The sequence below is a fragment of the Derxia gummosa DSM 723 genome (assembly GCF_000482785.1).
In the GTDB taxonomy this organism is placed as follows: Bacteria; Pseudomonadota; Gammaproteobacteria; order Burkholderiales; family Burkholderiaceae_E; genus Derxia; species Derxia gummosa.
This window is the reverse complement of the sequence record NZ_AXWS01000007.1, coordinates 964628-1078101: the sequence shown is the minus strand read 5'-3', so window position 1 is coordinate 1078101 and position 113474 is coordinate 964628. Positions and strand designations below refer to the sequence as shown.

At 70.4% G+C, this 113474-nt stretch carries 96 protein-coding genes and 1 riboswitch (2 of these 97 running past the window's edge); of the genes, 46 read left to right on the top strand and 50 right to left on the bottom strand.

The window, feature by feature from the left end; genetic code table 11:
* The 3 genes from H566_RS0105850 to H566_RS0105840 form a co-directional block, all read left to right on the top strand.
* Positions 1–1256 carry the 3' portion of a lipopolysaccharide biosynthesis protein gene (locus H566_RS0105850; protein WP_028310709.1) on the top strand. The gene continues 22 nt to the left of window position 1, outside the view, so only the last 1256 of its 1278 coding nucleotides appear in the window; the start codon falls outside the window, past its left edge; its stop codon occupies positions 1254–1256.
* 149 nt (positions 1257–1405) lie between these two features.
* Positions 1406–2743 (top strand): UDP-glucose dehydrogenase family protein, encoded by a 1338-nt coding sequence (locus tag H566_RS0105845; protein ID WP_028310708.1) that lies wholly within the window; start codon positions 1406–1408, stop codon positions 2741–2743.
* 182 nt (positions 2744–2925) lie between these two features.
* The gene (locus H566_RS0105840) at positions 2926–4437 is read left to right on the top strand and encodes a cellulase family glycosylhydrolase (RefSeq protein ID WP_169732490.1); all 1512 of its coding nucleotides are present in this window, start codon (positions 2926–2928) and stop codon (positions 4435–4437) included.
* A gap of 123 nt (positions 4438–4560) precedes the next feature.
* Here the strand turns inward: H566_RS0105840 and H566_RS23200 are convergent, their stop codons facing one another.
* On the bottom strand, positions 4561–7584 hold the full coding sequence (locus tag H566_RS23200; protein ID WP_156924294.1) for a cellulase family glycosylhydrolase: 3024 nt from the start codon (positions 7582–7584) through the stop codon (positions 4561–4563).
* Between the two features lie 146 nt (positions 7585–7730).
* Positions 7731–7818, bottom strand: a riboswitch (cyclic di-GMP riboswitch).
* 824 nt (positions 7819–8642) lie between these two features.
* Here H566_RS23200 and epsF (H566_RS23195) point away from each other — a divergent pair.
* A complete protein-coding gene (epsF, locus tag H566_RS23195; protein WP_169732489.1) occupies positions 8643–10058 on the top strand; it encodes a chain length determinant protein EpsF in 1416 nt (471 codons plus the stop codon).
* Between the two features lie 24 nt (positions 10059–10082).
* Complete coding sequence (locus tag H566_RS0105825) at positions 10083–11054, top strand: polysaccharide biosynthesis tyrosine autokinase (protein WP_211238035.1); 972 nt, start codon at positions 10083–10085, stop codon at positions 11052–11054.
* Between the two features lie 21 nt (positions 11055–11075).
* Here the strand turns inward: H566_RS0105825 and H566_RS0105820 are convergent, their stop codons facing one another.
* Positions 11076–12002, bottom strand: coding sequence for an ATP-grasp fold amidoligase family protein (locus H566_RS0105820; RefSeq protein WP_028310705.1), 927 nt, complete (start codon positions 12000–12002; stop codon positions 11076–11078).
* 328 nt (positions 12003–12330) lie between these two features.
* Between H566_RS0105820 and H566_RS0105815 the strand changes: the two genes are divergently transcribed.
* Complete coding sequence (locus tag H566_RS0105815) at positions 12331–13548, top strand: glycosyltransferase family 4 protein (RefSeq protein ID WP_028310704.1); 1218 nt, start codon at positions 12331–12333, stop codon at positions 13546–13548.
* Positions 13549–13601: 53 nt separating this feature from the next.
* Here the strand turns inward: H566_RS0105815 and H566_RS29375 are convergent, their stop codons facing one another.
* The 3 genes from H566_RS29375 to H566_RS0105800 are packed head-to-tail and all read right to left on the bottom strand — an operon-like array spanning position 13602 to position 17603.
* Complete coding sequence (locus H566_RS29375; protein WP_028310703.1) at positions 13602–14666, bottom strand: acyltransferase family protein; 1065 nt, start codon at positions 14664–14666, stop codon at positions 13602–13604.
* A complete protein-coding gene (locus H566_RS29370; RefSeq protein WP_028310702.1) occupies positions 14663–16177 on the bottom strand; it encodes a hypothetical protein in 1515 nt (504 codons plus the stop codon). The genes H566_RS29375 and H566_RS29370 overlap by 4 nt, the downstream gene beginning before the upstream one ends.
* Before the next feature lie 19 nt (positions 16178–16196).
* The gene (locus H566_RS0105800; RefSeq protein ID WP_028310701.1) at positions 16197–17603 is read right to left on the bottom strand and encodes an oligosaccharide flippase family protein; all 1407 of its coding nucleotides are present in this window, start codon (positions 17601–17603) and stop codon (positions 16197–16199) included.
* Positions 17604–17913: 310 nt separating this feature from the next.
* On the opposite strand from H566_RS0105800, the gene H566_RS23190 reads away from it, so the two are divergent.
* Positions 17914–19038, top strand: coding sequence for a glycosyltransferase family 4 protein (locus H566_RS23190; protein ID WP_034410547.1), 1125 nt, complete (start codon positions 17914–17916; stop codon positions 19036–19038).
* A gap of 107 nt (positions 19039–19145) precedes the next feature.
* Positions 19146–20282, top strand: coding sequence for a glycosyltransferase (locus tag H566_RS23185; protein WP_051378108.1), 1137 nt, complete (start codon positions 19146–19148; stop codon positions 20280–20282).
* Between the two features lie 124 nt (positions 20283–20406).
* On the opposite strand, the gene H566_RS0105785 is transcribed toward H566_RS23185, so the two are convergent.
* The 6 genes from H566_RS0105785 to gatC form a co-directional block, all read right to left on the bottom strand.
* Positions 20407–21303, bottom strand: a complete 897-nt coding sequence (locus tag H566_RS0105785) for a polysaccharide biosynthesis tyrosine autokinase (protein ID WP_028310700.1) — start codon at positions 21301–21303, stop codon at positions 20407–20409.
* 5 nt (positions 21304–21308) lie between these two features.
* Positions 21309–22742, bottom strand: coding sequence for a chain length determinant protein EpsF (epsF, locus tag H566_RS23180; protein ID WP_051378107.1), 1434 nt, complete (start codon positions 22740–22742; stop codon positions 21309–21311).
* A gap of 36 nt (positions 22743–22778) precedes the next feature.
* On the bottom strand, positions 22779–23807 hold the full coding sequence (locus H566_RS0105775; RefSeq protein ID WP_028310699.1) for an EpsD family peptidyl-prolyl cis-trans isomerase: 1029 nt from the start codon (positions 23805–23807) through the stop codon (positions 22779–22781).
* A 543-nt stretch (positions 23808–24350) separates the two neighbouring features.
* A complete protein-coding gene (gene gatB / locus H566_RS0105770) occupies positions 24351–25841 on the bottom strand; it encodes an Asp-tRNA(Asn)/Glu-tRNA(Gln) amidotransferase subunit GatB (RefSeq protein ID WP_028310698.1) in 1491 nt (496 codons plus the stop codon).
* Between the two features lie 15 nt (positions 25842–25856).
* Positions 25857–27317 carry an Asp-tRNA(Asn)/Glu-tRNA(Gln) amidotransferase subunit GatA gene (gene gatA / locus H566_RS0105765; protein WP_028310697.1) on the bottom strand — a complete coding sequence of 487 codons (1461 nt, stop codon included), beginning with the start codon at positions 27315–27317 and terminating at the stop codon, positions 25857–25859.
* An 8-nt stretch (positions 27318–27325) separates the two neighbouring features.
* A complete protein-coding gene (gene gatC / locus H566_RS0105760; protein WP_028310696.1) occupies positions 27326–27613 on the bottom strand; it encodes an Asp-tRNA(Asn)/Glu-tRNA(Gln) amidotransferase subunit GatC in 288 nt (95 codons plus the stop codon).
* 390 nt (positions 27614–28003) lie between these two features.
* On the opposite strand from gatC, the gene H566_RS0105755 reads away from it, so the two are divergent.
* The 5 genes from H566_RS0105755 to rodA are packed head-to-tail and all read left to right on the top strand — an operon-like array spanning position 28004 to position 34142.
* Positions 28004–29047 carry a rod shape-determining protein gene (locus H566_RS0105755; RefSeq protein WP_028310695.1) on the top strand — a complete coding sequence of 348 codons (1044 nt, stop codon included), beginning with the start codon at positions 28004–28006 and terminating at the stop codon, positions 29045–29047.
* 36 nt (positions 29048–29083) lie between these two features.
* On the top strand, positions 29084–30175 hold the full coding sequence (gene mreC, locus H566_RS0105750) for a rod shape-determining protein MreC (protein WP_028310694.1): 1092 nt from the start codon (positions 29084–29086) through the stop codon (positions 30173–30175).
* A complete protein-coding gene (gene mreD / locus H566_RS0105745) occupies positions 30172–30702 on the top strand; it encodes a rod shape-determining protein MreD (protein WP_051378105.1) in 531 nt (176 codons plus the stop codon). Before mreC ends, mreD begins: the two co-directional genes overlap by 4 nt.
* A gap of 45 nt (positions 30703–30747) precedes the next feature.
* Entirely contained in the window at positions 30748–33039 is a 2292-nt protein-coding gene (gene mrdA, locus H566_RS23175; RefSeq protein ID WP_051378103.1) for a penicillin-binding protein 2, read from the top strand.
* Positions 33036–34142 carry a rod shape-determining protein RodA gene (gene rodA, locus H566_RS0105735; RefSeq protein WP_028310692.1) on the top strand — a complete coding sequence of 369 codons (1107 nt, stop codon included), beginning with the start codon at positions 33036–33038 and terminating at the stop codon, positions 34140–34142. Before mrdA ends, rodA begins: the two co-directional genes overlap by 4 nt.
* 7 nt (positions 34143–34149) lie before the next feature.
* On the opposite strand, the gene H566_RS23170 is transcribed toward rodA, so the two are convergent.
* Positions 34150–34824 (bottom strand): DUF4124 domain-containing protein, encoded by a 675-nt coding sequence (locus tag H566_RS23170; protein WP_051378101.1) that lies wholly within the window; start codon positions 34822–34824, stop codon positions 34150–34152.
* On the bottom strand, positions 34824–35498 hold the full coding sequence (gene pyrE / locus H566_RS0105725) for an orotate phosphoribosyltransferase (RefSeq protein ID WP_028310691.1): 675 nt from the start codon (positions 35496–35498) through the stop codon (positions 34824–34826). The genes H566_RS23170 and pyrE overlap by 1 nt, the downstream gene beginning before the upstream one ends.
* 225 nt (positions 35499–35723) lie before the next feature.
* Between pyrE and H566_RS0105720 the strand changes: the two genes are divergently transcribed.
* The 6 genes from H566_RS0105720 (at position 35724) to H566_RS0105695 (ending at position 40929) form a co-directional block, all read left to right on the top strand.
* Complete coding sequence (locus H566_RS0105720; RefSeq protein ID WP_034410544.1) at positions 35724–36545, top strand: exodeoxyribonuclease III; 822 nt, start codon at positions 35724–35726, stop codon at positions 36543–36545.
* Entirely contained in the window at positions 36542–37807 is a 1266-nt protein-coding gene (locus tag H566_RS0105715) for an AmpG family muropeptide MFS transporter (RefSeq protein ID WP_028310689.1), read from the top strand. Before H566_RS0105720 ends, H566_RS0105715 begins: the two co-directional genes overlap by 4 nt.
* 91 nt (positions 37808–37898) lie before the next feature.
* Positions 37899–38786: a ferritin family protein gene (locus H566_RS0105710; RefSeq protein ID WP_028310688.1), complete on the top strand. Its 888-nt coding sequence runs from the start codon at positions 37899–37901 to the stop codon at positions 38784–38786.
* Positions 38787–39117: 331 nt separating this feature from the next.
* A complete protein-coding gene (locus H566_RS0105705) occupies positions 39118–39336 on the top strand; it encodes a hypothetical protein (RefSeq protein WP_156924293.1) in 219 nt (72 codons plus the stop codon).
* Between the two features lie 28 nt (positions 39337–39364).
* Positions 39365–39853, top strand: a complete 489-nt coding sequence (locus tag H566_RS0105700; protein WP_028310686.1) for an adenylyltransferase/cytidyltransferase family protein — start codon at positions 39365–39367, stop codon at positions 39851–39853.
* Positions 39850–40929, top strand: coding sequence for an asparaginase (locus H566_RS0105695; RefSeq protein ID WP_028310685.1), 1080 nt, complete (start codon positions 39850–39852; stop codon positions 40927–40929). Before H566_RS0105700 ends, H566_RS0105695 begins: the two co-directional genes overlap by 4 nt.
* Before the next feature lie 163 nt (positions 40930–41092).
* Here H566_RS0105695 and H566_RS0105690 read toward each other — a convergent pair whose 3' ends face one another.
* Positions 41093–41938, bottom strand: a complete 846-nt coding sequence (locus tag H566_RS0105690) for an undecaprenyl-diphosphate phosphatase (protein WP_028310684.1) — start codon at positions 41936–41938, stop codon at positions 41093–41095.
* 272 nt (positions 41939–42210) lie between these two features.
* Here H566_RS0105690 and H566_RS0105685 point away from each other — a divergent pair, with 272 nt between their 5' ends.
* Entirely contained in the window at positions 42211–42510 is a 300-nt protein-coding gene (locus H566_RS0105685; RefSeq protein ID WP_245591291.1) for a plasmid stabilization protein, read from the top strand.
* Between the two features lie 89 nt (positions 42511–42599).
* Here the strand turns inward: H566_RS0105685 and H566_RS23165 are convergent, their stop codons facing one another.
* Positions 42600–43997 (bottom strand): AI-2E family transporter, encoded by a 1398-nt coding sequence (locus H566_RS23165; RefSeq protein ID WP_084544788.1) that lies wholly within the window; start codon positions 43995–43997, stop codon positions 42600–42602.
* Between the two features lie 219 nt (positions 43998–44216).
* Complete coding sequence (rsmI, locus tag H566_RS0105675) at positions 44217–45122, bottom strand: 16S rRNA (cytidine(1402)-2'-O)-methyltransferase (RefSeq protein WP_028310682.1); 906 nt, start codon at positions 45120–45122, stop codon at positions 44217–44219.
* Positions 45123–45369: 247 nt separating this feature from the next.
* Between rsmI and H566_RS0105670 the strand changes: the two genes are divergently transcribed.
* The 5 genes from H566_RS0105670 (at position 45370) to H566_RS0105650 (ending at position 49406) form a co-directional block, all read left to right on the top strand.
* Positions 45370–46482: a penicillin-binding protein activator gene (locus tag H566_RS0105670; RefSeq protein WP_169732488.1), complete on the top strand. Its 1113-nt coding sequence runs from the start codon at positions 45370–45372 to the stop codon at positions 46480–46482.
* On the top strand, positions 46479–47069 hold the full coding sequence (locus tag H566_RS0105665; RefSeq protein WP_342668662.1) for a YraN family protein: 591 nt from the start codon (positions 46479–46481) through the stop codon (positions 47067–47069). Before H566_RS0105670 ends, H566_RS0105665 begins: the two co-directional genes overlap by 4 nt.
* A gap of 206 nt (positions 47070–47275) precedes the next feature.
* Positions 47276–47863: a phosphoheptose isomerase gene (locus H566_RS0105660; protein WP_028310679.1), complete on the top strand. Its 588-nt coding sequence runs from the start codon at positions 47276–47278 to the stop codon at positions 47861–47863.
* Positions 47864–47865: 2 nt separating this feature from the next.
* Positions 47866–48537 carry a BON domain-containing protein gene (locus tag H566_RS0105655; RefSeq protein WP_028310678.1) on the top strand — a complete coding sequence of 224 codons (672 nt, stop codon included), beginning with the start codon at positions 47866–47868 and terminating at the stop codon, positions 48535–48537.
* A 65-nt stretch (positions 48538–48602) separates the two neighbouring features.
* Entirely contained in the window at positions 48603–49406 is an 804-nt protein-coding gene (locus H566_RS0105650; protein WP_028310677.1) for a hypothetical protein, read from the top strand.
* Positions 49407–49473: 67 nt separating this feature from the next.
* On the opposite strand, the gene H566_RS28050 is transcribed toward H566_RS0105650, so the two are convergent.
* Entirely contained in the window at positions 49474–51210 is a 1737-nt protein-coding gene (locus H566_RS28050; protein WP_034410540.1) for a cryptochrome/photolyase family protein, read from the bottom strand.
* Between the two features lie 104 nt (positions 51211–51314).
* On the opposite strand from H566_RS28050, the gene H566_RS0105640 reads away from it, so the two are divergent.
* From H566_RS0105640 to H566_RS23155, 4 genes are all read left to right on the top strand, one after another.
* Positions 51315–51911 carry a YqgE/AlgH family protein gene (locus H566_RS0105640; protein ID WP_028310676.1) on the top strand — a complete coding sequence of 199 codons (597 nt, stop codon included), beginning with the start codon at positions 51315–51317 and terminating at the stop codon, positions 51909–51911.
* Entirely contained in the window at positions 51904–52404 is a 501-nt protein-coding gene (ruvX, locus tag H566_RS0105635) for a Holliday junction resolvase RuvX (RefSeq protein ID WP_028310675.1), read from the top strand. The genes H566_RS0105640 and ruvX overlap by 8 nt, the downstream gene beginning before the upstream one ends.
* Entirely contained in the window at positions 52401–52973 is a 573-nt protein-coding gene (gene pyrR / locus H566_RS0105630; protein ID WP_028310674.1) for a bifunctional pyr operon transcriptional regulator/uracil phosphoribosyltransferase PyrR, read from the top strand. Before ruvX ends, pyrR begins: the two co-directional genes overlap by 4 nt.
* A 144-nt stretch (positions 52974–53117) precedes the next feature.
* Positions 53118–54065 carry an aspartate carbamoyltransferase catalytic subunit gene (locus H566_RS23155; protein WP_051378098.1) on the top strand — a complete coding sequence of 316 codons (948 nt, stop codon included), beginning with the start codon at positions 53118–53120 and terminating at the stop codon, positions 54063–54065.
* 75 nt (positions 54066–54140) lie between these two features.
* On the opposite strand, the gene H566_RS0105620 is transcribed toward H566_RS23155, so the two are convergent.
* Positions 54141–55187, bottom strand: coding sequence for an acyltransferase family protein (locus tag H566_RS0105620; protein WP_084544787.1), 1047 nt, complete (start codon positions 55185–55187; stop codon positions 54141–54143).
* 295 nt (positions 55188–55482) lie between these two features.
* On the opposite strand from H566_RS0105620, the gene H566_RS0105615 reads away from it, so the two are divergent.
* From H566_RS0105615 to H566_RS0105605, 3 genes are all read left to right on the top strand, one after another.
* Complete coding sequence (locus H566_RS0105615) at positions 55483–56790, top strand: dihydroorotase (RefSeq protein ID WP_028310672.1); 1308 nt, start codon at positions 55483–55485, stop codon at positions 56788–56790.
* Entirely contained in the window at positions 56787–57707 is a 921-nt protein-coding gene (locus tag H566_RS23150; RefSeq protein WP_051378096.1) for a lysophospholipid acyltransferase family protein, read from the top strand. The genes H566_RS0105615 and H566_RS23150 overlap by 4 nt, the downstream gene beginning before the upstream one ends.
* A 192-nt stretch (positions 57708–57899) precedes the next feature.
* Complete coding sequence (locus H566_RS0105605; RefSeq protein WP_034410537.1) at positions 57900–59039, top strand: polyamine ABC transporter substrate-binding protein; 1140 nt, start codon at positions 57900–57902, stop codon at positions 59037–59039.
* Between the two features lie 858 nt (positions 59040–59897).
* Here H566_RS0105605 and galE read toward each other — a convergent pair.
* From galE to rfbB, 13 genes are all read right to left on the bottom strand, one after another.
* Positions 59898–60920, bottom strand: coding sequence for a UDP-glucose 4-epimerase GalE (gene galE, locus H566_RS0105600; RefSeq protein ID WP_028310670.1), 1023 nt, complete (start codon positions 60918–60920; stop codon positions 59898–59900).
* Between the two features lie 18 nt (positions 60921–60938).
* A complete protein-coding gene (locus H566_RS0105595) occupies positions 60939–61784 on the bottom strand; it encodes a symmetrical bis(5'-nucleosyl)-tetraphosphatase (RefSeq protein WP_028310669.1) in 846 nt (281 codons plus the stop codon).
* Positions 61781–62875: a glycosyltransferase family 4 protein gene (locus tag H566_RS0105590; RefSeq protein ID WP_028310668.1), complete on the bottom strand. Its 1095-nt coding sequence runs from the start codon at positions 62873–62875 to the stop codon at positions 61781–61783. Before H566_RS0105590 ends, H566_RS0105595 begins: the two co-directional genes overlap by 4 nt.
* 9 nt (positions 62876–62884) lie before the next feature.
* Positions 62885–63631: a glycosyltransferase gene (locus H566_RS28045; RefSeq protein WP_028310667.1), complete on the bottom strand. Its 747-nt coding sequence runs from the start codon at positions 63629–63631 to the stop codon at positions 62885–62887.
* A gap of 316 nt (positions 63632–63947) precedes the next feature.
* Complete coding sequence (rfaE1, locus tag H566_RS23145) at positions 63948–64886, bottom strand: D-glycero-beta-D-manno-heptose-7-phosphate kinase (RefSeq protein WP_051378092.1); 939 nt, start codon at positions 64884–64886, stop codon at positions 63948–63950.
* Positions 64883–65920: a glycosyltransferase family 9 protein gene (locus tag H566_RS0105575; protein WP_028310666.1), complete on the bottom strand. Its 1038-nt coding sequence runs from the start codon at positions 65918–65920 to the stop codon at positions 64883–64885. The genes rfaE1 and H566_RS0105575 overlap by 4 nt, the downstream gene beginning before the upstream one ends.
* Positions 65917–69162 (bottom strand): glycosyltransferase, encoded by a 3246-nt coding sequence (locus tag H566_RS0105570; RefSeq protein ID WP_084544785.1) that lies wholly within the window; start codon positions 69160–69162, stop codon positions 65917–65919. Before H566_RS0105570 ends, H566_RS0105575 begins: the two co-directional genes overlap by 4 nt.
* Positions 69159–70550: an ABC transporter ATP-binding protein gene (locus H566_RS23140; protein ID WP_034410534.1), complete on the bottom strand. Its 1392-nt coding sequence runs from the start codon at positions 70548–70550 to the stop codon at positions 69159–69161. Before H566_RS23140 ends, H566_RS0105570 begins: the two co-directional genes overlap by 4 nt.
* The gene (locus H566_RS0105560) at positions 70540–71364 is read right to left on the bottom strand and encodes an ABC transporter permease (RefSeq protein ID WP_051378091.1); all 825 of its coding nucleotides are present in this window, start codon (positions 71362–71364) and stop codon (positions 70540–70542) included. The genes H566_RS23140 and H566_RS0105560 overlap by 11 nt, the downstream gene beginning before the upstream one ends.
* Positions 71365–71437: 73 nt before the next feature.
* Positions 71438–72343, bottom strand: a complete 906-nt coding sequence (gene rfbD, locus H566_RS0105555) for a dTDP-4-dehydrorhamnose reductase (protein ID WP_034410532.1) — start codon at positions 72341–72343, stop codon at positions 71438–71440.
* Positions 72340–72885, bottom strand: coding sequence for a dTDP-4-dehydrorhamnose 3,5-epimerase (gene rfbC / locus H566_RS0105550; RefSeq protein ID WP_028310662.1), 546 nt, complete (start codon positions 72883–72885; stop codon positions 72340–72342). The genes rfbD and rfbC overlap by 4 nt, the downstream gene beginning before the upstream one ends.
* A complete protein-coding gene (gene rfbA / locus H566_RS0105545) occupies positions 72882–73781 on the bottom strand; it encodes a glucose-1-phosphate thymidylyltransferase RfbA (protein WP_034410530.1) in 900 nt (299 codons plus the stop codon). The genes rfbC and rfbA overlap by 4 nt, the downstream gene beginning before the upstream one ends.
* Positions 73778–74839, bottom strand: coding sequence for a dTDP-glucose 4,6-dehydratase (gene rfbB / locus H566_RS0105540; RefSeq protein WP_028310660.1), 1062 nt, complete (start codon positions 74837–74839; stop codon positions 73778–73780). The genes rfbA and rfbB overlap by 4 nt, the downstream gene beginning before the upstream one ends.
* Before the next feature lie 163 nt (positions 74840–75002).
* On the opposite strand from rfbB, the gene H566_RS0105535 reads away from it, so the two are divergent.
* A complete protein-coding gene (locus H566_RS0105535; RefSeq protein ID WP_028310659.1) occupies positions 75003–76397 on the top strand; it encodes a phosphomannomutase/phosphoglucomutase in 1395 nt (464 codons plus the stop codon).
* A 209-nt stretch (positions 76398–76606) separates the two neighbouring features.
* On the opposite strand, the gene galU is transcribed toward H566_RS0105535, so the two are convergent.
* Positions 76607–77464, bottom strand: coding sequence for a UTP--glucose-1-phosphate uridylyltransferase GalU (gene galU / locus H566_RS0105530; protein ID WP_028310658.1), 858 nt, complete (start codon positions 77462–77464; stop codon positions 76607–76609).
* A gap of 366 nt (positions 77465–77830) precedes the next feature.
* Between galU and waaC the strand changes: the two genes are divergently transcribed.
* A complete protein-coding gene (gene waaC / locus H566_RS0105525; protein WP_034410527.1) occupies positions 77831–78799 on the top strand; it encodes a lipopolysaccharide heptosyltransferase I in 969 nt (322 codons plus the stop codon).
* Positions 78796–80319: a 3-deoxy-D-manno-octulosonic acid transferase gene (locus tag H566_RS0105520; RefSeq protein ID WP_245591289.1), complete on the top strand. Its 1524-nt coding sequence runs from the start codon at positions 78796–78798 to the stop codon at positions 80317–80319. The genes waaC and H566_RS0105520 overlap by 4 nt, the downstream gene beginning before the upstream one ends.
* A 15-nt stretch (positions 80320–80334) precedes the next feature.
* Here H566_RS0105520 and H566_RS0105515 read toward each other — a convergent pair whose 3' ends face one another.
* The 3 genes from H566_RS0105515 to H566_RS0105505 all read right to left on the bottom strand — a co-directional run bounded on the left by H566_RS0105515 (position 80335) and on the right by H566_RS0105505 (position 82866).
* Positions 80335–81702, bottom strand: coding sequence for a TolC family outer membrane protein (locus H566_RS0105515; RefSeq protein ID WP_245591288.1), 1368 nt, complete (start codon positions 81700–81702; stop codon positions 80335–80337).
* 138 nt (positions 81703–81840) lie between these two features.
* On the bottom strand, positions 81841–82155 hold the full coding sequence (locus H566_RS0105510) for a rhodanese-like domain-containing protein (protein ID WP_425387924.1): 315 nt from the start codon (positions 82153–82155) through the stop codon (positions 81841–81843).
* A gap of 30 nt (positions 82156–82185) precedes the next feature.
* A complete protein-coding gene (locus H566_RS0105505) occupies positions 82186–82866 on the bottom strand; it encodes a protein-L-isoaspartate O-methyltransferase family protein (RefSeq protein ID WP_034410525.1) in 681 nt (226 codons plus the stop codon).
* Between the two features lie 531 nt (positions 82867–83397).
* On the opposite strand from H566_RS0105505, the gene thiC reads away from it, so the two are divergent.
* From thiC to H566_RS0105490, 3 genes are all read left to right on the top strand, one after another.
* Positions 83398–85314 (top strand): phosphomethylpyrimidine synthase ThiC, encoded by a 1917-nt coding sequence (gene thiC, locus H566_RS0105500; RefSeq protein ID WP_028310652.1) that lies wholly within the window; start codon positions 83398–83400, stop codon positions 85312–85314.
* Between the two features lie 271 nt (positions 85315–85585).
* Positions 85586–86746, top strand: coding sequence for a PAS domain-containing sensor histidine kinase (locus H566_RS23135; protein ID WP_051378089.1), 1161 nt, complete (start codon positions 85586–85588; stop codon positions 86744–86746).
* Between the two features lie 130 nt (positions 86747–86876).
* Complete coding sequence (locus tag H566_RS0105490; protein ID WP_028310651.1) at positions 86877–87884, top strand: GGDEF domain-containing protein; 1008 nt, start codon at positions 86877–86879, stop codon at positions 87882–87884.
* A 126-nt stretch (positions 87885–88010) separates the two neighbouring features.
* On the opposite strand, the gene H566_RS23130 is transcribed toward H566_RS0105490, so the two are convergent.
* On the bottom strand, positions 88011–88931 hold the full coding sequence (locus H566_RS23130; protein ID WP_034410523.1) for a LysR substrate-binding domain-containing protein: 921 nt from the start codon (positions 88929–88931) through the stop codon (positions 88011–88013).
* A gap of 307 nt (positions 88932–89238) precedes the next feature.
* Between H566_RS23130 and H566_RS28815 the strand changes: the two genes are divergently transcribed.
* Complete coding sequence (locus tag H566_RS28815; RefSeq protein ID WP_028310650.1) at positions 89239–89625, top strand: DUF2917 domain-containing protein; 387 nt, start codon at positions 89239–89241, stop codon at positions 89623–89625.
* 189 nt (positions 89626–89814) lie between these two features.
* Positions 89815–90396, top strand: coding sequence for a peroxiredoxin family protein (locus tag H566_RS0105475; RefSeq protein ID WP_034410521.1), 582 nt, complete (start codon positions 89815–89817; stop codon positions 90394–90396).
* A 7-nt stretch (positions 90397–90403) separates the two neighbouring features.
* Here H566_RS0105475 and H566_RS23125 read toward each other — a convergent pair whose 3' ends face one another.
* The 9 genes from H566_RS23125 to H566_RS0105430 all read right to left on the bottom strand — a co-directional run bounded on the left by H566_RS23125 (position 90404) and on the right by H566_RS0105430 (position 98320).
* The gene (locus tag H566_RS23125) at positions 90404–90958 is read right to left on the bottom strand and encodes a TlpA disulfide reductase family protein (RefSeq protein WP_028310648.1); all 555 of its coding nucleotides are present in this window, start codon (positions 90956–90958) and stop codon (positions 90404–90406) included.
* Positions 90959–91154: 196 nt separating this feature from the next.
* Positions 91155–92195 carry a lipoyl synthase gene (lipA, locus tag H566_RS0105465; RefSeq protein WP_028310647.1) on the bottom strand — a complete coding sequence of 347 codons (1041 nt, stop codon included), beginning with the start codon at positions 92193–92195 and terminating at the stop codon, positions 91155–91157.
* A 196-nt stretch (positions 92196–92391) separates the two neighbouring features.
* The gene (locus H566_RS0105460) at positions 92392–92802 is read right to left on the bottom strand and encodes a hypothetical protein (RefSeq protein WP_028310646.1); all 411 of its coding nucleotides are present in this window, start codon (positions 92800–92802) and stop codon (positions 92392–92394) included.
* 203 nt (positions 92803–93005) lie between these two features.
* Positions 93006–93731, bottom strand: coding sequence for a lipoyl(octanoyl) transferase LipB (lipB, locus tag H566_RS23120; RefSeq protein WP_425387923.1), 726 nt, complete (start codon positions 93729–93731; stop codon positions 93006–93008).
* A 5-nt stretch (positions 93732–93736) separates the two neighbouring features.
* A complete protein-coding gene (locus tag H566_RS0105450) occupies positions 93737–94012 on the bottom strand; it encodes a YbeD family protein (protein ID WP_028310645.1) in 276 nt (91 codons plus the stop codon).
* Between the two features lie 14 nt (positions 94013–94026).
* A complete protein-coding gene (locus tag H566_RS0105445) occupies positions 94027–95259 on the bottom strand; it encodes a D-alanyl-D-alanine carboxypeptidase family protein (RefSeq protein ID WP_028310644.1) in 1233 nt (410 codons plus the stop codon).
* Between the two features lie 184 nt (positions 95260–95443).
* A complete protein-coding gene (locus H566_RS23115; protein WP_051378087.1) occupies positions 95444–96112 on the bottom strand; it encodes an alpha/beta hydrolase in 669 nt (222 codons plus the stop codon).
* Positions 96113–96115: 3 nt separating this feature from the next.
* On the bottom strand, positions 96116–96424 hold the full coding sequence (locus H566_RS0105435) for a (2Fe-2S) ferredoxin domain-containing protein (RefSeq protein ID WP_028310643.1): 309 nt from the start codon (positions 96422–96424) through the stop codon (positions 96116–96118).
* A gap of 768 nt (positions 96425–97192) precedes the next feature.
* Positions 97193–98320, bottom strand: a complete 1128-nt coding sequence (locus H566_RS0105430; protein ID WP_084544779.1) for a VanZ family protein — start codon at positions 98318–98320, stop codon at positions 97193–97195.
* 54 nt (positions 98321–98374) lie between these two features.
* Between H566_RS0105430 and H566_RS23110 the strand changes: the two genes are divergently transcribed.
* From H566_RS23110 to H566_RS27245, 3 genes are read left to right on the top strand one after another with little or no spacing between them, the layout of a single operon-like run.
* The gene (locus tag H566_RS23110; protein WP_051378085.1) at positions 98375–99196 is read left to right on the top strand and encodes a biotin--[acetyl-CoA-carboxylase] ligase; all 822 of its coding nucleotides are present in this window, start codon (positions 98375–98377) and stop codon (positions 99194–99196) included.
* Entirely contained in the window at positions 99193–100011 is an 819-nt protein-coding gene (locus tag H566_RS0105420) for a type III pantothenate kinase (protein WP_034410519.1), read from the top strand. The genes H566_RS23110 and H566_RS0105420 overlap by 4 nt, the downstream gene beginning before the upstream one ends.
* Positions 100008–101024: a hypothetical protein gene (locus tag H566_RS27245; RefSeq protein WP_028310640.1), complete on the top strand. Its 1017-nt coding sequence runs from the start codon at positions 100008–100010 to the stop codon at positions 101022–101024. Before H566_RS0105420 ends, H566_RS27245 begins: the two co-directional genes overlap by 4 nt.
* Before the next feature lie 87 nt (positions 101025–101111).
* Here H566_RS27245 and H566_RS30330 read toward each other — a convergent pair whose 3' ends face one another.
* Positions 101112–102416: a septal ring lytic transglycosylase RlpA family protein gene (locus H566_RS30330; protein ID WP_051378083.1), complete on the bottom strand. Its 1305-nt coding sequence runs from the start codon at positions 102414–102416 to the stop codon at positions 101112–101114.
* 56 nt (positions 102417–102472) lie between these two features.
* Complete coding sequence (gene ilvA / locus H566_RS0105405; protein ID WP_028310639.1) at positions 102473–103993, bottom strand: threonine ammonia-lyase, biosynthetic; 1521 nt, start codon at positions 103991–103993, stop codon at positions 102473–102475.
* Between the two features lie 203 nt (positions 103994–104196).
* On the opposite strand from ilvA, the gene H566_RS0105400 reads away from it, so the two are divergent.
* Positions 104197–104691 carry a YqaA family protein gene (locus H566_RS0105400; RefSeq protein ID WP_051378080.1) on the top strand — a complete coding sequence of 165 codons (495 nt, stop codon included), beginning with the start codon at positions 104197–104199 and terminating at the stop codon, positions 104689–104691.
* Between the two features lie 140 nt (positions 104692–104831).
* On the opposite strand, the gene H566_RS0105395 is transcribed toward H566_RS0105400, so the two are convergent.
* Both H566_RS0105395 and H566_RS0105390 read right to left on the bottom strand, forming a co-directional pair.
* Positions 104832–106652 carry a cation:proton antiporter domain-containing protein gene (locus tag H566_RS0105395; RefSeq protein ID WP_028310637.1) on the bottom strand — a complete coding sequence of 607 codons (1821 nt, stop codon included), beginning with the start codon at positions 106650–106652 and terminating at the stop codon, positions 104832–104834.
* 253 nt (positions 106653–106905) lie between these two features.
* The gene (locus H566_RS0105390; protein WP_028310636.1) at positions 106906–107205 is read right to left on the bottom strand and encodes a hypothetical protein; all 300 of its coding nucleotides are present in this window, start codon (positions 107203–107205) and stop codon (positions 106906–106908) included.
* Between the two features lie 128 nt (positions 107206–107333).
* Here H566_RS0105390 and H566_RS23095 point away from each other — a divergent pair, with 128 nt between their 5' ends.
* Entirely contained in the window at positions 107334–108353 is a 1020-nt protein-coding gene (locus H566_RS23095; protein WP_084544778.1) for a LysR family transcriptional regulator, read from the top strand.
* A gap of 344 nt (positions 108354–108697) precedes the next feature.
* On the opposite strand, the gene H566_RS0105380 is transcribed toward H566_RS23095, so the two are convergent.
* Positions 108698–110254, bottom strand: coding sequence for a malonate--CoA ligase (locus tag H566_RS0105380; RefSeq protein WP_028310635.1), 1557 nt, complete (start codon positions 110252–110254; stop codon positions 108698–108700).
* Positions 110255–110471: 217 nt separating this feature from the next.
* Between H566_RS0105380 and H566_RS0105375 the strand changes: the two genes are divergently transcribed.
* A protein-coding gene (locus H566_RS0105375) for a DUF3683 domain-containing protein (RefSeq protein ID WP_028310634.1) crosses the window boundary here: on the top strand, positions 110472–113474 show its 5' portion. 1026 nt of this gene lie beyond the right edge of the window; 3003 of the gene's 4029 nt are visible here — the first part of the coding sequence; the start codon lies at positions 110472–110474; the stop codon falls past the right edge of the window.

Genomic DNA, 113474 nt, shown 5'->3' with positions numbered 1-113474 from the left:
CCGCGCGTCCGTCGCTCTGGCGCGAGCTGGAACGGCGCTTCCGCGTCGCCACCTTCATCACCACGATGGTGCCGACGATGGGCGCGCTCGCGCTCCAGTTCGTCACCTTCGCGATCACGGCGCGTGGCCTCGGCATCGAGCAGTTCGGCCGCTACACGGCGGTGCTGGCGATCGTCGGCATCGCGGTCGAGCTGGTGGGGCTCGGCGGCGGCGACCTCGTGGTGCGGGCGGTGTCGCGTGACCGGACAGCCTTCGGACGCTACTTCGCGAAGATGCTCTTCCTCATCGCGGTGACATTGCCGCTCGTGATCGGCGGCGGCGTGCTGCTCGCGCTCGGGCCGATGCAGCTCGACATGGCGCCGCTCAGCCTCGCGTTGGCGCTGTTCGCCGAGGTGCTGGTCGCGCGCATCTCGGCCTCGCTCGAACTCGTCATGGTGGCCCACGGCGACACGGCGCGCGCCGGCTGGCTGCGCGTGTCGGTGGTGGTGGTGCGGCTGGCGCTTGCCTTCGGCTTCTTCGCGCTGGCCGATCTGCACGACCTCGACGAATGGATCCTGGCCGTGCTCGCGCAAGCGCTTGCAGTGTCGGCCATCTGCATCGCCGTGGGCGTGCGCTGCTATGGCGCGCCGCGCTGGGAAAGGCTCGGCGACGAGGCCGGTTCGGGCGCCGCCTTCTGCCTGAACCAGACCGCGCGCGCCTCGCAGGGGAACATGGACCGCGTGGTGCTCTCGCGCTTCGCCGACGAGGCGGCACTCGGCGCCTACGGCGCGGCATCGCGCATCTTGCAGCTCGGGCTGTTTCCGATCCAGGTCGTTACACGAATTCTTTACCCGAAGTTTTTTCAGAAGGGCGCGGACGGTATCGGCGCTAGCCTGAAGTTCGCGCTGAAGACCGCGCCGGCGCTGGCGCTGGTGGGTGCGCTGTCGGGCGCCGGTGTCGCGCTGGCCGCGATGCTCGCGCCGGTGGTGCTCGGCAAGGTCTTTGCAGGTGCGACGGACACGGCGGGAAGGCTCGCGATCGCGATGCCCTTCATCGCCTTGCAGTACCCGGCGGCGGACGCGCTGACCGGCGCGGGCATGCAGAGCCTGCGCGCGGTCATCTACGGCGTGTCGGCGGTCGGCTTCGGTTTCCTGATGGTCTTCGGCGCCCGTCTCGGCGGCGTCGAGGGCCTGATCTGGGCCTTCATCGGGGGCCATGCCACCGTGGCGCTCGCACTGTGGCTGACGGCCTTCGTGCAATGGCGCAGGGGCCGCTGAACCAGATACAGAGCGGTACTGGCCGAGCGAACGGCCGGTGACCGGAGGAGACAGTTCGCATCACCGGCGCCCCACGCAGGGTGCCGGGACCCAGTTTCGATGCCCACTCGCGTGGTGCTCACGTTTTCTTGGCTTATGGAGAGCTTCCAATGAAAGTCACGGTGATTGGCACGGGCTACGTCGGCCTGGTGACCGGCGCATGTCTTGCCGAAATGGGCAACCACGTCCTTTGCCTGGACGTCGACCAGCGCAAGATCGACATCCTCAACTCGGGCGGCATCCCGATCCACGAGCCGGGGCTTCAGGAGGTGGTGCGCCGCAACGCCGCCGCCGGCCGCCTCGAGTTCACGACCGACATCGCGCATTCGGTCGCCCACGGCACGCTGCAATTCATCGCCGTCGGCACGCCGCCCGATGAAGACGGCTCGGCCGACCTGCAATACGTGCTCGCCGCCGCGCGCAACATCGGCCGCCTGATGACCGACTACAAGGTCGTCATTGACAAGAGCACGGTGCCCGTCGGCACGGCCGACAAGGTCAAGGCCGCGATCGCCGAGGAACTCGCCGCGCGCGGTGTCGATCTCGAATACTCGGTCGCGTCCAACCCCGAGTTCCTCAAGGAAGGCGCGGCGGTCAACGACTTCATGCGCCCGGACCGCGTCGTCGTCGGCGTCGAAGATGAACGCGCGGTGCTCCTTCTGAAGGCGCTCTACCAGCCCTTCACGCGCAACCGCGAGCGTCTGCTGGTCATGGACGTGCGCAGCGCCGAATTCACCAAGTACGCCGCCAACGCGATGCTCGCCACCCGCATCTCGTTCATGAACGAACTGTCGCGTCTGGCCGAGCGCCTCGGCGCGGACATCGAGCTGGTGCGCGTGGGCATCGGCTCCGATCCGCGCATCGGCACGAGCTTCCTGTACGCCGGCGCCGGCTACGGCGGTTCCTGCTTCCCGAAGGACGTTAAGGCGCTGGTGCGCACCTCGGCCGAAACGGGTCTGCCCGCCGTGCTGCTCAACGCGGTCGAGCAGGTGAACGACGAGCAGAAGCTCGTGCTGGTCGACAAGCTGGTCAAGCGCTACGGCGAGAACCTGAACGGCAAGACCTTCGCGCTGTGGGGCCTGGCCTTCAAGCCGAACACCGACGACATGCGCGAAGCCCCGAGCCGCGTGCTGATCGCCGAGCTGCTCAAGCGCGGCGCGTCGGTCAAGGCCTACGACCCGGTCGCGACGGAAGAAGCCAAGCGCGTGCTGGTCGATGCCGAGGGCAACACGCTCGCCGGCCTGAGCTTCGTCGAGGCGGCCAATGACGCGCTCGAAGGCGCGAACGGCCTCGTGATCGTGACCGAGTGGAAGGAATTCCGCTCCCCCGACTTCGACACGCTCGCCGCGACGCTCAAGGACAAGATCGTCTTCGACGGCCGCAACCTGTACGAGCCGGCGCTGGTGCGCGCCTCGGGCCTGGAGTACCACTCGATCGGCCGCCAGTAAGCGGCGCTACCGGCCCGCGCCCGGCGCGGGCCAGGCGCAAGACAAGCGGGACGATCCGCCGCAAGGCCGGTCGTCCCGTTTTTCATTTCGGCGGTAACCGGAACTTGCGGTGCGGCTTTGCGAAGGGAATGCGTGCAAAGAATGGTCCGGCGGCGCACACCGAGCGCCGGCAAGGAATGCCGATGAAGCTCTTCCGTCTTCCCCTTCCGTCCGCCGAGGCACGCCAGGCCTGCGGCATGCCCGGCGGCGCCGTCTGGCACCGGACCGCTTCGCCGCGCATGGTTTCGGGCCGGATTGTCCCGACTCGCCTGCCGTTGGCGCGGCTTGCCGTCCTCGTGCTGTCGCTGCTGCTGGCGGGGCCGGTCGCGGCCTTCCAGTTCGGTGTCGTCGCGCCGCCGCCGGGCGTCGGCAAGGAGGAGGTGTCGGTCGCGCAGATGCGTGATGCCGGCGCCAACACCCTGCGCGCCGGCGTGCCCTGGGGCAATGTCGAGCCGGAGCCGGGCCGCTTCGTGGTGTCGGCCCAGCTCGCGTCGGTCGACAAGCTGGTGGACGCGGCGCGCGCCGCCGGCCTGCGCCCGCTGATCCTGCTCTGCTATGGCAGCCGCTTCGCCACCGCCGACAGCCTGTACGACGGCTCGGAGGAAAGCCGCAAGGCCTTCGCGCGCTACGCCGACTGGGTCGTGCGCCATTTCGGCGACCGCGTCGATCAGTACGAGGTCTGGAACGAATGGAACGCCGGCATGGGCTCGCAGCGCCAGCCGCGTCCGAAGGGCGATCCGGCCGCCTATGTCGAGCTGCTCAAGGTCGCGCATGCGGCGATCAAGGCCGCCAATCCCAAGGCGACGGTCGTCGCCGGTTCGGTCGCGGGCGTCGATCTGCCGTGGGTGGACGGCTTTCTCAAGGCCGGCGGCGCGCAGTACATGGGCGCCTTCTCGGTCCATCCCTACATGCTGTTCTCGCCGCGCCCGACGCCCGAGCGCGCGCTCGAAGTGCTCGACCAGATGCATGAGCGCATCGCCGCCGCCGTGCCCGACCGCGACATTCCGGTGTACGTGACCGAGATCGGCTGGCCCACCAACACGGGCCGCTTCGGCGTGAGCGAGGACGTCGCGGCCGACTATCTCGCGCGCTTCGCGCTGCTGGCGCGCACGCGGCCGTGGATCGGCGGCATCTGGTGGTACAGCCTCGTCGACCTTGGCGACAACGCCGAGGACAAGGAGCATCGCTTCGGACTGCTGCACCGCGACGGCTCGCCCAAGCCAGCGCGCGAGCAGTTCGCAGCGCTGGCCGAGTTCATGAAGCGCGGCCAGGGCTTCCGCGCCGAGACGCTCGCCGATTCGACCTATGCCGTGACCGGCAAGCTCGGCGGCAGCGACTGGCTCATGGCCTGGAAGGACCCCGGCCCCGGGGCACCGAAGGCGGCGGGCAGTGCGGCACCGGCGGCCGATGCCGGCAAGGCGTCGGCCCAGGGCGCGCCGGCCACCTCCTCCGACGCGCCCGGCCGGGCCCGCGCCCAGGCCGCCATGGGCGAGTCCGATGCCCGGCCGACGGGCCAGTCCCGCGCCGCGAAGGCCGCGCCCGCCGCCGATCTCGCGGCGGTGCCGACCCTGCTCGGCGGCGCCGACGACACGCGCCGGCCGCTGGTATGGAAGCGCAGCGGCGATGGCTGGGCGCCGGCTGACCGGCCGCGCTGAGGAAGCCGCATTTCCCGTGCTTCTTCTCGCTTCGGCAATGCCGCCCGGTCGATGCCGTGCGGTGTCGCCGGCGAGGCATCCGCTTCCTGGCCGGGCGGGGCCGGTCAGGCCCCGCCCGGCGGCTTACTTCACCACCCGCACGTACACCGGCCCGTCCACCTCCTGGAAGGTCCAGCTGCGCAGGCTCGTGCCGTTGACCGTCGCCACCGTCGAGCCCAGCGCCGCGCCGTTCATGTCGGTCGCGCTCGCGTTCCAGCCCGAGGGCAGGCTGAAGCTCAGCGGCATGTCGCCGTGGGTGCTCCACACCACGTAGATGTCATCGCTCGTGCCTTGGAGCTTGAGCGCGTGCATGCCGATCGGCACCTCGTCCACGAGGCCGCCGTGCACATGGCCGGCCGCCTTGGCCAGCAGCGTGCGCACCGCCTGCATCGCCGGCTTCTCGCTGCCGTCGGCAAGCAGCAGGCCGTAGTTGTTCTCGGGGTCGCTCAGGTCGGTCGCGTAGTTGAACAGCGAGTAGTGGACGAACAGCGGGATGCCCAGCGTCCATTGCGTGAGCATCTGCCGCACCGAGTACACGGCCTGCCATTGCGCGAAGCCGGTGGTCGGCAGGCGGTCGGTCGAGTAGCCCCATTCGGTGTTCCACATCGGCAGCGTCCGGCCCAGGGTGCGCTGGCTCAGCGTCTCGGCGCGCAACCAGTCCGACACCAGCGTCTCGGGTTCCGAGCCGATCGTGCGATAGCCATGCATCGCCACCGCGCTCGCGCCGTCGGCATCACCGCCAGAGAGCATCTGCACGAGAAAGTCCTTGCCCCACCAGCCGCTGATGCCGCCGGTGGTGACGGGCACGTCGGCATCGACCGCGCGGATCGCCGCCAGCGCGCCGCGCGCCACGCGGTTGAACTCGTCCGCCGTGCCGGCCCAGAACTTGGCGGTGTCGGGTTCGTTCCAGATTTCCCATTGCACCTTGCGGCCGGCATAGCGCGCGGCGGCGGCCCTGGCATAGCGCGCGAAAGCGGCGGCGCCGTCGGCGGTGCGCACGTCGTACAGCGGGTTGCCGTAGCTGAGCGTGAACAGCACCGTCAGGCCGCGCGCCTCGGCGGCGGCCAGGTACTTGTCCATCAGGCTCCAGTCGTACACGCCGGCGGTCTTCTCGATCCAGCTCCAGAACATCGGCGAGCGCAGCGTGGTGAAGCCGGCGGCGGCCGCCTTGTCGAGCCCGGCCAGCGCGGTCGGCAGGACCGACGGGTTCACGGCCAGGCCGGCGTGCCTGCCGAGCGTGTCGTTGGTCACGAGCGGTGGCAGCAGCGCCGAGTCGGCCGAGAGCGTGAAGCCGGTCTTGGCGATCGTGGACAGCCTCAGGTCGTCCACCGCCACCGTGCCGCTCGCGGGCTTGCTGAGCGCGTCACCGACGATGAGCGCGACCGACTTGACCGCGCCGCTGATCTTTCCGCTGTTGGCGCCGCCCCAGTAGAGGCTGGGCGCGCCGGTCAGATCGACCTCGAGCGTGAACCAGCGATCGGGGTCGGCCGCCTCCAGCGGACGCTGCACCTTGTAGTCGAGCATCTGGCCGCTGGTGTCGCCGATGCGCACCGTCAGGCCTACGTCGCCCGCGAGCTTGACGCGTGCGCGCAGCCAGCTCGCGCCCGAGACCGTCTGCGCCAGCGGCAGCGTCGCCACCACGTAGGAACCGCAGGTGCTGCCGACGCAGCTCAGGCTGTAGTTGAAGCCGAGCGCGCGCGTGCCGTCGGCCGGGTTGGTGATCGAGGCCAGGCTGCCGCTGGCCCCCGTGCCCGGGCTCCAGAAGCTCCACGGCGCCACGGTGCTGCGGTCGTTGAAGTTGTCGAGCGAGACCATCGTGCCGCCGTCGAGCGTGACCGAGGTGTCGGGCACGGTCGGCAGCAGCTTCACCTCGTCCACCGACAGCGTGCCGCTCACGGCGGTGCTGCCGGCGCGCTCGGCCATCACCGCCACCGAGGTGATGGCGCCGCTCGGTTTGCCGGTATTGACGCCGCCCCACCAGAGCGCGGGCTTGGCCAGGTCGACGACGGCGCGCCACCACACGGCCGGGTCGTAGCCCGCGTTCGGGCGCACGGTCGTGTACTGGAGGGTCTGGCCGCTCTGGTCGGTCACGCGCACGGTCAGGTTCACTTCCGACTCGGAGCGGGTCTGGAAGGTGAGCGCCGCCGCGCCGCTCACCGCGCGGTAGAGCGGCAGCGTCGCCTGCACGTACTTGCCGCAGGTTCCGCCGGGGCAGGTCAGGTCGTAGTCCAGCCCCAGGCCGCGCCCCGTGCTGCCCGTGGCCGAGGCGACCGCGCCGGCCGCGCCGCTGCCCGGCGTGTAGAAGGTCCAGGGCGCGGCCACGGCGCGGTTCTCGAAATCGTCCACCACGAGGCCGCTGCCGACCGCCACCGGCCCGAGGTTCTCCACCACCGACAGCAGCCTCAGGCTGTCGATCGAGACCGTCCCGCTCGCGGGCCAGCTCGCTGCATTGGCCACCGCCACCACCTGCCTGATGCCGGTCTGGATCACGCCGTTGTTCGCGCCGCCCCACCATTGCGCGGGCTTGGCCAGGTCGATGTCGGTCTGGAACCAGGTGCTCGCGTCATAGCCCTCGGGCGGGCGGGTGACGTTGTAGGCCAGGGTCTGGCCCGAGGCATCGACCACGCGCACCGATAGCTTCGCCGACGCCGGCGAGCGCGACACGAAGCGCAGCGACTTTGCGCCGCTCACGGTGCTGGGGAGGTTGCGCGTCGCCGTCACGTACTGGCCGCAGCCCGTCGCCGTGCTGGCGCAGCTGAAGCTGTAGCCGAGGCCGAGCGCATTCGCGCTGCCATTGCCCGCGACGATGGCGAGCGAGCCTGCCGAGCCGCTCGGTGCCCAGAAGGTCCAGGGGCTGACGCTCGTGCGGTCGTCGAAGTCGTCGATCGTGGCGACCAGATTGGCCTCGACCGCCTGCGGCCGGGCCAGCGCCGCGTTGAGCTGGGTCGCGCCGTCGGCGCCGCCGCCACCGCCGCCACAGGCCGAGAGCGCCGCTGCCATCAGCGCGGCCAGCAGGGAAGTCCGGAACAGCGGCGGGTGCGCGGCGGAAAGGTTGACGGCCGAGATGCTGGGGCGGGCCGGATGCCGGGGTTGGACTGCTGTTGCCATGCTTGCTCCGAGACTGCGAATACGCTGGCTGGGCAGGCAGACGCGCGGAGCAAACGGCGAATGGCGGGAATGGCGAAACGTCGGCCAAATGAATCCCCTGCCAATTGACGCAATTCGGGCGGCAAGGGTCCAGATACGACACGAGATTTGGCGGTTCCGCTGCCATGGGGGTGAATCCCTTTAGGCCGGTGACTTTGCGTCTTTCGCCTTTCGACGAAGTTGCCTTTTCAGTTCTGCGCGCTGCTGTGCTTTCAGGAAAGGGTTGAAAACGCCTCGTTTATAAGGCGGCGCTTTTTCGCTTGAAGCGATGGACTGGCGGGTGAAATCGGCCCAATTCTAATCAGATGTAACCGGCTTGACGCAAGACAAGGTGTGCGTCAGGAAATTGCGTGTCCTACAGGGAAGAGGCGCGAAAAAGCCGCTGCAAATGGCGTGTAGGAAAATAGGAGTCGTAATCGGAATTGCCGGTGATTCCGGATGTAGGACTCGGCATCACATATTCGAATGGCTTTGGGTCCGCGGGCGTGAGGAGCTCTGCTGGCAAATTGCGTGAGAAAAATCACGGAAATTGCCTTGTGGATTCGTCAGTCGGGATGCGGGGCCGCTCGTCGCCGCCGGGATCGGTGGCATTGCGCAAATCCCGATCGGCTGCTGCCGGTCGGCCGCTTTTCCGGGGCAAGCGGTGCGCGGACGTCGTGCATTTGCATCGCGCCCTGGTCGCCGATTCGTCTCGACATGGCCGTCGGTGCAATGTCGGCAATCGCGTGCACCGGGGCGTCGCGGCAAATGATTGATGTCGTCCGGCATTTGGCCGGGCCTTGATTTGCCGTCGTGACGGCGGCAATGCGGGGTGCGGGGGCGAATTGCCAATCCGCTGCCGCAGCGCAGCACCTGTAACAGCAAGTGCCCGCCCGGACCCGCTCCCTAGAATCGTTTGGCAATTCCGACGCGAATGCCGCCGGTGCCCGCCGTTATCCCCGGCATTCGGCGCCATTTGTCCTACACGCCGTGTGCGCAACTCCGCCCTGGCCACGGGAGAAAACAGACCCATGATGTCGATGCAGCAGCTATTCGCGATATTTGCCGCTCGCCGCCACGGCATGGCGGCCGTGCTCGGCACGACGCTCCTGCTGGGCGTGCTGGTGGTCTGGCTCATGCCCGAGCGCTACAAGGCCACGGCCCAGGTGCTCATCGAGCTGAAGTCGCCCAGCGTGGTCAGCAGCAGCGTGGTGGTGGCCAATCAGACCGTGCCGTCCTACATCGCCACGCAGATGGACGTCATCAACAGCACGCGCGTCGCGCTGCGGGTGGTCGACCAGCTCCGGCTGGCCGAACAGCCGGCCTGGAAGGCGCGCTGGCAGGACGAGGCCGACGGACTGGGCGAGCTGCGCAGCTTCATCGCGCACAAGCTCCAGGACGCGGTCGATGCCCGGCCCTCGCGCGACAGCAACGTGGTGTCGATCGTCGCCCGGGCGCACTCGCCCGAGCTGTCGGCGGCGATCGCCAACGGCTTCGCGCGCGCCTATGTCGAAACCAATCTCGACCTGCGCGTCGATCCGGCGCGGCGCTACTCCGACTGGCTGGAGGAGCGCAGCGCCGGCCTGCGCACGCGGCTGGAGGAGGCCCAGGCGCGGCTGTCGGCCTACCAGCGCAAGCACGGCATCGTGAATGCCGACGACCGCATGGACATCGAGAACGCGCGGCTGCAGGAACTCTCGGCCCAGCTCACGGCGGTGCAGGCCCAGCAGGCCGAATCGGCCTCGCGCAACGCCCGGCGCGGCGACGGCGACGCGCTGCCCGAGGCGATCCAGAGCCCGCTGGTGCAGAACCTGCGCCTCGAACTGGCGCGCAAGCAGGGCCTGCTCGACGACCTGCGCGAGAGGTACGGCGCGCGGCATCCCGAGGTGCGCAGCGCCGAGTCCGAAGTGGCCAGCCTGCGCCGTCAGCTCGACGGCGAGGTTCGCCGCGTGGCCTCGGGCCTCGGCTCGTCCGACCAGACCAATGCCCAGCGCGTGGCGGCGGCGCAATCGGCGCTCGATGCGCAGAAGGCCCGCGTGCTCGCGCTCATGGCCAGCCGCGACGAGATGCAGGTGCTGCTGCGCGACGTGCAGGCGGCCCAGCGCGCGCTCGACACCGTGGCCACCGCGCAATCGCAGAGCGAACTCGAAGGCAGCGCCCAGGCCACGAACGTGTCGGTGCTGGCGCCGGCCGAGGTGCCGATCGAACCCTCGGCCCCGCGCCCGGCGCTGTGGCTCGCCATTGCCTTCGCGCTCGGCGTGGCGCTCGCCATCGCGTGGGCGCTGTACCGCGAGTCGCGCCAGCGGCCGGTGCATTCCGTGCGCGACGTGTACGAGCACCTCGGCCTGCCGGTGCTCGGCCAGGTCATGGTCGGGCCGGCGCTGGCCGCGCCGACGCCCACGCGGCCGAGGCTCGGTCGCGGCGCGCGCCGATCGCTGTTCAACACCTCGCCCTGATGGCGGAAAGGGAACGCGATGTCCGTGATCCATCCTGAAGCAGAACTGCGCGGCCTCGGTGCCGCGTCCCGGGGTCCGAGGCTGCGCGGCCTGCGCGCCGGCAAGGACGATGTGCTCGACGTGGGCAGCGGCAATGGCAGCGGCGCGCGCTCGGCCGCGCCGCGCAGCCTCGGCAGCATCCTGGTCGAGTCGGGCGCGATGAGCGCCGCCGATGTCAACCGCGTGCTGGAGGTGCAGCGCGAAAGCGGCATGCGCTTCGGCGAGATCGCGGTCGGCCTGCAACTGCTCACGCACGAGCAGCTCGAAGCCGCGCTGGCCGAGCAATACCGCTATCCCTATCTCACGCCCGGTCATTCGGGCGTGAGTCCGATGGTCGTGATGGCCTGGCAACCCTTCGGCCGTCAGGCCGAGGCACTGCGCGCGCTGCGCACCCAGCTCGCGATGCAATGGCTGCACCGCGACGAGGGCACGCGCAGCCTCGCGGTCACGAGCCTCGACGCTGGCGACGGCCGCAGCTGGATCGCGGCCAATCTCGCGGTGGCCTTCTCCCAGCTCGGCGAACGCACGCTGCTCATCGATGCCGACCTGCGCCGGCCGGTGCAGCACTCGCTGTTCGACGTGGACAGCGGCGTCGGCCTGTCGGGCCTGCTGCTCGGCAAGTCGGGCGCGGGCGCGATCCAGCCGGTGCGCGCGCTGCCCAACCTGTCGCTACTGCCGGCCGGCGCGGTGCCGCCCAATCCCCAGGAGCTGCTCACGAGCCGCGCCTTCGGCCGCCTGCTCGACGAGCTGGCCCTGAGCCATGACGCGATCGTGCTCGACACGCCGCCGGCCGGCGAATTTGCCGACGCCCAGGTGATCGCCAGCTCGACCTCGGCCACGCTGGTCGTCATGCGCCAGCACCGCAGCGAGCTGCGCCGGCTCGAGGAGCTCAAGCAGCAGCTCGAACGCGCGGGCGGGCAGATCGTGGGCGGGGTGCTTGCCGAGGGCATGCGCTAGGCGCGCCGCGAGGCCCGGCCTTCAGCCGCCCGGCCCGGCCAGCCTCACGTGGGCGCCGAGCTGGAGATCGAGCGAGCGCGGCCGGATGCGCTCCCAGCCACCGCCCGGAAAGCAGGTCATCTCACCGAAATACGCCTGCTCGCCGATCAGATAGAGATCGACGCGGATGAAATCGAAGGGCGCGGCGAGTTTCTCGACCATGTCGCAGACGGCGGCGTAATTGGCCGGCCGCGCGATCGGCCCGCCGCCTGGCAGCAGGCCGCGTACGCCGGAAATGGGCGTCAGATCGGGATGGCAGAAACAGCGGCGGTAATCGCCGAAACGATCGACATGCAGCTGCATCATGAAGATGCGTCCGTTGCCGCAGAAGAATTTCCAGTCGGCCGGCGGCTTGCCTTGATCGCAAAGCATTTCTTCGGCGATCAGATAATGCGGGATCTCGGCATAGACCCATTCGCCGGCTTCACGCGCGTAATCGTAGCCGAGCCAGAATTGCGACAGCTTGTGGAGCACCGAGTGATCGTCGCGCTGCTTGTCGACCAGTGCCGTCATGTGGCTGCCGTGGCTGGCCTTGAGCACGAATCGGCGCGGCAATGAATTCCAGACTTCCTTCGTCAATTGATCGCCGCGCCACAATTGGGCCGGTAATTGCAATCCGCTGGCGTGACGCAGTACATGGCCGCGTACCTGCTCGCGGTCCGACACGATGGCGCGCAAAGGCGTGCGGTCGAACAATTTGAGCCAGAAGATCTTTTCGGTCAGCGTGCGCGGATTGCGCAGATCGGGCAGAAAGCCATGCTGGCGCGCGAAGCGCAGCCGCAATTCAAGGCTTTCGGGAAAAGGCGCGAAAAAGCCTTTTTTCAGCAACCGGCCGAGTCGGGCGGCCAGGGCCATTTCCATCGGCAGGCTGTTGGTTTGCAGATTGCCGGTCGGCACTTTGGCCCTCATGGTCGCTGCTGGGTCGGTAGGTGATGCGGCAAGTGACTGATTGGACGCGAAAAAATCCCGTCACGTGATGCTTTGGAAGCGCTTGCATGCTAGATGCTGGCGATCGCCGGCAGGCGGTTGTTACAGCTGCGAGGGATTTCCCGGCGGCTCTTTCAATGACGTGCCTTGACCGAATGAGGAGGCTGGCCGCCGGCGTCGGGGCGCGAATGGCGGGCCGCCTTTCCGGTGGCGCCGAAAATTGCAACTTTCATCGGGCGGCATTCGAGTTCACGACAATTCCCGTATTGCCATCGGACTGCTCGTGCAGGCCGGCTTGCTGGGGGAATGCATGCGAATCTCGATCATCAATTCCTTTTACTTTCCGAAGGAAACCGGCGGCGCGGAAGTCTCGATCCGGCATCTGGCCGAGGGGCTGGTGAAACGCGGCCATGCCGTGCAGGTGGTCTGTCTGGGCCAGGAAGATTCACACGAGATGATTGCCGGGGTCGAATTGCGGCGGCTTGCGGTGTTCAATGGAAAACGGCATCCCGCATTCGGCAGCGAGTCGCTGCTGCCGAAGGCGTTGTGGCATGCGATCGATTCGTCCAATCCGGCGGCGGCGCATCAGGTGGCCGACGCGGTGGCGGCATTCGAGCCGGATGTGGCGAATGTGAACAATCTTTCTGGCTTTTCGGCGGCGGTATTGCCGGCGCTGGCTGCCTTGCGCATTCCGGTGCTCATGACGCTGCGCGACTATTACCTGACCTGCCCGCGCACCACCCGGCAGCGCGGTGACGGCAATACCTGCGAGAAGCAATGCCGCGATTGCGCCGCCTATGCCTGGCCGAGGCGAATCGCGGCGCGTTCGGTTTCGCATGTGGCGGGCGTGAGCCAGTACGTGATCGACGTGCACAGACGCGACGGTTATTTCACGGGCATCGAATCGAGCGTGCTGCCGCCGCCCATTCCCTGGCCCGAGCGGGTCGCGCCGCGCGTCGGCAAGCCGGCCGTCTGCCGTTTCGGCTACCTGGGCCGCGTCGTGCCGGTGAAGGGCGTGGGGCTGCTCATCGACGAGTTCCGGCGCGCGTGCCATGAGCCCGGCGCGCCGCCGATGACGCTGGCCATCGCAGGCGAAGGCTCGGCCGACCATCTGGCCGAACTGCGCGCGCGCGCAGCCGGGCTGCCGGTGGACTTCGTCGGCCGGGTGCGGCCGGAGGACTTCATGCCGGGCGTCGACATCGCGGTCGTGCCCTCGCTCTGGGCCGAGCCGGCCGGCCGCGTGGTGGGCGAGGCCATGTCCTTCGGCGTACCGGTGATCGGCTCGGGGCTGGGCGGCATGGCCGAGGGCATCGAGGCGGGCCGCACCGGCTGGCGCTTCGATGTCGGGACGCCGGGCAGCCTGGCGGCGGCGCTGCTCGCGGCGGCGTGGCTGCCGGATGCCGACTACGCCCGCTTCTCGGCGGCGGCGCGCGCGGCCTCGGCGGGGCGCTCGGGCGAGGCGGTGGTGGCGGCACATCTGGCGATCTTCGAGCGGCTCGCGGCGTCGGCGGCGATGGCGCGGGCCTGAGCCGGTGGCGGGTCCGGGGCCTTGGCGCGCCTGAGCAGGCGGCGGCGGGCGCTTCAGGCGCCGCGCGCCCGGTCGAGCAGGCCGCCGCGCGGCGCCGGGCCGGCCTCGCCGAGCAGCAGGCTCGCGCGCGCCGAGCGCCGCACGACCCAGCGGCCGAACAGCACAGGCAGCAGCAGCCCGGCCGCCGTGCCGAGCACGAGGGCGGCCGCCGCCGCGAGCGGCGCGCCGTCCACGTCGCCGAAGCGGCGCACCACGGCGGCCTGGATGCCGGCGTGGAAGATCAGCACGATCAGCGAATGCTCGCCGAGCGTTGCAAACGCTTGCATGACTCGGGCCGCGCGCGTCATCCAGCTTGCGAGCGCGAGCGTGAGGCCGATGCCCGCGAGCGCGCCGGCCAGCGCAAGCGGGAAGGGCGCGGCGAGGCGGAAGTTGAGATCGGTGCGCGCGCCGAGGCCGAGCGCCAGGCCGAACCAGGGCAGGGCGACGAGCAGTACGAGCCCCGGCGACACGCGGTCGAGCAGCCCGGCGAGCCGGGCGCGCTGGCCCAGCCCGACGAACAGCAGCATGAGCGGCAGCAGGTCGGCGCTCCAGGGCAGGCCGACCGGCTGGCCGGACAGATTCACGAAGGGGGGCGCGCGAAAGCGTCCGCCCGCGAACACGAGCCAGGCCAGCAGCAGCAGCGCCGCGCCCGCGAGCGCCGCCTGTCGGTGCGACAGCGTGTCGAGGCGCAAGCCGCTCGCTGCCAGCAGCGCGAGAAAGAGCGCGGGCAGGAACCACAGCGGATCCCAGGGCAGGGTGTTGCCGGTGGCCCAGACCAGGCCCGCGAGCACATCCACCACCCGCCAGCCGCGCGTCGCCACGTAGAGCGCGCCGGCCGCGAGCGACACCGCCACGAAGGGCAGCAGCAGGCGCGGCGCGGCGCGGCGCAGGAAGTCGGCCGGCGCGGCCGGGCGCAGCACCCAGCCGCTCAGGAAGAAGAACAGCGGCACATGAAAGAGATAGACCGCACGGTAGGCGTCGGGAAACTGCTCTCGGAAGACCGGGTTGTGACCGAGCACGACGAGCGCGATGCCGAGGCCGCGCGCGATGTCGATGCGGGCGTCGCGCGGGCCGCTCATGTCGGCGCTCCGCGCGGGGTGGCGGGTTCGGCCGGCGGCGCCTGCCAGGCGGTGCGGGCCTGTGCCGGGCGGGCGGCGGCCGAGGCCGCGGGAGCGGCCCGGCCGTCGTGCCAGCCCGGTCTGCCGGCGGCCATGCCCGGCCGGGCAGGCGGTCCCGCCGGCACGCCGGCGGCGGACAGGGGCGCCTCGCCCGCCGCCTCGCCCGCGCGCCGTGCCGCGTCGAGTTGCAGACCGGCCGCCGCGCCGGCGCAGATCCACACCAGCGGCAGCGACAGGTCGGGCATGGCCAGGCACCAGCCGAGCGAGAACGCGATCAGCGCGAAGCCGTAGCCCTGGCCCGTCGCCTCGCGCTCGGCCAGTCCGGCGCGGATCGCGCGCCACAGGAACAGCGCGAACAGCGCCAGTCCGGGCAGGCCCATCGTCGCCGCGAGCGTCGCGACGAAGCTCGATCCGCGCGCGCTGCCCACGCCCGCGCCCAGGCCCCAGCTCTGCGCGAAGCTCTCCCAGGCCATGAGGTTCCACGTCGCGCGCACCTGGCCGGATTCGGACGCGCCCTTGTCGAGGATGAGGCTCTGGAACAGCCGGCCGTCGGCGAACACGAAGTCGGCCGCCAGCCCCGCCAGTCCGAGCAGCAGCAGCGCGATGAAGATGCTGCGCTTGCGCTCGGCCGGTGCTTGGCCGATCACGAGCCACGCCGCCGTCAGCCCGGCCACGATCACGTAGCCCGACGACGCGAGCGACAGCAGCAGCACCGCCAGCAGCAGCAGCCCCGCGCGCGCATGACGCGCCGAGAACAGCATCAGCCCGAGGCAGCCCGCGAAGTGGTAGCCGAGCACCGACGGCTCGATGAAGGTGGACGAGATGCGCCGGAAGCCCATCGCCTGCTGCTCGCCGAGCTGGATCACGCCGGTGTTGGAGTTGAAGAACTCGCTTGGCCAGTAGGCGCCCACGAAGGAGCCGCCCCATTGGTAGAGGCCGACGAGCGCGCTCAGCACCGCGCCGCGCACGACCCATTTGCGCAGGCCCGCCTCGTCGGCGCGGCCGCTCGACACGAAACGCGCCACCAGCGCGAACAGCGCGTAGTTCATGACGAGATAGAAGCCCTGGAACAGGTTGGTGCCCTGGGGCATGACCGGTTCCATGCGCAGAAAGCGCTGGGCGCGGCTCGGCAGCACCAGCACTTCGCCGGCGAACAGGCGCGGCAGCAGCACCGCGCCCGCGACGCCCACGGCGGTGAAGGCGATCAGCGCCCAGTGCGCCGGCGTGAGCGGCAGGTCGCGCGCGCGGCCCGCGAGCGGCATGCGCCAGCGCAGGTAGTGCCAGACGCCGATCGGCAGCAGCAGATAGGCCGGCGCCAGCCCCGCGTCGCGCGCCGCGCCGCCGAGCACGAAGGGCGTGGCGCCCTGGAAGAAGGCCGCCAGCGCCACCGCCGCGAGCCAGCCGCGCATGCCGCGCAGCGACATCAGCAGCAGCACGACGAAGGCGGGGAAGAAGGGGGTGAAGCTGATCATCGGCGGCCTCCGCGAAGGGTCAGTGCCGGTCGGCCGGCGCGGGTGTCGGCGGCAGCGCCGGTGGCGCGCCGGGCGTGCGGGCGGCGGCGGGCGCGACCGCGCGCGCGGTCTCGGGCATGGCGTCGGGCATGGCGTCGGGCGTGGCCGGCGCCTCGGCCGGCACGGGCGCCGGCGCGCGCCGCGCGATGCGCAGCGCCGCCACCGCCATCAGCAGGGCGAGCAGCCCCTCGCCGACGAGGCAGGTCCAGGCCGCGCCGACCCAGCCCAGGCGCGGGATCAGCGCGAAGCCGAGCAGCGCATAGGTCAGGCCCACGAGCCCTTGCAGGCGCGAGCGCACCGCCTGATGGCCCGCGCCCGACAGCGCATCGGCAAACACGAACTGCACCGACTGGATCACCGGCAGCAGCGCCAGCGCGCGGCACATCGGCACTGCCGCCGCGAAGCTCGGTCCGAGGAGCTGCGGAATGAAGGGCGCGAGCAGCCAGGTCGCGGCCGAGGCGCAGATCGCATAAGGCACGGTGAAGGCCAGCAGCTGGCGCGTGATGCCGAGCGTCGCCCTCATGCCCTGCTGGCCGACGCGGAAGAAGCGCACCACCGTCACCTGCAGCAGCGAGCGCACCGGCACGAAGGCCATCACGACGATGCGATAGGCGGACGTGTACGCGCCCAGCTCCGCCGACGCCGCGTAGCGCCCGAGCATGACCTTGTCGGTATCGGAATAGGCCGCGCGCGCCAGCGCGCCGGAAGCGAAATGCCAGGCCTCGCGCAGGCTCGCGCCGATCTCGGCGAAGGACACGCGCATGCCGCCCGCGAGCCGGTGCGCGCACCAGTACGAATAGGCCGCGAGCAGCAGGTTGAGCCCCGCGAAGCCCGCCGCCCACAGCACCGGCCCGCCCGCCGGCCACAGCGCCAGCGCCACGATGGCCGCGATGCGCGCCACGCCCGTGAGCACCAGCCGCAGCGTCGCGAAGCCGAATTCCTCGAAGGCCGTGTGCAGGTTGCCGCACACCGTCACGAGCCGCGTGCCGAGCAGTTCGGCCACGCCGAGCAGCGCCGCGAGGCGCCAGTCCACCGCGCCGCCGTACACCACCTCCGACACGGCCACGAGCAGCAGCGTGAGCGTGCTGCCGACGATGAGCGTCATCACCACCGCGTTGCCGAGTTCGAGCGCCGCCACCTCGCGCCGGCGCGCGCAGCGCATCAGCACGAGGTTGCCGAAGCCGAGGTCGGACAGCGGCGCGGCGATCGTGATGAGCGCGTTGATCGCCGCCACGTAGCCGTAGTCGGACGCGCCCAGAAGCCGCGCGAGAAAGAGGAACTGGATCGCCTGGGTGATGACGAGGCCGATGTTGCCGCCCATCACCATCGCCACCTTGGTGGCGCCCGAACGCTTGAGCCCGCCCGACAGGCGCGCGAGGCCCGTCATCGGCGGACCGCCATTGAAGATGCAGACGCGATCCGGCTTATGCGCGGATGGCGGCGGTGCCTGGAGGAAGGATGGGGCATGCGTCGCTCTTGGGGCCATGGCTTGCCGGCAACGTCGTCGTACCGGTCGGGCCTGATTTGTATCCGCCGTCTGAGCGCGGCTTGCGTCGATACAGTGCGAAAAGTCACGCAAAGTGTACGGATGCCGCTTGCGAAACGCGCCGGTTTACAACTCGCAACCGCAGGGGCGAGGGCAGACACCCGAGGCGCGCCACGGCAGCCGGTGAACCCCTTCCTCCAAGGTCGCCGACATGCTCTTCAATGGTCGTTTCCTAACGCGCCCCGCCACGGGCGTCGATCGTTTCGCGCTCGAACTCATGACCGCGTACGCCGGTCCGCCGGCCGCCGGCAGTCCGGGCGCGGCCGCCCCGGCGACGGGGCGCGCCGCGCCCGCCGGTCTTGCGCCGGCCCGCGTCGCGGTGCCGCCGGGCCGGCTGCGCGTGCTGCCGCCGGCGTTGCGCGAGCGCGTGTTCCGCGTCGGTTCGCGCGGCGGGCAATGGTGGGAGCAGACCGCGCTGCGCGAGGCCGCGAGCGACGATGTGCTCGTGAACCTGTGCAATACCGGGCCGCTGTGGCGGCGGCGGCAGCTGGTCGTCATCCATGACGCGGCCACCTTCGCCAACCCGGGCAATTTCAGCCGCGCCTTCCGCACCTGGTACCGCTTCCTGCTCGGCTCGCTGGTGCAGCACAGCGAGGCGATCCTGACCGTCTCGGCCTTCTCGGCCGGCGAGCTGATCCGCTTTCTCGGTCGGCCGGCGCGCGAGATCGAGGTCATCCCCGAAAGCGGCGAGCACATCCTGCGCGAGCCGGCCGATGGCAGCCTCGGCGAGCAGCTCGGCCTGGGCGGCGGGCGGCCCTTCGTGCTCGCGGTGGGCAGCCAGTCGCCCAACAAGAACTTCGGCGCGGTGGCGAAGGCGATGGCGCTGCTCGGCCGCGACGACGTGCCGCTGGTGGCCGTGGGCGGCGCCAACAAGCGCGTGTTCGCGGGCGGCGAGCCGGCCGCCGACGAACGCGGCGTGATCCGCACCGGCTACGTGACCGACGCCCAGCTGCGCTGGTTCTACGAGCAGGCGCTGTGCTTCGTGTTCCCGTCGTTCTACGAGGGCTTCGGCCTGCCGCCGCTGGAGGCGATGTGCTGCGGCTGCCCGGTGATCGTGTCCGACGCCTCGTCGCTGCCCGAGGTCTGCGGCAGCGCCGCGCTGTACTGCGACCCGGCCGATCCGGCCACGCTCGCGGCCCAGCTCGCGCGCCTGCTCGACAGCGCCGCGCTGCGCGCCGAGATGGCCGCCGCCGGTCGCGCCCATGCCTCGCGCTACACCTGGGCCGCGGTCGGCGAGCGGTTTGGCGAGATCGTCGCTCGCCGTTTCCCGATGTAATCGCGGTCAGGTATCGACCATCAACGTGAAGATGATCACGGAATACTGGTTTCCGTTCTCCCGCTCCGCTTGACGCGGGCGCTTCAACTTCACGGGAGGTGGCTTTCATGTGGCCGAAGGTTCTGCACGTTGCCGAGACGATCAAGGGCGGCATCGCGTCCTATCTCGACGAGATCATTCCCTACCAGGCGGCCCAGTTCGGCGCCGGCAATGTCGGGCTGCTGCTGCCGCGCAGCCAGCTCGGCGAGCTGCCGGCGGCGCGCGGCGTGCGCGTCTGGACCTTCGACGATGACTGCGGCCGGCCGCGCCGGGTGCTGCGCATCCGCCGGATGCTGCCGGCGGTCGAGGCGGAGTTCGGGCCGAACGTGGTGCATGCGCACGGCAGCTTCGCCGGCATCGCCACGCGCATCCCCGGGCTCGCGCCGCGAGCGCCGGTCGTGTACTGCTCGCATGGCTGGGCCTTCGACCGCGAATCGTCGCGGCTGAAGAACGCGGTGATCGCGGCGATCGAGCGGCTGCTCGCGCCGTCGGCGCGGGTGATCGTCTGCATCTCGCGCCACGACTATCGCAGCGGGCTGCGCGCGGGCATCGAGCCGACCCGCCTCAAGCTGGTGGAGAACGGCATCGCCGACCAGGCGGCCCAGGGCGCGACGACGCGCCGCGACGGCAAGTGCACCTGGCTGTTCGCGGGGCGCTTCGACCGTCAGAAGGGCGTGGACATCTTCCTGGAGGCGATGCGCCGCATGCAGCATGAATGCCATGGCGTGCTGCTCGGCGGCACGGTGCTGGCCGACGAGACGCTGGCCGACGTGCCGCCCAACGTGGCGGTGCGCGGCTGGGCGCCGCGCGACGAGGTGCAGCGCGAGATCGCCGCCGCCGATGCAATCGTGATGCCGTCGCGCTGGGAAGGCTTCGGCCTGATCGCGATCGAGGCGATGCGCGCCAGCCGGCCCGTCATCGCGACGCGCGTGGGCGGGCTGGGCGATCTGGTCATCGACGGCTGGAACGGCCGGGTGGTCGAGCCGAACAGCGTCGATTCGCTGGTGAAGGTGCTGCGCGCCTGCAACCGCGCGAGTCTGGCTGGCATGGGCGAGAACGCGCGCCGCTTCTATCTCGCGTCGTACACGGCGCAGAAGCTCAACCGCGCCCTGTTCAGGCTGTATCTGGACGCGGTGCGCCCGACCGAGCCGGCGACGCTGCACGAACGGCACTGGCTCGCGCCGGCCGGGCGGCGCGCGGTGTGATGCGAGGTCGAAGGCCGGCGCGGCAAGGATCTGAAAGCGCTTGCATCGCAAGGCAATGCGAGGCGAGGCAGGAGTCCGGACCGGCGCGTGCGGCCTGCAAGCCTTTGCAGCGAACCGGGGCGGCTCAGTGCTCGTTCATCACCACGCCGAGCATGCGCGCCGGCGACTTGCCGAGCAGCGCGAGGAAGGACTGGAGCTGGGGCACGCGCGTGTGGCCCTTGCGGGCGATGGCGAGCGCGGCGCCGCACTTGGCGGCGATGACGCGCGCGTCGGCGCCGTAGCTCGCGGCCGGCGTGTCGACGATCACATGGTCGAAGCGTGCGAGCAGCTTGCTCAGCAGCAGGCCGAAGGCCGGGCGCTGCACGAGTTCGAGCGGGTTGGGCGGTTCGGTGCCCACGGGCAGCACGAACAGGCTGGGCAGCTCCTCGGCCTGATGCACGGCGTCGGTGTCGAGCCGGCCGGTGAGCAGCGCGTTGCTCAGGCCGATGCTGTGGTCGCCGAGATCGAACACGCTGTGCAGGCGCGGGTGGCGCATGTCGGCGTCGATGAGCAGGGTGCGCGCGCCGAGCTGGCTGTAGGCGATGGCGAGGTTGGCCGCGAAGAAGGTCTTGCCGTCGCCCGGATCGTGGCTCACGACCGCGATCGCGCGGCGCGCGTCGTCGGGCGTGGCGTTCATCATCAGGCGGCTGCGCAGGTCGCGGAAGGATTCGGCCACGTCGCTGAACGGGTCGCTCGCGGTGACGAGTTCGGAGCCGGCGGCCCAGCGCGCCTTGGGCAGATAGGGGTAGTGGAACTGCTGCGACAGCGCCCATAGCACCTCGTCGCCGGTGGCGAGGTCGAGCGCGACGGCGGCTTCGCCGAAGCGGGTGCCGTGGTCGCGCTGGTGCTGGAGGATCTGCTGGATCTGCTCGTCGGACAGCGGCCGGATGCGGCGCAGGATCTCGCCGATGGGGGCGCCGCGCACTTCCTCGGGCAGATCGGTGGGAGCGGGCGTTTCGGCGACGGTGGTGAAGAAATCCATGGCGGTCAGGCGCGGCTGCGGACAAGAAGGTTGCGCGGCGCGGCGAAGCGGCGCAGGGGGAGTCGGCCGACGATGCGGCGCAGGCGCGTGGGCGGCGCCAGCGGCGGCGGGATCACGCCGAGCACCGGCTGGCGCAGCAGCACGGCGATGTCCTCGGGCGTGTGGATGCGGCGGTCGAGCAGCTCGCGCGCGATCGAGGCCATCACGCCGAACATCAGGCCGACGAAGATGCCGAGTCCGAGGTTGCGGCCGAGCTTGGGGCCCGAGGGCACGGGCGGCGTGCTCGCGTACTTGACGATGGTGACGTTGGTCATGGTGTTCTGGCTCGCGAGGCTGGTCTCGCCCACGCGCGCGAGCACCGCGTCATAGGCGCGCTGGGCGCTCTCGACATCGCGCTTGAGCACGGCGGCCTCGTCGCGACGGCTCTTGAGTTCGAGCAGGCGGTTGCGCTGCTCGTCGATGAGCCGTTGCAGCGTGACGATGCGGTCATCGCTCGACGAGCCGTCGACATTGAGCGCGCCGATCACGCGTCTGACTTCGAGGTCGCGCTGCTCGCGCAGCTGGGTCAGCTTGGCGCGTGCCTCGCGCAGCGCGGGATGCTCGGGGCCGAGCCGCTCGGCGAGCTGGCGCGCGTCGGCCTCGCCCTGGCTGATCGCGGTCGTGAGGGCACTCACCACCGGGTTGCTCATCGCCTCGCTCATGACATCGGCATTGCCGGCCTGGCGCAGGCGGCTGCTGACCTGGGCGCCGGCGGTCTGGAGCTGGACCAGCTGGTTGGTGAGGGCGGCCAGGCGGGCGTTCTCGACATCCAGCTGTTCGTCGGTGGTGATGAGGCGGGCATTGCGCTGGTACTCGGCCAGGCGGCTCTGAGCCTGTTCGAGGTTGTCGCGCAGCTGCTTGGCGCGCTCGTCGAAGAAGTTGTTGCTGGTGCGCGCGCGCTCGACGCGCAGCTCGGCCGTGGTGTCGATGTAGGCCTGCATGAAGGCGTTGACCAGCATCGACGCGAACTCGGGGCTGCCCGACACATAGCTGTACGACACCACGCCCGAATCGCGCGAGGGCTTGATGTCGAGCTTGAGCTGGAGCAGATCGGTGAGCCAGCTCATGTAGTCGCCCACGCCCTTGGTGTCGGCTTCCCACTTGGCGCGCATTTCGGCGTCGTTTTCCAGGCCGAGCAGGGTGATGGCGCGCCGCGCGACGCGCTCGCTGCTCATCAGATCGACCTCGGTCGACATGTAGCCGGGCGCGAGCGCGCTCGGCAGCACCACGCCGGCCACCGGATCGGGCGACTTGATGTCGACCAGCACCGCGCCCGTGGCCGTGTACTGCTTGGCGACGAGCTTGGTGCCGACGATGGCGAGCAGCACGGTGATGAAGAGAATCCGGAGGGTCAGCTTGCGATGGACGCGGAGGATGACGAGCAGCTGGGGGAGCGACATGGGCGCGCGGTGCGGGAGGAGGAGTTGTCGTGCTGCTTACTTCAGGCCGTCGAGGCCCTTGCGGAAGGCCGGATTGCTCGCCGACGGGCTGCCGTCGTCGGTGGTGCCGGCCGGGCTCGCGCCGGTCGGCGCCGCGGCGGCCGCTGGTGCTCCCGCCATGCCGCCGTCCGCGGCCGGCGTCTCGGCCGCCGGCACCGCTGCCGGCGCGGCGAACTTGCCGAGATAGGTGACGGGCGTCGCCGCGCGCAGCGCCTTGGCGCCGTCGGCAAGCGCGCGCCGGCTGCGTTCGCCGACCAGGTAGCGCTCGATCGAGGGCCTGGCCTGATCAAGCGACACCGGCGCCGGCGTGCTGCCGAGCACGAACAGCACCGCCGCGCCGCCCGGGCGCGGCTGGACCACGGGCTTGCCGCCCACCAGTTCGGACATGTGGCGCAGCTGTTCGAGCGGCAGTGCCTCGGCAGGGTAGGACGCCTTCTGCACCACCGGATGGCCGCCCTCGGCGATGAGCGCGTCGGCGAAGGCCTGGGGCGTGCGTCTGGTGGCGAGCAGCTCGTCGGCGTGGCGGGCGGCATCCTTGCCGTCGAGAACGACCTGTTCCACCGAGTAGTAGTGGCGGTCGGAGAAAAGCAGCGGGTTGTCGTCGTAGAACTTCTGCACTGCGTCGGCGGTCGGGGCCGCCTGGCCTTGGGCCTCGCGTTCGACCTTCTGCGCATAGGCGCGCGCGAGGATGTCGCGGCGCGCGGCGTCGATCGCCTGGATCACCTGCTGGTCGCGGTCGAGGCCGTCCTTCTGCGCGGCCTGGGCCGCGAGTTCCTGGTCGATCAGGCGTTCGAGCGTGTCGCGGCTCGCGCGTTCGATCTGGTCGGCCGGGATGTTGCCGCGCTGCTGGAGCGCGAAATTGATCTGGTGCACCGTCAGCTCGGTCGAGCCGACCTTGGCGACGGACTGCGTGTCGCCGCCCTTCTTGTCGTCGTCGCCACAGGCGGCGAGCGTGACGGCGAGGCCGGCGCCAAGCGCGAGATGGACGAGGGCGGACAGGGGCTTGCGGAGCGGGAGCGAGGTCATTGGCGAGGAAGGGGCGGCGGACACGCGCCCGTCGGACCTGCCGGTGCGAGGACGGGACGGTGATCGGGAAGTTCGCGATTGCTCCGTCGGCCGGGGATGGGACGGTGACCGGACGACGTCGCGCGGGGCGGCGAGGGCGGAGCGGGCGGATCGAGGGGGACGCGGCGGAGTGGAGAACATCGGGGCGTCGGTTTCGCGCTGACGACGGTCGTCGGGGCATCGATCGGGCCTCGCGCGATGACGTTGTGTGACAGGCGCGGGCAACGAGCGCCGGATTATCAAGGCCCGCCCGGTATCCGCGACCGGCCTCCACCGCCTGAAAGTCGCGGAACGAGAACTTTGACGCACTGCGGCAGCGCGCGTGGTTTGCCGCATGCTTTCAAGAAAAAAGAGGGCGGACGCTTTGTCTGCGTCCGCCCTCTTTGCTTTGGCAGATGGCCCCGGACACCGGGGCCTGCCATCCGCCAGACGGTGGCCGGTGGCAGGGTCCGGGCGAGCCGCGCATCGCCCGACCGGCCCGGTCGGCGTCCCTGCCGGGCCGCGTCAGCCCGCGAGCTTGCGCTTGAGGATCTCGTTGACCTGCGCCGGATTGGCCTTGCCCTTGGTGGCCTTCATCGCCTGGCCGACCAGCGCGTTGAACGCCTTCTCCTTGCCGGCGCGGAACTCGTCCACCGACTTCTGGTTGGCGGCGAGCACCTCGTCGATGAGCTTCTCGATCGCGCCCGTGTCGCTGATCTGCTTGAGGCCGCGCGCGTCGATGATGGTGTCGGCGGCGGCGGCATCGCGGTCGTCGCCCGACCAGATCGCGGCGAACACTTCCTTGGCCGTCTTCTGGTTGATGGTGCCGTCGAGCACGCGCGCGACCAGCCGGCCGAGCTGGGCAGCCGAGACGGGCGCGGCGGCCACGTCGATGCCGTGCTCGTTGAGCGCGGCCGACACCTCACCCATGACCCAGTTGGACGTGGCCTTGTAGGCGGCGGGCGCCTCGGCCTTACCGGCGGCATCGGCCAGCGCGGCGCGCGCGGCGGCTTCGTAATAGGCGGCGAGCGAGGCGCTCGCGGTGAGCGTCTGGGCGTCGTACTCGGGCAGGCCGAAGTCGCGCACGAAGCGCTCGCGCATCGCGCCGGGCAGCTCGGGCAGCGTCGCCTTGATCTGCTCGATCCAGTCGGGCGTGATCTCGAGCGGCAGCAGGTCGGGATCGGGGAAGTAGCGATAGTCCATCGCGTCTTCCTTGCTGCGCATCGAGCGTGTCTCGTCGCGGTCGGGGTCGTAGAGGCGGGTTTCCTGCACCACGCGGCCGCCGTCCTCGATCAGCTCGATCTGCCGGCGCACCTCGTAGTCGATCGCGGCCTGGAGGAAGCGGAAGCTGTTGAGGTTCTTGATCTCGCAGCGGGTGCCGAATTCCTTCTGGCCGAGCGGGCGCACCGAGACGTTGGCGTCGCAGCGGAACGAGCCTTCCTGCATGTTGCCGTCGCAGATGCCGAGCCAGGTCACGAGCGAATGCAGCGCCTTCGCGTACGCCACCGCCTCGGCCGACGAGCGCAGCTCGGGCTCGGTCACGATCTCCAGCAGCGGCGTGCCGGCGCGGTTCAGGTCGATGCCCGACATGCCCTGGTAGTCCTCGTGCAGCGACTTGCCGGCGTCTTCTTCCAGATGCGCGCGCGTGAGGTTGATGGTCTTGGTGTAAGGCTCGCCGTTCTTCGGCGTGACGACGAAGCTCATCGTGCCGCCCTGGACCACCGGGATCTCGTACTGGCTGATCTGGTAGCCCTTGGGCAGGTCCGGGTAGAAGTAGTTCTTGCGCGCGAAGATGCTGCGCGGAGCAATCTTTGCCCCGATCGCGAGGCCGAAGCGGATCGCCCGCTCGACCGCGCCGCGGTTGAGCACCGGCAGCACGCCGGGCAGGGCGAGGTCGATGACGCTCGCCTGGGTGTTGGGCTCGGCGCCGAAGGCCGTGCTGGCCGGCGAAAAGATCTTGCTGTCGGTCGAGAGCTGGGTGTGGGTCTCGAAACCGATGACGACTTCCCATTGCATGGCGGCGTCCTTTCGTCAGAAGCCGGCCGGCACGCGCGCATGCCAGTCGGTCGCAAGCTGGAACTGGTGGGCCGCGCCGAGCATGCGGGCCTCGTCGAGATGGTTGGCGATGAGCTGGAGGCCGACCGGCCGTCCGCCGTCGCCGAAGCCGACCGGCAGGCTCATGCTCGGCACGCCGGCGAGGCTGCCGGGCACCGTGTAGAGGTCGGACTTGTACATCGCGACCGGGTCGGACGACTTGGCGCCGATGTCGAAGGCCACGGTGGGCGCGACCGGGCCGGCGATGAGGTCGCACTGCGTGAAGGCGCGCTGGAACTCGTCGGCGATCAGGCGGCGCACCTGCTGGGCCTTGATGTAGTAGGCGTCGTAGTAGCCGTGGCTGAGCACATAGGTGCCGATCATGATCCGGCGCTTGGGCTCGGCGCCGAAGCCTTCCGAGCGGCTGGCCTTGTACATCTCCAGCAGGTCGCCGGCCTTGGCCGAGCGATGGCCGTAGCGCACGCCGTCGAAGCGGCTGAGATTGCTCGACGCCTCGGCCGACGACACCACGTAGTACACGGGGATGCCGAGCGCCGACACCGGCAGCGAGATCTCGACGAGTTCGGCGCCAAGCGCCTCGTACTGCTTGAGCGCCTCGCGCACGCGCGCTTCCACGTCGGGCGACAGGCCTTCGCCGAAGAACTCCTTCGGCACGCCGATGCGCAGACCCTTGACCGGATTGGCGAGCGCGCGGGTGTAGTCCTCGCGCGGGCGGTCGAGGCTGGTGGAGTCCTTCGGGTCGTGGCCGAGCATCGCGTTGAAGACGAGCGCGGCGTCCTCGGCGGTGGCGGTCATGAGGCCGGCGGTGTCGAGGCTCGACGCGAAGGCGATCATCCCCCAGCGCGACGGGCGGCCATAGGTCGGCTTGACGCCCGTGACGCCCGCGAAGGACGCCGGCTCGCGGATCGAGCCGCCGGTATCGGTCGCGCTCGCGACGGGCGCGAGCCGCGCCGCGACGCAGGCCGACGAGCCGCCCGAGCTGCCGCCCGGCACGGCCTTCTTGTCCCAGGGGTTGAGCGTGGGCCCGTAGGCCGAGTTCTCGTTGCTCGACCCCATCGCGAACTCGTCGCAGTTGATCTTGCCGAGCGTGACCATGCCGGCGGCGGCGAGTTGCTCGACCACCGTGGCGTCGAAGGGGCTCATGTAGCCCTCAAGCATCTTGCTGGCGGCGGTGGACGCGAAATCGCGCGTCACGAAGATGTCCTTGTGCGCGATCGGGATGCCGGCGAGCGGGCCGGCGTTGCCGGCGGCGATCAGCGCGTCGGCGGCGGCGGCCTGCTTCAGCGTGACTTCGGGGCGCACGTCGAGGAAGACGTTGAGATCGCGGTTGGCGTCGATGCGGTCGAGGTAGAGCCGCGCGAGTTCGACGGCGGAAACCTCTTTTTTGGCGAGCAGCGCGGACAGCTCGGCGACGGTCTTGCGGGCGAGATCGGACATGGCGGCGCTCATTCGATGACCTTGGGGACGAGGAAGAGGCCGTCCTGGCGGGCGGGCGCGTTCTTCATGGTGTCGTCACGCGGGATGAGGGTCTGGTGCTCGTCGGCGCGCAGGCGCTGGGCACCGCCGAGCGGATGGGCCATCGGCTCGATGCCGGTCGTGTCGATCGCCTGCATCTGCTCGATCAGGCCGAAGATGCCGTTGAGCTCGCCGAGCATGCGTTCGGCATCGGCCGGGGTGATCTGGATTCGCGCCAGGTGCGCGATACGTTCGACATCGGAAAGCGTGAGCGACATGGGCTTGGCTGCGGTTGTCTGGTGAGGAGGCGGCGGCCGGAAGCTGCTGCCCGCCGGGGCAGGTCGGGGCGGAGGCCGCGCTTGCAAGCGCTTGCCCGATGCCTGCGGTTGCGGGCGGATGACAGCAGATGACGGGCGGAAGCGCGGGCCGTGCGCGGTCCGGCGGCCGGCCGCGCACCCGTCTGAAACCGGCGCGCGGACACGGGAAAAACCAGGGGTTAGGGTACCATTGCGCGCTTCCGCGGACGGCGGGCGCCCGGTGCTGCATCTCTTGCGCGCGGCTCGCCTGTCCTTCGATCGCACGCGGGCGTCGATGGTGTCCAACCCCTTCCGTCGCGCGTGCCGGTGCCCTTCTCAAGCCTCGGCGCCCTCCCTCCACGGCAGGACCACATGCTCGGTTTTCTCTCCAAGTACTTCTCGAACGACCTCGCCATCGACCTCGGCACGGTCAACACGCTCATCTATGTTCGCGGCAAGGGCATCGTGCTCGACGAGCCGTCAGTGGTGGCGATCCGCCAGGAAGGCGGCCCCAACGGCAAGAAGACGATCTGCGCGGTCGGCAAGGAAGCCAAGCAGATGCTCGGCAAGGTGCCCGGCAACATCGAGGCGATCCGCCCGATGAAGGACGGCGTCATCGCCGACTTCACCGTCACCGAGCAGATGCTCAAGCAGTTCATCAAGATGGTTCACCCGGGCAGCATCTTCGCGCCCAACCCGCGAATCATCATCTGCGTGCCCTGCGGCTCGACCCAGGTCGAACGCCGCGCGATCCGCGAATCGGCGCTCGGCGCCGGCGCGAGCCAGGTGTACCTGATCGAGGAGCCGATGGCGGCGGCGATCGGCGCCGGCCTGCCCGTCAGCGAGGCCAGCGGCTCGATGGTGGTGGACATCGGCGGCGGCACGACCGAGGTGGGCGTGATCTCGCTCGGCGGCATGGTCTACAAGGGCAGCGTGCGCGTCGGCGGCGACAAGTTCGACGAGGCCATCATCAACTACATCCGCCGCAACTACGGCATGTTGATCGGCGAGCCGACCGCCGAGGCCATCAAGAAGGAAATCGGCTCCGCCTTCCCCGGCTCCGAAGTGAAGGAGATGGAAGTCAAGGGCCGCAACCTGTCCGAAGGCATTCCGCGCAGCTTCACGATCAGCTCCAACGAGATCCTCGAAGCGCTGACCGATCCGCTCAACAGCATCGTCTCGGCCGTCAAGAGCGCGCTCGAAGCGACGCCGCCCGAACTCGGCGCCGACATCGCCGAGCGTGGAATGATGCTCACCGGCGGCGGCGCGCTGCTGCGCGACCTCGACCGCCTGCTCATGGAAGAAACCGGCCTGCCGGTGTCCGCCGCCGAAGACCCGCTCACCTGCGTGGCGCGCGGCAGCGGCATGGCGCTCGAGCGCATGGACAAGCTCGGCTCCATCTTCACCTCCGAGTAACCCGCGCAAGGCGGCCGCAAGGCCGGACTCGACGGCATGGATCTGCAACCGCCGCCGTTCTTCCGCCAGGGCCCGTCGGCGCTGGCGCGGCTCATCTTCTTCGCCGGTCTGTCGATCACGCTGATCGTGGTCGACGCGCGCATGCACACGCTCGAGGCGCTGCGCGTGGCGGTGGGCACGACGCTCTATCCGCTCCAGCGCGGCGCGCTCTGGCCGACCGAGGTGGCCCGTACCGTCATCGGCCATTTCGAGGAGGTGGCCACGCTGCGCAGCCAGAACGAGCAACTGCGCCTGCAACGCCTGGCCGACGCGACCCAGCTGCTCCAGATGGAAGAACTGAGTGCCGAGAACACCCGCCTGCGCGCGCTGGTGGATGCGCGCGCGCGCGCCGGCATCGCCACGCTGATGGTCGAGGCGCTGTACGACACGCGTGACCCGTTCGCGCCGCGCGTCGTGATCGACCGAGGCAGCCAGGCCGGCGTGAAGGTGGCCGAGCCGGTCATCGATGAATCGGGGCTCGTCGGGCAGGTGGTGCGCACCTTCCCGTTCACCTCCGAGATCGCGCTGGCGACCGACCGCGACCAGACCACGCCGGTGCAGCTGCGCCGCACCGGGCTGCGCACCCTGGCCCAGGGCGGCGAGGAGCCGGGCACGATCGAACTGCGCTTTCTCGCGGCCAATGCCGATGTGCAGGAGGGCGATCAGCTCGTGACCTCGGGACTGGACGGCGTGTATCCGGCCGGCCTGCCGGTGGCCAAGGTGCGCACGGTCGATCGCACGGCCGACCCGACCTTCGCGCGCATCATCGCCGACCCGATCGCGCGCATCCGCGGCGCGAGCATGCTGCTGGTGCTGCGCGTCGAGGCCCAGCTGCCCGAGGGCAGCGATCCCAATGCCGCCGCCGTGCTGCCGCCGAGCGCCAAGTCCGCGCCAGCCGATGCCGGCAAGCCGGCCGAGGCGCCCAGGGAGGCGGCGAAGGAGGCGGCGAAGGAGGCGGCGATGGCGCCGGGCAAGGGCGTGCCCGAGGTCAGGAGCGCCGGTGGCAAGGATGCCGCCCGCGCCGCGCCCCGGCCCGCGTCCCCGGCCCCCGCCGCAGTCTCTCCCGCCCCCGCCGGAGCCCGCCCATGAACGCCGTCGGCGACGTCCCGCGCCGGGACATCATTCTTCGTCCGGCCTCGCGCATCTTCATCTACGCCTCGCTGCTCGGGCTGCTGCTGCTCGACCTGCTGCCCTGGGGCAGCCGGCTGCCTGTGCCGGACTGGGTCGCGCTCGGCCTCGTGTTCTGGCATGTGCACCAGCCGCGCAAGCTCGGGCTGGGCGCGGCCTTCGCGCTCGGTCTGGTGATGGATGTGCATGACGGCGCGCTGCTCGGCCAGCATGCGCTGTCGTACACGCTGCTGTCGTATGGCGCGATCGCGCTGCACCGGCGCGTGCAATGGTTCAACCAGTTCGGCCAGATGATCCATGTGCTGCCGCTGCTGCTGATCGGCCAGCTCGTGATGCTGGTGGTGCGGCTCGCGGCGGGCGCGAACTTCCCGGGCTTTGCCTACTTCGCGGCCAGCCTCGTCGCGACGCTGCTCTGGCCGGTCGCCAAGCTGCTGCTGCTCGCGCCGCAGCGCCGCGCGGTCGATCGCGACGAGAACCGGCCGCTGTAAGCCGATGCCCAGCCGCTTCACCTCCGCCACGGCCGGAGCCGCCGCATGAGCGCCGGCCTGCGCGACAACCAGCAGGAGCTGGTCAGCTTCCGCCGCCGTCTCGGCGTGGTGGTGGCGCTCATCCTCGTGTGCTTCGGGCTGTTGATCGCGCGCTTCGTGTGGTTGCAGATCATCAGCTACGACAGCTATCACGCCCAGGCCGAAGACAACCGCATCTCCGTCGTGCCGACGCCGCCCAACCGAGGTGTCATCACCGACCGCAATGGCGTCGTGCTGGCGCGCAACTACTCGGCCTACACGCTCGAGATCACGCCATCGAAGATCCCGGCCGGCCAGCTCGACGCGACCATCGACCAGCTCGCCCGCATCATCGACATCCAGCCCCACCACCGCCGTCGCTTCCGGCAGCTGATGGAGGAGACGCGCACCGTCGGCTCGCTGCCGATCCGCAACCGCCTGACCGACGACGAGGTCGCGCGCTTCGCGGCCTGGCGCTTCATGTTCCCGGCGGTCGAGATCAAGGCGCGGCTGTTCCGCGAGTACCCGCTCGGCGCCGTGGCGGGCCACGTCATCGGCTACATCGGCCGCATCTCGGCCAAGGATGCCGAGCGCATCGAGGACTGGGACAACGCCGACGACTACAAGGGCACGGAGTACATCGGCAAGGTCGGCATCGAGCAGAGCTACGAGCGCGAGCTGCACGGCAAGACCGGCTTCGCCGAGGTGGAGGTGTCGGCCGGCGGCAAGCCGGTGCGCACGCTTGGCCTCACGCCCGCGACGCCGGGCAACAACCTCGTGCTGTCGATCGACATCCGGCTCCAGCAGATGGTCGAGCAGCTGTATGGCGCCAAGCGCGGCGCGCTGGTGGCGATCGAGCCGAAGACGGGCGACATCCTCGCGATGGTGAGCCGGCCCGGCTTCGACCCGAACCTGTTCGTCGACGGCATCGACCCTGTCAACTGGAAGGCGCTCAACGAAGACCCCGACAAGCCGCTGCTCAACCGCCCGCTGCGCGGCGTGTATCCGCCCGGCTCGACGTTCAAGCCCTTCATGGCGCTCGCGGCGCTGGAGACGGGCAAGCGCACGCCGAACTGGAGCTTTCACGACACCGGCGTCTTCAACTTCGGCGGACGGCAGTTCCGCGACAGCAAGCCGGGCGGCAATGGCGTGGTCGATCTGCACAAGGCCATCGTCTATTCGTCGGACACCTACTTCTACATGCTCGCCAACGACATGGGCATCGACGCGATCGCGAACTTCATGCGGCCCTTCGGCTTCGGCGAGTACACGGGCATCGACATGGAGGGCGAGAAGAAGGGCGTGCTGCCGTCCACCGAATGGAAGCGCAATGCCTTCAAGCGCAAGGAAGCCCAGCAATGGTTTGCCGGCGAGACGATCTCGGTCGGCATCGGGCAGGGCTACAACAGCTACACCATCCTCCAGCTCGGCCACGCGATCGCCACGCTCGCCAACAACGGCGTCGTGATGCGGCCGCACGTGGTGCGCGAGGTGGTGGACGCGCGCAGCGGCGAGCGCCGCGCGACCGTGCCGACGCAGAGCTACACCATCCCGCTCAAACGCGAAAACATCGAGGTGGTGAAGAGCGGAATGATCGACGTGAACCGCTTCGGCACCGGCTCGGCGGTGTTCGGCAACGCGCCCTACGTGGCGGCGGGCAAGACCGGCACGGCCCAGGTCATCGGCATCAAGCAGGGCGCCAAGTACAACGAGGCGCTGACGCCCGAGCGCTATCGCGACCATTCGCTGTTCGTGGCCTTCGCGCCGGCCGACGATCCGAAGATCGCGGTGGCGCTCATCGTCGAGAACGGCGGCTTCGGCGCCAAGGCGGCGGCGCCGATCGCGCGCAAGGTGTTCGACTACTGGCTGCTCGGCAAGTGGCCGGAAGAACTCGACGACCCGCGCAAGGCCGCCGCGCTCACCACCGACGATGACGAGTCCGCCGCCCAGGCCGCGCCGGGCGACGAGCTTGGTCTGCCGCAGCCCGTGGCGCCCGATGCCCAGCGCGATCAGGTGCGTGACGATCTGGTCGCGCCTCCGCCCGCGCCGCGCCGGCCCGCGCCGGCCGCCGCGCCCGACGGCGGTGCGGCGGCCGGCGGCGCGACTGGCGCGGCGGCAACCGGCGCGACGGCCGGTGGCGCCGCCAGTGCGGCCACGTCCGGCGCCTCGCCGTCCGCGGGTGGCGCATCGGGTCGCGGGCCGGCCGCGAGCAATCCCGCCGCCGTCCACGGTGCCGATCCCGCCGCCCCGCGCCGTGACGCCCCGGCGCGTCCCGCGCCCGATCCCGCGATTCCCGCCCGCAAGGAAGACACGCCATGACCCGCCGCGAACTCTGGCTGCGCATCCGGCCCTGGGTGATGGTGTTCGACCCGACGCTGCTGATCATCCTCGGCGTGCTGGTCACGCTGTCGCTGGTGACGATGGCGTCGAGCGCCAACAACTTTCCCGGCCGCTTCGATGGCCATGTGAAGAACCTGCTGTTCGCCTTCTGCGTGATGTGGGTGATGGCCAATGTGCCGCCGCGCCTGCTGATGCGCGCGGCGGTGCCGATCTACGTGGCGGCGGTCACGCTGCTGATCGCGGTGGCGCTGTTCGGCACGGTCAAGAAGGGCGCGCGGCGCTGGATCGACCTCGGCTTCATGCAGTTGCAGCCGTCGGAATTCCTCAAGATCGGCTTGCCGTTGATGCTGGCCTGGTACTTCCACATGCGCGAGGCGACGCTCGGCTGGAAGGACTTCGCGCTCGCGGCGGTGCTGATGCTGATTCCGGTCGGGCTCATCCTCAAGCAGCCCGATCTCGGCACCGCGACGCTGGTGGCGGTGGGCGGCTTCTCGGTGATCTTCTTCGCGGGACTGAGCTGGAAGGTGCTCGCGGCGCTCGGCATCGGCGGGCTGGCAAGCCTGCCGCTGGCTTGGACCTTCATGCACGACTACCAGCGCGAGCGCGTGCTCACGCTGCTTGATCCGACCAAGGATCCGCTCGGCAAGGGCTTTCACATCATCCAGAGCACGATCGCCATCGGCTCGGGCGGCATCTTCGGCAAGGGCTGGATGCAGGGCACGCAGACCCACCTGGAGTTCATTCCCGAGCGCACCACCGACTTCATCTTCAGCGTCTATTCGGAGGAATTCGGCTTTGTCGGCAATTGCCTGCTGCTGGTCGTGTACTTCCTGCTGCTCGCGCGCGGGCTGATCATCGCCGGCAACGCGCCGACGCTGTTCGCGCGGCTGTTCTCGGGCGCGATCGTGCTCATCCTGTTCATGTACGCCTTCGTGAACATGGGGATGGTGAGCGGCATCCTGCCCGTGGTGGGTGTGCCGCTGCCCTTCATGAGCTATGGCGGCACGGCGCTCATGACGCTGGCGGTGGGCTGCGGCGTGCTCATGAGCGTGAACCGGCACCGCCAGCTCGTGCAGAGCTGAGGGCGGTTCAGCGGCGTGTGGTGGGTTCGCCGCCGAGCTGGATGAAGCGAGCGCGGTCGGCATCGAAGCGCGCGTTGATGCGCGCGATCTCCTCGTTGCGACGCTGCATCAGTGCCATCTCGAAGGCGCGCGCGCGGGCGTTCTCGTCGATCTTGGCCTGGAGCGCGGCCGGCGGCTGGGTCTTCTTGTAGAAGTCGAATTCGCCCTGGAGCGCAAGCCTTTCCTTCTCCAGCGCGACCAGTCGCGTCTGCGACACCTCCAGCATCGACTCCGACTCGGCCAGCGCCCGCTTGCGCGCGAGTTCGAGCGACTCGACGCTCGAGTAGCTCGACAGCAGCACGCGGTCATGCTGCCTGGCGAGTTCGCGCGCCTGGATCTCCTCGGTTTCGCGGCGCTGCTGGGCCTCGCGCGCGGCGCGCTGCTCGGGCGTGAGCGGCGCCTCGATCACGCGACGCAGGGAGCCGTCGCGGTTGAGCACGCGCTGCTCGCGGTTCAGGCATTCGGGGATCGGCTGGTCGGAGGTGATGGTCCGACCGTTGCCGTCGCGGCAGCTGTAGATGGTGGTTTCACGTGCGCGCTGCTGCGAACCGGCGCCGCCCGGTGCCGACTGGGCCAGTGCGGGCGCGGTCGTGGTGAGCGCGGCGAGGGCGCAGACGACTGTCCGCGCTGACAAGGATTTCATCAGCGTTCGACACCGAAGCGCGCGCGATAGGCGGCGACGCGTTCACGGTGGGCGGCGAGGTTGGTGTCGGCCGTGGCGTCGAGCCAGCCCATGAGGTCGTCCAGATTGGCGATCGCCAGCACCGGCAGGCCGTACTCGGCCTCGAACTCCTGCACCGCCGAGCGCGCCGACAGCGCGCCTTCGACGCCCTTGCGCTCCATGCGGTCGAGCGCGATGGCCACGGCCACGGGCGTCGCGCCGGCGGCGCGGATGACTTCGACCGATTCGCGCTTGGAGGCGCCATCGGTCAGCACGTCGTCGATGATGACCACGCGGCCTTTGAGCGGCGCGCCGACCAGCAGGCCACCTTCGCCGTGGTCCTTGGCTTCCTTGCGGTTGTAGGCGAAGGGCAGATTGCGGCCGCGGCGTGCGAGCGCGATGGCGGTGGCGGCCGCCAGCGTGATGCCCTTGTAGGCCGGGCCGTAGAGCATGTCGAAGCCGAGTCCGTCGGCCTCGGCGGTCAGCAGCGCCTGGGCGTAGTAGTCGCCGAGCGAGCCCAGACTTGCGCCGTCGCTGAACAGGCCGGCGTTGAAGAAGTAGGGCGAGGGCCGTCCGGCCTTGGTGATAAATTCCCCGAACCGCAGCACGCCTTGTTGCAGTGCAAAAGCAAGAAATTCCTGACGAAAGCTGTTCAAGGCTGCCTCGATAAGTCGTGAATGGCGTCGCCGCCGTTGTGGTGCTGCCGCCGCGCTTCACAAGGTGCGCAGCCGGGCATGATGGTGTTTTGTGGCCGATTCCGCAGTTGACGGTTAGTCCTGACTTGCAAGTAATGCGGTCGAAACCGGCAAGCCTCGCATTTTCCCAAAAAAGATTTCAGTTCCCGATCAAAGGCTGGCGCTCGGGGACACGCATTTCGCCACATGAGAACACCGCTGCGCATCATCACCGCCAATCTCAATGGAATCCGCTCTGCCGCGACCAAGGGATTCTTTGACTGGCTCGCACTGCAACATGCGCACGGCGTCTGCGTGCAGGAGCTGAAGGCGCAGGCGGCCGACATGAAGAGCGGGATGATCGCCCCGCCCGGCACGCCGCTCGCGGGTGAATTCGCGCATGCGGTAAAGAAGGGTTACTCCGGCGTGGGCGTGTATCTCGATCGCGGCTGCATTCCGGCGGTGGAGGTGGAGCACGGCTTCGGTGTGAGCGAGTTCGACGACGAGGGCCGGATGATCGAGGCGCGCTTCGAGCTGGCCGGCATGAAGCTCGCGCTCATTTCGCTCTACCTGCCGTCGGGCTCGTCGGGTGACCACCGGCAGGCGTCCAAGTTCCGCTTCCTCGACGCCTTCATTCCGCACCTGCAGAAGCTGCGCGCCTGCGGCCGCGAGATCCTGCTGTGCGGTGACTGGAACATCGCCCACCGCGAGACCGACCTCAAGAACTGGCGCAGCAACCAGAAGAACTCCGGCTTCCTGCCCGAGGAACGTGCCTGGCTCACCCGCGTGTTCGAGGAGCTGGGCTACGTGGACGTGTACCGGCGCCTGCATCCCGACGCGACCGACGAGTGCTACACGTGGTGGAGCAATCGCGGCCAAGCGCGCGCCAACAACGTCGGCTGGCGCATCGACTACCAGATCGCCACGCCCGCGCTCGCGGCCTGCGCGGTGCGCGCCGGCATCTACAAGGAAAGCTGGTTCAGCGACCACGCGCCGCTGACCATCGACTACGAACTGCCCGGCGCATGAGCGCGCTGCTCGCCGTGTTCGGCAGCCGGCGCATGGCGGCGACGCTGCTGCTCGGCTTCGCGTCGGGCCTGCCGCTGGCGCTCACCTCCGGCACGCTCCAGGCGTGGATGACGGTCGAGGGGCTGGACCTCAAGACCATCGGCTTCATGACGCTGGTCGGTCAGGCCTATGTGTTCAAGTTCCTGTGGTCGCCGCTGCTCGACCGCTATCCGCTGCCGGTCGCGGGCCGGTGGCTCGGGCGGCGGCGCGGCTGGCTCGCCGGCTTCCAGCTTGCGCTGGCAGCGACGCTGGGCGCGATGGCGCTGTTCGACCCGAAGGGTTCGCTCGGCGCGCTCGCGGCGCTGGCGGTCGCGGTCGCCTTCCTGTCGGCGTCGCAGGACATCGTGTTCGACGCCTGGCGCACCGACGCGCTGCTGCCGGCCGAGCGCGGCGCGGGCGCGGCCGTCAACGTGATGGGCTATCGCCTTGCGATGCTGGTGTCGGGCGGGCTGGCGCTGTGGCTGGCCGATGTGTGGCTCGGCTTTCGCGGCACCTATGCGCTGATGGCGGCGCTGATGCTCGTGGGCGTGATCGGCACGCTGATGGCGCCCGAGCCCGACGGCGTCGCCGCCGCGCCGCCGCGCTCGCTGGCCGAGGCGGTGGTCGGGCCGATGCGGGCCTTCTTCGGGCGGCCGTGGGCGGTCGCCTTTCTCGTGCTCATCGTGCTCTACAAGCTCGGCGACGCGTTTGCCGGCGCGCTGAGTACGAGCTTCCTCATCCGCGGGGTCGGCTTCTCGGCCGGCGAGGTGGGGCTGGTGAACAAGACCTTCGGCCTCGCCGCGACCATCGTCGGCGCGCTCGCGGGCGGGGCGCTGATGGCGCGGCTCGGGCTGTGGCGCAGCCTGTTTGCCTTCGGTGTTGCGCAGATGGTGAGCAATCTCGCCTACTGGGCGCTCGCGGTGCTGCCCAAGGAGCTGACGACGATGACGGTGGCCGTCGCGATCGAGAACCTGTGCGGCGGCATGGGCACGGCGGCCTTCGTCGCGCTGCTCACGGCGCTGTGCGAGCGGCGTTTCTCGGCCACGCAGTACGCGCTGCTGTCGGCGCTGTCGGCGGTCGGGCGGGTGTATGTGGGGCCGGCCAGCGGCGTGATGGTCGAGGCCATGGGCTGGCCGAGCTTCTACCTGAGCACGCTTGCAATCGCGCTGCCCGGACTGGCGCTGCTCGTGGTCATGCGCGGGCCCGTCCGTCGGCTGGAATTCGCATCGCCCGCCAATACCTGACTGCCGTTGTCATGAAAGTGCGACACAATCGTGGGTTTACTGAAATTGTCCGGCGCGTCGCCGGCGTCTTGCCCGCTTGAGGAACCTGCACATGCTCTACCCCGAACTCTACAAATCGCTCGAGTCCGTGCGCTGGAACATGGAGAAGGACATCCCTTGGGATGAGTTCGACGCCAGCCTGCTCACCGACGAACAGGCGCAGACCATCAAGATGAACGCCATCACCGAGTGGGCGGCACTGCCGGCCACCGAGATGTTCCTGCGCGACAACCGCCACGACAGCGACTTCAGCGCCTTCATGAGCGTCTGGTTCTTCGAGGAGCAGAAGCATTCGCTCGTGCTCATGGAGTACCTGCGCCGCTTCCGCCCCGACCTCGTGCCGACCGAGGAAGAGCTGCACGCCGTGCGCTTCGAGTTCGACCCGGCGCCGCCGCTCGAAACGCTGATGCTGCATTTCTGCGGCGAGATCCGCCTCAACCACTGGTACCGCTGCGCCTCGGCCTGGCATACCGAGCCGGTCATCAAGCGCATCTACCGCATCATCAGCGAGGACGAGGCACGCCACGGCGGCGCCTATCTGCGCTACCTGAAGAAGGCAATCGCCGACGGCCGTCAGCAGTTCGCCGACATGGCGCGCGGCGCCGTCGCCAAGATCGGCATGCTCATGGCCGCCGCCCGCCGCACCGAGAAGCCGCTGCATCCCACCAACCTGCACGTGAACAAGGACCTGTTCCCGCGCGACACGGTGCAGTCGCGCCTGCCCGACCCCGACTGGCTCGAACGCTGGCTCGACAGCCAGATCGGCTTCGATGCCGACTGGGAGAAGAAGGTGGTCGAACGCATCCTGCACGCGGCCGGCCTGCTGCTCGGCCGCAAATTCGAGACCGCGCAGGAACTCAACCGCTATCGCAAGGAAATCTCGGGCCGCATCGCCGCCGCCGCGGGTGCAGCCGGCGAAACCGCGCCCAGCGCGGCCTGACTCCCCCGGACACGTTGCCCGGTCGCGCGCCGGCGTCGGTCACGGCCCTGTGGCGGCCTGGCGCCGGCTTGCGCGCCGTCCTGTCGTCGCGCCAGGAGCGGGCGCATCCGATGCGCCATCAGGGCAAGCGATGAAAGCGCTTGCAGGATTTCTCCGACAGGCTCCACTCCTTCGCGCGGGCGGATTTCCGCAGTCCGAGCGCGCAGGCTGCGCATGCGGTCGGCAAGGGCGCCGAAACTTGATTTCGATGCCTTCGCGGTGTCATCCACCGTCGCCAGACTGCGCCGCCGTCAAGCAACAGGCATCAGGAATGCCGGAGGAGTCGCCGCACATGCGTGCACTGGTCAACGTCACGATCGAACCCGCTCTGCGGGTGTTCGAAGTCTCGATCGACATCATCAACCGCAACGCCAACCAGGCCGCCCGTCGCGTGCTGCGGGTACTGGCCGACACCCCCCAGGGCGCGCTGCGCATCGCGCGCTGGCGCTATCCGCGCTCGACCGGGCTGCGTGTGCTTTCCGGCGGCCTGCCGCTGCCGGCCGCCATCTGAGAGCAACGGCCGGCCGTATGATCGGCCGATGCCAGCCCGATTCGAATCCAAGCTCTGCACCCGCGCGCAACTGCGCGAAAGGGTCGCCTCCCTGCCGAAGCCCGTGGTCTTCACCAACGGCGTCTTCGACCTCCTCCACCGTGGTCATGTCAGCTATCTGGACGAAGCGCGCGCACTCGGCGCGAGCCTCGTCGTGGCGGTGAACACCGATGCGAGCGTGCGTCGCCTGGGCAAGGGTGACGACCGTCCCATCAACAGCTGCGCCGACCGCATGGCGGTGCTCGCCGCGCTCGAAAGCGTGAGCCTCGTGGTCGATTTCGACGAGGACACCGCGCGCGAGGCCGTGGTCGAGGCGCGCCCCGACATCTACGTGAAGGGCGGCGACTACGTGGTCGAGAACACGCCCGAGGGCCGGGCCGTGCTCGACGCCGGCGGCAGCGTGAAGGCGATCGTGTTCGAGCACGACCGCTCGACCACGCGCACGCTCGCGCGCATCCGCGAGGCCGGCGGCGCATGAGCGCGGTGCCGGCGCATGTGCCGCTCGTCGTGCAGACGCGCGGTGTGGGCGCGGCGCAGACGGTCGAGATGGTTCATCACGGCAGCATCGCCGTGGTGGACGCGGCGGGCCGGCTGCTCTGGGCCGCCGGCGATGCCCAGGCATCCACTTTCACGCGCTCGACGCTCAAGCCCTTCCAGGCGCTGCCGCTGGTCGAGGCCGGCGGCGTCGAGGCGCTCGGCTACACGCGGGAAGAGGTGGCGCTGCTGTGCGCGAGCCATTCCGGGCTCGACCGACAGGTGGAACTCGTGGCCGGCATGCTCGCCCGCGCCGGCTGCGCCGAGACCAATCTGCGCTGCGGCTGCCATGTGCCGCTGCACCTGTCGGTCACCGATCTGGCCCGCGATGCCGCCGGCCTCGCGCCCGAGGCGCGCTGGAACCAGCTGCACAACAACTGCTCGGGCAAGCACGCCGGCTTTCTCGGCTGGTGCCGGCTGCATGGCGCGCCGCTCGACGGCTATTGCGAGGAAGGCCATCCGCTCCAGCGCGCGATCCGCGCCCGCGTCGCGGCGCTGACCGGGCTGGCCGATGCGCGCATCGCGGTCGGCATCGACGGCTGCTCGGCGCCCAATCTCGCGCTGCCGCTGGCGTCGATCGCGCGGCTCTACGCGCTGCTGGCCCGCCCCGACAGCCTGCCGGCCGAGGCGGTGGCGGGCGGCAAGCTGGCGAGCGGCGCGGCGCTGCATCTGCTGGCCGAGGCGATGGCGGCGCATCCCGAGCTCGTGTCCGGACCCGGTCGCTTCGATGCCGAGCTGGCGGCGGCCTTCGCGCCTGGACGCGTGATCGCCAAGAGCGGCGCGGGCGGCCTGCAAATGCTTGCATTGCGCGACCACGGTCTCGGCATCGCGGTGCGCGTGGCCGATGGCAATGCCGCCGCGCTCATGTGCGCGACCGTCGCCGCGCTGGGCGCGATGGGCCTGCTCGACGCGCGCAGCCATGCGGCGTTGGCGGGCCGGGCGCGCGCGCCGGTGAGCAATCTGCGCGGCACCGTCACCGGCGAGATGCGCGCGCTGCCGGCGCTGCTGCGCGTGGGCTGAGGCGCGCAAGGCAGGGCAGGCGGCCCGAGCCGGAGCACGCCGGGCGGCAACCCGACGCGCGGCAATCGGAACGGCCAGCCCCGAGTCCCAAAAGCACGACGGCCGACCCAAGGTCGGCCGTTCATCAGTGCAAGTGCCGCGCCGTGTTGCGCGGCATGCCGCCTCACTCGTGCCAGTCGATCAGCCCGAACTGGGCCGTCACCAGAATCATCACGCCGAAGACGATGCGGTACCACGCGAAGCCCTTGAAGTCGTGCGTGGCGATGAACCTGAGCAGCCAGCGCACGCAGATCATCGCGGCGATGAAGCTGAACAGCGTGCCCGTGAGGAACAGCGGCGCGTCGGCCATCGAGAGCGCGTCGCGCTCCTTGTACATGCTGTACACGCCCGCGCCGATCAGCGTCGGGATGCCGAGGAAGAAGCTGAAGTCGGTCGCGGCGCGGCGCGACAGGCCGAAGAACATCGCGCCGATGATCGTCGCGCCCGAGCGGCTGGTGCCGGGGATGAGCGCCGCGCACTGCACGATGCCCACCTTCACGGCGTCGAGCCAGGTCATCTGATCGACGTCGGTCACGCGCGGCTTGAAGCCGGATCTGGATTGCAGCTTTTCGGCCCACAGGATGATGAAGGCGCCGACGATGAAGGCGATCGCCACGGGTACCGGCGCGAACAGATGCGCCTTGATCGTCTTGCCGAAGGCCAGCCCCAGCACCACCGCAGGCAGGAAGCCGATGAACACATTCATCGCGAAGCGGTTGGCACCGGCGTCGCGGCCGAGCCGCGTGATCACGTCGATGAGGCGCTGGCGATAGACCCAGATGACCGCGAGGATCGCGCCCGTCTGGATCGCGATCTCGAACACCTGCGCCTTCTTCTCGCCGGCGGCGTTGTTGAAGTCGAGCAGCGAGCCCGCGAGGATGAGGTGACCGGTGGAGGAGATGGGCAGGAATTCGGTCAGGCCTTCCACGATGCCCATGATGATGGCTTTGACGAGCAGTACTGGATCCATGCGTTTGGCGGGGAGGAGTTGGAGGGATTCTTTGAAGCGCCGCGCGTGGCGCGGCGGTGGGCGAAGCGATGGCCGGCAACCGGCCCGGAAGGCGGCCGGATTATGTCATCGGCCTCCTTTGCAAACCGTGTCGGGCGGCGCGCGCCGCGGACGTTTGCGAGAGGTAAGCAGGGGATCGGCCGGTAACGCTTGCGCACGGACGCGCGCGCCGATGGTCGCATTGGTACCGGGGCCTGAACGGCGCCGTTTCCGAACCTTTCCACGAAGGGAGAATGACCATGCCATCCGCCTGGAACGCGAAGGACGAACGCATGTACGAGCACATCCGCGACGGCGCCGAGGAGCGCGGCACGGATGAGAAGCGCGCCGAGGAGATCGCCGCGCGCACCGTCAACAAGCACCGCCGCGAGGAAGGCCGCACGCCCAGCCGGCGCACCCAGGGCACGGGCAATCCGAACCGCCCGCTCGCGGAGCGCAGCAAGGACGAACTGATGAACCTCGCGCGCGAACGCGGCCTCAAGGGCCGCAGCGCGATGAGCAAGGCGAAGCTGGTGGAGGCCTTGCAGGGCTAGCGGCGAGGCGGTGCCGCGCCGTATCGCGCCATGTGGCGCGAAGACGGCCGGCGGCGCGCACCGGGCCAGCCGGCGCGCGCCGGCCGCGCTCAGGAATGCCGCATCGGCGCTGCCGGTCCGTCGGGCGGCGCCACCACTTCGGGTGCCATGCCGCGCGCGGTCGCCTCGGCGAGCGACGGCGCCACGACCGGCCGGCCGAGCACGCGCCGCACCACGCGGCGCCACGGGCGGCCGTCCATGAGGTCGCCGTAGGGGCGCAGCGATTCGACCCGGTCGCACACGACCTTGACGATGGCCACGATGGGCGCCGCCAGCAGCAGTCCGCCGACGCCCCAGAGCCAGCTGAACAGCATCAGCCCGACAAACATCACCGCCGGATCGATGCGCGACGAACGGCTCTGCAACCAGGGTGTCACCAGCATCCCGATCAGCGTCGAGATCGCCCAGTTGGCCGCCACCGGCCCGAGCGCCGACACCGCCGTGCCTTCCTGCATGAAGCCGCCGATGGCGCCGGCCGCCGTCACGATCACGGTGCCGATGTAGGGAATCGTGTGCAGCACGCCGGCCGCCAGGCCCCAGAGCGCCGCGTTGTTCATGCCCAGCAGCGCGAAGGCCAGCCACACGCCCAGCCCGTAGAGCACGTTGGTCACGACCAGGATCGCCAGCGCGTACTGGATCTGCTCGGCGATGCCGTAGAGCACGCGCACCGTCGTCTTCTTGTGCGAAAGCGTGCGGCCCGCGACACGCACGAGATTGCGCTTGAGGTTCTCGCCCGAGGTCAGCAGGAAGAAGGCGAGAAAGCTGACCAGCAGCGTCTGCGAGGCGATCACGAGTGCGCCCGCCGAGCCGGCGAGCAGCCAGTCCCGCAGCGCGGCGCCGATGCCGAGGCCGGCTGGCGCGGCTTCGGGTGCGCGGGCGGCGTTGCCGCGTGGTGCCGACGGTTGTGACAGCGCCGCGCGCTCCAGCGTGGCGAGCGCTTTCTGCATCCGGCCAAGGAAGCCGCTGTCGCCCGAGTGCAGTTCGCGCACCGCGGCGGCCATGCGTTCGCTTGCGGCGGGCAGGGTGTCGACCATGGCCTCGACGTTGTCCTGCAACTTCACGGCGGTGGTGATGCCGCAGGTCCACAGCGCGCCCAGCACCAGCGCGGCGCCGAGCGCGCGCGGCAGGCCGCGCTTCTGCAGCCGCACGACGGCCGGGTTGAGCGCGAAGGCGATGACGACGCCGTAGGCAAGCGGGATGAGGAAGCCGGCCGACCAGCGCATGAGATAGAGCAGCCCGCCGAAGCCGAGCACCGCGACAAGCATGCGTTCGCCGCGCGGACGACGCACCACGGTGCCGCGCCGAAGCGCTCGGGCGTCGGTGGCGTCGGACGAAGCCCGCGCTTCGTCTGGGACGTCGGACGCGAAGGCGTGATCGGGCAGCACATCGTGCCGGCGCTGGCGGTGCGCGCCCGCCGTCGCGGGGCGTGGGGGGGCGGGGTTGGGCATGCGGCGCGCGCTCCGCGGGGCGCCGGTCGCGGCCCGTCCGCGACGCACCTCCGCCCCATGCGGCGGTTGTAGCCGGAGAAGGACGCGAGGCGCGTCGGCCGGTGGCGGCGGGGCGTGTAGGACGCAGGCGGAAGCCGCCGGATACGCTGCGCTGGGCCGACCGGCGGGCTGGTGGCTCGCACCCGCGCGGGCGGGAGCGGAGGACAGAGAACGAGCGCGTCAGTCGTCCGTGCCGCCGTCCTCCTCGTCGCCGCCGCGCAGTTCGAGCGCGCGGGCATAGACGGTCTTGCGGTGCAGCCCGGTGATCTCGCAGGCCACCTTGGCGGCGCGGCTGACGGGCAGGGCGGCGAGCAGCGGCTTGAGCACGCGGTCGAGATCGGCATGGTCGCCGGCGTCGGGCGCGGCGGCTTCGACCACGAGCACGAACTCGCCGCGCGAGTGGTTGGCGTCGGCGGCGAGCCAGTCGCGCGCCTCGGCCAGCGTGCCGGCGAAGAACTGCTCGTGCAGCTTGGTCAGCTCGCGCGCGACGACGATGCGCCGCTCGCCGCCGAGCGCCTCGGCCAGCGCGCCGAGGCTGTCGCCGATGCGGTGCGGCGCTTCGTAGAACACGAGGCTGGCGTCGAGCGCCGCGACGGCGCGGATGGCCTTGAGCCGTGCCTCGCGCGAGGTGGGCAGGAAGCCCGCGAAATGGAAGGCCGTCGTCTCGAAACCCGCGGCCGACAGCGCCGTCGCGACCGCGCTCGGCCCCGGCAGCGGGATGACGCGATGGCCGGCGGCGCGCGCGGCGGCGACGAGCTTCGCGCCCGGATCGCTGATGCCCGGCGTGCCGGCGTCGGACACGTAGGCCACGCGCTGGCCGGCGGCGAGCCGGTCGAGCACGCGCTGCGCCGCCTCGCGCTCGTTGTGCTGATGGCAGGCGATCCAGTCGCGCCGCCGGTCGAGGCCGAGGCGCACGAGCAGCTGCTGCGAATTGCGCGTGTCCTCGGCGGCGATGGCGTCGGCGATGTCGAGGATGTGCAGGGCGCGCAGGCTGATGTCGGCGACGTTCCCGATCGGCGTGGCCACTACATACAATGCCCCGGCCGGCAGTTGCTGCGCCCGCGCCGAGGCGTCGAGTGCCTGCAGCAGGCGGGCGCGGTCGGCGCCGGCCGGCGCGCCGAGGCCGCCCTCCCGGTGTTCGCCGTCGGTGGCGCCGTCGTCGCCGACGTGGCGTCCGGCGCTGTCCGTGCCGCTGTTGTCGTCCGCTCTTCCGCCGGCCTCGCCGTCCTCGAACGTGCCGTTTTCGCCGGCCATCTCCCCGCCTTCCGTCATGCCAATTCCCTTGTTGCCCGTCGGTCGCCGTCGTCGCCTGTTGCGCGCGGCGGCGGGCGCGATGGTAGCCGCCGGTCTGCCGGCCGCCGCGCGCGCCCAGTCCCAGTCCGGTGCCGGTCCGGCCGTCACGCCGGGCGCGCCGCCGGTGTCGGTCGGCGCGCCGCTGCCCGCGCGCGATCTGCCGGGCCGGCCGATTGCCGCGCCCGGGCCGATCCAGATCGCCACCCTGCTGCCGACGAAGACACCGGCCTTCGCGCGCGCCGCCGCCGCGCTGCTCGCCGGCGTCGAGGCCGCGCGCAAGACGGCCGGCGCGCCGACCGAGCTGCTGCAGTTCGATCTGCCGGCCGATCCGGCCGCCACGCTGGACGCGCTGCGTCGCTCGGCCGATGCGGCGGTGCAGGTAGTGCTCGGGCCGATGACGCGCAGCGCCGCACAGGCCGTGGCCGAGGCGGGCACGCCCGGCCTGCCGGTGATCGCGCTCGCGCCCTTCGACGGCGAACCGCCGGCCGGGCTCTGGCCGCTCGGCCTGTCGCTCGACGCCGACGCGCGCCAGATCGCGCGCGTCGCGCTGGCCGAGGCCCAGGCCGGCGCGCCGGGCGAGCGGCCGGCGGCGGCCATCGTCAACGGCCAGCCGCTGTTCCGGCGCGCGGCCCAGGCCTTCGCCGAGGAGTTCCGTGCCGGCGGCGGCGATATCGCGCTGTCGGTGGATTGGGCCGCCGGGCGCGAGGCCGCGATCGGCAAGGCGATCGGCCAGACGAAGGCGGGCGCCGTCTTCCTCGCGCTCGACCGCGCGGGTGCGGTAGCGCAGCGGCCGTATTGCGGCCGGCTGTCGGCCTTCGCCACTTCGCAGATCGACGACGGCCGCGACCTCGCGGGCCAGGCCGACCTCGACGGCGTGCGCTTCGTCGAGCTGCCGTGGCGGGTCCAGCCCGACCATCCGGCGCTCGCGGGCTTCGCGCGGCCCGAGCCGCCCTACGGCGCGCCCGAGCTCGACCGGCTCTATGCGCTCGGCATCGACGCGCTGCGCGTGGCGCTGGAAGTGGCGCGCGGCAACCGCTACTTCAGCTTCGACGGCGCGACCGGGCTGATCTCGGCCGGCGACGGACGCATCGAGCGGCGCGGCGCGATCGCCACGCTGCGCGACGGCGCGCTGGTGCTCGACGGCACGGTGTGAACCCGGCCGATGCCTCGCCCGGCGCGGCCCGCGCCCTGCTCGACCGCGCGCACCGGCTTGCCTGCCGCGCGGCGGGCATCGCCGAGCCGGCGGCGCGTGTGCCGCCCGCGATGTCATCCCGTGCCTCGGCCAGCGCGGAAGGCGGCCCGTCGCGCCGGCCGGCGGCGTCCGGCCTGTCGTCCGGACAGCGCGGCGCGCGTGTTCCGGCCCCGGGTGCCGTTGCGCCCGCCGATCGCCGCGCCATCGGCGACGCCTTCGAGGTGCGCGCCCGCGCCCATCTCGAAGCGGCCGGTCTCGTCTGCCTCGACGCCAACTGGCGCGCCCATTTCCACAAGCAGGCCGGCGAGATCGACCTCGTCATGCGCGACGGGGCGACCGTCGTGTTCGTGGAGGTGAGGGCGCGCGCGAGCGCGGTCTTTGGCGGCGCAGCGGCCTCGATCACTGTCGCCAAGCGCCGGCGCTGGTGGGTCTCGGCACAGGCCTGGCTCGCGGCGCGGGCGCCCGGCGCGTCGCCGCCCTGCCGCTTCGACGTGGTTGCCTTCGACGCTGGCCGGCTCGACTGGCTGCGCGACGTGCTGGCCGGCTGACGTCGCGCCGGCGACTTCGGGGCGCTTGCCCGGCGATCGGCCGCAGTGAAGGCGTGTCGGCGGCACGCCTCGCGCCACCCTGTCCCGACATGCTCGGCGCGCCCCTCGGGCAAGCCCGCCGACCGCCGCTTCGCGCCGCAAAGCACAATCGCCGCCGATCCGCGCCCGCCCGGCCCGCCACGACCCCTTACCTATAATCCGCCGCCATGTCCCTCGTTCACCGCATCCAGCAGCACTTCGCCGACAGCATCGCGACCAAGCAGGCCGCGCTCGAAAGCCTCACCGAACCGATCGCCATGGCGATCGACCTGCTGTCCGAAGCCCTCGCCAACGACCACAAGGTGCTCGCCTGCGGCAACGGCGGTTCGGCCGCCGACGCCCAGCATTTCGCCGCCGAGCTGGTCGGCCGCTTCGAGCGCGAGCGCCCCGAGCTGCCCGCGATCTCGCTTGCGACCGACACCTCCATCCTCACGGCGGTCGGCAACGACTATTCCTACGACCAGATCTTCGCCAAGCAGGTGCGTGCCCTCGGCCGCGCCGGCGACGTGCTCATCGCCATCTCCACCTCGGGCAACTCGGCCAACGTGATCACCGCCATCGAAGCGGCCCGCGAGCGCGACATGACCGTCATCGCCCTCACCGGCAAGGGCGGCGGAAAGATCGGCGCCATGCTCGGTGACGACGATGTGCACCTTTGCGTGCCCGCCGACCGCACCGCGCGCATCCAGGAAACCCATCTGCTCGTCATCCACTGCCTGTGCGACGGCATCGACTACTCCCTGCTCGGAGACTGACCATGCGCCTTCCGTCCAGCCTCGCGCGTCCCGCGCGGACTGCCGCCCTCGTCCTCGCCGCGCTCACGGCCGCGCCCGCGCTCACCGGCTGCTTCGCGGTCGTGGCCGCCGGCATGGGCGGCGCCGCGATGTCGGCGACCGACCGGCGCTCGACCGGATCGCAGGTGGATGACCAGGCCATCGAACTCGCCGCCGCCAACCGCCTGCGCAAGCGCTACGGCGACAACGTGAGCGTGAGCGTCGTCAGCTACAACCGCCGCGCCCTCGTGTACGGCCAGGTCGGCAACGACGCGGCCAAGGACGAAGTCGTGCGCATCGTGCGCGGCATCGACAACGTGCGCGACGTGATCGACGAGACCGAGATCACCACCAGCACGCCGAGCCTCGGCACCACCGCGAGCGACACCCTCATCACGCAGAAGGTCAAGCTCAGCTTCGTCGACGCGAAGGACGTGTTCGCCAACTCGATCAAGGTCGTGACCGAGCGCGGCACGGTCTACCTCATGGGCATCGTCACCGCGCGCGAGGCCGATCGCGCCGCGCAGGTGGCGGCCGGCGTGTCGAGCGTGATGCGCGTGGTCAAGGCCTTCGAGATCGTGAGCGAGAGCGATCTCGCCAATCTCAACGCCACCAGGCCGGCCGATCCGGTGCCGGGACCGACGCCGCGCAACTGAGCCGGCACGACGTCTTCCGCCCGGGCGGCGCGGCCTGCCGTCGCCCTTCCGATGCCTTCCGAGCCATGTCTCCCGACGCCCTGCTGACCGCCGCCGCGCTGCTGCTGCCCGGGTTCTGGGCGGTCGGCGCGCGCCGGCGCATGCTCGATTTGCGGCAGGCCGCGCGCGCCGCCTGGCTGCGCGTGGACGAGCGCCTGAAGACGCGCCACGAGCTGCTGCTGCGCTTCGTCGAGGCGGCGGCCGTGGCGCTGCCGGAATCGGCGGAGCAGGTCGCGGCGCTGGCGGCGGCGCGCAATTCGGCCGCCGCCGCGCGTCAGGGCGCGGCGATCCGGCCCGGCGTCGCCGATGCGCTCGACCAGCTGGCCCGCGCCGAGGCGGCGCTTGACGCGGCGCTTGCGCGGCTGGTCGAGCCAGCGCTGGCGTGGCAGCCGTCGGCGACGATGGCGGCGGCTGTGACGACGGCGGGCGCGCGCGCGGCGGACGATCCGGCTTCCGGCGCGGCCGCGCTAGCGGATCCGGCGCCCGGCACGCCCGACGAATCGCCCGCGCCGACGCATCCCTTTCTCGCCACGCCGGCTGGCATGGCCCAGACCGCCGAGCAGGGCACCGAGGCGCCACCGCCGGCGCCGGGCATCCCCTTGTTTCCCCCGCCGGCGCTATTCGACGAGCTGGATGCGGTCTGCACGCAGCTCGACGTGGCGCGCCATGCCTTCAACGCGGCGGTCGAAAGCTATGACGCGGCGGTCGACCAGTACCCGGCGCGGCTGCTGGCGCTGCCGCTGCGGCTGAGGCCGCTGGCGACGGCCGCGATGCTCGGTTCGCGCGCGCCGCTCGCGCCGCTGGTCACACCCGCGCCGGGCGAGGGCTGACAGCGCGCCGGGGGGCCGAGGCCGGCTTTCGGGCGCGCCCTGGGGTGCCTCGTCCGCTCCCTGTCGCTCACTCCTTCTTCACCACCGCATAGCGTTCGAGCGTGAGCTTGCGCGCCGCGTCGTGCTCGACGATCGGCGCGGGGTAGTCGCGGCCGAGCCGGATGCCGGCGCGGCGCGCGGCGGTGGCGAGCCTGAGCGGATCGTGGATCGCGTCGGCCGGCACCTTGCCCAGCGCCGGCAGCCAGTGGCGCAGGAAGCGGGCCTCGGGGTCGAACTTCAGCGACTGGCTGCTCGGATTGAAGATGCGGAACCAGGGCTGGGCGTCGCAGCCGCTGCTCGCGCACCACTGCCAGCCGCCGTTGTTGGCGGCGAAGTCGAAATCGTTGAGCCGCGCCGCGAAGTACGCCTCGCCGCGTCGCCAGTCGATGCCGAGGTCCTTCACCAGAAAGCTCGCCACGACCATGCGCAGCCGGTTGTGCATGAAGCCGCTGGCGTTGAACTGGGCCATCGCGGCGTCGACGATCGGGTAGCCGGTGCGGCCTTCGCACCAGGCGGCGAAATGCGCGTCGGCCTCGGCGCCCTCGGCCCAGCGGATGCGGTCGTACTCGGGCTTGAAGGCGGCGCCGTCGGCGATGCGCGGCGCGTGGTGGAGGATCTGGAAGTAGAACTCGCGCCAGATCAGCTCGTTGAGCCAGACGTCGGCGCCGTTGCGCGCCTCGGGGTCGGCGGGCGCGGTGGCGCGGCCGGCGGTGGCGATGCCGGTGTCGCCGAGGTCGAGGGCGGGCTGGGCGGCGTCGTCATCGGGGCTGGCGTCGTTTCCGGCATCGTCTGCCGGGTCGGTGGCTGCGCCGCCTGAAGCGGCGGCGAGGCTCGCCGGGCTGTTGTCGCGCCGGCCGGCGCGATCGCTGTTGCCGCCGTCGGCCGCGCGCGGCTCGCCGCCGTTCGCGCCGTGGGCGAGCGCCGCGCGCACGAGGCCGCGCAGGCTCACCGTGCCGAAGCGCAGATGCGCGCTGAGTCGGCTGGTCGCGTCGAGATGCGGGATGTCGCGCGTGCGGTCGTAGCGTCCGATGCGCGGCAGGAAGGCGTCAAGCACCCGGGCCGCACCGGTCATGCCGGGCGCGAGGCCACCGATGTCGAGGCCCGCCGGCGCGAAGCCGAGGTCGGCCAGCGCGGGAATGGGCGCGTCGAGCGGACGCGGATCGGCGCTGCCGTCGGGTGCCGGGCGTGCGGGCGGCGGCGCGAATCGGCCGGGGCCGTCGCAGCGGCGTTCGGCCACGCGCTCGGCCGTCAGGTTGCGGCGCCAGGCCTTGCTGTAAGGCGTGAACACCGAATAGAAGCGGCCGCTGCCCGTCATGAGGTCGTCGCGGTCGAACACGACCTGATCGCGCAGGATGCCGAGCCGTCGCCCGGCCGCCTTGAGCGCATGGCCGACCGCGTCGTCACGCGCGACGGCGGCGGGCTCGTAGTCGCGGTTGGCGTAGACGACCTCGGCGCCGAGCGCGGCGGCGAGGCGCGGGATCTCGTCCACCGCGCGCGCGTGGCGCACGATCAGTCCGCCGCCGCGCCGGCGCAGCGCCGCGTCCAGGTCGGCGAGGCTTTCGCGGATGAACTCCACGCGCCGGTCGCGGGTCGAAGCGAAGGCATTGCGGGCGCCGTCGAGCAGCGGCGCGAGGATGTCGGTGTCGAACACGAAGGCGACATGCACCGCTTGCGCCTGGCGCAGCGCGGCGGCGAGGGCGGCGTGGTCGTGATCGCGCAGGTCGCGGCGCAGCCAGACGAGGGCGGTGGAATGGGTATCTGCCATGAATGAACCAGGGTTGCCGGCGGTGCGCGGGCGCCCGCCGGGGTTTGCCGTAACGATTGACGTTCGGGTTGGCCGGGCCGGAGCCGACACTTAGAATCGGCCGCATGCCTGAAACCACGACAGATCAGACCTACTCGCTCGCGGCCCAGTTCTTGATCGCGATGCCGAACATGCTCGACCCGAACTTTGCCGGGTCGCTCGTCTTCCTGTGCGAGCACAACGAGCGTGGCGCGATGGGTCTCGTGGTCAACCGCCCGACCGATCTCACGCTCGACACGCTGTACGAGAAGATCGAACTCCAGATCGACCGCAAGACCGCCGACGACAAGCCGGTGTTCTACGGCGGCCCGGTCCAGACCGAGCGCGGCTTCGTGCTGCACGAGCCGGTGGCCGAGTCTGACTACAGCTCGTCGGTCAGCATCAACGATTCGCTGCGGCTCACCACCTCCAAGGACGTGCTGGAGGAGATGAGCCACGGCGCCGGCCCGCAGCGCGTGCTGGTCACGCTCGGCTACGCGGGCTGGAGCACCGGCCAGCTCGAGAGCGAGATCGCCGCCAACGGCTGGCTCACGCTCGAAGCCACGCCCGAGGTGGTCGCACGGCTGCTGTTCGACACGCCGGTCGAGCAGCGCTACGCCACCGCGATGAAGCAGCTCGGCTTCGACCCGATGATGCTCATGAGCACGCCCGGTCATGCCTGACGCGCCCGCCGAGGTGGTCCTCGGTTTCGACGTGGGCAAGCGGCGCATCGGGGTGGCGGTCGGCAACACGCTCATGCGCCAGGCCACGCCGCTCGAAGTCATCGAAGTGCAGAGCAACGACCAGGTGTTCGCGCGGGTCGCGGCGCTGGTGGCCGAATGGGGCGCGGCGCGCTTCGTCGTCGGCCTGCCGCGCCAGCAGGACGGCGCCGACAACCAGGGCACGCCCGTCGCGCGCAAGTTCGGCAACCGGCTGACCGGGCGCTTCAACAAGCCGGTGGCCTGGGTGGACGAGGCCTACAGCTCTGTCGAAGCCGAAGCCCGCCACCGCGACGACCGGGCTTCCGGGCGGACAGACGGCTTCGGCGGCTATGGGAAAATCGCCGCCCGCAAGTCGTCCGGTGGACGCGCGCATGGTGCGGTTCTCGACCATCACGCGGCGGCCATCATCCTCCAGCAGCATTTCGACGAATCCCCCACCGCCGCATCGCCATGAGCCTTCCCGAATCCGGTGCCGCCATCGACGCCGACGCCGCCTACCGCGCGCTGCGCAATGGCCTGGCCGCGCGGCTTGCCCGCCTCGGCGCCAGCTCGCCCGCCTTCATCGGCATCCACAGCGGCGGTGCCTGGCTCGCCGAACGCCTCGCGCGCGACCTGGGCGTGACCGACCTCGGTTTTCTCGACATCAGCTTCTACCGCGACGACTTCTCGCGCGTGGGGCTGCATCCGCAGGTACTGCCCACCGCGATCCCGTTCGCGCTCGACGACCGCGTCGTGGTGCTGGTGGACGACGTGCTCTATACCGGCCGCACGATCCGCGCCGCGATGAACGCGATCTTCGATTTCGGCCGGCCCGAGCGCATCGAGCTGGCCGTGCTGTTCGACCGCCACGCGCCGGCCAGCACGCCCGACACGCGCGAGCTGCCGGTCGCGCCCTCGGTGACGGGCGCCGTCATCGAGCTGCCGGCCGGCGCGCATCTGCGCCTGAGCCGCGCCGGTGACGGTTTCGCCGCCACGCTCGATGCGGCGGCGGTTTCCGGCCTGCCAGCCGCGCCGGCCGCCTGACCGCCGGGTCGCCGGCGCGGCCACCGCCCGCCGCCCGGGCTCATGCCCACCGGCCGGCTCCGCCCGACCACAACCACAAGACCGACACCCTCCGGCCCCGCGCGCGCACCGCGCGCCGCGCGCCCGCCCCACGAGACCGCAGCCATGTACAACCCCCAGCTCAACGAACGCGGCGAACTCAAGCACCTGCTCACGACCGAAGGCCTGCCCCAGCGGATCATCGAGAACATCCTCGACACCGCCGCCAGCTTCGTCAGCGTCGGCGAGCGCGATGTGAAGAAGGTTCCGCTGCTGCGCGGCAAGAGCGTGTTCAACCTGTTCTTCGAGAACAGCACGCGCACCCGCACGACCTTCGAGATCGCCGCCAAGCGCCTGAGCGCCGACGTGCTCAACCTCAACATCAACGCCAGCAGCACGAGCAAGGGCGAGAGCCTGCTCGACACCATCGCCAACCTGAGCGCGATGCAGGCCGACATGTTCGTGGTGCGCCACGCGTCGAGCGGCGCGCCCTACCTGATCGCCCAGCACGTCGCGCCGCACGTGAGCGTCATCAATGCCGGTGACGGGCGCCATGCGCACCCGACCCAGGGCCTGCTCGACATGTACACGATCCGCCACTTCAAGAAGGACTTCACGAAGCTGCGCGTGGCCGTGGTAGGCGACGTGCTGCATTCGCGCGTGGCGCGCTCCGACATCCATGCCCTCACCACGCTCGGCGTGCCCGAGGTGCGCGTGATCGGCCCCCGCACGCTGCTGCCCAACGGCCTGGAGCAGCTCGGCGTGCATGTGTTCCACGACATGGACGAGGGGCTCAAGGGCGTGGACGTGATCATGATGCTGCGCCTGCAGAACGAGCGCATGCAGGGCGCGCTGCTGCCGTCGGCGCAGGAGTACTTCAAGAACTACGGCCTCACGCCCGAGCGGCTCGCGCTTGCGGCGCCCGACGCCATCGTCATGCACCCGGGCCCGATGAACCGCGGTGTCGAGATCGACAGCACGGTGGCCGATGGCGCGCAGAGCGTGATCCTGTCGCAGGTCACGTTCGGCATCGCGGTGCGCATGGCCGTGATGAGCATCTGCGCGAGCCACTGAGGCCCGGGGCGCGGCGTGAAGACGGGCGCCGTCCGGGCCGGACGCGCCGCCACGCGGGCGGCACGCCGGCCGGCCTCAGGCCGAGGCCTTCTGCTGGAGTCGCCCGACGCCGGTGGCCGAGCGCATCGCGTTGAGCAGCGGCTTCTCGATCAGGTGGTACACGGCGATGCCGCCGGCATAGATGGCCACCATCGTCACCAGGCTGCCGATCACGGGCTGGGCGGTCACGAAGCTGCCCAGGGCCGCGAACACCAGATTGATGAACAGCGAATGCGACAGGTAGATCGAGTAGGACGCATCGCCGATGAGCTTGAGCGCCGCGACCGGCCAGCGCTTCCACAGCGGTTCGAGCATCACCACGCCGGCGGTCAGCAGGATGGCCGGCACGCCGAAGAACACGATGCGCGCGCTGTTGGGGTAGAGCCTGGGGCTGATGAACAGGCAGAAGGCCACCGAGGCCACGACGGCCAGCGCGCCGAGCACCGGCATGAAGCGGTACTGGCGCAGTTTCGGCAGGGCCAGCGAAATCGCGATGCCGGCCAGGAATTCGAAATAGAGCGGGCTGGTCAGGCGGAACTGGATTGCGTCTTCGGGATTGATGAATTTGCGGCAGGCCACCAGCGCGGTGAAGAACACGGCAATCACCGCGAGCCGCACCAGCGGCCGGCGCAGGAAAAGCGTGAGCGCCACCACCGCGTAGAAAAGAAACTCGTAATTGAGCGACCAGCCCGGAGTGAAATACGGTTCGAATCCGCCGGTGATATGGCTGCGCACCGGAATGAACAGGAAGGCGCGAATCACCTCGCTCGGATACGGATACGCGTCGGGCGTGCCGCGCACCAGTATCAGCACCAGCGTGACGGTGGGGGCGAGCCAGTACATCGGCACGATGCGGATCAGCCGCGACTTCCACCATTCGCCGGGCGAGACGGTGGCGCGCGACGCGGTCAGCCAGATGATGAAGCCGCTGATCACGAAGAACACGTCCACGCCGCCCGCCATGACGCCGAGCCAGAACGGTTCGGGCGTCTGCGGGCCGAGGAGCTTCGGGATCAGGTGGTAGACCGCGACCAGCGACGCCGCAAACCCGCGCAGGTATTGCAGGCCGATCAATGTATTCATGGGGGAGGCTCTCCGGAGAATATGCAAATCGAATCGATGTCATTCGACGGTCGGCATCATTGCAATCGCCGCATGTCGGGGCTGCACCGACCGGCCCGAAAGCCGGATGAACTCGACAGGACAATCGCCGATCGTCCTGTTTCAATAAAATCGAAACTGCCGTCCGATTGCGGAATGGGCAGGATCAATCGCCTTGCGGGCCGAATGTCGCGGCAATTTGCCGGGCCAATCGGCCAATAAGGCTGCACGAAAACCATTGCAGTCGAACTGCAAGACCACGCCTCGAATGTGCCACATGAAAATTCACATCAAGCATTGCCATGTCATCGACCCGGCTAACGGCGTGGACCGCCCGGCGGACGTTTTCGTGGCCGACGGCCGGATCGCCGGCATCGGCGCGGCGCCGGACGGTTTCAGCGCCGACCGCGTGATCGACGCGAGCGGACTCGTGGCCGTGCCCGGCCTCGTCGATCTGTGCGCCCGCCTGCGCGAGCCCGGCTATGAATACAAGGCCACGCTCGAATCCGAGATGAAGGCGGCGGTGCACGGCGGCGTGACCTCGCTGGTCTGCCCGCCCGACACCGATCCGGCGCTCGACGAGCCGGGTCTGGTCGAGATGCTCAAGTTCCGCGCCGAGCGGCTGAAGCAGGGCCATGTGTTCCCGCAGGGCGCGCTGACGCTCGGCCTCAAGGGCGAGGTGCTGACCGAGATGGCCGAGCTGACCGACTCGGGCTGCATCGGCTTCGGTCAGGCCGACGTGCCGATCACCAACACCCAGGTGCTGCTGCGCGCGATGCAGTACGCCAACACCTTCGGCTACACCGTGTGGCTGCGGCCGCAGGACGCCTGGCTCGGCAAGGGTGGCGTGGCGCATTCGGGCGCGGTCGCGGCGCGGCTGGGGCTTGCGGGCGTGGGCGTGTCGGCCGAGACGATCGCGCTGCACACGATCTTCGAACTCATGCGCATCACCGGCTGCCGCGTGCATCTGTGCCGCATCTCCAGCGCCAACGGTGTCGAGCTGCTGCGCGCGGCGCGCGCCGAAGGCCTGCCGGTGACGGCCGACGTGAGCCTTAACCATGTGCACCTGACCGACGTGGACATCGGCTTCTTCGACCCGATGTACCGGCTCGAACCGCCGCTGCGCTCGGGCCGCGACCGCGCCGCGCTGCGCCAGGCGCTGCTCGACGGCACGATCGACGCGATCTGCTCCGACCATTGCCCAGTCGATGACGACGAGAAGCTGCTGCCCTTCGACCAGGCGAGCGCCGGCGCGATCGGCCTCGAACTGCTGCTGCCGCTGGCGCTCAAGTGGGCGCGCGAGAGCGGCCTGGGCGACGCGGCGGCGATCCGCCTCGTGACGCAGCGGCCGGCCGGCATCGTCGGTGGTCCGGCGCTGGCCCAGGGCGCGGGCACGCTGTCGGTCGGCGCGCTGGCCGACATCTGCGTGTACGACCCGCAGGCGTGGTGGAAGGTCGAGCCGGCCGCCATCGCGAGCCAGGGCAAGAACACGCCCTGGCTGCGCAAGGAGTTGCAGGGCGAGGTGGCCTACACGCTCGTCGCGGGCGAGGTCGCCTACGAGCGCGCGGCGGTCGCCACCGCATGAGCGCCCGGCCGGAGCAGGGCGTGACGGACGCCGACGCCGCCGGCGACGCCGCGCGTCCGGCCGCGCCGGCGGCGTCCGGGGCCATGCCGGCCGCACCTGCCGCGCCGTCCGCCGCCCGTGTGCCGAGCGGCCCGCAACTGCCGGTGCCGCTGCCGCCGCCCGGCCTGCTGCCGTGGCTGCGCATCCGCCTGCGCATCGCCGCGGCGGTGGCGACGCTGCTCGGCGGCTTCGCGGTGCAAGTGCTGCTGTTTCCGCTGATGGGCGCGCGCGGTCGCGGCTATGCGATGACGCGCTGGTCGCGGCTGATGCTGCGTGCCTGCGGCGTGCGCCGGCTGCCGGCGCGCGTCGCGCCCGAGGCGGCGCCGGGTTTCGCGGGCGCGCTGGTGCTGGCCAATCATGTTTCGTGGCTCGACATCCTCGTGCTCGCCGCGCTGCATCCGACGCATTTCGTGTCGAAGAGCGAGGTCGGCGACTGGCCGCTGATTGGCGCGATGGCCAAGCGCATGGGCACGCTCTTCATCGAACGCGGCAGGCGGCATGCGGTGCATTCGATGATCAAGCTGATGGCCACCACGCTCGGCAAGGGCGAGAGCTGCACCGTCTTTCCCGAAGGCACGACCGGCGACGGCACGACGCTGCTGCCCTTCCACGCCAACCTGCTCCAGGCGGCGGTCGAATCGGGCGCGCCGGTGCAGCCGGTGGGGCTGCGCTATCTGCGCGACGGCAGGCCGACGCTGGTCACGGCCTATTGCGGCGACATCAGCCTCGGCCAGTCGGCCTGCGCGGTGCTCGGCACGCCGGGCATCGAGGTGGAGCTGGTGGCGACGGCGCCGATCGCGTCCGCCGGCCTCACGCGGCATGAGCTGGCCGACCGCACGCGCGCGGCGATCGCGGCGGCGCTCGGGATGCCTGGCTGAGCGCCAGCGCGCGTTGTCGCGCCGTCGGCCCGTATCACGCGAGGCGTTCCGTCGTCTGCGCACCTCAATCGGTCGCCGCCTGAAAGACTCCGCGCCCCTGCTTGCGCTCACAATCGCGCGGCGCGCCGGCCCGGCCGCGCCGCACCGGATTCCCCCTTCGTCGTCACCCTCCCACAGCCGAGGAAACCCGCCATGTCCGTCACCCCGTTCCGCTTCGTGCGCCGCGCTCTCGGCGCCGGCATCGCCGCCGCGCTCGCGCTGGCCGCCATCGCCGCGCCGGCCCGCGCCGCCGATACCGGCGAGCCGAAGGAACTGAACATCTACAACTGGTCCGACTACATCGCGGACGACACGATCGCCAACTTCGAGAAGGAAACCGGCATCAAGGTCCGGTACGACAACTACGACAGCAACGAGGTGCTCCAGGCCAAGCTGCGCGCCGGCAAGACCGGCTACGACATCGTCGTGCCCGGCTCGGTGTTCGCGAAGCAGTACATCGCCGGCGGCCTGCTCAAGCCGCTCGACAAGGCCGCGCTCACCAACTGGGGCAACCTCGACCGCGCGCTGCTGGAGCAGCTCGCCAAGGTCGATCCGGGCAACCAGTACCTCGTCGACTGGATGTGGGGCTATGTGACCGTCGGCATCAACGAGGCCAAGGTGAAGAAGGCGCTCGGCGACCTGCCGATGCCCGAGAACGCCTGGAGCCTGATCTTCGATCCGAAGTACGCGAGCAAGCTCAAGAGCTGCGGCATCAGCTTCCTCGACTCGGCGTCGGAGGTGTTTCCGGTGGCCAACCTGTACGTGGGCAAGGAGCCGTACAGCGGCAACGAGGCCGACTACAAGGTTGCGGCGGACATGCTCAAGAGCGTGCGGCCGAACATCCGGCTGTTCTCGTCGTCGGGCTACATCAACGACCTCGCCAACGGCTCGCTGTGCGCGGTGATGGGCTATTCGGGCGACATCAACATTGCCCGCCAGCGCGCGATCGAGGCGAAGAACGGCCAGAGCATCCGCGCGCTGATCCCGAGCACCGGCGCGACGCTGTTCTTCGACACCATGGCCATCCCGGCCGACGCGCCGCATCCGAAGAACGCGCATCTGTTCATCAACTACATCCTGCGCGCCGAGGTGGTGGCCGCGATCACGAACAAGGTGTTCTACGCCAACCCGAACGCGGCGAGCCTGAAGTTCGTGAAGAAGGACGTGGGCGAGAACAAGACGATCTTCCTGGCGCCCGAGGACACGAAAAAGATGATCGCGCCCGATACGGTGAGCCAGGACATCCGGCGGGTGCAGACGCGGTTGTTCACGAGCTTCAAGTCGGGGCGGTGACGGGCTGACTGCCGCTGCTGCTGCGGGCCTGCATCGGCGACGGGGCGCGCCCGTCGTCTTTTCAGGCAGCGGCTGTTTTTGCTCAGGTAGCGGCTGCTCTTGCTCAGGTAGCGGCTGCTCTTGCTCAGGTAGCGGCTGCGCGCCGGCCGGGGCGGGAGTCGCGCCGACTGGCCGCGGCCCCCGCGTCGCGGGGGCTTCCCGGACGATGTCGCGCGCGCCGGGCCGGTCCGCCAACTCAGGTCGCTGCGCGACCTTCAGACAGGCGGACCTGAAGGCCTGCGGCCTTCACCCGGCACGCACGACATCGCCCGGCTTGCCAGAAGGCGCGACACCCGCCCCGGCCGGCGCGCAGCCTCGTGAAGTTGCGACGAGCCGAGATGCGGTTGAACGAGTGGCGGGCTCGCTCCCGCCGAGCCGAGTCGAGCGAGTGAGGTGAAGTCGGATCAAGCCGGACTGAACTCGGTCAGTGACGTTCGATCGAACCGGGCTTCCGAATCGGCATCCGGTCCGAGCACCGATCACCGCGCGGTGTGGCGCATGAACTTGAACCGCTCCTCGATCGGACTTCGCGTTACGGCCCTTGAACCGAAAAGGCCCGGAGCTGGCCGGAAGGGCTGGCGCGCCTTCTGGCAAGCCGAGCGGCCGGTGCGCGGCGCGGTGAGCGCCTTTGGCGCCCAGGCGTGGCTGTCCGAGGCCGAAGGCCGAGTTGCCACGCCGGCCGCGTCATGCACCGGCTGCGAGGGAAGCCCGCGCAGCGGGCCGCAGTCAGTCGGCGCGCCAGCCCTTCCGGCCGGCTCCGGGCTAGCGGCGTCAATCAGCAAGCCGAACCCAGACCCGACCAACAGCCATCGGCGTCAGTCACCCCGCGAAGCCGTTCGGATTCGCCTCCTGCCACCGCCACGCATCCCGGCACATGTCGGCCAGATTGCGCTTCGCCTCCCAGCCCAGCAGATCGCGCGCCGCGTCCACCTTCGCGTAGCAGGCCGGCACATCGCCCGCGCGCCGCGCGACGATCTCGTAGGCCACCGCCATCCCCGTCTGCTCGACGAAGGTGTTGATGCAGTCGAGCACGCTGTAGCCCACACCCGTGCCGAGGTTGACCGTCACCGACTTGTCTTCGCGGAACAGGTAGTCGAGCGCTTTCACATGCCCCTCGGCCAGATCGACCACGTGGATGTAGTCGCGCACGCAGGTGCCGTCGGGCGTCGGGTAGTCGCCGCCGAACACGCCGAGCCGGTCGCGCCGGCCGACCGCCACCTGGGTGATGTACGGGAACAGGTTGTTCGGGATCCCCGACGGGTCTTCGCCGATGCTGCCGCTCTCGTGCGCGCCGGCCGGGTTGAAGTAGCGCAGGATCGCCACGCGCCAGCTCGCGTCGGCGGTCATGCAGTCGCGCAGCAGCTCCTCGGTGTAGAGCTTGGTCTGGCCGTAGGGACTCATCGTCCAGAGTTTGCTGTTCTCGTCGATGGGCACCGATTCGGGGTCGCCATAGACGGTGGCCGACGAACTGAACACGAAGTGCTTGACGCCCGCGCGGTCCATCGCCTTGAGCAGCTGGGTGGTGCCGTAGATGTTGTTCTCGAAGTAGTCGAGCGGCTTCTTCACCGACTCGCCGACGGCCTTGAGCGCGGCGAAATGGATGACGGCATCGACCTTGTACTTGGCGAACACCGCGTCGAGCGCGGCGGCGTCGCGCACATCGCCGCGCTCCAGCGTGATGCTCGTGCCGGTGATGGCTTCGAGGCGCGGCAGCACGCCCGGATGCGAATTGCAGAAGTTGTCGAGGATGACGGCGCGATAGCCCGCCGCTTCGAGCGCGACGACCGTGTGCGAGCCGATGTAGCCGGCACCGCCGGTGACGAGAATGGTCTTCTTGGCCAAGGGGAGCCTTTGTGGAGGTCAGTTTCCGGGGCGCTGCGCCTGGGGGCAGTCGATCTGCCAGACCCGGCGCGCGGCGGGGTCGTCGGCAAGCTGGACCGCCGTGAGTTTGCCGCCCCACACGCAACCGGTGTCGAGCGCAACATGTTCGGGCGACAGGCGCAGGCCCAGCGTGGACCAGTGCCCGGTCACGACCGTGACGTCGCGGCTCAGGCGGCCCGGCGCGTCGTACCAGGCGAAATGGCCGGGCGGCGGCGCGCCGATGCCGTCCTTGCTCGCGAAGTCCAGCGTGCCGTCGGCGGTGCAGAAGCGCATGCGCGTCAGGGCGTTGACGATGACCCGCCAGCGGTCGGGACCGCGCAGCGATTCATCCCAGCGTGCCGGCTGATTGCCGAACAGCGAAGCGAGAAAGTCGCGCCAGTCGTCGGCGCGCAGCCGATCCTGCAATTCGGAAGCGAGGGTGAGCGTGTGCTGCACGGTCCATTGCGGCAGCACGCCCGCATGCACGAGCAGATGGCCGTGCTCGAAGTGGGCGAGCGGCCGGTGGCGCAGCCAGTCGAGCAGCGCGTCGCGGTCGGGAGCGGCGAGGATGTCGTCGATCGTGTCGCCGCGCCCTTGCTTGCGCACGCCGGCCGCGACGGCGAGCAGGTGCAGGTCGTGGTTGCCGAGCACGGTGACGGCGCGGTCGCCGAGGTCGCGCACGCGGCGCAGCGTGCCGAGGGAATCGGGGCCGCGGTTGACGATGTCGCCGCAGAACCAGAAGACCGGATCGGCGGGGGCGTCGGGGGAATGGGTGATGTGGTCGAGCAGCGAGTCGAGGCTCGCGCGGCAACCTTGCAGGTCGCCGATGGCGATGGTCGGAGTCATCGCCGCATTCTGAGCCAGCTCGGCGAGCGCAGGCGGGCGATGCGGGAGTAGAGCCAGAGGTAGGTCGTGACGAAGCCGGCGGCGCCCAGCGCGAGCAGCATGCCGCTGTCGAAGAGCAGCACGGCCGGCACCACCGCCAGCGCCGTCAGTAGCCACAGATAGGGCGAACTGCGGGAATTGCTGCGCAGGCAGATGCGCGGGTCGCCGGCCATACGGGGCGGCAGCACGAGGCGCCGGTAGATGAGCTGATGCAGGTGGCTGGCATCGGGCAGCGCGGCATTCGCGCCCCTGAGCACCCGCCGGCGCCACACCGAGAACGCCACTTCGGTGAGCGGATAGCTCAGCAGCAGCACCGGGAACCAGGCCGACACGCGCGGGTTGCGCGCCACCAGCATGATGGACATCGCGCCCAGCACGAAGCCGAGGAAGTAGGCACCGCCGTCCCCGAGGAAGAGATGGCCCCTCGGCCAGTTCCAGAACAGGAAGCCGAGGATGGCGCCCATCATGAGCAGGCTGCCCGAGACGATGAAGGGGTCGCCCACGCGCCAGCCCACCACGGCCAGCGCGCCGAACATGGTGGTCGTGACCATGCCCGCCAGACCGTTGAGCCCGTCGATGAGATTGACCGCGTTGGTGATCGTCAGCAGCGCCAGCAGGGTCAGCACGAAACTCGCCGGCGCCCAGGTCAGGGCCGCGTCAAGCCAGGGCATGTCCACGCGCGGGATGCGAAGGCCGATCGCCCACCAGGCGAGCGCGGCCGACGCGGCCATGCCGACCAGTCGCCAGCGGGGCGAGACGCGCTTGGTGATGTCTTCGCCCACGCCGCCCAGGAAGCTGGGCAGCACGCAGGCCAGCAGTTCGAAGATGTGCGTGCCGGTGACCGGATTGGCCAGCCGGATGACACCGGCGCCCACCAGCGCGGCCAGGAAGATGGCGACGCCTCCGACGCGCGGCACGGGGGCGTGATGCAGCTTCTGCACGCCGGCCAGATCGTCGTCGAGCAGGCGTCGATGCCCCCTGCCGGTTGCCAGCCGCAGGATCACGAAGCCGATGACGAGCGAGACGAGGTAGGCGATGCCGAACGAGAACATGGAGTGGCTCTAGGGACGCTGCGTGGCCAGTTGCCGGCCGTAGCGCCAGAACACCGGCGTCGCCCACATGCGCAGCAGGCTGAACACGTGATTGGCCAGACGGCGCGGCGATCGGTGGCTATCGCGCCGGGCGTCGTGCATGACTTCCGCCCCGTCGGTCACGGCGATGCGCTGGCCGGCCAGACCGAAGCGCGCGCACAGATCGAAGTCCTCGCAATACATGAAGTAGCCCTCGTCGAAGCCGCCGAGGCGGGCAAAGGCATTGGCCCGGACCATCACTGCCATGCCCGCGATCCAGCACGGCTGGGCCGGCGCCGGCTCGCGTCGACCCAGCCCCCAGCGCCGGAACAGGTCCAGTGGCGTCGGCAGCGCACGGAAGAAGTCGGCGCGATGCCCGCCGGGTTCCCTCACGACCGGGCTCGCGAGCGCTAGCGCGGGATCGTTGGCGAAGGCGGCGACCAGCGCGTCAAGGGGATTGCCGATCAGCCGGATGTCGGGGTTGAGCACCCAGAACAGCTCGGTGTCGCAGACGGCGAATGCCGCGTTGTGGTTGGCGGCGAAGCCACGCGGCGCGGCATTGTCGATGACCGTCAGCTCGATGTTGCCCGGCACCGTCCCCGGCTCCCAGTGCTCGGCGATGTTGCGCGTGACGACGACCCGCGCCACGCGGGCGTCACCGAGAGCCGCGATCTGGTCGAGCAACTGCCGAGCCAGACTGCCTTGGCCGTGACTGACGATGGAGATGGTGACGCGCATGACTTGCGCAGAAGGGTTGGCGCCTGTCCTGCTGGCGCGTGCTGGAGAGCCTGACATCCTGAAACCAGATATTAGGAGTGGAGCCGAGTCGTTACTCACCTGGTCGTTATTTGTCCAGGTCGGGGGAGCGCATTCCGGTCCCCCACTCCTCCATGGCCGGGCCGAGGGTGGCGTCGGGGCAGCTGCCGGTCTGTCGGTCAACGCCGATGCGGCAGGTAGGACAAGTCCGCGCGGCGCTGAACCGGTGGTGGACCCGAGACCACGAACATGCAGCGACGCCTGGCGTCGCCGGCCACGTCCGCCGATCCGGTCCGGTTCAGGCATGCGCGAACAGTTCGTCCCGCGTGACCACGGCCGTGCCCACCTTGCCGACGACGATGCCGCCCGCGCGGTTGGCCACGGGCACCGCTTCCGCCAGCGGCAGACCGACGGCGACCAGGCTCGCGAGCGTGGCCACCACCGTGTCGCCGGCGCCCGAGACGTCGAACACCTCGCGCGCCACGGCCGGGAAATTGAGCGCCGAGCCGGCGGTGAACAGCGTCATGCCTTCTTCCGAGCGGGTGAGCAGCAGCGCCTGCACGTCGAGGCTCGCGCGCAGCTGCTCGGCCTTGGCATGCAGATCCGCCTCCGACGACCAGCCGCCGACGACCTGGGCCAGTTCGCTGCGGTTGGGCGTGAGCACCGTGGCGCCGCGATAGCGCTCGTAGTCGGCGCCCTTGGGATCGATGATCACCGGCTTGTTCGCCGCGCGCGCGCTCGACAGGATGTGGGCGATGTGCGCCAGCCCGCCCTTGCCGTAGTCGGACAGCACGACCACGTCGGCGTTGGCGATGCGCTGCTCGATGCCGCCGAGCGCCGCCTCCAGCACCTCGTGGCCGGGCTTGCGCTCGAAATCGACGCGCACCAGCTGCTGCTGGCGACCGAGCACGCGCAGCTTGACGATGGTGGGCATCTCGACGTCCTCGAACAGCGCGTCCGACATGCCGGCCTCGGCGATGAGCGCGCGCACGCGCTGGCCGGCCTCGTCGCGGCCGATCACGCCGACCAGCTCGGCCCGAGCGCCCAGGCTGGCGATGTTGCGGCCGACATTGGCTGCGCCGCCCAGCCGGTCCTCGGTGCGGTTGACGAGCACCACGGGCACCGGCGCTTCGGGCGAGATGCGGCTGACGTCGCCGAACCAGTAGCGGTCGAGCATCACGTCGCCGACGACGAGGATGCGGGCGGCGGAAAGGCTGAGGGGGTCGAAAGGCTTCATGCGGTGTGCAGCGGGGCGAACAGGTCGGGGCGATGGCCGGCCATCGTGGCGAGGATGCGCGCGGCGGTGATGGAGCGGTTGTCCGCGTCCTTGCGGTAGGAACAGTAGTCGGCGGCGGTGGATACGACCTTGACGCCGACGGCGAAGTCGTCGATCTCGACGGCCGAGGTGGGGGCGAAGAAGGCCAGGAAGGGTACGCGCTGGGCGATGCCCAGATGCAGCGCGAGGCTGTCGCTCGACACGAGGTAGTCGAGCCGGCCGATGAGCGCGGCGAGCCGCAGTACCGAGTCGTCGGTATCGGGCACCAGCACGCGCGGGTCGGCCAGGCGCTCGGCCAGGGCCAGGTTGCGAAGCCGGTCGCCAGCCGCGCCGAGCAGCACCAGATGGCCGTCGGCGCCGATGGGCGAGGCGGGGCCGAGCAGGGCCCGCGCAAGCGTGTGCAGTTCGTCGGGCAGCAGTTCCTTCGACGGCCAGCGCCCGCCCGCGCAGGGGTTGATGCCGATGTTGCGGCCACCGCCCAGCAGCGCGGCGGCTTCGGCCTGGAGGCGCGGCGGGCCGAACAGCTCGGGCAGCGGCGCCGGTACGTCGAACAGGCGGCTGAAGATCCGGCCGTGCGAGGCGGTGTTCGTCAGCTTCATCGCGTCGGCGCGCTGCTTGCCGAAGCGCGACAGCAGGCCCATGTCGAACCATTCGGCGGCGTCGTCGGTGTAGCCGCGCCGGCCGTCGGCGTCGAGCACCGCGCCGGTGATGGCGGCGGCGTCGAGCCGCATGACGGCCTCGACCACGTCCTGCTCGTCGTCGAGCGAATAGACGCGGTCGAAGCGCAGGCCGCCGGCCTCATCGAAGCGCGTCCACAGGTCGTCGATGTGCGGATTGAAGCGCAGCAGCGGCAGCGCCGCAGGCGCGGTGATCCAGGACAGCCGCAGCGCGGCGCCGAAGCGCTGGCGCAGCGCGCCCGCGAAGTAGGAGGTGCGCACGACATCGCCGAGCGCGCCGTGCTTGATGATCAACAGATGGATACGGGGCGTCGTCATTGAAGGCCCATGGGTTCGGCAAACACCTTGCGCATTGCCGCGCAGGAAAAACGGTCACGCGCATAGGCGAGCGCGGCGGCCGACTGGCGGCGCCAGCGGTCGTCGTCGGCCAGCAGCGCAAGGATGGCTTCGGCCATGGCGGCCGGGTCGTCATGCACTTCGAGCGCCGGGCCGGCGCTGGCCAGGCCCTGGGCGCCGACGGCGGTGGTCACCACCGGAATGCCCCAGCGCATGGCCTCGACCACCTTGCCCTTCATGCCGCCGCCGAACAGCAGCGGCGCGACGACCACACGGGCGTCGCGGTACCAGCGCTCGAGTTCCTCGTCGGTGACGAAGCCGGTCACCCGCACTTGCGCGCCGGCGAGCGCCTTCACCTCGTCGGTCGGGTTGGAGCCGACGAGCGCCAGCGTGATGCCCGGCAGGCGCGCCGTCAGCAGCGGCAGCACCTCGGCCACAAACCAGACCGCCGCGCCGGCGTTGGGCGGATGCCCGAAGCCGCCGACGAACAGCAGCCCGGCGCGCGCCGGCAGATTGCGCGCGGCGTCGTCGCAGAAGCTGTCGAAGGCATACACCGGCAGCGTGAGCGCGCGCGCCGGCAGGCGCTCGGCGCGCAGGAAGTCGCGCACCACGTCGGTTTCGGTTTCGGACGGGTAGTAGATGACGTCGAGCTGGCGCCAGAGCCCGGTTTCGAGCCGCAGGTAGTTGTCGTGCTCGACCTTGAGCGCGGTGTTGCCGGGCTCGACGCGCATCTGGTCGCGGATGCGCAGATGGTGGATGTCGTGGCCGTAGTACAGCAGCGTGGCGCGCGAATGCGCGCGCAGCGGCGCCACGAACTCGGGCGCGATGTGCGGGCGCGAGAGCAGCACATGGTCGAGATGGCCGGCGTTCTCGCGCACCCAGTGGTCGAAGCGGCCCATGTACTCGGGGCCGTGGAACACCTCGATGCCGAGCGCCTCCAGGCGCGGCGTGTACACCGGGTCGTACCAGAGGTTGGCCGGCCAGAACTTGACGTTCAGCCCCATCGACAGGAACAGCTGCATCACCTGCACCATGGTGCGCGAGCCGGCATCGCGGTCGGGCTGGGGCACGTAATGGTCGATGACCAGCACGCTACGCCGCCCGCGCGAGCGGTCGCGCGCCCAGTACACCTGCTCCGCGTTCGGGAAATGGTCGCGGTCGAGCACGGCGGCCCACTTGTCGCGGAACTTGCGCTGGTTGACGACCTGCCAGGCCTTGATGCCGCTGCCGGTATCGGTGCCGTGCGACACGCCCTCGTGATGGATGACCACCGAGCGCGGCTGGTAGTAGAGCTTGCGGCCGGCGGCGCGCACGGCGAAGGCGAGGTCGGTGTCCTCGCAGTAGGCCGGCACATAGCGCTCGTCGAAGCGGCCGAGCCGGTCGAAGAAGTCACGCCGGATGAGCAGCGACGCGCCCGAGCAGTAGTCGGTCTCGCGCAGATAGTTGAAGGGCGTGGCGCGCGGGTCCTGCAAGCGGCCGAAGTTCCAGGCCGAGGCGTCCTTCCACACGATGCCGCCGGCCTCCTGCAGGCGTCCGTCGGGATAGACGAGCTTGCTGCCCACCATGCCGCAGTCGGGCCGGGTGGCGAACACGTCGAGCATGGCGTCGAGCCAGCCCGGCGTGACCTCGGTGTCGTTGTTGAGCAGGTAGAGGTAGTCGCCGCGCGCGAGGCCGGCGGCACGGTTGCACGAGAGCAGGAAGCCGAGGTTGCGCGGGTTGCGCTCGTAGCGCAGGCCCGGCACCGCCGCGAGCCGGTCGATGTCGGTATCGCCCGAGCAGTCCTCGGCGACGATCACTTCGAACGGCACGGCCGGCGCATGCCGCGCGATCGAGCGCAGGCAGGTGAGGGTGATGTCGAGCTTGCCGTAGGCCGGGATGACGATCGACACGACCGGCCGTTCGTGCTCGGGAAAGCGCAGTCGGGCCAGTTCGCCCGCGATCTCGGCCGCCGGAATCGGCCCTTCGGAAAGCGGCGCGAGCGGGAAGCGCGCATCGCGCTGCCGCTTCCAGTTCTCGTAATGGACGATGCCGCTGAACAGCGGGCCGCCGACGCGATAGACCGCCTCGATCAGCCTCGCCTTGTTGCGGTGACTGAGCGGCAGCCGCGCATGCGCGGCGCGCGCGATGCGCTGCACGCGCGGCCGCAGCGGCTTGAGCACGCTGTCCCATTCGCCGCGCGCGAGGCGTGCCGCGACGCGCAGTGGCCGCGTGACGCGCCAGGAGTTGGTGCGCATCAGCTCGGCGAGCCGGGCTTCGGCGGCGCCGGCTCGATCGGACAGCTGGCGGATCTGCCGGCGCAGGTGTTCGGTCTCGGTGTCGCTGGCGGGCGTCTCGCCTGCTCGTCCCGTGAGCGTGTCGATCTCGGCTTGCAGGCGCCGGGCCCAGGCCACGGCTTCGGCGCGTTCGGCGTCGATGCCCTGGGCCCAGCGGCGGGTGACGATGTCGGCGCGGAACAGGTCATCGGCCGGGTCGCAGAACAGCGAGCGGGCCAGCCGGACCGCGAGCGGCGCGTCGCTGCACAGCGCGATCCGGTAGATGCAGCTCGGCAGCCGCACGCCGCCCCGGCCGACGCCGTCGGCGCCGGCGGTCCAGGTCTCGACCGTCGAATCCGCCGGGTCAGCCGATTCGGGCTGGATCCAGCTCACCGTGGCCAGCGTCTGGCCGTGCAGCGCGACATGCGGGAAATGGCGCCCGAGCAGTTGGCCGAATTCGGCTTCGCTCAGCTCGCGCACATGGAATTCGTTGTGGCCGCCGTCGGTCTCGGCATAGGTGGCGCGATCGGGCGTGGAAATGACGAGCAATCCGCCCGGCTTCAGCACGCGACGGATCTCGGCCAGCATCTCGTCCTGCTCGGCCAGATGTTCCAGCGTCTCGAAGGAAACGACGACATCGAATTCGGCTGCCGGAAACGGAATGGCGGTGGCCGATCCCTGCATGAATTGCAGATTGGGCCGGCTCGCGCCATATCGGCCGCGCGCATGCAGCACCGCCTCGCCGGCGATGTCCACGCCGCAGACCGACGCCGCGGTGCGGGAAAGCAGCGCCGAGCCGTAGCCTTCGCCCGAGGCGATGTCGAGCACGCGCTTGCCCGCCACGAGCGCGGAGCAGACCGCGTAGCGATGCAGATGCTCGTAGCGGATGCGGCCCGTGAGCGTCGGCAGGAAGCGTTCGCCGGTCCAGGGCAGGTCGGCCGGTGTTTCGGGGCCGGAAAGGGGTGAACTCATGAGGCCTCGGCGGCCGGACGCGTGGCCCGGCGGGTATTGATCTCGATGTTTCGCATGGGAATGCCTACCTGGCCGAAACAGACGCGACTGGCCTGCGACCGCAATATGACCGCGTCGTGTATCCAGTGCTGCTGCACATGCGCCTCCTGGCTGCCCGTCGCGATGGCGACCGAAATGGCGTAATCGCCCACCGGCAGCAACGGCATGCGGAATTCGAAAACTGCCTCGATGCGTTCGCCGGCCCGCGCGCGGCGCGGTTCGAGCCGATAGGTGAGATAGGTGTTGTCGCCGAAGATCGTCTGGCCGAGGCGGTCCTTGAAATCGAAACCGAAGATCACGGCTTCGAGATTGGCGAGTGCGTCGGCACCGATCAGCAATTGCACCATTTCGCCGCCGACCACCCAATCCAGACGCTTGCGACTGGCCGCGTCGCGCACGCAGCAATCCACGATCCGCGCGCCTCCGGCGCCGAAGGATTCCGCGCCGACCCGGAATGGCAGCAATTCGATGTCGTTGCGCAGGGGCGAATGATTGATGAACCGCTCGCGCATGTCGGTGAAATCGGCGCTGTCCTCGGCGGCTTCGTCGGCAATGGGTTCGGCCTGTCTGGCGGCCGAGATGTCCTGCGATTCGGCCACCAGGTTTTCGAGGTAATGCGTGATGACGCTTTTCGGACTGCCGACCTGCGCGACCCGGCCGCGTTCGAGCAGCAGCGCGCTCGAACACAGCGTCGTGACCGCCGCGATGTCGTGGCTCACGAACAGCAAGGTGCCGTGCTCCATGAAGCCGCGCAGGAAACGCATGCATTTCTGGACGAAATAGGCGTCGCCGACGGAAAGTGCCTCGTCCACCACGAGAATGTCGGCATCGACATGGGCGATCACGGCAAAGGCGAGCCGCACATACATGCCGCTCGAGTACGTCTTGACCGGCTTGTCGATGAAATCGCCGATATCGGCGAATGCCGCGATGCGGTCGAAACGATCATCGATCTGGGCTGTGTTCAGGCCGAACAGCCGGCCGTTCATGTACACGTTCTCGCGGCCGGAGAATTCGGGATTGAAACCGGCCCCGAGTTCGAGCAGCGCGGCGACCTTGCCCTTCACCCGCACCCGCCCCGACGACGGAGCCAGCGTGCCGCACAGGATCTGGAGCAGCGTCGATTTGCCCGAGCCGTTGCGGCCCACGATGCCGAAGGTTTCCCCGCGCGACACCGAGAAGCCGACATCGCTGAGCGCCGGAAACTTGCTGTGATAAACGCCGGCCGGCATGCCGAGCATGCGTTGCACCGGCGGCAGCAGCAATTGCTTGAGGCGGTCGCGCGGCGTGGCATAGACCTCGAAATTCTTGCAGAGCCCTTCGACCTCGATGACGGTTTCAGATGACATCGGCAAATCCCCGGCGCGTCATCTGGAACCAGCCGAAACAGAGCATCGCGTAGCAGGCCGAGGCGAGATTGACCGCGAGCCAATAGCCGGCATTCGGCCAGCCGCCGTCGATCATGACCTGTCGGGCCATTTCGACGTAATGGGTGATCGGATTCAGCATGATGAACAGGCGGAATCTCTCGGGCACGACTTCGAGCGGATAGAAGATGGGGGCGAGAAAGATGAGGGCGCTGGTGAACACCCCCACGATCTGGCGCACATCGCGGGCATATACGCCGAGCGAGGCCAGAAACCAGCAATTCCCCACCGTGAACAGGACCAGCGGCAACACTGCGAATGGCAGGAGGATGAGCGTGCCGTTCAGATGACCTTCGAGCACCAGATAGGCAAGGCACCAGACGCTCAGGCCGACGGCAAAATGGAACAGCGCCGAAAGGACCGCCACCGGCGGAAGTATTTCAAGAGGGAAGACGACCTTCTTGACGTAATTGGCGTTGTCCAGGATCAGCGTCGGCGCGCGCGAAATGCATTCGCTGAAGAAGTTGAATATCAGCAATCCGGCAAACAGCACGATCGCGAAATGCGATTGCGAATCGGAATGGCCGGGCCAGCGTGACTTGAACAGCGTGCCGAAGGCAAAGGTGTAGATCGCCAGCATGAACAGCGGATTGAACAGCGACCACAGCAGGCCGAGCGCCGAACCGCGGTAGCGGCCCAGCACGTCGCGCCGCGTCAGTTCGATGATGAGTCCCGCATTGGCGGCAAGGGATGGCAGCGGATTGAATCGCGCCTCCGAAATCGAGGGTGCGCTCATGGGCAACGGTTTTCGGTGCGATGACGAGCACGGTCCGGCGGCCTGCGAGAGGCGGCCGGACGGCTCGTCACGATCAGTTCGAGGGCTGGCGCAGATCGCGGATGCAAAGCGCCACGCCATGCCGCCAGTCGGGCATCCGCACGCCGAAACGCTGTTCGAGCGCGGAGCAGTCGAGCCGCGAATTGAGAGGTCGGCGGGCTGGCGTCGGATATTCGGTGGTGGGAATCGGCTCGATCCGTTGCACCTGCAAGGCGTCGTCCGGGAAGGTCGCGCGGTACTGCGAGATCAATTCGGTCGCGAATCCGTGCCAGCTCACCGCTCCGGAGGCCACGAGATGCAGCAGTTGCGAGGCAAACCGGCCGTCCCGGCGTTCGAGCCGGGCCTGGTGGATCGCCAGCGCCGTGGTGTCCGCGATCAGTCGTGCCGAGGTCGGGGCGCCGATCTGGTCGTCGATGATGCGCAGCGTCTCGCGCTCGCGCGCGAGCCTGAGGATGGTGCGCGGGAAGTTCTGGCAGCGGTGCGAATAGACCCAGCTGGTGCGAAAGCAGAGCCAGTCGGCGCCCGAGGCTTGCAGCGCGAGTTCGCCAGCGAGCTTGCTGCGGCCATAGGCATTGACCGGGGCCGTCGGCTCGGTCGCGCGGTGCGGCGCGTTGCCGCTGCCGTCGAACACGTAGTCGGTCGAGTAGTGGATGAGCAGCGCGCCGGTGGCGGCGGCATGCTCGGCCATCAGGCCCACGGCCGTGCCGTTGATGGCGGTGGCGAGGGCTTCGTCGGACTCGGCCTTGTCGACCGCGGTGTACGCGGCCGCGTTGAGGATGACGTCGGGCTGGTGCCGGGCCAGCGTGGCGCGCACCGAGGCGGGATCGGCGAGGTTGCATTCGTCGCGGCCGACGCCGATGACCTGACCGAGAGGCTGGCAGCTGCGCAGCAGTTCCCAGCCGACCTGTCCCTCGCGGCCCGTCACGAGGATGCGGGTCATGCGTATACCTCGGCGTCGGCCAGCAGCGGTGCGGCGGCGTCCTTGGCGGCCACGAGCGGCTCGCCGTCGAGCTGCCAGTCGATGCCGATGGCGGGGTCGTTCCAGCGCAGGCTGCGGTCGTGCTCGGGCAGCCAGTACTCGGTCGTCTTGTAGAGGAAGTCGGCGCTTTCGCTCAGCACCGCGAAGCCGTGGCCGAAGCCGGGCGGAATCCAGAGCTGGCGCTGGTTGTCGGCGCTCAGCTCGACGCCGACCCACTGGCCGAAGCGCGGCGAGCTGCGGCGCAGATCGACTGCCACGTCGAGCACGCGACCGGCCGCGACGCGCACCAGCTTTCCTTGCGGCTTCACCATCTGGTAGTGGATGCCGCGCAGCACATTGCGCGCCGAGCGCGAATGGTTGTCCTGCACGAAGGGTAGGTCGACGCCGGTCGCCTCGGCGAACACGCGCGCGTTCCAGCTTTCGAGAAAGAAGCCGCGCGCATCGCCGAACACCTTGGGTTCGAGGATGAGGACTTCGGGCAGTGCGGTGGGGATGACCTTCATGCGGACGGGAAGACGCGTTCGTTGATGATGCGCAGCAGGTACTGGCCGTAGCCGTTCTTCTTCAGCGGCTCGGCGAGGCGGGCGACATGCTCGGCGTCGATCCAGCCCTGGCGGTAGGCGATCTCCTCGGGGCAGCACACCTTCAGGCCCTGGCGCGATTCGATCGTCTCGATGAAGGTCGAGGCTTGCAGCAGCGACTCGTGGGTGCCGGTGTCGAGCCAAGCCATGCCCCGGCCCATGATCTCGACCGACAGCTCGCCGTCGGCGAGGTAGCGCGCGTTGACGTCGGTGATCTCCAGCTCGCCGCGCGGTGACGGGCGGATGTCCTTCGCGATGTCGACCACGCGGTTGTCGTAAAAGTAGAGGCCGGTGACCGCGTAGTTGCTCTTCGGCTGCTTCGGCTTCTCCTCGATGCTGAGAGCGCGGCCGTTGGCATCGAAATCCACCACGCCGTAGCGCTCGGGATCGAGCACGTGATAGGCGAACACCGTGGCGCCCGTCTTGCGAGCGTTTGCATTCTGGAGCCGCAGCGACAGCTCATGCCCGTAGAAGATGTTGTCGCCGAGCACGAGCGCCGACGGATCGCTGCCGATGAAATCGCGCCCGAGGATGAAGGCCTGCGCCAGACCATCCGGCGAGGGCTGGACCACGTAGCTGATGCTGACGCCCCACTGGCTCCCGTCGCCGAGCAGCTCGGCGAAGCGCGGCAGGTCGCTCGGCGTCGAGATGAGCAGGATGTCGCGGATGCCCGCGATCATCAGCGTGCACAGCGGGTAATAGACCATCGGCTTGTCGTGGATCGGCAGCAGCTGCTTCGACACCACGCGCGTGACCGGATACAGCCGCGTGCCCGAGCCTCCGGCCAGCACGATGCCCTTGCGATTGACGGCGCTCATGCGCGTTCTCCGTATTGGCGGTCGATCCATTCGCGGTAGCTGCCGTCGCGCACGCGATCGACCCAGCCGCGGTTCTCCAGGTACCAGGCGACGGTGCGGCGAATGCCGGTCTCGAAGGTTTCCGCCGGGCGCCAGTCGAGCTCGCGCTCGATCTTGGTCGGGTCGATCGCATAGCGGCGGTCGTGGCCCGGACGGTCTTTCACGTAGGTGATGAGATCGCTGTAACGGCCGCCCGCGCGTGGGCGGAGTTCGTCGAGGATGCCGCACAGCACCGTCACCACGTCGATGTTGCGGATCTCGTTCTTGCCGCCCACGTTGTAGACCTCGCCCGGCGTGCCGGCCTCCAGCACGCGCTCGATCGCGCGGCAGTGGTCGAGCACGTAGAGCCAGTCGCGCACGTTGAGGCCGTCGCCATAGACGGGCAGCGGCTTGCCGTCGAGGGCGTTCTGGATCATCAGCGGGATGAGCTTTTCCGGGAACTGATAAGGGCCGTAGTTGTTGCTGCAATTGGTCGTGAGCGTCGGCAGGCCGTAGGTATGGTGATAGGCGCGCACGAGATGGTCGGAGGCTGCCTTGGACGCCGAGTAGGGGCTGTTGGGCGCGTAGGCCGTGGTCTCGCTGAAGGGCGCGTCGTCGGCTCCGAGCGAGCCGTACACCTCGTCGGTCGACACGTGCAGGAAGCGGAAGGTCGCGCGTTCGGCCTCAGGCAGTTCCGACCAGTACTTGCGCGCGGCTTCAAGAAGCTCGAAGGTGCCGTTGACGTTCGTGCGGATGAATTCGCCGGGGCCGAGGATGCTTCGATCGACATGGCTCTCGGCCGCGAAGTGCACGATGGCACGCGGCTTGTGCGCAACGAACAGCGCCGCGATTGCGGCGCCATCGCAGATGTCGGTATGGCTGAAATGCAGGCGCGGATCATGCTCGACCGAAGCGAGGTTCTCGCGATTGCCTGCGTAGGTGAGTTTGTCGATCACGACGATCGCTTCGTCGGCGTGCGCAAGTCGGTTCAGGACGAAATTCGAGCCGATGAAACCGGCTCCGCCTGTCACAAAAATCATGGGATGGTCCACCAGATGGGCGTCGTCGGAGGTACTGCGGGCCGATCGCGCCGTTAACATTTCACGCCGTTCGTCAACCATTCTAACGAGCATGCAGACATCCGCTTGCATGCCTGATTCGACCACCTGTCCTCCCGTATTCACACATCAAGGAAACCTGCCGATGGCAAACGCCACCCCCAACGTACCCGCAGCGGGTCTGTTCAAGGCCTATGACATCCGTGGTGTCGTCACCACCGCGCTGACGCCCGACGCCGTGCGCCAGATCGGCCAGTCGATCGCGACGCTCGCGCGTGAACGCGGCCAGACCGCCGCCGTCATCGGCCGCGACGGCCGCGAGTCGGGGCCGGCACTGGCCAAGGCGTTGTCCGACGGCCTGCGCGCCGGCGGCCTCGACGTGGTCGACATCGGTCTCGTCGCCACACCGATGCTGTATTTCGCCACCTACGAACTCGGCATACCGACCGGCGTGATGGTCACGGGCTCGCACAACCCGCCCGAGTACAACGGCCTGAAGATGGTCGTCGCGGGCGAAGCCATCTACGGCGACACCATCACCGGCCTGCGCACCCGCATCGCCGAGGGCAAGCTCGCGACGGGCGAGGGCGGCTACCGCACCGATGACATCGCCGAGCGCTACCTCCAGCGCATCGTCGGCGACGTCAAGCTGTCGCGCCCGATCAAGATCGTGATCGACGCCGGCAACGGCGTGCCCGGCGCCTATGCGCCCGAGCTGTTCAAGCGCCTCGGCGCCACGGTCGTGAAGGAACTGTTCTGCGAAGTGGACGGCACCTTCCCCAACCACCATCCGGACCCCGCCGACCCGCACAACCTCGAAGACGTGATGGCCGCGCTGCGCGAGACCGACGCCGAGATCGGCCTCGCCTTCGACGGCGACGGCGACCGCCTCGGCGTCGTGACCAAGACCGGCAACATCATCTGGCCCGACCGCCAGCTCATGCTGTTCGCGCGCGACGTGCTGTCGCGCAACCCGGGCCAGCAGGTCATCTTCGACGTGAAGTGCAGCCGCCATGTCGGCAACGTCGTGCGCGAGGCCGGCGGCGTGCCGCTGCTGTGGCGCACCGGCCATTCGCTGGTCAAGGCCAAGCTCAAGGAAACCGGCGCCCCGCTCGCAGGCGAGATGAGCGGCCACGTGTTCTTCAAGGAACGCTGGTACGGCTTCGACGACGGCCTCTACACCGGCGCCCGCCTGCTCGAAATCCTCTCCAAGGTCGAAGACCCGAGCGCGGTGCTCGAAGCGCTGCCGAATGCGTCGAGCACGCCCGAGCTCAAGCTCGAAACCGCCGAGGGCGAGAACTTCACGCTGGTCGAGAAGCTCCAGCAGACCGCCAAGTTCGAGGGCACGACCGAAATCATCACCATCGACGGCGTGCGCGCCGAGTTCCCGGACGGCTTCGGTCTGGCCCGTCCGTCCAACACGACGCCGGTCGTCGTGCTGCGCTTCGAGGCCGACAATCCCGAGGCGCTGGAGCGCATCCAGGCGCAGTTCCGCAAGGCCATCCTCGCGGTCGCGCCGGAAGTGAAGCTGCCGTTCTGATGCCGCATTGCCCGGCCGCCACGGGCGGTCGGGCAGGGCCGCGCGACAGGGTCGGCGCGGTCCTGCATTCAGGCCGGCGAGCGCGGGCATCGGCGCCGCGAGGTCGCCGGCCCCGCACGCGGAAAGGGCAAGGGGAGCATGACGCTCCCCTTGCCCTTTTTGGTGCAGGCCCGCGCCATCGCGGGCTTGCAAGCCTTTGCAGCCGGTACTTACTTGAGCAGCTTGGCGGCCAGTTCCTTCAGCTCGGGATGGCGGCGGCCGATCTCGATGTTGGCCTCCCACCAGCCCTGGCGCGTGCCGCAGTCGTAGCGCGTGCCCTGGTAGCGGTGCGCGACGACCTTGCGCGTGCTCATCAGCGCGGCGATGCCGTCGGTCAGCTGGATCTCGCCGCCCGCGCCGCGCGGCGTGTTGACGAGTTCGGCGAACACTTGCGGCTCGAGCACGTAGCGGCCGACGACGGCGAGCGTCGAGGGTGCTTCCTCGGGCTTGGGCTTCTCGACCATGTAGGTCACCTTCGAGGTGGCCGGCGTGATCGGTTCGGCGGCGACGATGCCGTACTTCTTGGTGTCTTCGCGGGCGACGTCCATGACGCCGAGCACGCTCGCGCCCTGGGCTTCGTACTGCTCGACGAGCTGCTTCGTGACCGACACGTCGGCGTCGAGCAGGTCATCGGGCAGCAGCACGGCGAAGGGCTCGTTGCCCACGGCCGGCTGGGCGCAGAGCACCGCGTGGCCGAGGCCGAGCGGCTCGGGCTGGCGGATGAACACGAAGTTCACGCCCTTGGGCGCGATGCTCTTGACGATGTCGAGCAGCTCCTTCTTGCCGCGCGCTTCGAGTTCGGCTTCGAGTTCGGGCGACTTGTCGAAATGGTCTTCCAGCGCGCGCTTGGTGCGGCTGGTGATGAAGATCATGTCGGTGATGCCGGCGGCCACGGCTTCTTCGACCGCGTACTGGATGAGGGGCTTGTCCACCACGGTCAGCATTTCCTTCGGGATCGCCTTGGTGGCCGGCAGCGAGCGCGTGCCGAGGCCGGCGACAGGAAAGACGGCTTTGCGGACTTGGGTCATGGGGATTCCTGATGTTCCTGAGTGAGAAAGTCGGCGGGTGGCGCGCGCCGCGCGCCGGTGAATCTTGTGGATCGAGGAGAGGCGTCGTCTGTTGCGTCGCAGCGGACCGCAAGGTACTTGAAGGCGGCGCGCCCGAACAGACAGCGAGCGCAAGGCTTGCGCCGCGACACGCTCCGCCATGCGCCTGCCCCGCCAGCCCGAGCAGTTTTCGCGCCTGAGACGGCAGCCGTGTGTACAGGATGCGACGGGCCTGTAAGCTCGCCCCCCTTTGCGGCAGCGACGGTCGCGGGATGCGCGCCGACAGATGGCGCGGACAGTTTCCAGCCGCCGCGCGACAGGGCCGCCGACATCAGCACGGGCAGGGCAATGCGGGTTCTTCTGGTCAAGATCAGTTCGATGGGCGACGTGATTCACAACCTGCCTGTCGTGAACGACATCCTGCGCGCGCATCCCGCCGCGCGCATCGACTGGATCGTCGAGGAGGCGTACGCCGGCCTGCTCGGGCTGCATCCGGGGCTGGGGCAGGTGATTCCGATCGCGCTGCGGCGCTGGCGCAAGGCGCCGCTGTCCGCCACGACGCGGGCCGAGGCGAGCGCCCTGTGGCGCCGCCTGCGCGCGAGCGAGTACGACCTCGTGATCGACTCCCAAGGCAACGTCAAGAGCGCGCTCGTCGCGCGCGCGGTGCGCGGCGAGCACGTCGGCTATGCGCGCGAATCGGCGCGCGAGCCGATGGCGGCGCTGTTCTACGACCGGCGTTTCGCCAACGGACCGTACTTCAGCCAGCCGGCCACGCGGCGCTATCGCGCGCTCGCGGGCTGGGCGCTCGGCTACACGCCCGAAGGGGCGCCCGGCTACGGCCTCGCGCCACGCCCGCTGCGACCCGACTGGCTGCCCGGCGACGCGCCCTTCGTGATCGCGCTCACCGCCACCGCGCGCGACGAAAAGCTCTGGCCCGAGGCGCGCTGGCATGAACTGCTGGCGCGGCAGGTGGCGGCCGACCGTTGCGTCGGTCTGGCCTGGGGCAACGCGGCCGAGCGCGAGCGCGCCACGCGCATCGCGGCCGGCATCGACGGCGCGGTGGTGGCGCCGCGCGCGCTCGGCCTGGTCGAATGGGCCGGCGTGCTCGCGGGCGCGAGCTGCGTGGTGGGCGTGGACACGGGCTTGAGCTTTCTGGCGGCGGCGGTCGGGGCGCCGGTCGTCGCGATCTACGTGGCGACCTCGCCGACGCATGTGGGCATCGTCGCCGACACGCCGCACCGCTGCCTCGGCGACGAGGGCCGCCCGCCCGCCGTGGACGAAGTGCTCGGCGCGGTGCAGGAACTGGCGCGCGCATGAGCAGGAAAACTCCCCGCCCGGATGCGCGTCCGCAGGGCGCGGATGCACCGTCGGCGCACAGCCCGGCGCCGGGGCTTGCAAGCGCTGTCAATGCCGCGCCGGAGGCTCCGTCCGGTCTGACGCCGGCAGAGCGCGCGATGGCGCTGCTCTACGCGCTGCTGTGGTGGATCGCGTTGCCGCTCGCCTTCGCGCGGCTGGCGTGGCGGGCGCGCCGCGAGCCGGGATACGCCGAGCATCGCGGCGAGCGGCTCGGGCGCCATGCGCGCCGGCCCGAGGCGATGCGCATCTGGGTGCACGCGGTGTCGGTGGGCGAGACGCGTGCCGTCGCGCCACTCGTGGAAGCGCTTGCAGCCGAGTGGCCCGAGGCCGTGTTCGTGCTCACGCACATGACGCCGGCCGGACGCGCGGCGGCGCGGCAGGTGTTCGCGCGGCTGATCGATGCGGGCCGGCTGGAATCGGTGTTCGCGCCGTATGACATCGGCTTCGCGGTGCGTGGCTTTCTCGACGCCTTCCGGCCGCGCGCCTGCCTGCTGATGGAAACCGAGATCTGGCCCAACCTCATCCGCCTGTCGGCGGCACGCGGCGTGGCGGTCGCGCTCGTCAACGGCCGGCTGTCGGAGCGCAGCGCGCGGCGCGGACGGCGCTTCGCGGCGCTGCTCGGGCCGGCGGTGCGCGCGGTCGCGCTCGCAACGGTGCAGACCGAGGCCGACGCCTCACGCATGCGCGGCTTCGGCGCGCGCCGGCTGGTCGTGTGCGGCAACCTCAAGTACGACCTCGCGCCCGAGCCGACCGCGATCGCGCTCGGCCACGAATGGCGGGCAGCGGCGGGTGGACGGCGCGTGATCCTGCTCGCATCCACGCGCGAGCACGGCGGCCGGTCGGAGGAGGCGCTGCTGCTCGACGCGATGCCGGCAGATCGGGGCGGCGCGCTAGTGGTGATCGTGCCGCGTCATCCGCAGCGCTTCGCCGAGGTGACGCAGATGGCGGTGGCGCGCGGCCTGCGCACGGCGCGCCGCAGCGAGTCGGCGCCGGGCGGCGGTGCGGCGGCGGGGGATGTCGTGGCGTCGGGCGGTGGCGCAGCGATGGGGGGCGTCGTCGCGCTCGGTCGGGCGGCGCCGGGTGCCGCGTCAAGGCTGGTGCAGGAGGACGCGCTCGATGTATGGATCGGCGATTCGATGGGTGAGCTGGCCGCGTACTACGCCATGGCCGATGTCGCCTTCGTCGGCGGCAGCCTGCTGCCGCTGGGCGGGCAGAACATGATCGAGGCCTGCGCCTGCGGCTGCCCGGTCGTGACCGGGCCGAGCCATTTCAACTTTGCCGAGGCGTCGAGGCTGGCGCTGGAGGCCGGCGCGCTGGTGCGCCGCGAGGACGCCGCCGGCGTCTGGACCGAACTGCTGTCGATCGCCGCCGAGCCGGCTCGCCGCGCCGTGATGGCCGGCGCGGCGAGCGAGTTCAGCGCCCGCCATCGCGGCGCGACCGCGCGCAATGTCGAGGCGCTGCGCGGGCTGCTCGGCGACTGAGCAAGCCCGCGCGGCTCAGCGGCCGAACAATCCGTCGGTGGCGACCAGCTCGTCATCGCCCAGCCGACCGGCCGCCGCCTTGAGCTGGAGGCCGGTGTAGATCGCGTCATAACGCGCCTTGGCCAGGTCGCGCCGGGTCGAGAACAGCTGCTGCTGCGCGTTGAGCACATCGATGTTCACGCGCACGCCCACCTTGTAGCCGAGCAGGTTCGAGTCGAGCGCCGACTGACTCGACTTCTCGGCCGTTTCGAGCGCGCGCACCTGGGCGAGTCCGGTGGTCACGCCCAGATAGGTCTGGCGCGCGGTCTGCGCCGCCTGACGACGCGCGTTCTCGGTGTTCTGGCGCGCCTGTTCGTCGAGCGAGACGGTTTCGCGCACGCGCGCCTGGGTGCCGCCGCCCGCGAACAGCGGCACGCTCAGTTGCAGGCCGATGCTGTCGGTGCGCAGGCTGGTGTTGGGAATGCCCGAGATCGCGTAGGTCTGGATGTTGGACTGGTAGTTGCGCGAGGCCACCACGTCGACCGTCGGCAGATGGCCGGCGCGCGCGCGCTCGATCTCGCGCATGGCGATCTCGGCGTTGATGCCGGCCGCCTGTACCTGCGGGTTGTCGGCCTCGGCGGCGGCGACCCAGTCGTCGATGCTGGCCGGGTCGGGCGCGGCCAACGTGACCGGCGCGCGCAGCGGCACCAGCTCGCCAGGAAGGCGGCCGCTCACCTGGAGCAGCGCGGTGCGGCGCGTGGCCACGTCGTTCTCGGCGCCCAGCTCCTCGGCGATCGCGAGGTCGTAGCGCGCCTGGGCTTCGTTGGTGTCGGTGATCGTCGCGGTGCCGACCTCGAAATTGCGCTTGGCCGAGGCGAGCTGCTCGGCGATCGCGGCCTTCTTGGCGCGCACGAAGGCGACCGTGTCTTCCGCCGCCAGCACGTCGAGATAGGCGCGCGTGAGCCGCAGTCGCAGATCCTGCTGGGCCTGGAGCAGCGTCGCCTCCGACGCCGCCACGGCCAGCTTGGCCTGCTGCCAGCCGACGTAGTTCTGCCAGCGGAACAGCGGCTGGCTGAGCTGGAGCGTCCAGTTGCGCGTGCTGTCGGAATGCGATGACGGACCGCGCACGTTGGCGTCGAGCGAATAGGCCTGAATGCCGGCGGTGAAGCCCAGATTCGGCAGCAGCGCGGCGAAGGCCTGGGGCTCGCGCTCGCGCACCGACTGTGCCTGGGCGCGCGCGGCGGCATACACCGGATCGCTCGCGAGCGCCGAGTCATAGAACTCGCGCAACGATTGCGCGCCGGCCGGCGCGGCCGCGAGCAGCGCCGCCACCGGCAGCAGCAACGCGCCGATCGCGCGCAGCGCGCTGGCGAGGCTTGAGGAGGCGCCAGCCAGACTTTGCAATGCGAACGGAGCGGCGCTTGCCGGACCCGATCGTGGGGAAATGGACAGGGCACGGCGCGCACGCGCCGGCTGGAGTTGCAGGCTCGGGCGCATCCGGGCTCCGACGGGGGAAGAGGGTTGTTGTTGGCGGGAAGCGGCTCAGTAGCGGCGCATCGACGGATCGACCTGCGCCGCCCATTCATGCACGCCGCCCGCGAGGTTGATCACGCGCGTGAAGCCGTTGCGTTCGAGCCAGAACGCCACCTGCGCGCTGCGGCCGCCGTGATGGCAGATGCAGACGATCTCCTGGTCGGGATCGAGTTCGCCGGCGCGCGCGGGGATGGTGTTCATGGGGATCGAGATCGAGCCGGGGATCTGGCACAGCTCGACTTCCCAGGACTCGCGCACGTCGAGCAGCACGGGTTGCTCGGCGTTCGCGTCAGCGAGGAGCGCCGCGAGTTCGGTGGGTTGCATCTGCTTCACGGCGATCTCCTGCAAGCGTTTTCAGAAACGGAAGGTCGAGGGCGTCTCGGCGTTGCGCAGCATCTGCACGCGGGTCTCGAACAGGTTGCGCTGCTGGGCCGACTGCTCGCCGGTCTTGGTGACGAGTACGGCTTCCATCACGATGCCCGCGCCGACGAAGGCGATGAGCCGGCCGCCGACCTTGAGCTGCGAGGTGAAGGCCGCCGGCAGCATCGGCAGGCCGCCCGAGATGACGATGACGTCGAAGCTGCCGAGTTCGGGCAGGCCGCGCGCGCCGTCGGCCACCACCACCTTGGCGTTGCGCACGCCGGCGAGCGACAGGTTGCCTTCGGCGAAACGCGCGAGCGCCGGGTCGATCTCGACCGTCGTGACATGGCGCGACTTGGCGGCGAGCAGCGCGGCCATGTAGCCCGAGCCGGTGCCGATCTCGAGCACCGTCTCGTCGGCGCCGAGACCGAGTTCCTGGAGCACGCGTGCCTCGACACGCGGGAAAAGCATCTTCTCGCCCTTGGCCGCGCCCGTGACGTTGAGCGGCACCTCGATGTCGGCCAGCGCCACGTTGCGATAGGCCGGCGGCACGAAGTCCTCGCGCTTCACGACGGAGAGCAGTTCCAGCACGGCGGGGTCGAGCACGTCCCAGGGGCGGATCTGCTGCTCGATCATGTTGAACCGGGCGCGTTCGAAGTCGAAGGTCGTCGTCATTGGGATTGGAGTTTCAAGGGTGGGCGCCGCAAGACGGGCGCTCGGCAGGACCGGGAAATTCGGAGGCATCGCGGCGGCGCCGACCGTGCCTTGGATATGCCGGGGCGCCTTTCTGAAACGCGGCGGATTCTAGCAAAGCCCCCCTTGCGCGAAGACGGGTGATTTGCTCGCAATCAGCCCGTGGAAACAACGTTCGGCGAGCGAGGCGACGCGGGCCGCGACGGCGCTTGCGCCTGGCCGCTCGGTCAGCCGGCGGGCGTCGGCTGACTCGTCCGTTCCGCGCTGCTTCGGGCCGCTTCCGGCTTGCAGCGTCCGGGCAATTCGCCTATGGTCGGCCGGGCACGCGGGGGTCCTGCCGGCAGTTGTCCGGCGGGTGAGAGAGTCCCTTGAACCTGTCCGGATAATGCCGACGTAGGGAGCCGTGCCAGGGGTCGCCATTCCCGCACCGCGCCGAGGCGCGCGATGCCGCCGGCCCCGGCTCCTTCGTCCCGCCCGTCCTCCCCGCCGTGGCAACCGACGAACGGAGTCCCCATGAACGCCAACCCGCAATTCCTCGCCGCGACCGCCCAGGTCGATGACGCGGCGGTCAAGCCGCTGCCCAACTCGCGCAAGATCTATGTCGAAGGCTCGCGTGCCGACATCCGCGTGCCGATGCGCGAGATCACCCAGGGCGACACCCGCACGGCGACCGGCGTCGAGAAGAATCCGCCGATCTACGTCTACGACACCTCCGGCCCCTACACCGATCCGGACGTGAAGATCGACATCCGCTCCGGCCTCGCGCCGTTGCGCGCGGCCTGGATCGAGGAGCGCGGCGACACCGAAGTGCTCGCCGGCCCGACGTCCGAATACGGCCAGGGCCGCCTCGCCGACCCCAAGCTGGCCGAGCTGCGCTTCAACCTCAAGCGCGCGCCGCGCCGCGCCAAGGCCGGCGCCAACGTCACGCAGATGCACTACGCGCGTCGCGGCATCGTGACGCCCGAGATGGAATACATCGCCATCCGCGAGAACCAGCGCCGCAAGGAATATCTCGAAGGCCTGCGCGCCGGCGGCCCGACGGGCGAAAAGCTCGCGCGGCTGATCGGCCGCCAGCATCCGGGCCAGAGCTTCGGCGCGAACATCCCCGACGAGATCACGCCTGAATTCGTGCGCGACGAGGTGGCGCGCGGCCGCGCGATCATCCCCGCCAACATCAACCACCCGGAAACCGAGCCGATGATCATCGGCCGCAACTTCCTGGTGAAGATCAACGCCAACATCGGCAACTCGGCGGTCAGCTCGGGCATCGGCGAGGAGGTCGAGAAGATGACCTGGTCGATCCGCTGGGGCGGCGACACGGTCATGGACCTGTCGACCGGCAAGCACATCCACGAGACGCGCGAATGGATCGTGCGCAACTCGCCGGTGCCGATCGGCACGGTGCCCATCTATCAGGCGCTGGAGAAGGTGGACGGCAAGGCCGAGGAACTGACCTGGGAGATCTTCCGCGACACGCTGATCGAGCAGGCCGAGCAGGGCGTGGACTACTTCACCATCCACGCCGGCATCCGCCTCGCGCACATCCCGCTCACGGCCAACCGCATGACCGGCATCGTCAGCCGGGGCGGCTCGATCATGGCCAAGTGGTGCCTCGCGCATCACAAGGAAAGCTTCCTCTACACGCACTTCGAGGACATCTGCGAAATCATGAAGGCCTATGACGTGGCCTTTAGCCTCGGCGACGGCCTGCGCCCCGGCTCGATCTGGGACGCCAACGACGAGGCCCAGCTCGCCGAGCTGCGCACCCTCGGCGAACTCACGCAGGTGGCCTGGAAGCACGACGTGCAGGTGATGATCGAAGGCCCCGGCCATGTGCCCATGCAGCTCATCAAGGAGAACATGGACATCCAGCTGAAGGACTGCCACGAGGCGCCGTTCTACACGCTGGGACCGCTCACCACCGACATCGCACCGGGCTACGACCACATCACCTCGGCCATCGGCGCGGCGCAGATCGGCTGGTACGGCACCGCGATGCTCTGCTACGTCACGCCCAAGGAGCACCTCGGCCTACCGAACAAGAAGGACGTGAAGGACGGGATCATGGCCTACAAGATCGCCGCCCACGCGGCCGATCTGGCCAAGGGCCATCCGGGCGCCCAGATCCGCGACAACGCTCTGAGCAAGGCGCGCTTCGAGTTCCGCTGGGAAGACCAGTTCAACCTCGGCTTCGATCCGGATACCGCCAAGGACTTCCACGACGAGACCCTGCCCAAGGACTCGATGAAGACCGCCCACTTCTGCTCGATGTGCGGCCCGCACTTCTGCTCGATGAAGATCACCCAGGACGTGCGCGACTTCGCGGCCGAGCAGGGCATCGCGGCCGACGAGGCGGCGCTGGCCAAGGGCATGGAGCAGAAGTCGATCGAGTTCGTGAAGAAGGGCGCCGAGGTCTATCACAAGGCCTGACGGCGCGCGCCGGCGCGGCCCGCCCGCGCCGGGTGCCGCCACGGGAACGGAAAAGCCCCCATGCAACTGCGCTGTTCCGCCCATCGATCGAGGTTCGATGCACTACGGTACGGGCATTCCGTGCACCCAATGGCGATGACAAGCCGTGGCACGGCAGCGGCCTGGCCGAGACACAGAACATGCGCAGCAGAACGTCGGACCTTCCCTTCTCACCCGGTCAGCCGGCCCGGACACCGTCGCCGGCCAGGGCCGGCAGCGCGGGCCGGCCGCGATGACCGCCTTCGCCGACGGACGCTTCGCGAGCGAACTGCTCCGCGCCGTGGTCGGCTGCGCGAGCGACGCGATCCTCGTCATCGACGAGGCCCAGCACATCCTCGTGTTCAACCATGCGGCCGAGCGCATGTTCGGCTGCGCGGCAGCCGAGGCCATCGGCCAGCCGCTCGGGCGCTTCCTGCCGGCGCGGCTGCGCGAGGCGCATCGCGGCCATGTCGAGGACTTCACGCGCGAGGGCGCCGGCACCCGCGCGATGCGGCCGGCGCGCGAACTGGTCGCCTGCCGCGCCGACGGCAGCGAATTTCCCATCGAAGGCTCGATCTCGCTCGCCGATGTGGGCGGGCGCCGGCTCATGACGGCGATCGTGCGCGACATCTCGGAGCGGCGCGCGCTGGAGGCGGCGCGGCTCGCGTCTTCGGCGGCGGTGGCGGCCAACGAGGCGCGCTCGCGCTTCCTGTCGCGCATGAGCCATGAACTGCGCACGCCGCTCAACGCGATCATCGGCTTCGCCTCGCTGCTGCGCATGGAGGACACGCCGGCGCTGGCCGAGCATCAGATCGAGTACGCCAAGGCGATCGAGATGGCGGGGCAGCATCTCAACGAGATGATCGGCGAGATGCTCGATCTGGCCCGCTCCGATCTCGGCGCGTTCGACGTGACGCTGGCGCCGGTGGCGATCGGTCCGGTCATCGACGACGCGCTGGCACTGGTGGCGCGGCTCGCGCGCGATCACGGTGTCGACTGCCATGCCGAGACTGGCATCCACGGCGCGACGCGGGTGCGCGCCGATCGCACCCGGCTGCTCCAGGTGCTGGCCAACCTGCTGACCAACGCGATCAAGTACAACCGGCCCGGCGGACGCGTGCGGGTGACGGTGGCCGGCGCGGGCGATCCGCCCCGGCTGGATCTGGTCATCGCCGACACCGGCATCGGCATTCCGGCCGGCCGCATGGGCGAGCTGTTCGAGCCCTTCAACCGGCTCGGGCGCGAGCGTTCCGGCATCGACGGTGCCGGCATCGGTCTGGCGCTGTCGCGCAAGCTGGTCGAGATGATGGGCGGCGCGCTCACCGTCGAGAGCGAGGAAGGCGCGGGTACGACTGTCACTGTCGGGCTCGATCCCTGCCCCGCCGACCCTGTCGCCGACGGGTGTTTGGGCTGAGGCGATTCGCGTCGCGGGCTGGCCCGCCTTTTCCCGCCATTTCGTGAGATTTGTCCTCCCGATGGCCGCCTAGCATTCCTGTCACTGTGGACGAGTGGCCTCCCGGCGATGGTCTGGCGGGGCTGGAGCAATGGACAAGATCATCGATTACGTGGCGGATGTGACTGGGGAGCGCGATCGCGATGCGATCGATCTTGCCGTCGCCCAGGCATTGTTCGAATGCCTCGACCCTGACGCCCTCACCCTGTTCCGCCTGTTCGAGGACGACGCGCGCGAGCGCCGGCTGATGCCGCGCGCCGTGTTCGGCGCCGGCTACCAGTCGCCGCTCGCCACCGTCCAGCTCAACCGCAACCTGCGCGAGACCCTGCCGCGCGTCGTCGACGATCCGCTCGTCGAGCGCTGCGTGAACCAGCAGGCGGCAGTGCGCGGCAGTGCCGCCGACGGCCGCCATCGCGCGCTGTTTCCGCTTGCCTCCGACCGCGAGGTAATCGCGGTGATGGAGGTGCTGACGCGTGACTCGATGAGCCCGCGCGAGCAGCGCATGGCGCTGGGCGTGCTGCGCATCCTGCGCAACCACCTCGCCATCCTCGACTACTCCGAGCACGACACTCTCACCGGACTGCTCAACCGCAAGACCTTCGACGGCCGCTTCAACAAGCTCGTCACGCGCGTCAGCCGTGCCGAGGGCGAGGCGCCGTGGTTCGCGATCGCCGACATCGACCGCTTCAAGTCGATCAACGACAACTTCGGCCATCTGTTCGGCGACGAGGTGCTGCTGCTGCTCGCGCGCCTGATGCGCGAGAACTTCCGCGGCGGCGACAAGCTCTACCGCTTCGGCGGCGAGGAATTCATCGTCACGCTCGACCGCGCCACGGCCGACGCGGCCGAGTCCGCCTTCGAGCGGCTGCGCCACCGCGTGGAGGCCCATGCCTTCCCGCAGGTCGGTCGGGTCACGATCAGCCTCGGCTTCACCACCGTGCTGCCCGGCGACCTGCCCGCCAACGCGATCGAGCGTGCCGATACCGCGCTCTACTACGCGAAGGAAAACGGCCGCAACCGCGTCTGCGGCTACGAGCACCTGGTGAGCCAGGGCCTGATCGTCCCCAAGACGGCGCGGGCGGAGATGGAGCTGTTCTGACGGTCGGCTGGACGCCCGGCGTCGTCACGGTCGGACGGGCGCCCCGCCCCGTGCGATCGGTGCCAGCCGGAGGCGGCACGGCCTGCGACCGCCCCCGAGGCGCGCGCCGCTGCCGGGTCGCCTGTTTCAGCCCCCGCGTTCGGCGCCCGCCTCGGCCAGCAGCCAGTCGGTGAACAACGCCGCCGGCCCCTCGCGCGCGAGGTCCGACACCACGAGGTACACGCCGTAGCGTGACGGCAGCCTCACATCGGCAAAGGGCATGAGCAGCTCGCCGCGCTCGACGTAATCGCGCAGGAACTGGCTCTTGCCCAGCACCACACCCTGACCGCGCACCGCCGCCACCATCGACTGATCGACGAAGTTGAACAGCAGCCGCCCGGCCGGTTGCAGCGCCGGCACGCCCGCGAGTTCGAGCCAGCGCTCCCAGGCGTTCTCGACCGACGACTGGAAGCCGTCGTCGAGCACGAGCAGGGTGCAGCGCGCGAGGTCGGCCGGCGTGGCAAGGCCGCCCACGCGCTCCAGCAGCGCCGGCGAGATCGCGGGCGTCAGCTCCTCGTCGAGCAGGCGGATCGCGTTGCGCGGCGCCTGGTCGTCGCGGCAGTAGCGGATCGCCAGGTCCAGCTCCTCGGCCACCATGTCGAGCACGCTGTCGCCCGAGTCGATGCGCAGGTCGATGCCCGGATGCAGCCGCGCGAAGGCGCTCAGTCTCGGCACCAGCCACAGCGACGCGAACGATGGCCAGGTCGTGAGCGAGACGCGCTGGCGCTCGGCCTCGCCGCGGATCTCGGCCACGCAGCGGTCAAGCTCGCCGAGCGCGGCGCGCACCACGCGATGCAGCTTCTGGCCGGCGAGCGTCAGCTCCAGCTCGCGCACGCGGCGCACGAACAGCGGCCGGCCGATCTCCTCCTCCAGCGCCTGGATCTGGCGCGACATCGACGATTGCGTCAGATGCAGCTCTTCGCCCGCGAGCGTGAAGCTCAGCAGGCGGGCGGCGGCCTCGAAGCCGCGCAGGTTGGCGAGGCTGATCGGGCGGGTGCGGCGGGCCATGGTCGTCTCCGTTGGGGGCCGTGCGAACGCGCCTGCCGGCCCGCCCGGCATCCGTGCCGCAAGGGGGGCGGACGCGGGGGCGGGCCGCTCATGCGCTATGAATGCGATCTGTGCATGCATTATGCGCAGGGATTTCGTTTGTCGGTCGGGGAGCAGGCTCGCCACACTGGTTCCATCGACATGTTTTTCCACGCAGGCGCCGACGGATGGGCCGCCAGCGAACCGCGTGGCGCTGTCGCATGGCCCGCACGCATTCTCATGATGCATGCGATGCATGCATGCGAGGCCGCATGTCGGGGAGAGGGCCATGACGGCGAAGCAGGATGGGGCGCTCGCGCTCGACGCGGGTTCGGCAGTGACACTGGAGGCGGCGCGCGGCAGCGTGCTGTGCGTGCGGCGAGGGCGGGTCTGGATTACCGAGACCGGCTCGGCCAGCGGCGATCACGTGCTCGATGCCGGCATGTGCCTGCGTGCGAGTGGCGCGGGCCCGTTCGTGGTCGAGGCCTGGAGCGATGCCCGCGTCGAGCTGCTGGCGCATCCGGTGGCGGCCGCGGCCGAATTTCCGGCCGTGGGGGGCGCGGTGCCGGCGGGCGGACTGCAACGCCTGCTCGACGCGGTCGCGCCACTGGCGCTGCTGCGCCGGCTCGGTGACCGGGCCGGGGCGCGCTGGCGCCGGACGGTGGCCCCGTCCTGAGCGGGCTGGCGCGGCGGAGCGTCGGGCCGGACGGAACGTGGCGGTGATGCGGCTCGGTCCTGTCATGCCGAATCGCGCCGCCGGTCGCTCAGACCCCACCAGCGCAGCGCGGCAAGCCGGCCGAAAGCGGCGAGTACCGGTGCTTCCTATAATCGGCGGCTTCCGCTGCCCCGCCGTCGAGCCGCCATCATGACTGCCCAGAATCCGTCTTCGCCATCCCCCGTCGCTTCTTCGTCGTCCGGTGCCACCGGCGGCGCGCCGTCGGCCGCACGGCGCGGTCTGCTCATCGGCGGCGGCGCGGCGGCGGTGGCCGTCGCGGCCGGCGGCTGGACGCTGCTCGGCGCCGGTCGCACCCAGGTGCCGGACGTCGCGCTGCGCACGCTCGCGGGCGAGTCGCTCAAGCTGTCCGACCTGCGCGGCAAGGTCGTGCTGGTGAATTTCTGGGCCACGTCCTGCACGACCTGCGTGCACGAAATGCCGGCGCTGGCCGAGGCGCACAAGCGTCTGGCCGGCCAGGGCTACGAGACGGTGGCGGTGGCGATGAGCTATGACCGGCCCGATTACGTCGCCAACTTCGCGCAGGAGCGCGCGCTGCCGTTCAAGGTCGCGATCGACCTCGACGGCGCGATTGCCAAGGCCTTCGACGGCATCCGCGCGACGCCCACGAGCTTCCTGCTCGACAAGCGCGGCGCCATCGTCCAGCGCTACGTGGGCGAGCCCGACTGGGCGCAGTTCGAGAAGACGGTCGCGGCGGAACTGGCGGCGGCCTGAGCCGCCGTCAGGCCTTGAACAGCGCGGCCACGCGGTCGCGCATCTCGCCTTCCAGCTCGCCCTGCCAGCGCAGCACGGTGTGCCCTTCGCGGTCCACCACGTAGAAGCTCGGCACGGTCTTCACCGGCGCGAAATTGCCTCGGGCATCGGCCTGGCGCAGTACCGGCCAGTGCGGCGGGCGGCGCGCGATGAAGTCCTTGAGCGCGCCCGCGTCCTCGTCGATCGACATGCCCACCACGCGCAGACCCCGGTCGCGGTACTCGGCCGCGAAACGCTCGACCTCGGGCAGGTTGCGCAGGCAGTAGCCGCACCAAGTCGCCCAGAACTCGACCAGCACCACGTTGCCGCGCAGCGTGGCGAGGTCGAAGGCCGCGCCACTCGCCAGATCGGTGCCGCCCAGTTCCGGCGCCGCCACCTCGGGCGGCACATAGCGCCGGCCGCGCCGCAGCAGCTTGAGTCCGACGAAGCCCGCCACGCCCACGCCCGCCACCGCGATGCCGGCGCGCAGCCAGCGGCGCCGCGCGGTGCGGCTCGGTGCGAGAGGGAAGGCGGTGTCGCTCATCGTTCGGCTCCGGGAGGTGAGGAGCCGCGAGCCTAGCCGGCCCGCGCGATGGCGGATGCAGGAATGTGTTGCGACCCGCCGGACGGAGCGGGGGCGGAGTGCGCGCCCCGAGGGGCGTCAGCACCTCGGCGGCGGCAGGCTCAGGCGCGGGCGCCGCGTCGTGCCGAAGGAGCGCCGACCGGTGCCCCTGCCGGCATCACTCGGCGAAGCCCGCCGCGTGCGCCTGCTGGTCGGCGTGATAGCTCGACCGCACCATCGCGCCGACGGCCGCGTGGCTGAAGCCCATCTCCATCGCCTTCGCCTCGAACATCGCGAACACGTCCGGATGCACATAGCGGCGCACCGGCAGGTGATGGCCCGAGGGCGCGAGGTACTGGCCGATGGTGAGCATGTCGATGTCGTGCGCGCGCATGTCGCGCATGACGTCGAGGATTTCGTCATCCGTCTCGCCCAGGCCGACCATCAGGCCGCTCTTGGTGGCGACCGCCGGATGGCGCGCCTTGAAGTCCTTGAGCAGCTTGAGCGAGTGGGCGTAGTCGGCGCCCGGACGCGCTTCCTTGTACAGACGCGGCACGGTTTCGAGGTTGTGGTTCATCACGTCGGGCAGGCCGGCCGCGAAGCAGTCGAGCGCCTTGTCGAGACGGCCGCGGAAGTCGGGCACGAGCACCTCGATCTGCGTCGCGGGCGAGAGCTTGCGCGTCTCGGTGATGCAATCGACGAAGTGCTGGGCGCCGCCGTCGCGCAGGTCATCGCGGTCGACGCTGGTGATGACGACGTAGCGCAGGCGCAGGTCGGCGATCGTCCTGGCGAGGCGCGCGGGCTCCTCGGTGTCGAGCGGGTCGGGGCGGCCATGGCCCACGTCGCAGAACGGGCAGCGGCGCGTGCACTTGTCGCCCATGATCATGAAGGTGGCCGTGCCCTTGCCGAAGCATTCGCCGATGTTGGGGCAGGAGGCTTCCTCGCAGACGGTGACGAGCTTGTTGCTGCGCAGGATGTCCTTGATCTCCATGAAGCGGCCGCTCGACGAGCCGGCCTTCACGCGGATCCATTCCGGCTTCCGGAGGATTTCGTGCGGGGCGATCTTGATGGGGATGCGGGCGGTCTTGGCTTCGGCCTTCTGCTTGGCGGTCGGGTCGTAGGACTCGCGCGGCTGGGCTTCGCGGACGGTGCGCTCGGCGCTGGTGGCGCCTGCGACGGGAGTGCCGGGGGTGGCGGCTTCGGGGGCTTGGCTGGTCATTTGGACTCGCTTCGAGACACGCGACGAGGCCCGCTCGAAGGTGTGGCGGGACGGCCGGAATGGGGCGTGGGAGTGTGCCACAGGGGGTGGCGGGCACTGCGCGTGGCCCGGTCGGCGGCAGGGTGGGGCGCCGGCCCGATCCGAGACCGCCGCGCGTGCGGGCTGAGGGGCGGCGCCACGTCGACCCAGCCGCCCCTCAGCCCGCCGCGCCCGAATTGCCGCGTGGCAGCAGCAGCGATACCGAGGTCGCGAGCCGCATCAGCAGCGCGCCCGCCGTGCCGCCGAGGCCGTCGATGATCGCGTCATGCGTCTCGAAGCCGTGGCGGTGACCGATGATCTGCCAGCCCTCGTGCGCGAAGCCGAAGGCCCAGATCGCCCCCACGATCCACAGCACGTTCACGCGCGGCAGTCCGCGCGCCCACACGGCGCCGAACAGCGCGAAGGTGAGGAAGTGCATCTGCACATGCAGCCTCAGCGGAAACACGTAGCTCGCCTTCGAGTCCGCCGCCGCCCAAGCCATGACGAGCGTGAGCGCGAGCGCGGTGGCGAAGGCGAGGTGGTCGCCGAGCCGGCGGGCAGGCGGGGTGGCGCGGAGGGAATCGGTCATCGGAGGTGTTCTCGGAGCGGCGCGGGCGGCCGGGGCTGGCGACGGAATGCCGGCGATGCTGGCATGCGCGCGTGGCGCCGGAACGCTCGAATTGCGTCATTCGGTGCGGCGCGGCATCAGCGCGGGCGGGGCGGAACCGGGGTGGATGCAGGCGTGCGGACCGCCGACGCTATCGGCCCCGTCCGCCGGCGCCCGCCCCGATTTCAGGCCGGCCGGCCGATCTGCCGAAGCAACTCGTCGGCCAGTCCGGTGGCCGCCGTGTCCCAGGCCAGCGCGACGCCGGCATGCGCCATGTCGGTCGTCTCCAGTCCGGCGTAGCCGCAGGGATTGATGTCGGCGAAGGGAGCGAGGTCCATCGCGACGTTGAGCGCGACGCCGTGATAAGTGCAGCCGTTGCGCACCCGCAGGCCGAGCGCGGCGATCTTGGCGCCGGGCTGGCGCCTGCCGTCCGGGCCGGGTTCGAGCAGGTACACGCCGGGCGCGCCGGCCTTGCGGTCGGCCGCGATGCCGTGGCGCGCCAGCGTGTCGATGACGGCCTGCTCGATGCGCTGCACCGCCTCCTTCACGAGGTAGCCGCGCCGGCGCAGGTCGACCATCAGATAGACGATCACCTGGCCGGGGCCGTGATAGGTGATCTGCCCGCCGCGATCGGTCTGCACCATCGGGATGCCGTTGGCACGCAGCAGGTGCTCGGGCTTGCCGGCCTGGCCCAGCGTGTAGACCGGCTCGTGCTCCAGCACCCAGACCTCGTCGGGCGTGTCGGGCGTGCGGGCGGCGGTGAGTTCGCGCATCGCCTCGACGGTCGGCTCATAGGGCACGCGGCCCAGCCGGCGCACCACCGGCGCGAAGGGCGCGACGCGCTTCGCGGGCGGCGGGTTTCCGGCCGCGAGCGCGTCGGTTGCGATCGTCGCCGAGCCCGCCTCGGGCAGCGCGCTCACAGCACCACCGACACCATCGGATGCCCCGACAGCTCGGTGTACAGCGCGTCGAGCTGCTGGCGGTTCACCGCGCGGATGGTGGCGGTGAGGCTCAGGTAACTGCCGCTCTTGCTCGGACGCATCTCCAGCGTGGCCGAGTCCCAGTCGGGCGCGTGGCGCAGGACGATCGTCACCATCGTGTTGGCGAAGTCGTCGTGGCGCTTGCCCATGATCTTGATGGGGAAGTCGACCGGGTATTCGATCAGGCTGTCGAGGTTCTGCGGTTCGGCCATGGTTCCTCCCGGAGTCACTTGAACATCATGCGCACGGCGTCGATCGTGCTGCCGATGAAGCCGGCCTTGTTGACGCTGCCGAGCGCCACCAGCGGCACCTCGCCCACCGGCTTGCCGTCGAGCGTGAGCTTGATCGTGCCGACCTGCTGGCCGGCCTGGATCGGCGCGATGAGGCGTTCGCTGCGTTCGACGGCCGCCTTGATCTTCTCGCCCTGGCCGCGCGGCACGCTCACCACCAGCTCGCGCGCGACGCCGGCCGTCACGGTGTCGGCCGTGCCCTTGAACACCGGGATCGTCTGCACCGTCGCGCCCTTGGCGTAGAGACGCACGTCGTCATAGCTCTGGAAGGCGTAGTTGAGCAGCTTCTGCGATTCCTGCACCCGGCCGGCGGCGTTCTGCGCGCCCACCACCACCGAGATGATGCGGCGGTTGCCGTCGGGCGTGCCGGCCTGGGGCTGGCCGTCGGCGGGCGCCGCGCCGGCGGCGGGCGCGGCCGGGAAGGGCCGGCGCGCAGTGGCGATCAGGCACCAGCCGGCCAGATCGGTGTAGCCGGTCTTGAGGCCGTCCACCGACGGGTCGAGCCAGAGCAGGCGGTTGCGGTTCTCCTGCTTGATGCCGTTGTAGGTGTACTCCTTGGTCGAGTAGTAGCTCAGGTACTCGGGGAAGTCGGTGACGAGACGCTGGGCCAGGATCGCGAGGTCGCGCGCGGTCGAGTAGTGGTTGGGGTCGCTCAGGCCGTGCGAGTTGCTGAAGTGCGAGTTCTTCATGCCGAACTCGGCCGCCTTGCGGTTCATGAGGTCGGCGAACTGCTCCTCGGTGCCGCCGACGCGCTCGGCCAGCGCGATGGTCGCGTCGTTGCCCGACTGGATGATCATCCCGTGCAGCAGGTCGTCCACGCTCACCTGCTTGCCCACCTCGACGAACATGCGGCTCGACTCCTTGTTGCCGCCGCTCTTCCAGGCGCGCTCGCTGATCAGGACCATGTCGGTCAGGTGCAGGCTGCCGGCCTTGATCGCGTTGAACACGAGGTAGGCGGTCATGAGCTTGGTGAGCGAGGCCGGGTCGGTGCGGGTGTCGGCCTCGTTCATGGCGAGGATCTGGGCGCTGTTGACGTCGAGCACGAGCCAGCTGCGCGCGGCCACGACGGGCGGCGGCACCTGGGCGGCGGCGGGCGCAGCGGCGGCGATCAGGGCGGCGGCGGTCGCGAGCGCGACGGCGCGCAGGCGGGCGGTGAAGCGGTGATGCATGGCGGAACCTTCGTCTTGGAGGGCGGCCCGGCGCGCTGGCGGCACGGGCGGCGGGTGAAGCGGCCCCGCGCGTCGGGCGGGGCGGTTGGCGGTGATCGGGGCTGTCGGGGCGGGATGCCCGGCCGGACCGGAAATCGGGGCGCGGCGCATTTCGGCAAGAGGCCGGGCGGCGCGGCCCGGATCGTCAGGCCGCGTCGTCGCCGGCCTCGTCGGCCGGGAGGATGCGCGGCGCGAGCGCGTCGAGCACGAGGTGCTTGAGCGGCACGAGCTTGCGGTGGAAGAAATGGTCGGCGCCGGGCACGACCACGACCGGCAGGTCCTGCGGCCGGGCCCAGTCGAGCACCGACGACAGCGGCACGGTGTCGTCCAGCTCGCCGTGCACGACGAGCGAGCCGGCGGGCACGGGCAGCACGTTCCAGCGGCTGGTGGCGGTGCCGGCGAGCACGAGCTTCTCGATGGCGACACCGTCATCCGCGAGGCGCTGCGCCACATGCGTCGTGACGAACGAGCCGAACGAGAAGCCGCCGAGCACGACGCTCGCGGGCTGGAAGCGGGCGATGAGCGTGCGCGCGACGAGCGTGTTGTCGTCGGCTTCGCCCTTGCCGGCGTCATGTTCGCCGGCCGTCTTGCCGACGCCGCGGAAGTTGGGCCGCGCGACGATGAAGCCGAGCTGCACCAGCGCCCGCGCGATCGTCATCACGACCTTGTTGGTGTTGGTGCCGCCGAACAGCGGATGCGGATGGCCCACGAGCGCGAAGCCGCGCGGCGTGGCGAAGCGCTCGGCGTCGGGCGTGTCGAGCGCGACCTCGATCGGGCCGGCCGCGCCGTCGATGAATTCGACCGTGCTCGCCATCGCTTACACCTTGAGGCGATCGACCGGCGTGCCGCCGACGAGATGGCTGTCGACGATCTCGTCGATGTCGGTCTTGTCGATGAAGGTGTACCAGGTGCCTTCGGGATAGACGACCGCGACTGGGCCGTCGTCGCAGCGGCCGAGGCAGCCGGCCTTCTGCACCCGCACGCCGCCCTCGCCGCCGACGCCGGCCGCCTTCACGCGCTTCTTGGCGTGATCGACCATGGCCTGCGCGTCGTGCGCGGCGCAGCAGGCTTCGCCTTTGTCGCGCTGGTTGGTGCAGATGAACATGTGGCGCTTGAAGTAGGACATGGCGGGCTTCTGGACCGGGAGGAAGGGCGGTGTCGCGCGGTCTGCCGCGATGTGAAAGCTGCGGCAGGAATGCGGGTTTGGGATGGGGGCGGATTATAGGCGGCGGGGGTGGCGGGCTGCGCTCTTGCGCCGAGGGTGGGGCGCGGGGTGGCGGCGCCGGCTGGCTGCGCCCGCCCGCGTCGCGGGCGGGTTCCCTCGCGACGGGCGGAGCGACGGGCCGGCCCGCCAACTCGCCTTGCCGCTGCGCGACAAGGCTCAGACATGCGGGCCTGAGCGGCTGTGCCGCTCTCCCGTCGCTCCGCCCGCCGCGAGGCTTGCCAGAAGGCGCCGCCACCCCGCGCCCCACCCTCGGCGCCCCCCGTGCCTTGCTGAGGGGGTTGGGGCTTGGGCGGAGGGCGTGAGGGATGGTGGAGCAGCGCCAGTTCGACGGCAGCCGGGAGCGCTGCGCGTTCCGCTCCCCCCGCGACGCGCGCAGCGCGAGCCGTGTCGAGCATTCACGGAGGGCCGGGGGCGACTGGGAGGGAGGGCGCGCCTTCTGGCAAGCCGGGCGATCGGTGCCGGTACGGGCGAAGGCCGCAGGCCTTCAGGTCCGCATGTCTGAGCCTTGTCGCGCAGCGGCAAGGCGAGTTGGCGGACCGGCCCGTACCGGCACCGATCGTCCGGGAAGCCCCCGCGACGCGGGGGCCGCAGCCAGCCGGCGCGCCCTCCCTCCCAGCCGCCCCCGGCCCGCTTCCAGAGCCAAGCCGCCCAATACGGCCGCCGCTTCGATCACCCGGCCGAGCCGCGCCGCCCGAGCCAGCCGATCGCCATCGCCGGCCAGGCCAGCGCCAGCGCCGCCAGCAGCGAGCGCACATGGCGCCAGCCCGCCGCATGGCTGCTCGCGAAGGTCGCCGCGAGATAGGGGTTGTCGGGCGCCACGTTCACCACCGCCACGCTCGCGCCCAGCAGCAGCCAGAACGCCGCCCGCCGTCCGCCCGCCGGCAGCAGCGAGGCCAGCAGCGCCAGCCCCGCGCCCGCCACGCAGCCGAGCCGCGCGCCCGGCGTCATCCAGGCCAGCCAGTCATCGCCGGAAAACATCAGCGCGTCGCCGGCGCAGCGCAGCACCAGCGCCAGAAGCAGCACCACGAAACCGACCGCCAGGCGCGGCGCGGCCGGCGTGCGAGCGCGCATCGGCAGCAGCGCGAACAGCACGCCCACCGCGAGACCGGTCGCCGCGCTCGCCGCCTCGAAGGCCATCGCGCTGCCGGCCGACAGCGTCCACCACTCCGGCCCCTCGACCGGCTCGCCGGCCCACAGCGCGAGCGCGTCGAACACCGGCGTGACGAGCCGGCCGGTGCCGAAGGGCAGGGTCTGCGGCGGGATCTGGGCCAGCAGCCAGAGGCCGGCGATCACCAGTCCGACCGCCGCATCGCGTTCGTACCAGCGGTTGCGCCATTGCCGCAGCCGGCTGCGGTCGAGCAGCGCCGGGCCGCTCGCCGCGCCGAGCAGCGCGCCGGCCAGGCCGCCGGCCGCGTTGGCGGCGAGGTCGAGGTTGGACGAGACGCGGTTGGGCAGCCAGGTCTGGAGCGCTTCCATCGCGCCCGACAGCAGCGCGCACAGCAGCGCGGCCACGATGACGGCCGTCGCGCCGCGCAGTCTCGGGTGCAGCGACCACGCGAGCAGCGCGCCGAGCGGCAGATAGCCGGCCACGTTGCTCGCGATGTCGAGGCTGGTGATGTAGCGCGGCGGCGGCGCGAACAGGAAGTCGAAGGGCGCGATGCCGATGTCGCGCCAGCCCGAGAACGGCGTGAGGCTGATCCACACCACCACGCCGATCCACGCGGCGCAGCCGAGCCGGGCCAGCGGCGACGGCTGGCGCTGCCATTGGGTCGGGCGCGAAGGGGGGTCGGCTAACATCGCGGGCGATTCTATCGGCCGGACATCGCGCCGGTTTCCCCACCTTTCCTCCCGATGCTCGACGCCGCCACGCTCGCCGCCGCCCTGGCCCGCGCCTGTCCCGACCAGCCCGCCTGGGCCGCCGCCGACGCGGTCGAGGTCGTGGCCCGCACCGGCTCCACCAATTCCGATCTGCTCGAACGCGCGCGCGCCGGCACGCTGGCGCCGCGCGCGCTGCGCATCGCGCTCGAACAGGACGCCGGGCGCGGCCGGCTCGGCCGGCACTGGGTCGCGCCGCCGGGGGCGGCGCTGGCGCTGTCGATCGGGCTGATCTGGCCCGGCGGGCCGGCCACGCTCGAAGGCTTCACGCTCGCCTGTGGGTTGGCGGTGGCCGACGCGGCCGCCGCCCAGGGCGCGGCGGCGCGGCTCAAGTGGCCGAACGACATCGTCGACGGCGCGCGGCGCAAGCTCGGCGGCATCCTGGTCGAGGCGGCGCCGCGCGGGCCGGAGGCGACGGCGGTGGTCGTGGGCATCGGCCTCAATCTCGCGCCGCACGCGGCGCTGGCCGAGGTGACGCCGCCGGCCAGCGATCTCGCCACGCTCGCGGGCCGCGCCGTCGACGCGCGGGCGCTGGTCGTCGCGCTGGTGGCTGCGCTGGAGGCGCGCATCGGCCGCTTCGCGCGCGAAGGCTTCGGGCCGAGCGTGGCGGAGTTCGACGCGCTGCACGCCTGGCAGGGCCGGCCGGTGCGGCTGGCCGACGCGGCCGGCAACGAACTCGCGCGCGGCGCGGTCGCCGGCATCGCCGCGAGCGGCGCGCTGCGCGTGACCGGCGCCGACGGCCGCGAAACCGAGTGGAAGCACGGCGAGATCAGCCTGCGCGACGGGAGCGACACATGAAGACCATCCTCGCCGTCGATGTCGGCAACACGCGCGTCAAGTGGGCGCTGCGCGAATCGGGTGCCGCGCCCGGCCGCTGGCTGGCCCAGGGCGCCGGCACGGCCGAGGCGCTTGTCGCCTCGCTGCGCGCGACGCTGCCCGGCGCGGCGGCGCTGAGCGAGGTGGTGTTTTCGAGCGTCGCCGGCGAGGCGGTCACGACCGCGCTCGAACAGGCGCTGCGCGCGGCGGCCGGCGGCGCGCCGGTGCGGCGCTTCGTGCCGCGCCCGGCGGCCGGCGGGCTGGCCAACCGCTATGCCGCGCCCACGCTCGGCGCCGACCGCTTCGCGGCCGCGATCGGCGCGCGCCGGCTCTATGGCGACGGCGCGCTCGTGGTCGCCTGCTTCGGCACCGCGACCACCATCGACACCGTGTCGCCGGCGCATGACTACCTCGGCGGCCTGATCCTGCCCGGCGTCGATTCGATGCTGGCGGCGCTCGCCACCGACACCGCGCGCCTGCCGCGTGTCGCGCCCGGCGCGGCGCTGGTCGAGATTCCGGACACGACCGAAGCCGCCATCGCCGAGGGCGTCGCGCGCGCCCAGGCCGGCGCGGTGCGCGAGACGGTCGAGATCGCGCGGCGGCGCTTCGGCGCGGCGCGGCTGGTGATTTCGGGCGGCGCGGCGCCGCTGCTGCTCGGCCGGCTCGGGCTGGCGGTCGCGGCCGAGCCGGTCGCGCCCGCGTCCGAGGCCGGCGCCGACATCCCCCGATTCCATGAAGACCTGGTGCTGGTCGGCCTCGCCGCCAGCGCCGAAGACGAAGGCTGGGAGCCCGCATGAAGACCGTGGTCGCGCTGCTTGTCGCGGCGAACCTGCTGCTGTTCGGCGCCGCGCAAGGCTGGTTCGGCGCCGAGGTCTGGCATCGCATGCATCCGAATGCCGGCGAACCGGCGCGCATGGAGCAGCAGGTGGCGCCGGAGCTGATCCGCGTGCCGACGCCGGCCGGTGCGGCGCCGGGCACGGCACCGACGGGCACGGAGAACGCGCCGGCACAACCCGGCGGCGAGCCACGGTCCGCGATCGGCGCGGCTTCCGCCCAGGCTTCGGCGCGGCAGCCCGGCCAGGCCGAGGGGCAGGCGGCGGCCGGGAGTGCGGTGGTTCCGGCGGCGGGCACGGTCGCGCTCGCCGCGACGGGTCCGGTGGCTTCGGAACCGGCTGGCGCGATGCCGGCCGCCGGCGCGTCGGCACCGTCGGCCGGTCCGCAGACCGCCGCCCAGACTGCCGCCGACCCGACCGCTGGCCCGCGGGCCGCGCCTCCTGCCAATGGCGCCACGCCGGCCGCCCAGCCCGCCGCCGCGCCCGCGATGCAGCCCGGCGCCCGCGTCGCCTGCACCGAATTCGGCCCGCTGCCCGCCGACGATGCCGGCAAGCTGCTCGCGCGGCTGCGCAACGAGCCGGGGCTCAAGCTCGGCTCGCGCACCCAGCCCGAGTCCACGACCTGGCTGGTCCATCTCCCGCCCCAGGCCGACCGGGCCGCGCTCGACCGCGCCGCCGCCGATCTGCGCGCCCACGGCGTCGAGGATTTCTACGTGTTGCAGGAGCCGGCGGCCTTCCGCAACGCGATCTCGCTCGGCGTGTTCCGCAGCGTCGATGGCGCCAACACCCAGGCGGCCCAGCTCGGCGGGCGCGGCATCAAGGGCATCAAGGTGACGGCGCGGCCGAGCGCGTCGAGCCTCGGCTTCGTCGAGGTGCGCGATCTGGCCGTCGCGAGCCAGCCGGCGCTCGACCGCGCCGCGCGCGACTGGCCGGCCCAGCGCTGGCACGCCTGCGCCCAGGCGGTCGCGGCGCGCTGAGCGTCACGCTTCGGCGCGCTTGCCGGCTGCGCCGGCATGACGGGCGCCGCAATCCGTCGCCGCCCCGGTCGGGCGGCGTCATCCGGCTCAGGGCAGATCGACGATCACCGGCCGCTCGCCCAGCATCGAGGCGAGCTGCTCGCGCGCGGCGCCGGCGTCCTCCTTGCTGGCGAAGGGGCCGACATGCACGCGGTAGAGCCGGCCGAGCTGCACGACGCGGGTGCGCTCGCCCAGCGCGCCGAGCCGGGGCAGGGCGCGGCTGCGCGCTGCCTCGGCGTTCTCGCGCGAGCTGAAGGCGCCGAGCTGGAGCCAGGTGCTCGCGGCCGGATCGCGCGGGAAGTCGGCGCGTGTCGTGCCCTCGGCCGGGGCCGGCGCGGGCACGACGGCGGGCAGGGCGATGACGGCGATCTCGTCGCCCCCCATCGGCTGGCCGACCGCCGGTGCGACGCTCGGCACATCGCCGTCCGGACCGCCGCGCGCGCTGGCGGCGACGGGCACGGCCGGCGTCGCCGCGATGCGTGTGATGCGGCCATCGTCGGTGGCACCGGGGTTGTCGGTGTTGCGGGCAGTGCGGGTCGCGGCCCGGCCATCGTCGGCGTCGCGCGCCACGGCGGGGGCCCGGCTCGCCACCGGCAGTGGCGCGCGCTGCCCGCCACCGAAGGCGAGCTGGGGATCGGCGGCGCGCTCCTCGCGGATGCGCGCGATCTCGGCCGGCAGCAGCAGCTCGACGCGCACCGGCGCCGATCCGGTGCGCACCACGTCCAGCTTGGCCGCCGCCGCATAGCTCAGGTCGAGCAGGCGGTCATCCTTGAACGGGCCGCGATCGTTGATGCGCAGGATGGTGCTGCGGCCGTTGCGCAGATTGGTCACGCGCGCCCAGGACGGGATCGGCAGCGTGGTGTGCGCGGCCGTCAGCGCATGCATGTCGTAGGTCTCGCCCGAGGCCGTCGGCAGGCCGTGGAACTGCCGGCCGTACCAGCTCGCCACGCCTTCCTCCGAATACGGTGCAAGCGTTGTCATCGGCCGGTAGTCGCGGCCCATGACGGTGTAGGGCTTCATCGTGCCGGTCTTGAGCGGCTCGACCGCCGGCAGCGGATCGGGCAGGGCGGCCAGCTCGGCGAGGCTGGCGTCGCTCGGGCCGTCCTTGCGGTAGTCGCCGCCGCCGCGCTTCATGCCGCTCGACCAGCCGCCGCCCGAGGATGACTTCGGCGCGGTCGAGCAGCCGGCGAGGGCGATGGCGGCGGCGAGCGCCAGCAATGCGGGCAGGCGCGTGGCGCCGGCGCTGGCACGGATGCCGAGGCTGGCGCTGGCACGCGTGCCAAGGCTGGCGCGGGCGCCGATGCCGCTGACGGCGCGGGCAGTGAAGAACGGCGGGGCGGGCGGCTTGGGCATGACCGGACCTCGGGCGGAGCGGGGACGCGCCAACTGTATGCCAGCCGCGCGCCCTTTCAGCCGAGGAACAGCCGGTACGCCGGATTCTCCGTCTCGTCGCTGTACGGATAGCCCAGCCCCGCGAGAAAGGCCTTGAACGCCTTGCGCTCGCCCTTCGGCACCTGCAAGCCCACCAGCACGCGCGAGTAGTCGGCGCCCTGGTTGCGGTAATGGAACATGCTGATGTTCCAGCCCGGCGCCATGCTCGTCAGGAAGTTCATGAGCGCGCCCGGCCGCTCCGGGAACACGAAGCTGTAGATCAGCTCGCCCGCCGCCAGCGCGCTCTTGCCGCCGACCATGTGGCGGATGTGATCCGCCGCCATCTCGTCGTGCGACAGGTCCACCGTCGCATAGCCGTGCTTGGCGAAGTTGGCGGCGATCTTCTCGTTCTCGCCCGCGTTGGCAGTGGACATGCCGACGAACACATGGGCCGTCTTCTCGTCGCTGATGCGGTAGTTGAACTCGGTCACGCTGCGCGTGCCGACCAGTTCGCAGAAGCGCTTGAAGCTGCCGCGCTCCTCGGGGATCGACACCGCGAACAGCGCCTCGCGCGCCTCGCCGATCTCGGTGCGCTCGGCCACGAAGCGCAGCCGCGCGAAGTTCATGTTGGCGCCGCAGGCGATCGCCACCAGCGTCTCGTCCTTCAGGCCGTGGGCCTTGGCGTACTTCTTCAGGCCCGCGAGCGCGAGCGCGCCGGCCGGCTCGACCACGCTGCGCGTGTCCATGAACACATCCTTGATCGCGGCGCAGACCTCGTCGGTGTCGCACAGCACGTAGTCGTCCACCAGCTCGCGGCACAGCCGGAAGGTTTCCTTGCCCACGAGCTTGACCGCCGTGCCGTCGCTGAACAGGCCCACGTCGGCCAGCGTCACCCGCTTGCCGGCCTTGACGCTGCGCGTCATCGCGTCGCTGTCCACCGTCTGCACGCCGATCACCTTGATGTCGGGCCGCACCTGCTTGATGTAGGCCGCGACGCCCGAGATGAGGCCGCCGCCGCCGATGGCGACGAACACCGCGTGGATTGGCGCCTGGTGCTGGCGCAGGATTTCCATGGCGACCGTGCCCTGGCCGGCGATGACGTAGGGATCGTCGAAGGGATGGATGAAGGTGTATCCGTGCTGCTTCTCAAGCTCGCTCGCATGCAGCGCGGCGTCGCTGTACGAGGTGCCGTGCAGCACGATCTGCACGCTCTTGCCGCCGTGGGCGCGCACCGCGTCCACCTTCACCTGCGGCGTGGTGGTGGGCATCACGATCACTGCCTTGCAGCCGAGGCGCGCGGCGCCGAGCGCGACGCCCTGGGCATGGTTGCCGGCGCTCGCGGCGATCACGCCGCGCTCGAGCTGCTCGGGCGTGCAATGGGCCATCTTGTTGTAGGCGCCGCGCAGCTTGAAGCTGAACACCGGCTGGAGATCCTCGCGCTTGAGCAGAACCCGGTTGCCGATGCGCTGCGAAATGCCGGGCGCCGCGTCGAGCTGGGTTTCGTTGGCCACGTCATAGACGCGGGCGGTGAGGATCTTGCGCAGGTAGTCGCGGGGCATGGTGGCAATGCGCGACGACCTCGGACGGGCGATGCGGCGGCCTTCGCGGCAATGCCCGCGCGGGCCGCCTGACGCGCCGGCGGGAGGGTCGCGCCGGGCTGCTGAAAGGGGTGGCGAGTATAGCCGCCGGGGTGGAGCGGGCCGGCGGGTGCCGCGCCGGACGCGCCTATGCTGGCGGCCCTTTGTCTGTCCGCCGCGTCGCCATGTTCGATTCCCTCTCGTCCGTCACCGACCTGCTGCCAAGTGCCGACGACCTGCTGCACTGGTTGCTCGAGTGGCTCGCGGTGCCGCAGCAGGGCCTGGTCGCGCTCGCGTTGGCGGCCTTTGTCGCGGCCAGCCTCGTGCCGCTGGCGAGCGAGGCAGTGCTGCTCGCGGTGATCGCCGCGCGGCCGCATGAGTTCTGGCTCGCGATCGCGGTGGCGACGGTGGCCAACACGCTCGGCAGCCTCACGACCTACTGGCTCGGCCGCGTCGGCAAGCGCGTGCCGCACCCGCCGCAGTTCGACCGGCATGTGGCCTGGTTCGAGGCGCTCGGGGCGAAGCTGCTGTTCTTTGCATGGGTGCCGTGGATTGGCGATCTGCTGGTGATCGTGGCCGGGTGGCTGAAGGTGGATGCTTGGGCGGCGGCGGGGTGGATCGCGGTGGGGAAGGCGCTGCGGTATGTGGGGATTGCGCTGGGGGCGGACTGGTTGATTTGAGATTGCCGGGCAAATGATCGATTCATTCATCAGTGGCGCCCGAGCCACCGCTTTCTCCGGAAGGCAATGACAGGCGCGGATTCAAGCCGCTCTCACGCGACACGACTTCAGGGCGGGCAGCACCGCTTCGCCGGTCACGCTTAGGACGACCGCCCCGCCTGAATCGCCCCCATCTCCCGCTCCCGCTCTACCTCCACCAGCCGCGCCGTCTCTACCTCCCCCACACCCAGCGTGTCCAGCACCCGCGCCGCGATCTGCAAGCCCGCCTCCAGCGCCTCCGGCACCACCGCCGTCGCGCCGGCGCGGCGCAGTTCCACCGCATGCGCGGCGTCGTGCGAGCGGGCGTAGATCGGCACATGCGGGCAGGCGGCGCGCATGGCGCGCACCGCGTGCAGGGCGGCGGCGGGCTGGTCCATCGTGACGACGATGGCGGTCGCATGCGCGGCGTCGAGCTTGCCGAGCAGCTCGGCGCGCGCCGCGTTGCCGTAGTACACGGGCAGCCCCTCGGCGTGATGCGTGGCGGCGCGGCGCGCGTCGCTCTCGACGGCAATCCACGGCACCTCGCGGCCCGCGAGCATGCGCGCGACGAGCTGGCCGATGCGTCCGTAGCCGGCGATCACCACATGCCCGGCCATCGCGCCGGGCGCGGCGCCGTCCACGTTGCCGGCCGGCTCGTCGGCGGCGCCCCGGCGCGCGTCCCACAGCCGCGCCAGCCGCTCGCCCAGCCGCGCCGCGAAGGGCGTGGCGAACAGGCTCAGGCTCACCACGAGCAGCATGAACTGGCTCAGCTTCTCGTCGAGCAGGCCGCGCGCGAGCGCGTCGCCGATGACGATGAACGCGAACTCGCCGCCCTGGCCGAGCAGCAGCCCGCCCTCGGCCGCGCGGCCCCAGTCGAGGCCGCCCGCGCGCAGCACCAGCGCCACCACCACCGCCTTGATCGCGAACAGCCCGAGCACCGACAGCGGCAGCCAGAGCGGGTCGCGCAGCAGCGCGAGCGGGTCGATGCCCATGCCGACCGACATGAAGAACAGCCCCATCAGCAGCCCGCGAAAGGGCTCGACCGTCACCTCCACCTCGTGGCGGAACTCGGTCTCGGCCAGCAGCAGCCCGGCGAGGAAGGCGCCGAGCGCGAGCGACAGCCCGAGCGCGCCCGTGAGCGCCGCGCTGCCGAGCGTGCACAGCAGCGTCAGCGCCATGAAGGCGTCGGGCGAACGCTGCTGCGCGAAGGAGCGAAACACCGGCCGCAGCACGCGCCGGCCGAGCAGCGCGAACAGCGCGAGCGCCAGCGTCGAGCGCAGCAGCGCCATGCCGAGGCTGTCGAGCGCGGCGGCGAGGCCGGGCGAGAGCCAGCCGGCGTCGCCGCCCGGCGCTGCAATCGCTTGCACGGCGCCCGGCGCGAGGTCGGCCAGCACGCCCACGAGGATGAGCAGCGGCACCACCGCGAGGTCTTGCAGCATCAGGATCGAGAAGCCGGCCTGCCCGAGCGGCGTGGCGAGGGTGCGGCGCTCGGTCATCGACTGCATCACCACCGCCGTGGACGACAGCGCGAGCGTGCAGCCGAGCAGCAGCGCCACGCGCGGCGGATTGCCGAACAGCCAGGCCAGTCCGCCGATCGCCGCCGCGCTCGCCACCACCTGGGCGATGCCGCCGCCGAACACCCAGCGCCTCAGGCTCCACAGCCGCTCGGCCGACAGCTCCAGCCCGATCATGAACATCAGGAAGAGCACGCCCAGCTCGGCCAGCGCGCCCACCGCCTCCGGGTGCGGAAAGCTCAGCAGCCCGAGCGCCGGCAGCTTGGCCGCGAAGCGCCCGAGCCCGTGCGGCCCGACCACCACGCCGGTGGCGATGAAGCCGAGGGTCTGGTTGACGCGCCAGCGTTGCAGCAGCGGGATGAGGATGCCGGCGAGCGCGAGAAACAGCAGGGTCTCGCGCAGATAGCCGAGGGGGGCGTGATCGGGCACGGCGGTCGGCTTGAGGAGGAAGGGAGCGGCGAGGGTAGCTGTCGCCGGCCTTACATGCTTCGCGTTCGATCAATCGGCGGGACGGAGCGCCGCGAATCGCGGTCCGGGCCGGCACCCGGCGGCTGCCCGCGCGCGAGAAGAACCGGGCGCCGATCGGACGCGGGTCGATCACGATCGCCGCGCCAATGAAAACGGGGCGCCGAAGCGCCCCGTGATCGATCGCTGCCGGCCATCCGGGCCGGCGCCCGCGTGCTCAGTGATGCGCGGCGAGCCTGAGGCCGGCGCGGCTGTTCGCCCGCTCGGCGCGGTCGGCGGCTGCGTAGAGGTCATCGGCGAGGCCGCGGTCGGTGGCGGCGAGGTCGTCGGCCAGTTCGCGCACATAGGCGATGTCGTCGCGCATGTCGGCTTCGGCGGTGAAGGGGTTGCCGAGGCCGGCCGAGAACCAGTGGCGGAAGTTCTGGCCCGCCTCGCTCAGGCATTCGCTCAGCGCGTGCCAGACGTTGATGCTCGCGTCGGCGACGTGGACGGCGGGGTGTTCGATGCTGTGCTTCATGGTGCGGCTCCGGTTGTGACGTCGGAGATCGGCGTCGAAGTTCGTGATGCGACGCAGTATGGGGTTTACCCTCGATATGCCGGAACTGAATCATGCGAATGTCCGGCATTCACGAAACGAATCCCGCCATGAACTTCCGCACCCTCGACCTCAACCTGCTGCGCGTGTTCGACGCCGTCATGGCGGAGCGCAATCTCACCCGCGCCGCCGAGCAGCTTGCGATGACCCAGCCCGCCGTGAGCAATGCGCTGCGCCGGCTGCGCGAGGCGCTCGGCGACCAGCTCCTCGTGCGCAGCGGCGCCGGCATGGTGCCGACGCCGCGCGCCGACGCGCTCTGGCCCGAGGTGCGCGACGCGCTGGCCCGGTTGCGCGAGCTGATCGCGCCCGACAAGTTCGACCCGGCCCAGTCGCGCCGCGTCTTCCGCCTCGCGATGGCCGACGTGACCGCCGCCACGCTCATGCCCGCCGTCGTCCAGCGCATCGAGCGCGCCAACGCGCAGATCAACCTGCGACTCGTGCCGCTCACCTCGCGCGATCCGCGCCCGCTGCTCGACCGCGCCGAATGCGATCTCGCGGTCGGCTACTTTCCCGACGTGTTCGCGGCGGTCGCGCGCGATGGCGAACTGTCGCCGCTGCGGCGCGACCAGATCTATGAAAGCGAATACGTCTGCGTGATGAGCGCCGACCATCCGCTCGCGCGGCCGGGCGCGCTCACGCTCGATGCCTACTGCGCGGCGCATCACCTGCTGGTGAGCTTCTCGGGGCGGGCGCACGGCTTCGTGGACGAGGCGCTGGCTGCGGCCGGGCGCCAGCGCCGGATCATGCTGACGGTCAACCAGTTCTTCACGGGTGCGCGGGTGGTGGCGAGTTCCGACCTGCTCACGCTGCTGCCGCGCACCTTCGTGCCGACCACGGGCTTTGCCGACCGGCTTGCGGTGCGGCCGCTGCCGATCGCGCTGGAGCGGGTGTCGGTGGAATCGGTCTGGCATGCGCGCAACCGCCACGACCCGGCGCTGGCCTGGCTGCGCGGCGTGCTGGTGGAGGCGGGCGCGGACGTGCATCTGCCCGAGGATCTGGCCGGGCCGGAGCACGAGGCAGGGATGGCGACCGGCCTGCTGGCCGCGACGGGTGACGAGGGAGATGGCTGAAGCGGCGGGGCGGCTTCACGGCGCATGCCGCGAGCGCCGTGGCGGATGGCTGCGTCACGGCTTGGCGCGATGACGGCGCGCGGACCGGACCCACCAAAAAAAACGACCCGGTTCGCTGTTGCGGACCGAGTCGGAGGAGGAGACGGAACGAACTGTAAAGACCGCCCTTCCATCGCGGAACTGAATCTTGTGAATCGGTCATATAAGCGGTGTGAATGATCTGGCGGATGTTTCAGCGAGTTGCTGCGACCGCACATTCGTTACACGAATGGATGACCGGCCCGCCGCCCGCTCATGCCTGCCCGCAGCCGACCACGTCGCCACCCCGGAGGGCGTCCACGGCTTCAGTCCGCGCCGGCCCCGAAGCGCTCGCGCAGCAGGTTCTTCTGCACCTTGCCCATCGTGTTGCGCGGCAGTTCGTCCACCGTGAACACGCGCTTGGGCACCTTGTAGTTGGCGATGCCGGCCTTGAGCGCCGCGATCAGCGCCGCCTCGTCCACCACCGCGTCCGGGCGCGGCACGACCACCGCCACCACCGCCTCGCCGAAGTCCGCATGCGGCACACCGATCACCGCCGACTCGGCCACGCCCGGCATCTCGTCGATGAAGCTCTCGATCTCCTTCGGATAGACGTTGTAGCCGCCGGTGATGATCAGATCCTTGCTGCGGCCGACGATGCTCAGATAACCGTCGTCGTCGAGGCGGCCCACGTCGCCGGTGCGGAACCAGCCGTCGGCGGTGAAGCTCTCGGCGGTCTTGTCGGGCATCTGCCAGTAGCCGCCGAAGACGTTGGGGCCACTGATCTGGATGTCGCCGATCTCGCCGGCGGGCAGGGGCTGGTCGGTTCGGCCGTCCACCACGCGCACGCCCACGCCGGGAATGGCCGGGCCGACGGTGCCGGGTTTGCGCAGCGCCGGGTCGCCGTCATACGGGTTGGAGGTGTTCATGACCGTCTCGCTCATCCCGTAGCGCTCCAGGATGACGTGGCCGGTGCGCTCGCGCCAAAGCTCGAAGGTCTCCTTGAGCAGCGGCGCCGAGCCGCTCACGAACAGGCGCATGCCGGCGCAGCGTTCGGGCGTGAGGCCGGGCTCGGCCAGCAGGCGCACGTAGTAGGTGGGCACGCCCATCATCACCGTGCAGCGCGGCAGCAGATCGAGGATGGCGGCGGGGTCGAGCCTGGGCAGGAAGATCTGCTTCGCGCCGGCGATGAGCGCGCCGTGCGCCGCGACGAACAGGCCGTGGATGTGGAACAGCGGCAGCGCATGCAGCAGGGTGTCGCGTTCGGCCGGCGTGCCGTCGGGCGCGAGGTGCCAGCCCCAGAGCGATCGCAGCGCGAGCGCGTTGCTCGCCATGTTGCCGTGGCTGAGCATCGCGCCCTTGCTGCGGCCGGTGGTGCCGGAGGTGTAGAGCAGCACGGCGAGGTCGGCGTCGGCGCGATCGACCGTCACGAAGTCGTCGGCATGATGGGCGGCGCGGTCGAGCAGGGTGCCGCCGCGGTCGTCGCCGAGCGTGTACACCACCTCGGCGCCGCCGCAGAACGCCGCCTTGCCCACCCACGAGAAGTTGGCCGGCGTGCACACCACCACCGCCGGCTTCGCGTCGCCGATGAAGTACTCGACCTCGGCCTTGCGGTAGGCGGTGTTGAGCGGCACGTAGACGATGCCGGCGCGCAGGCAGGCGAGGTAGAGCATCAGCGCCTCGACCGACTTGTCCACCTGGGCGGCGAGGCGGCTGCCGGCGGGCAGGTTCAGCGCGGCGAGCAGATTGGCGATGCGGCCGCTGCCGTGATGCAGGTCGGCCCAGCTGTAGAACAGCGGCTCGCCCGCGCCGCGCGACTCGATCGCGCAGGCCGAGCGGTCGGCGGGAAAGTTGGCTTCGAGGATCGAGTAGAGATTGCTCATCGGTCGGTCTTGGTATTGGCGGGGCGTCGGCGAGGCTTGCCGAGGCGGGCGGGCAACGCGGATCGGAAGGTCGGTGACGGGCGGGTGCGCCGAGCGTCGATCAAACACATCGCGCCGCAGCCCGCTGTTCCGCTCGCGACGGGAAGCGCGCGTTTACCGCCGGAAAGCCGTTGCGGGACCGCAAGCTAGAATGATTTTTTGAGGATTATCAAACGCCATGAACGCTCCCCACAGCCTCACCGCGGTGCCGGGCACCGCCGACGTGCCGGGGCAGCCGGCCGCCGAGCGACCGCGCCTGCGCGAGATCCCGTACAACTACACGTCCTTCTCCGACCGCGAAATCGTCATCCGCCTGCTCGGCGAGACAGCCTGGGAAACGCTCGAAGCCCTGCGCGGAGAACGCCGCACCGGCCGCAGCGCCCGCATGCTGTTCGAGGTGCTCGGCGACATCTGGGTCGTCCAGCGCAATCCCTATCTGCAGGACGACCTGCTCGACAACCCCAGGCGCCGCAAGGCGTTGATCGACGCGCTCTGGCACCGCGTGCGCGGCATCGAGTCGCGGCGCGGCGGCGGCGATGCCGGGCGCGATGCGCTCGTGGCCTCGCTCGTGACCTCGGCCAGCGCGGCGATCGAGCAGTTCGCGGCCGATTTCGAGCGCGTGGGCGCCAAGCGGCGCGAGGTGCTCGGCAAGCTCGGCCGCATCACCGCGAAGGACAACATCAAGTTCGACGGCCTGTCGCGCGTGTCGCATGTGACCGACGCGACCGACTGGCGCGTCGAATATCCCTTCGTCGTGCTCACGCCCGACAACGAGGCCGAGATGGCGCCGCTCGTGCGCGCCTGCTTCGACTGCGGCCTCACCGTCATCCCGCGCGGCGGCGGCACGGGCTACACCGGCGGCGCCGTGCCGCTCACGCCGTGGTCGGCCGTCATCAACACCGAGAAGCTCGAAAAGATGAGCGCGGTCGAGATGGTCGATCTGCCCGGCCTCGGCCGGCCGGTGCCGACCGTGTATTCCGAAGCCGGCGTCGTGACCAAGCGCGTGGCCGAGGCTGCCGACTCGGCGGGCTTCGTGTTTGCCGTGGACCCGACGTCCATCGAGGCGAGCTGCATCGGCGGCAACATCGCGATGAACGCGGGCGGCAAGAAGGCGGTGCTCTGGGGCACGGCGCTCGACAACCTCGCGTGGTGGCGCATGGTGGACCCGAGCGGCAACTGGCTCGAGGTCACGCGCATCAACCACAACCTCGGCAAGATCCATGACGCCAAGGACGTGATCTTCGAACTCGTCTGGCGCGACGGCACCCAGCCGCCGGGCGCGGGCGAGATCATCCGCACGACCACGCTCAACATCGACGGCGCGCGCTTCCGCAAGACCGGCCTCGGCAAGGACGTGACCGACAAGTTCCTCGCCGGCCTGCCGGGCGTGCAGAAGGAAGGCTGCGACGGCCTCATCACCGCCGCGCGCTGGGTCGTGCACCGCATGCCCAAGCATGTGCGCACCGTGTGCCTGGAGTTCTTCGGTCAGGCGCGCGACGCGATCCCGAGCATCGTCGAGATCAAGGACTACCTCGACGCGCAGACCCGCAAGGGCGCGCCCGAGGGCATGGCGCCCGTGATGCTCGCGGGCCTGGAGCACCTCGACGAGCGCTATCTGCGCGCGGTCGGCTACGCGACCAAGAGCAAGGCGCACGGCGGCGGCCTGCCCAAGATGGCGCTGTTCGGCGACATCGTCGGCGACGACGAGAACGCCGTGGCGGCGGCGGCCAGCGAGGTCGTGCGCATCGCCAACACGCGCGTGGGCGAAGGCTTCATCGCCGTGAGCCCCGAGCAGCGCAAGAAGTTCTGGCTCGACCGTTCGCGCACCGCCGCGATCAGCCGCCACACCAACGCCTTCAAGGTGAATGAAGACGTCGTCATCCCGCTGCACCGGATGGACGAGTACACCGACGGCATCGAGCGCATCAACATCGAGCTGAGCATCCGCAACAAGCTCAAGCTCGTGGCCGAACTCGACCGTCTGTTGCAGGGCGAGCTGCCGCTCGGCAAGACCGACGACGCGGCCGACCTGCCGAGCGCCGACATCATCGAGAACCGGGCGCAGGAAGCGCGCGAGCTGATCGAAAAGGTGCATGCGCGATGGAGCTTCGTGCTCGGCTCGCTCGACCGCAGGCTGGCCGAGGCCCAGGCCGATCTGGTGCGCCACGGCTACGACCATCTGCTCGATGTGTTCGGCCCGCGCATCGCGGTGCGGCCGAACGTGCGCGTGTTCGATCTCGTGCAGGACCGCACGATCCGCGTGAGCTGGAAGAAGGAGATCCGCGCCGAATTCCGCCGCATCTTCGGCGGCGCGGCCTTCGATCCGACCCTCAAGCTGTTCGAGACCACGCACAAGAAGGTGCTGCGCGGCCGGGTGTTCGTCGCGCTGCACATGCACGCGGGCGACGGCAACGTGCACACCAACATCCCCGTCAACAGCGACGACTACGAGATGCTCCAGACCGCCAACGAGGCGGTCGCGCGGATCATGACGCTGGCGCGCTCGCTCGACGGCGTGATCTCGGGCGAGCACGGCATCGGCATCACCAAGCTGGAATTCCTCACCGACGAGGAGCTGCGCCCGTTCACCGAATACAAGCAGAAGGTGGATCCGCAAGGCAGGTTCAACAAGGGCAAGCTGCTGCGCGGCCACAGCTTCGTCGAGGACGGCAGGCCGATGGCGCCGGCCGACCTCACGCATGCCTATACGCCGAGCTTCGGCCTCATGGGGCATGAGTCGCTGATCATGCAGCAGAGCGACATCGGCGCCATCGCGGCGAGCGTCAAGGACTGCCTGCGCTGCGGCAAGTGCAAGCCCGTGTGCGCCACGCACGTGCCGCGCGCGAGCCTGCTCTACAGCCCGCGCAACAAGATCCTCGCGACCTCGCTGCTGATCGAAGCCTTCCTGTACGAGGAGCAGACGCGGCGCGGCGTGAGCATCAAGCACTGGGACGAGTTTTCGGACGTGGCCGACCATTGCACGGTCTGCCACAAGTGCGTCACGCCCTGCCCGGTGAAGATCGACTTCGGCGACGTGTCGATGAACATGCGCAACCTGCTCACCAAGCTGGGCAAGCGCAAGTTCAATCCGGGCAGCAAGGCGGCGATGTTCTTCCTGAACGCGACCGACCCCGACACGATCAAGATGACGCGCGCGGCGATGGTCGGCATCGGCTTCAAG

Bases quoted from the DNA above. Each gene is read 5' to 3' on its own strand.
- H566_RS0105715 (WP_028310689.1), top strand. From the start codon at position 36,542: ATGAGCGCGCTGCTCGCCGTGTTCGGCAGCCGGCGCATGGCGGCGACG.
- rodA (WP_028310692.1), top strand. From the start codon at position 33,036: ATGACCCGCCGCGAACTCTGGCTGCGCATCCGGCCCTGGGTGATGGTG.
- H566_RS0105690 (WP_028310684.1), bottom strand. From the start codon at position 41,938: ATGGATCCAGTACTGCTCGTCAAAGCCATCATCATGGGCATCGTGGAA.
- H566_RS0105785 (WP_028310700.1), bottom strand. From the start codon at position 21,303: ATGGATTTCTTCACCACCGTCGCCGAAACGCCCGCTCCCACCGATCTG.
- H566_RS0105435 (WP_028310643.1), bottom strand. From the start codon at position 96,424: ATGTCCTACTTCAAGCGCCACATGTTCATCTGCACCAACCAGCGCGAC.
- H566_RS23165 (WP_084544788.1), bottom strand. From the start codon at position 43,997: ATGCCCAACCCCGCCCCCCCACGCCCCGCGACGGCGGGCGCGCACCGC.
- H566_RS0105655 (WP_028310678.1), top strand. From the start codon at position 47,866: ATGCGCCTTCCGTCCAGCCTCGCGCGTCCCGCGCGGACTGCCGCCCTC.
- galU (WP_028310658.1), bottom strand. From the start codon at position 77,464: ATGACCCAAGTCCGCAAAGCCGTCTTTCCTGTCGCCGGCCTCGGCACG.
- waaC (WP_034410527.1), top strand. From the start codon at position 77,831: ATGCGGGTTCTTCTGGTCAAGATCAGTTCGATGGGCGACGTGATTCAC.
- H566_RS0105575 (WP_028310666.1), bottom strand. From the start codon at position 65,920: ATGACGACGCCCCGTATCCATCTGTTGATCATCAAGCACGGCGCGCTC.
- pyrR (WP_028310674.1), top strand. From the start codon at position 52,401: ATGAGCCTTCCCGAATCCGGTGCCGCCATCGACGCCGACGCCGCCTAC.
- H566_RS0105445 (WP_028310644.1), bottom strand. From the start codon at position 95,259: ATGCATCACCGCTTCACCGCCCGCCTGCGCGCCGTCGCGCTCGCGACC.
- H566_RS28050 (WP_034410540.1), bottom strand. From the start codon at position 51,210: ATGGCAGATACCCATTCCACCGCCCTCGTCTGGCTGCGCCGCGACCTG.
- H566_RS23200 (WP_156924294.1), bottom strand. From the start codon at position 7,584: ATGGCAACAGCAGTCCAACCCCGGCATCCGGCCCGCCCCAGCATCTCG.
- H566_RS23170 (WP_051378101.1), bottom strand. From the start codon at position 34,824: ATGAAATCCTTGTCAGCGCGGACAGTCGTCTGCGCCCTCGCCGCGCTC.
- H566_RS0105510 (WP_425387924.1), bottom strand. From the start codon at position 82,155: ATGCAACCCACCGAACTCGCGGCGCTCCTCGCTGACGCGAACGCCGAG.
- H566_RS0105615 (WP_028310672.1), top strand. From the start codon at position 55,483: ATGAAAATTCACATCAAGCATTGCCATGTCATCGACCCGGCTAACGGC.
- H566_RS0105685 (WP_245591291.1), top strand. From the start codon at position 42,211: ATGACCATGCCATCCGCCTGGAACGCGAAGGACGAACGCATGTACGAG.
- H566_RS23125 (WP_028310648.1), bottom strand. From the start codon at position 90,958: ATGAGCGACACCGCCTTCCCTCTCGCACCGAGCCGCACCGCGCGGCGC.
- epsF (WP_051378107.1), bottom strand. From the start codon at position 22,742: ATGTCGCTCCCCCAGCTGCTCGTCATCCTCCGCGTCCATCGCAAGCTG.
- H566_RS0105755 (WP_028310695.1), top strand. From the start codon at position 28,004: ATGCTCGGTTTTCTCTCCAAGTACTTCTCGAACGACCTCGCCATCGAC.
- H566_RS0105820 (WP_028310705.1), bottom strand. From the start codon at position 12,002: ATGAGGGCCAAAGTGCCGACCGGCAATCTGCAAACCAACAGCCTGCCG.
- H566_RS0105560 (WP_051378091.1), bottom strand. From the start codon at position 71,364: ATGAGCGCACCCTCGATTTCGGAGGCGCGATTCAATCCGCTGCCATCC.
- H566_RS23110 (WP_051378085.1), top strand. From the start codon at position 98,375: ATGCTCGACGCCGCCACGCTCGCCGCCGCCCTGGCCCGCGCCTGTCCC.
- H566_RS0105400 (WP_051378080.1), top strand. From the start codon at position 104,197: ATGTTCGATTCCCTCTCGTCCGTCACCGACCTGCTGCCAAGTGCCGAC.
- H566_RS0105620 (WP_084544787.1), bottom strand. From the start codon at position 55,187: ATGAATACATTGATCGGCCTGCAATACCTGCGCGGGTTTGCGGCGTCG.
- rfbB (WP_028310660.1), bottom strand. From the start codon at position 74,839: ATGATTTTTGTGACAGGCGGAGCCGGTTTCATCGGCTCGAATTTCGTC.
- epsF (WP_169732489.1), top strand. From the start codon at position 8,643: ATGCAGCAGCTATTCGCGATATTTGCCGCTCGCCGCCACGGCATGGCG.
- thiC (WP_028310652.1), top strand. From the start codon at position 83,398: ATGAACGCCAACCCGCAATTCCTCGCCGCGACCGCCCAGGTCGATGAC.
- H566_RS27245 (WP_028310640.1), top strand. From the start codon at position 100,008: ATGAAGACCGTGGTCGCGCTGCTTGTCGCGGCGAACCTGCTGCTGTTC.
- H566_RS0105710 (WP_028310688.1), top strand. From the start codon at position 37,899: ATGCTCTACCCCGAACTCTACAAATCGCTCGAGTCCGTGCGCTGGAAC.
- H566_RS23130 (WP_034410523.1), bottom strand. From the start codon at position 88,931: ATGGCCCGCCGCACCCGCCCGATCAGCCTCGCCAACCTGCGCGGCTTC.
- H566_RS0105380 (WP_028310635.1), bottom strand. From the start codon at position 110,254: ATGAGCAATCTCTACTCGATCCTCGAAGCCAACTTTCCCGCCGACCGC.
- gatC (WP_028310696.1), bottom strand. From the start codon at position 27,613: ATGTCGCTCACGCTTTCCGATGTCGAACGTATCGCGCACCTGGCGCGA.
- H566_RS28815 (WP_028310650.1), top strand. From the start codon at position 89,239: ATGACGGCGAAGCAGGATGGGGCGCTCGCGCTCGACGCGGGTTCGGCA.
- H566_RS0105815 (WP_028310704.1), top strand. From the start codon at position 12,331: ATGCGAATCTCGATCATCAATTCCTTTTACTTTCCGAAGGAAACCGGC.
- rfbD (WP_034410532.1), bottom strand. From the start codon at position 72,343: ATGACCCGCATCCTCGTGACGGGCCGCGAGGGACAGGTCGGCTGGGAA.
- H566_RS0105430 (WP_084544779.1), bottom strand. From the start codon at position 98,320: ATGTTAGCCGACCCCCCTTCGCGCCCGACCCAATGGCAGCGCCAGCCG.
- H566_RS0105650 (WP_028310677.1), top strand. From the start codon at position 48,603: ATGTCTCCCGACGCCCTGCTGACCGCCGCCGCGCTGCTGCTGCCCGGG.
- rfbC (WP_028310662.1), bottom strand. From the start codon at position 72,885: ATGAAGGTCATCCCCACCGCACTGCCCGAAGTCCTCATCCTCGAACCC.
- H566_RS23095 (WP_084544778.1), top strand. From the start codon at position 107,334: ATGAACTTCCGCACCCTCGACCTCAACCTGCTGCGCGTGTTCGACGCC.
- H566_RS0105670 (WP_169732488.1), top strand. From the start codon at position 45,370: ATGGTAGCCGCCGGTCTGCCGGCCGCCGCGCGCGCCCAGTCCCAGTCC.
- lipA (WP_028310647.1), bottom strand. From the start codon at position 92,195: ATGACCAGCCAAGCCCCCGAAGCCGCCACCCCCGGCACTCCCGTCGCA.
- H566_RS0105800 (WP_028310701.1), bottom strand. From the start codon at position 17,603: ATGACGGGCCTCGCGCGCCTGTCGGGCGGGCTCAAGCGTTCGGGCGCC.
- H566_RS23155 (WP_051378098.1), top strand. From the start codon at position 53,118: ATGTACAACCCCCAGCTCAACGAACGCGGCGAACTCAAGCACCTGCTC.
- H566_RS0105490 (WP_028310651.1), top strand. From the start codon at position 86,877: ATGGACAAGATCATCGATTACGTGGCGGATGTGACTGGGGAGCGCGAT.
- H566_RS23190 (WP_034410547.1), top strand. From the start codon at position 17,914: ATGCTCTTCAATGGTCGTTTCCTAACGCGCCCCGCCACGGGCGTCGAT.
- H566_RS0105700 (WP_028310686.1), top strand. From the start codon at position 39,365: ATGCCAGCCCGATTCGAATCCAAGCTCTGCACCCGCGCGCAACTGCGC.
- H566_RS23135 (WP_051378089.1), top strand. From the start codon at position 85,586: ATGACCGCCTTCGCCGACGGACGCTTCGCGAGCGAACTGCTCCGCGCC.
- H566_RS23185 (WP_051378108.1), top strand. From the start codon at position 19,146: ATGTGGCCGAAGGTTCTGCACGTTGCCGAGACGATCAAGGGCGGCATC.
- H566_RS23140 (WP_034410534.1), bottom strand. From the start codon at position 70,550: ATGTCATCTGAAACCGTCATCGAGGTCGAAGGGCTCTGCAAGAATTTC.
- H566_RS0105695 (WP_028310685.1), top strand. From the start codon at position 39,850: ATGAGCGCGGTGCCGGCGCATGTGCCGCTCGTCGTGCAGACGCGCGGT.
- H566_RS0105475 (WP_034410521.1), top strand. From the start codon at position 89,815: ATGACTGCCCAGAATCCGTCTTCGCCATCCCCCGTCGCTTCTTCGTCG.
- H566_RS0105450 (WP_028310645.1), bottom strand. From the start codon at position 94,012: ATGGCCGAACCGCAGAACCTCGACAGCCTGATCGAATACCCGGTCGAC.
- mreC (WP_028310694.1), top strand. From the start codon at position 29,084: ATGGATCTGCAACCGCCGCCGTTCTTCCGCCAGGGCCCGTCGGCGCTG.
- rfbA (WP_034410530.1), bottom strand. From the start codon at position 73,781: ATGAGCGCCGTCAATCGCAAGGGCATCGTGCTGGCCGGAGGCTCGGGC.
- H566_RS0105590 (WP_028310668.1), bottom strand. From the start codon at position 62,875: ATGTTCTCGTTCGGCATCGCCTACCTCGTCTCGCTCGTCATCGGCTTC.
- H566_RS29370 (WP_028310702.1), bottom strand. From the start codon at position 16,177: ATGATCAGCTTCACCCCCTTCTTCCCCGCCTTCGTCGTGCTGCTGCTG.
- H566_RS0105705 (WP_156924293.1), top strand. From the start codon at position 39,118: ATGCGTGCACTGGTCAACGTCACGATCGAACCCGCTCTGCGGGTGTTC.
- H566_RS0105660 (WP_028310679.1), top strand. From the start codon at position 47,276: ATGTCCCTCGTTCACCGCATCCAGCAGCACTTCGCCGACAGCATCGCG.
- H566_RS0105390 (WP_028310636.1), bottom strand. From the start codon at position 107,205: ATGAAGCACAGCATCGAACACCCCGCCGTCCACGTCGCCGACGCGAGC.
- H566_RS0105520 (WP_245591289.1), top strand. From the start codon at position 78,796: ATGAGCAGGAAAACTCCCCGCCCGGATGCGCGTCCGCAGGGCGCGGAT.
- ruvX (WP_028310675.1), top strand. From the start codon at position 51,904: ATGCCTGACGCGCCCGCCGAGGTGGTCCTCGGTTTCGACGTGGGCAAG.
- H566_RS0105505 (WP_034410525.1), bottom strand. From the start codon at position 82,866: ATGACGACGACCTTCGACTTCGAACGCGCCCGGTTCAACATGATCGAG.
- H566_RS0105720 (WP_034410544.1), top strand. From the start codon at position 35,724: ATGAGAACACCGCTGCGCATCATCACCGCCAATCTCAATGGAATCCGC.
- H566_RS23150 (WP_051378096.1), top strand. From the start codon at position 56,787: ATGAGCGCCCGGCCGGAGCAGGGCGTGACGGACGCCGACGCCGCCGGC.
- H566_RS0105775 (WP_028310699.1), bottom strand. From the start codon at position 23,807: ATGACCTCGCTCCCGCTCCGCAAGCCCCTGTCCGCCCTCGTCCATCTC.
- mreD (WP_051378105.1), top strand. From the start codon at position 30,172: ATGAACGCCGTCGGCGACGTCCCGCGCCGGGACATCATTCTTCGTCCG.
- gatB (WP_028310698.1), bottom strand. From the start codon at position 25,841: ATGCAATGGGAAGTCGTCATCGGTTTCGAGACCCACACCCAGCTCTCG.
- H566_RS23115 (WP_051378087.1), bottom strand. From the start codon at position 96,112: ATGGCGAGCACGGTCGAATTCATCGACGGCGCGGCCGGCCCGATCGAG.
- gatA (WP_028310697.1), bottom strand. From the start codon at position 27,317: ATGTCCGATCTCGCCCGCAAGACCGTCGCCGAGCTGTCCGCGCTGCTC.
- H566_RS0105460 (WP_028310646.1), bottom strand. From the start codon at position 92,802: ATGACCGATTCCCTCCGCGCCACCCCGCCTGCCCGCCGGCTCGGCGAC.
- H566_RS0105420 (WP_034410519.1), top strand. From the start codon at position 99,193: ATGAAGACCATCCTCGCCGTCGATGTCGGCAACACGCGCGTCAAGTGG.
- H566_RS30330 (WP_051378083.1), bottom strand. From the start codon at position 102,416: ATGCCCAAGCCGCCCGCCCCGCCGTTCTTCACTGCCCGCGCCGTCAGC.
- rfaE1 (WP_051378092.1), bottom strand. From the start codon at position 64,886: ATGAAGCCTTTCGACCCCCTCAGCCTTTCCGCCGCCCGCATCCTCGTC.
- H566_RS28045 (WP_028310667.1), bottom strand. From the start codon at position 63,631: ATGCGCGTCACCATCTCCATCGTCAGTCACGGCCAAGGCAGTCTGGCT.
- mrdA (WP_051378103.1), top strand. From the start codon at position 30,748: ATGAGCGCCGGCCTGCGCGACAACCAGCAGGAGCTGGTCAGCTTCCGC.
- H566_RS0105840 (WP_169732490.1), top strand. From the start codon at position 2,926: ATGAAGCTCTTCCGTCTTCCCCTTCCGTCCGCCGAGGCACGCCAGGCC.
- H566_RS0105640 (WP_028310676.1), top strand. From the start codon at position 51,315: ATGCCTGAAACCACGACAGATCAGACCTACTCGCTCGCGGCCCAGTTC.
- H566_RS0105605 (WP_034410537.1), top strand. From the start codon at position 57,900: ATGTCCGTCACCCCGTTCCGCTTCGTGCGCCGCGCTCTCGGCGCCGGC.
- H566_RS0105570 (WP_084544785.1), bottom strand. From the start codon at position 69,162: ATGAGTTCACCCCTTTCCGGCCCCGAAACACCGGCCGACCTGCCCTGG.
- H566_RS29375 (WP_028310703.1), bottom strand. From the start codon at position 14,666: ATGAGCGGCCCGCGCGACGCCCGCATCGACATCGCGCGCGGCCTCGGC.
- H566_RS0105845 (WP_028310708.1), top strand. From the start codon at position 1,406: ATGAAAGTCACGGTGATTGGCACGGGCTACGTCGGCCTGGTGACCGGC.
- ilvA (WP_028310639.1), bottom strand. From the start codon at position 103,993: ATGCCCCGCGACTACCTGCGCAAGATCCTCACCGCCCGCGTCTATGAC.
- H566_RS0105535 (WP_028310659.1), top strand. From the start codon at position 75,003: ATGGCAAACGCCACCCCCAACGTACCCGCAGCGGGTCTGTTCAAGGCC.
- H566_RS0105595 (WP_028310669.1), bottom strand. From the start codon at position 61,784: ATGACTCCGACCATCGCCATCGGCGACCTGCAAGGTTGCCGCGCGAGC.